Consider the following 115,343-nt stretch of genomic DNA (forward strand, 5'->3'; position numbering starts at 1 on the left):
CCCGCGCCGCCGAGCGCGCCGCCCTCACCGAGGCCGCCGCCGCCGGAGCGCGGCTCACTGCCGCCCGCGAGGCACACGCCGTCGCCGCCGCGGAGGAACTCGAGACCGCCCGCGGACTCGCCCCGTACGCACAGCGGGAACTGCTGGACGTCCTCAAGTGCCCGCCAGGTCTCGCCTGGCCCGGACAGGAAGCCGACTGGGCCGCCGAGGAACTGCCCGCCGCCGTCACCGCCGTCCATGAGGCGATCCTGGCCGCGACCCGGGAACTCACCCCCACCGAGACCTCACTCAAGCAGTCCACCACCCGCCTCACCAAGGCCCTCGACGACCTCCAGGCGCAGCTCGGAGCCGCCGGACAGGACTACCGCCCCGAGTGGGACGGCGCGGACGGCGTCATCGTCGTACGCATCGCCGACGAGCAGGGCCCGCTGCCGGTCGGCGCGTTCGCCGCCCGCATCGCCGCCGCCCGCCACGACCAGCAGCAGCTGCTCACCGACTCCGAGCAGCGCATCCTGGAGGACGCCCTGCTCACCCGGCTCGCCCAGCAGATCCACGACCGCACCGTGGACGCCCGCGACCTCATCCACCGGATGAACGCCGAGATGCGTTCCCGGAAGATGTCGTCCGGGACCACAGTCGGCGTCAGTTGGCTCCTCGCCGACAACCTGGACGAGGAGCAGCGAGGCGTCTGCGCCCTGCTCGACGCCGACGCGACCCGGCTCGGCCCCGACTCCCTCGCCCGGATGCGCGCCCACTTCGCCACCCAGATCAAGAACGCCCGGGCCCGCTGGCGCGACCGTCCCTACCGGGAACTGCTCGCGGAAGTGCTGGACTACCGCAGCTGGCGGCAGTTCGTCTTCCAGCTGGTGCGCCCCGGTGGAGCCGAGGAGCGGCTGACCCGTGCCCGGCACAGTCGCCTGTCCGGTGGCGAGCAGTCGGTCTCGCTGCACCTGCCGCTGTTCGCCGCGGCTCACGCCATGCTGAACTCCGCGCACCCGCACGCGCCCCGGCTGCTCGCCCTGGACGAGGCCTTCGCCGGAGTGGATGACACCGGGCGCGGCGAACTGATGAGCCTGGCAGCCCAGTTCGACCTGGACCTCTTCATGACCGGCTACGACCTGTGGGCCGCCCAAGCCGCCGTGCCCGCCGCGGCCCACTACGACCTGGCCCATTCCCCGGTCGAGCACACCGTCAGCGCACTGCTGCTGGTGTGGGACGGCTCCCAACTGCTCGCTGACGACGCGGGCGAGCTGACCGTAGCCCTCGGCTCGCCGGGCACCCGCCGCCGCCCGGTCGCGGCATGACCGCGGCATGACCGGGCGCCAGGCAGACCCCGGCTCTGCCCTCGACGAGCTGCGGGGCGAGGGCTGGCAGCGGTTGCTCGCCGCCGCCCGGCGCCGACTGGAGCGCACCGGCGGGATGCTGGAGGGCGCAGTCGGCCTCACCGGCCCCAGCGAGGCCGAGCGCCGGGTCGTGATCGGCGTCACCGGCCAGTACCGTCCCGAGAGCGTCAAACGCCTGACCGTGGACCTGGCCGCCCTGGACGCCGCCCTGTGCGAGATGCACGGCCAATCACTGCCCACCGTACTGGCCCGGCTGCACGGGCCGCTACGCGACCGGCCCGGCGAACGGCGGGCCGAAGCGGAGCAGCGCGACCAACTGCGCGCCGCCCTGGACACCGGCCGCCACGCCGGCGAATCCTGGTACACCGCCTGGACCGAGGCGATCACGGGGGACGGGACGCTCACCCGGCTGCTGCGCCGGGGCGACGCCCGGCTCGTGTCCTGGGCCGTCGCAGTCCTGGACCGGCTGCCGGTGCCCGACGACCGGCCCCCGCTCCCGCTGCCCGTGCTCGCCGAGTGGACCACCGGCGACACCAAGGCCCTGGTCGCGGGCGCTCCCCTGGCCTCACTGGTGCTGCGCGCCCTCGCCCTGCGCGCGGAATCGGACCTGCCCCGCGACCGGGTCGGTCAGCGGCTGCTGTGGGAGCGCTTCGGCGCCGTCGCAGACGACCTGGCCAGCCAGGTCCTGGTGCTGAATCTGCGTGCCACCCGTGACCACGTGGTCGCTCACTGGCTCAATGGCGCCGCCGACTTCGGTATTCCCTTCCGGCTGACACTGCATCAACTCACGGCATATCCGCTCACCCTCGACGCGCGCGAGATCTTCGTCTGCGAGAACCCCGCGGTGCTGCGCGCCGCCGCCGCGGAACTGGGCGCGGACAGCGCTCCGCTGGTCTGTACGGAAGGCGTGCCCTCGGCGGCCTGCCGGCGCCTGCTCGACGCCGCCGTGCACGCCGGGGCGCCGCTGCGGGTGCGGGCCGACTTCGACTGGACCGGTCTGCGGATTGTCGGGGCGGCCCTCGCTGCCGGGGGAGCGAGCCCCTGGCAGATGGCCGCCGCCGATTACCGCACCGCCCTCACGGCGGGCGACTCCACCCCGCTCGTCGGAGCCGCGGCCCCCAGCCCCTGGGAACCGGAACTCGCCGAGCTGATGGCCGGACAGGGACGTGCCGTCATGGAGGAGCGCCTGCTCCCCGCACTCCTCGCGGACCTCGCCGTCGCCATGCCTCCTAGGGCCGATGCCCCGGTTATTCCGGCTGGCTCCGCGGGTGGCCGGTGGCCACGGTGACATCGGCGGCATCCTGGAAGAGCGTGCTGACGAACGAGTAGTCCCGGTCCGCGCCCGGCCCCTGCATGCAGAAGCCGTACAGCTCGTGGGCCAGGTTCGCCAGTGGCATCGGCACGCCGGACTGGCGTGCCAGGTCGCGGGCCAGGCCGGCGTCCTTGTACATCAGACGCAGGGCGAACCCCGGCTCGTAGACGTCGCGCAGCAGGTTGCGCGGGACCCAGGTGTCCAGCACGGTGCTGCCGCCCGACGAGGCGAGCACGATGTCCCGCAGCTGCGCCGGGTCCAGACCGGCCTTCGCGCCCAGGGTGAGTGCCTCGGAGTTGGCGACCATGATCGTCGCCGTCAGGATGTTGTTGCACAGCTTGGCGACCTGGCTGGTACCCAGCGGACCGGTGCGGAAGATGTTCCGGCCAAGAGCGTCGAGCAGGCCGGACACATGGTCGATGTCGCTGTCGGTGCCGCCGACCATGATGGTGAGGGTGCCGTCGGCCGCGCGGACCGGGCCACCGCTGATCGGCGCGTCCACCATGCGGATGCCCGCCGCGGCGAGCCGGTCGGCGAGCGCGGTGACGCCGTCCGGGGACACCGTGCTCATGTTGAGCAGGGTGAGACCCTCATGGCTGCCCTCCACCAGCCCGCCCGGGCCTTCGGCGAGTTCCAGCAGCTGAGGCAGGTCCGGCACGAGGGCGATGACGACATCGGCGTTGCGGGCCGCTGCCGCCACACTGTCGACGATCTTCGCGCCCTTGTCCGCCAGCGCTTCGGCCGCCTCGCGTCGTCGGTGCGGAACCACGGCGACGTCAAAGCCGGCATCGAGCAGGACTTGGGCCATCGGTGCGCCCATGGCACCGAGTCCGACGACGGCGACGGAACGGGGAACAGTGGTGGACGCCGGCATAGTAGGCGGTCCTTCCTGGGAGACGGGTGGAACGGATCATTCGGTGGGCAGCGCAGCGGTGCGGCCGGCCAGCAGGTCCGACAGCCGAGGGGCGGTGATCGGAAGGTCTTCCATGACCAGGCCGAACGGCGCGATCGCGTCGTTGATCGCCGCGGTCACCGCGGCGATCGAGCCCATCACCCCGCCCTCGCTCATGCCCTTCATGCCACCGGGAGTACGCGAGCTGGGTGTGCCGCAGTGCAGCACCTCGATCCGCGGCGCTTCCTGTGCCGAGGGCAGCACATAGTCGCGGAATGTCGGTGTGAGGTTGTTGCCCTCGGCGTCGTAGGACACGCCCTCGTAGAGCACGCCTCCTGTGCCGAGCATGACCGCGCCGTGGATCTGTCCCTCGACCACCTTCGGGTTGATCATGGTGCCGGCGTCCTCCGCGACCAGATAGCGCTCGATGCGCACCTGGCCGGTGACGGGGTCGACGACGACCTCACACAGGTGGGCGGCATTGGAATAGGTCATCGGCGGCGGGTCATAGGCCAGGTGCGCGACCAGCCCCGGCTCCATTCCCGGCGGCAGCGACAGCGGGTCGAGGTAGGCGGTACGGGCAATGTCGGCGAGGGCGACGCCCGTGCCGACGTGACCGCCGTCCTTGGCCCGCACGATCTCGCCGTCGCGGACGTCCAGCCCGGACCCGTCCGCGGCGCCGCTTCCGGGCGCGCCGGACGTACCCACCTGCTCCCGGGCGATGGCCAGCACCTTGTCCTTCAGACGCTGCGCCGCGAGCAGCGCGGCGCCACCACCGGCCGTGCCGCTGCGGGCGCCGCGGGTTCCCATCCCGTACGGAGCGACCTCGGTGTCGCCCAGCCGTACGGCCACGTCCTCGGGCCGCACGCCCAGCCCCGCCGCGACCGCCTGCGCGATGGTCGTCTCATGTCCCTGACCAGCCGGGGCGATGCCCACCGAGGCCACCACGGCACCGCTCGGGTCGATCCGGACCCAGGCCGACTCGTGCCCTGAACCGGGGATGCCGGCCGAGCGGTAGAACGCCGACCCGTAGGTCGTCGGCTCCACGAGGCAGGCGATTCCCAGGCCGCGGTAGATCCCGGCCTTGCGATCGGCGTGCTGCCGGCGGCGGAACTCGGCGTAGCCGTAGGCATCCAGCGCGGTCCGGTAGGTCCGGTACGGAGTGATGTCCTCGTAGGTCTCGCCAACCGCGGTGACATAGGGCAACTCGGACTCGCGGAGCATGTTGCGCTCGCGTACCTCGACCGGATCCAGGCCCAGATCCCGGGCGATCGCGTCGATGGTGCCCTCGGTGACCCAGGTGCAGATCGCCATGGGTGCCCGCATCGGAGAAGCCGGGATCTTGTTGGACAGCACCACGGTCATGTCGTACTCGTAGTCGGCCAACCGGTAGGCGTTCGGCAGCATCATCGCGACGACCCGCAGCATGTAGTTCGCGGGGAAGAGCGCGTAGGCACCGAAATCGCTGGTCAGACGGGCCCGTACGGCGAGGATCCGGCCGTCGGCGGTGACCGCGGTCTCCACTTCGGCGGAGTCCTCACGGGCCGACAGGGCAGCGGTCAGGTTCTCAATGCGGTCCTCCCGCCAACGCACCGGGCGGTCCAGGTGGCGGGCGAGGGCGGCCACCGCCAGTTCCTCCCGGTGCACAATGAGCTTCTGCCCGAAGGAACCTCCGACATCCTGCACGATCACCCGGACCTGATGCTCGGCCAACCGCAGGCGCGCCGCCAGCTGCGTGCGGTAGGGGTGCGGCACCTGCGTGCCGGTGTACATGGTCAGCTCGGCGCGGCCCGCGTCCCAGACCGCCGCGCAGCCCCGCGTCTCCATCGGCGCGTGCGTCATCCGCTGGTGGGAGAACCGGGTCCGGACCACCCGGTGCGCCCCGGCGAAGGCGGTCGCCGCATCCCCTGCGGAGAAGTGCTCACGGAATACGACGTTGGAGTCCACCGTCTCGTCGACCAGGGGCGCGCGACCCTCCAGGCTCGCCGCCAGGTCGAGCGCGGGTTGGAGCACTTCGTACTCCACCCTGACCAGTGCTGCCGCGTCCTCGGCGGTGTACCGGCTGTCGGCCACCACGACCGCGACGGGGTCGCCGACGAAGCGCACCTTGGCCGTCGGCAGTGATTCGGTCTCCAGCGGGACCAGCCCGTCGATCGGCGGGGCGACCCGCAGCGGAACGGTCCAGGCGGCCAGATCCGCGCCGGTGAACACTCCGACGACGCCCTGAATTCCACGTGTGGTCGAGGTGTCGATGGTGACGATGGACGCGTGAGCGTGCGGGCTGCGCACGAAATGGGCGTGCAGCGCGCCGGGCAGCGCTATGTCGTCGACGAAGGTCGCGGTGCCGCTGAGCAGCCGATGGTCCTCGCGCCGGGTGATTGCCGTCCCCAGCGGCCCGGTGGTCGCCGGTTCGATTCCGACCGGTCCGGTCGCCGTCGGTCCGGTGGGCGCCGTGCTGGTTTCGCCGGGCCCGGTCGCCGTCGGTTCGGTTTCGTCTGACTGCGCGGATGCCGACCGCGCGGATGCCGACCGCGCGGCGCGCACCGCGGCCGCGATGACGTTCTGATAGCCCGTGCACCGGCACAGGTTCCCGGACACCGCGTGGCGCAGTTCCGCCTCGGTCGCATCCGGGTGATCGGCCAGATGGGCGGTCAGCGTGACCAGGATCCCAGGTGTGCAGAACCCGCACTGCAGGCCGTGTTCGGCGCGGAAGGCTTCCTGCAACGGGTTCAGCCCGTCCGGTCCGGCCAGCCCTTCAACGGTGGTGACGTCCTGCCCGTCGGCCTGAACGGCGAGCATCAGACACGAGCGGACCGGCCGGCCCTCGATCAGCACCGTGCACGCCCCGCACACACCGTGCTCGCAGCCGACGTGCGTGCCGGTCAGGCCGCAGCCGTCACGCAGTGCATCGGACAGCAGAGTGCGCGGTTCGACTTCGAGTCCGTACTGCCGGCCGTTGACGTTGATCTCCACGCCGGTCACGACATCGCCTCCCGGGCGCGCTGGAGGGCGTCCGCCAGCACCTCGTGGGTCAGATGACGGATCAGCCGACGGCGGTAGGCCGCACTCGCGTACAGGTCGGTCACAGGGTCGGCGCGCCCTACCAGGAGGTCGGCGACCGCGCCGAACCACTCCTGGTCGGGTTCCCGGCCGATCAGTTCACCGGCGGCATCACCCAGAGCGTAGGGCGCGGGGGCGGCTCCCGTCACAGCGGCCCGCAGCGCCGACACCGTGCCGTCGACCGCCAGCCTCAGCGTGGCCGCGACGGTCACCAGCGCAAAGGCGTAGGCGCCCGGTCGGCTCACCTCCCGGAAACCCCATCCGTCCCGGCTGGTCATGCGGGGCAGCTCGATGGCGACGATCACCTCCTGCTCTCCGATCGCCCTCGGGTGCAGCAGTTCCTCGACGTCGACCCTGCGGGAGCTGTCCGGCGAGCGCAGCTGCGCCGAAGCGCCCAGCAGTACGCCGATACCGGGCAGCTCGGCGGCCGGGTCGGCATTGGCGATGCTGCCACCAAGGGTGCCGCGGGTGCGCACCGCCGCATGTCCGACGCGGGCCGCCGCGCACGACAGCACCGGGACCGCAGCACGTACTTCCGGACTGTCGGCCAGAGTCTGGTGGCGGGTGAGCGCACCCAGCACGACACTGTCCGGCCCGACGTCGAGGCGTTGCAACGCGCCGATCCCGTTGATGTCGACGAGCCGCCGCGAGCTACGCTTCCGCTCGTTCAGATCAGCCAGCAGGCTCTGTCCACCGGCGAGGAGCACATCACCATCGACCAGCGTGCCGAGAAGCTCGGCCAGATGGCGCGGGCGCGCGTAGTCGAATGGCGCCGGTTTCATGCCGAGGCGCGGAAGGCGGTGCCGAGCTCAGTGATGCCGGCCATGCCCTCGCCGCCTTCGGCGACAGCGATGACCTCGAACTCCTCGATGATGTCGGGGTCATGTCCGACGATCTCGGTGACCTTCGAGGGCGTCGTGGCCAGTGATGCCACGAATTCGCTTCGTGCCTGCTCGCTGGCCCACAGGTAGTTGCCGGCGAAGAACCCCCCGGGCTGCATGGTCCAGATTTTCTCGATCAGCCCGGCCCGACCGGTGAACCTCGGCTGCGACTCGTTGCCTACGTACTCCCGCAGCCGATCACTGACCTCCGCCCCGGTGCCGACCAGGGACCAGCGCGTCGTGAGTCCGAACATTTCCGACCTCCGTGCCCCGCGCACCGTGCCGATACTCAGGGCAGTGCGCGGTTCGTGCCTCGTAGCGGTTGGACCTTGCATCGCGTCACTCGAACGCGTGTAACGAAACGAGCATAGATCCCAGCTTGACTGGATCGATCCCGCGGCCCCTCGGAGGCATCACCGGTCACTGTCCGTCGCTGGCGGCCAACGTGGTGTCGATGAAGGCCTGGGTCGCGGCGGTGACGGGGCCACCTCGGTATATAAGCCACTGCGGAAGTGTTTCCGCGGGCGAGAACCGGTAGACCTCCGCACCGGCCCGCCTGGCCAGATCAGCCCAGCCGTCCGGCATCAGGCCGGCCCCGATTCCCTTGAGTACCATGGGCAGGACCACGCTCCGGTCGCCGACCTCCGCCGCGATGGTCATATCGCCGACGGTGGCGGCGAGTCGGTCGAAAAGGGAGCGGACCGCCGTCGCCGGCTTGGTCACCACGAACCGCATGCCGCGCAGCGCCTCGGGAGCCACCGTGGGCCCGGTGCCTGCCATCGTGTTCGGTGGCACTACGAGCAGGAACTCTTCGTCTCGTAGGTGATGTGCGACCAGCCCCTGGCCGGTGGGGCGCTCGGCGCTGCCGGAGACCCCGACCTCGCAACGGCCCTGGAGCACCATGACGACCACTTCGGCCGCCGACAGGGCGGACGAGGTACTGACCGTGACGCCCGGATGACGCTCGCGGAGTTCGGCGACAATGCTCGTCACGGGCTCCAGTGCCGAAGATGACGTCGCCGCGACATCCACCCGGCCCACCGTTCCATGGCCGATCGACCGCGCTGCGGCACGCAGGGCGTCGAGATCGCGGAGCACGAGCCTCGCCCTGTCGGCCAGCATTTCCCCGGCGTTGCTGAGCACGACGTTGCGGCCGACCCGGTGGAAGAGCGTGACCCCGAGGTCGCGTTCGAGTTTCTGGATCGCACGCGACAGCGAGGGCTGGGCGACGCGCAGCGACCGCGCAGCGTGGGTGAACCCGCCCTGCTCCACGACAGCCACGAAGTATTCGAGTTGGTGGCGTTCCATGGAGTCCTCACGAACTGACTGATAGCGATTGGCTATCTGAATGGTGTCATAGATGTCTTGGACGCAAAGTCAACAGTGGGTGTTTACTCCGGATAGATCGTTTTAGAACTGGTGGGACCTGCGTGAGGTGAGTCGAGGAACGCGCCCGGGGAGCTATCCCGCGTTCTTGGACAGCGCCGAATACGTGAACGGAAAGGACCAAGTTGTTCACCACCCGACCGACCCTGCAAGGCATCCACGGCATGGTGTCCTCCACGCACTGGCTCGCCTCCTCGACGGCCATGGCGGTGTTGGAGGACGACGGCAATGCCTTCGACGCAGCGGTCGCCGCCGGTTTCGTGCTGCACGTCGTCGAACCACACCTGAACGGACCTGCGGGCGAAGCTCCGATGATTCTGGCCCCGGTCGGCCATCGACCCCAAGTCCTTTGCGGGCAGGGCCCGGCACCCGCCGGCGCGACCATCGCGCACTACACGTCGCTCGGCCTGGACCTTGTGCCCGGCACCGGTCCGCTGGCCGCCGCCGTGCCCGGCGCGTTCGACGCCTGGATGCTGCTTCTGCGCGATCACGGCACCAAGCGGCTTTCCGACGTACTGAAGTACGCCATCGGTTACGCCGAGCACGGGCACCCCGTCGTCGAGCGGATCGGCGAGACTGTCGAAACGGTACGGGAGCTCTTCGAAACCGAGTGGCCCACGTCAGCCGAGATCTATCTCCGCGACGGCAAGTCCCCTGCTCCCGGCGCCCTGCTACGCAATCCGGCGCTGGCTGACACCTGGCGGCGGGTCATCGCGGAAGCCGAAGCGGCGGGTTCCGGCCGCGAGACCCAGATCGACGCGGCCCGCAGGGTGTGGCGCGAGGGCTTCATCGCCGAGGCAATCGCAGAATTCGCGGCACGCCCCGCAATGGACACGTCCGGCGAGCGGCACGCCGGTACCCTCACCGGTGCGGACCTCGCCGCGTTCTCCGCGACCTACGAGGAGCCCGCCACCTACGACTGGAATGGCTGGACGGTGGCCAAGCCGGGCCTGTGGAGCCAGGGCCCGGTCTTCCTGCAGCAGCTCGCCCTGCTGCGCGGCACCCATCTGGACTACGGCACGCCGGACTACGTGCACACCCTCATTGAGGGCATGAAACTCACGATGGCCGACCGTGAGGCCTGGTACGGCGACAGTGCAGACGTGGCGCTGGAAACGCTGCTCTCCGCCGACTACAACGACGCCCGGCGTGCCCTCATCGGAGAGCGGGCTTCGTTCGAACTGCGGCCAGGCAGCCCCGACGGGCGGGACCCCCGGCTGAGCAAACACGCCCGGCGCGTCGCCGACAACGGCCCCGTGGGCCTGCCGCCGGTTGCCGGCGCCGGTGAACCGACGGTGGCGAAGGACGGTTACACCCGAGGGGACACCTGTCACCTGGACGTGGTCGACCGCTGGGGCAACATGATCGCCGCCACCCCGAGCGGCGGCTGGCTGCAGTCCAACCCCGCTGTGCCCGGCCTCGGCTTCCAGCTGGGCACCCGGCTGCAGATGACGTGGCTCGAGCCCGGACTGCCCAACTCCCTGTCCCCCGGCCGGCGCCCGCGTACCACGCTCACACCGTCCATGGCACTTCGGGATGGAGAGCCGATCATGGCATTCGGAACTCCCGGTGGTGATCAGCAGGACCAGTGGAGCGTGCATTTCTTCCTCGCCGTCGCATTGCGGGAGAAAGTGCGCGGCGGGCTCGACTTGCAAGGCGCGATCGACGCGCCGAATTGGCACAACGAGAGTTTTCCGAGTTCTTTCTATCCGCGGGTCATGAATCCGGGAAGTGTCACGGTGGAATCGCGAATCGGCGACCTCGCCATTGCCGAACTACGACGCCGCGGGCACGAGGTAACGGTCGGCGAACCATGGTCGGAGGGCCGGCTCTGCGCGGTCGCTCGCGACCCCGAAACCGGCGTCCTGTCGGCTGGCGCGAACCCGCGCGGTATGCAGGGTTATGCCGTCGGGCGATAGCGACGGGCATGGCGAAGGGTGAATAGCGGTCCGAACCCGGACCGCTATTCACCCTTCGCCATGCCAATTTTGTAGGGGAACGAAAGATCGTAACAGTACTTAACTTATCCGCAATGGAACACGCGGGAACAGGAACTACCTTGAGCCTCACATAAAATGAAGCACTGGGAGTTTCTTCTATGTTCCTTCGGTGTTCGAAATTTCCGCGCGGCGCCCCGCTTCGGGTTGCGGTGATTTCCTTGGCCGCGGCCATGCTCGCCGCTTGCGTCCCCATCCAGCACCTCAGCGTCCCCGGCGGTCACACCGACGCCTACGGCGCCCCCATCAGTAACCAACAGGTCAGTTCAGGCGGCACGCTCGTGATGGGCTTGTCCGGCGATCCGGACGAGCTCGACCCGACCACATCCAGCTCGTCGTTGACGCGCAACGTGCTGAGCGCGATCTGCGAGAAGCTGTACGACACCAATGCGAGCGGCAAGATCGTCCCGCAGCTCGCGACCGCGTTGCCCACGATCTCGGGCGACGGGCGGACCGTGACGATTCCGGTCCGCACCGGCATCGTGTTCGCCGACGGCACCGCATTCAACGCGAAGGCCGTGCGCACCAGCCTGTGGCGCCATCTCACCTCGGCGACTTCGGCGCGCACCAGCGAAATGGGCCCGATCGACAGCATCAAGGCTACCGACGCGACCCATGTGGTGCTCCACTTCAAGCGCGCGTTCGCGCCGATCACCGCCGCGCTCGCCGACCGGGCCGGGATGATCATGTCGCCGACCGCGCTGGCCGCGAAGGGCGACAATTTCGGCGAGTCACCTGTCTGCGTCGGTCCGTTCAAGTTCGTCAATCGCGTCCCGCAGACCTCCATCACAGTCACGCGCGACCCGTTGTACTACGACGCCGCCCACGTCCACCTCGACAAGATCATCTACCGGATCATGCCGGACGCGAACATCCGGGCCGCGAATCTGCGCTCCGGCGATATCCAGGTGGCCGACACGATCTCCCCGCAGGACGTCGACGTGCTGGACAAGGATCCGAAGCTGAAGGTCCTGCAGTCCAACTATCTCGGATATCGGGGAATCGTGATCAACACCGGCAACGTGGACGGTGCCGGAAAGCCCCCGAAAGCCATCAACACCCCGATGGCGCGGGACTCCAGAGTCCGGGCAGCCTTCGCCTACAGCATCGACCGCAAGACCTCGGTCAACACCGTGTTCAACAACTGGTTCGATCCGGCGTGCTCGCCCATCGCCCCGTCGACCCAATATGCCTCGGCGGCCAGCAATGCCTGCCCGGCGTTCAACCCGCAGCGCTCACGTCAACTGCTCGCCGCAGCGGGCGTCCATGTGCCGCTCAAGGTAACCCTCAAGGTGGCCAACACCCAGGACGAACTCCGGTATGCCGAGGCGCTGCAGGCCAGCGTGGCCGAGGGAGGCTTCGATCTGCAGATCGTCCCGGTCGAATACTCCACATTGCTCACTATGCGGAAGAGCGGCGATTTCGAGCTGATGCAAACCGGCTGGTCCGGGCGAATCGACCCGGACGGGAACACCACGAGCTTCCTCGCCACGGCCGCGAGCTCCAACTTCGGCGGATTCTCCTCGGCGCAGCTGGACGACCTGCTCGCCCGGGCCGCAGAGATCACCGACACCGCGAAGCGGGCCGAACTGTACGGACAGGCCGTAAAGCTGATCCAGCGGGAGAACCCCATCGTGTACCTCTACCGGATGCGCAACCTCACCGTGTACTCCACCCGGGTCGCCGGCGTCGAGATGTACTCCGACGGACTGGTCCGGCTCGGCAAGGCCGCGTTCGTCTCAGGCCAGGAGGGCTGAACTTTGCTGCGCTATCTGTTCCACCGCCTCTGGCAGTCCGCCGTCACGCTCGTGCTCGCGTCGATCGTCGTCTTCGTCGGCGTGCGCGCGCTGCCGGGTGACCCGGCGCTGGCGATGGCCGGTGAAAATGCCGACCCCGCGACGATCAAGGCGATACGGGCCCAGCTCGGCCTGGACCAATCCCTCCCGGTTCAGTACCTCCGGTTCGCCGGCCACGCGCTGACCGGCGACTTCGGCAAGTCGACCGCGACCGGGATGCCGGTCAACCAGATGATCGGCGCGACGCTGCCGGTGACGATCCAACTCGCGCTCTACGCGATGGCCATCGCCGTGCTGGCCGGGATGACGGCGGGCGTGGTCGCGGCGGTCTTCCGGGGCCGGTGGCCCGAGTGGGCGGCGAACGGCTTCTCCCTGCTCGCGCTGTCCGTGCCGACCTTCTGGGTCGGTATCCTCGCGATCCTTTACCTTTCCGTGCAGCTGGGCTGGTTTCCCGCATCGGGCTACGTCGCCCTCTCCGAAAATCCGCTGCGCTGGATGTATTACCTGACCCTGCCGGCACTGATCCTCGGGATATCTCATGCCGCGGTCATCCAGCGCCAGACCCGGGCGTCGATGGTCGGCACACTCACCGCCGATTTCGTGCGCACCGCGCGTGCGAAGGGCCTGGGCAGCGGCGCCGTGATCCTCCGGTACGGCTTGCGCAACAGCCTGATCGTGGTGACCACGGTCATCGGCCTGCAACTCGGTGGCCTGATCGCCGGCGGGGTGGTCACCGAGCGCATCTTCAGCCTCCCCGGCATGGGCAAGCTCACCCTCGACTCGGTGTTCACCCGGGACTATCCGGTCATCCAGGCCGTCGTCCTGGTCGTCACCGCGGCCTACATCGTGATCAATCTGCTGATCGATCTCCTTTACACGGCCATCGATCCTCGCATTCGAGTGTCCGGGAGGGCGCAGTGACCGCAATCGCCGAAACTCCCGCCGAAACCCCCGTCGCGAATCTCGGGCGGGTACGCGGGCGGGTGGTGCGCAAGCTGTTGCACAACCCGATGGGTCTGGTCGGCGGCGCGCTGCTGCTGATAGTGATCCTCGCCGGGGTGCTCGCGCCCTGGCTCGCGCCCTACTCGCCGACCGAGGTGCATTTCTCGACGCCGTTCCAGCAGCCGGGCACCGTCGGATTCGCGCTGGGCACCGATGACCTCGGCAGGGACGTGCTGTCACGGGTGCTGTACGGCGCGCGCGCTTCGTTCGAGGTCGGCGTGCTGTCGGTGCTGCTCGCGGTCGTCGTCGGCGTCCCACTCGGGCTGCTCTCGGGTTACTGGCACTGGCTGGACACTCTGGTGTCCAGACTCGCCGATCTCATGCTCGCGTTCCCCTTTCTCATCCTCGCGGTCGGCCTCGCCGCGATCAACGGCGGCGGGCTCGGAAACGCGGCGATCGCGCTGGGCATAGCCAACATTCCCACCATGATCCGTGTGGTCCGCGCCGAAACCCTGCGGTTGAAGGACACCGATTTCGTGCTCGCCGCGCACACCATGGACGCGGGAGCATGGCGGATCCTCGGGCAACACATCCTGCCCAACGCCTTGTCCGCGATCATCGTGCAGGCCACGGTGATCATGCCGGCAGCCGTGCTCGGCGAAGCCGTCCTGTCCTTCCTCGGGCTGGGCATCCAGCCCCCGAAGCCGAGCCTGGGCATCATGCTCTCCGACGCCCAGCAGTACCTGTTCCGTACTCCGTGGCCAGCCGTCTTCCCCGGCATCGTGATCGCGCTGATCTGCCTCGGGTTCAACCTGTTCGGCGACGCCCTGCGGGACGCGCTCGATCCGAAGACCGGAAAGTGAGGGCTGAGTGATGACGAGATCCGATGCCGAGCCGCTGCTGGAAGTGAGCGATCTCGAGGTGTCCTTCGCGGCCGGCGCGGTCCCCGCGGTGCAGGGTGCCGGTTTCCGGCTGATGCCGGGACAGCGGGTCGCGGTGGTCGGCGAGTCCGGCTCCGGTAAGTCGACCACCGCACACGCCGTCATGGGTCTGCTGCCCGGTTCGGGCCGGGTCACCGGTGGCCGGATCCGCTTGCGGGGCGAGGACATCACGTATGCCGACGAGAAGCGGCTGCGGCGGTTGCGCGGGCGCGAGATCGGGCTCGTTCCGCAGGACCCGATGTCCAATCTCAATCCGGTCGCGCGGGTGGGGCGGCAGGTCGCGGAAACCCTGGTGGTGCACGGCATGGCCAGCAGGCGTGAAGCACCCGCACGCGCGGTCGAGATCCTGGGGGAGGCTGGGCTCCCGGAGCCGGCCCGCCGGGCGCGGCAGTACCCGCACGAGTTGTCCGGCGGCATGCGCCAGCGCGTCCTGATCGCGATCGGCCTGGCCTGCCGCCCGGATCTGCTGATCGCGGACGAGCCGACCTCCGCGCTCGATGTGACCGTGCAACGGCAGATCCTCGACCACTTGGAGAACCTGACCAAGGAGCTGGGCACCGCGCTGCTGCTGGTCACGCACGATCTGGGCCTGGCGGTCGACCGGGCCGACCAGGTGGTGGTGATGTCCAAGGGCAAGGTGGTCGAAGCGGGCCCCGCGCGGCAGATCCTCACCGATCCGGAGCACGAGTACACCAGGAGACTCGTGACTGCCGCGCCCTCTCTGGCGACTCCACGCCGGCGGGCGGTCGTGCCCGGCGAGCACAGCCAGCACAGCGAAGAGCCGGTGCTGGAGGTCGACCGGGTATCGAAGGAGTACCGCATCCCCGGGCGGGGCGGCGTGCTGCGTGCCGTCGATGAGGTGTCCTTCACCGTGGGACGCGGACGTACGACGGCGATCGTCGGCGAATCGGGCTCCGGCAAGACCACGACGGCCAGGATGGTGCTCGGGCTTGTCCCGGCGACCACCGGCGCCATCCGGCTCGACGGCTCGGAAATGGTCGGACTCCGTGGTGCGCGGCTGCGCGCGGCACGCCGGGCCATGCAGCCGGTTTTCCAGGATCCGTACGCGTCGCTGGATCCGACGTTCACGGTCGAGCGGCTGATCACCGAGCCGCTGCGGATCTTCGGCGTCGGCGACCGCGCCGAACGCCGGGTCAGGGTGCTGGAACTGCTGGAGCAGGTCGCGCTGCCGGCCGCCGTAACCCAGCGGTACCCGAACGAGCTGTCCGGCGGCCAGCGCCAGCGGGTGGCGATCGCCCGCGCGCTCGCGCTCGGTCCCCGGCTGGTCGTCTGCGACGAGGCGGTCTCCGCGCTGGACGTACTGGTGCAGGACCAGATTCTGAAGCTGCTCGACACCCTTCAGCACGAACTCGGGCTCAGTTATCTGTTCATCTCGCACGATCTCTCCGTCGTCAGGTCGATCGCCCATGACGTCGTGGTCATGCGCGGCGGCCGGGTGGTCGAGCAGGGCCCGGTCGACCAGGTGCTCAACTCGCCGGCGGACCCCTACACGCAACAGCTTCTTGAGGCGATCCCCGGTGCGGGGACGTTCAACTGACCTCACTCCCCGGTGTACGCGGTCGGGGGCCGGTGGCCGTCGCATCAGCGCGGGCGACCAGCGGCCCTCTCCCGCCAAGGACAACCCACCCTGGAAAACAACCGTCTGACGCCAGATCACTCCTGCGGGGTCGGGTCAGCACATAGTCACCCACTCTGAACAGAGCCTGTTTGCCGCCGTGGAAACGTGACCGACACCCGACTGATACGCCCGGGACAATTGTCGCCGTTTTGATGACCAAGCCCACCGGTTCAACCCCTGTCAAAGGAGCACACCATCAACGACCAATCGCTCCCGCGCAAACAGTTCACCCGGCGCCACGCCGTAGCCATCGCGACTGCCGCGCTGACCGTCGCCGGTACGACATCGGTGACCACGTCCAGAGCCGACGCGGCTGACCTCCCCCAGCGCTTCCGCTCGGAGGTGCCCCCAGCCGGGAAGCCGCTCCCCGTCGACCTCGAGACGGCGACCGTCGCGCAGCTGACTGCTCTCCTCGACGCCGGCAAGATCACCAGCGTCACGCTCACCGAGGCCTATCTCGAGCGCATCAAGGCTCTGAACTCCCAGGGGCCCTCGCTCAACGCCGTACGTACCCTCAACCCCGACGCCATGAAGGAAGCAGCCGCCGCCGACAAGGCGCGGCGCGGCAACGGCCCGCACAGCCCCCTGCTCGGTATACCGGTCATCGTCAAGGACAACATCGACGTCGCGGGCCTGCCGACCACCGCCGGGTCGGTGGCGCTCACCAACTCCCGACCCGAGAAGGACGCACCTGTCGTGGCGCGGCTCCGCGAGGCCGGAGCGGTCATCATCGGCAAGGCCAACCTCACCGAGTTCGCCAACTACCTGACCACCGGCATGCCCGGCGGCTACAGCTCGCTCGGCGGGCAGGTGCTCAACGCCTACGACGCGAGCCAGACCCCGAGCGGATCCAGCGCCGGTTCCGGCGTCGCGGCGTCCATCGGCCTCGCCGCCGTCGCCATCGGGACCGAGACCTCCGGATCCATCCTCAGCCCCGCGTACTCCAACTCCGTCGTCGGCATCAAGCCGACGGTGGGGCTGGCCAGCCGCGCGGGCATCGTTCCGATCGCCGCCAGCCAGGACACGGCGGGACCGCTCACGCGCACGGTCGCCGACGCCGCGGCGACGCTCACCGCCATCGACGGCACCGACCCGGAGGACCCTGCCACCGCCTCCAACCCGCTGGTCGGGCACGACTTCACCAAGGACCTGTCGGCCACCGCCCTGCAAGGGGCCCGCATCGGCGTCGTCGCCAGCCAGGTCCCGGCCACCGGAACCGACAACCGCACCCTGTGGGACGCGGCCATCACGGCGCTCAAGGCCCGGGGCGCGACGCTCGTCGACGTCACCCTCGACACCACGGGGCACCCCTCGACCGTCCTGACCTACGAGTTCCAGCGTGACCTGGACACCTACCTGGCCAGGCTGCCGGCGCACGCCCCCATGAAGAGCCTCGCCGACATCATCGCCTACAACAACGCGCACCCGGCGCAGGCCCTGAAGTTCGGGCAGGTCCACGCGCTGGAGTCGCAAGCCATGGACCACAGCCCGGACAGCGCCGCCACCACCACCTACAAGGCGGACCGCGCCCAGGACCTGGCCGACAGCAAGGACCGCATCGACACAGTCATGAAGGACAACAACCTGACGGCGCTGCTGTTCGCCAACAGCGGCAGCGCGGGCATCGGCGCGAAGGCCGGCTACCCCTCGATCAGCGTCCCCGCCGGCTACCAGGCCGCCAACCGACGGCCGTTCAGTATCTCGTTCCTCGGCCAGGCGTGGAGCGAGCCCACCCTCATCGGCTACGCCTACGACTACGAGCAGGCCACCAAGCTGCGCCAGCCGCCAACGGTGATCAACCCGGCACCGTACTACTGCACCGCCCTCACCAGCTCCACCAACTCCACCAGTTCCAGCGGCTCCTGCGCACCCTGATCCTTCCGCTCCTGCGGGGCCGCTCCCACGACCGGGGGCGGCCCCTGGAACTACGCTCCGGGCTGGAACACCGGTATGAACAGGCACGGCCGGTGAAGTTCACGGCCGTCCCGTGCGACAGCATTTCCTCGAGCCGGTGTGTGCGTGGGTCGTTGTCGCGGACACGAATTGGTTGCGGAACCCGACCGCCATTGCGGCCAGATCGGGTGTGGGCCAGCATGACGCGGCATGAAGCGAGATCGCTACGTCGACTTCCTGCGGGCGTTGGCGATATGCCTGGTGGTTCTCGGCCATTGGCTGATCACCGCCCTGTTCAGGCTGCAGAGCGGGGGGATCATCGCCCCGGAACTACTCGCGGCAATCCCCTGGACGAGGTGGCTGACGCTGGGATTCCAGATCATGCCGCTCTTCTTCCTTGCCGGCGGCCACGCCGCAGGGGGCTCCTGGGCACGTACCCGTGCGGCGGGCGGCGCGGCCGCGCCTTGGGTGGGCGGCCGGGCCCTGCGGCTGCTGCTGCCGACGGCGGCGTACTCCGGGCTGGTGCTGCTGGCGGTCGCGATCTGTTCGGCGGTGGGCGTGGACCCGGAGACGCTCGCGCTGGTGGGTTGGGCGATGGCGATGCAGTTCTGGTTCCTTCCGGTGTATCTGCTGCTCAGCGCCGTGACGCCGCTGTCGCACTCGGCGCACCGCCGCTGGGGGCTGCTCGTCCCGGTGGCGATGGGCGTGGCCGCACTGCTGGCCGACGGGCTGGTACTGAGCGTGCACGCCCCGTCGTACGTCGGGCTGCTCAATTACGTGCTCGTATGGGGCGTGGCGTACCAGCTCGGGTTCTGCTGGCGGGACGGACTGCTGACGCGGCACTGGCTGCCACCGATCGCCATGGCAGTGGGCGGCGGGCTGGCCTTCGCGATGCTGATCACCTTCGGACCGTTCCCAGTGAGCCTGATCCTGGTGAGCGGAGAGACCATCAGCAACACCAACCCCCCGTCCACAGCGATGCTGGCCTGGGTGGTGGCCCAGGTCGGCCTGTGCCTGGCCGCCGCGCCGGTCGCGCGGCGGCTGCTGGGCCGCGAACGGGTATGGCGGCTGGTACGGCCGGTGGGCGGCGCGAGCATGACGCTGTATCTCTGGCACATGCTGCCGGTTCTGGTCGCCGCCGCCGCGTTCTACCTGACCGGTCTGGCGCCCGAGCCCGCCTTGGGGTCTGCGGCATGGTGGGCGCTGCGGATGCCCTGGCTCCTGGTGCTCACGGTGATCCTGGTCGGAGTGGTTTTCGCGTTGCGGCCGTTGGAACGCGGATTGGCGCTGCTGTACGGCCACACCCGTCCGCATGCCGACCTGCGGTTCCCCCTGCTGCTCTGGCTCGGCCTGGCCGTCGGCATTGCCGCCCTGACCCGCTGGGCCGTGCAGGGGTTCGCGCCCGACGGCCGGTTCCCGGTGCTGCCCACGCTGGGCTTCGCGCTCGGCGCCGCACTGGTAATACTTCCTCAGCTGGTGTCGGCGGGGCGGGACCGCGAGGGGGCCATGGAGGCTGCCCCGTAACCGGCCGTTCACGGACGGTCCGGGTCCCAGGGCCTGTCCGGCCGATCTCCGTGGCGTCGCGTGCCTCCCCCAGCCTGGCGGCTGGGTGGGGGTCCCCCCGGCCGAAGGCTGGGGGAGAGAGTGCCCCCCGCGTCGGCACCCCCAGCCCTGCCGGCTGGGGGTGCCCCCAGCGCCTTGCGATCGCAGGCGCCAGACCCCGCTCCTTCTCCCACGGAGATCGGCCGGACAGGCCCCAGTCCCCCCGCCGTCGTGTCAGCCGTCGGCCCGGATCGCCCCGGCGTGGCCGTGCAGCGTCGCGCGGTCGGCGGCGGCGGTGCCCTGCGCCCAGCCCTCGCCGTCGTTGGCGCGCACCGAGCGGGTGGTTGTCAGCTCGGGGAACATCTGCTCGGTGGCATCGTTCACCGCTTCCTCCCGGGCGGCCAGCACCGGCAGGAGGCGGGGCTCGGGCTTCGAGGCCGCCCCGGCGGCCTCGTCAAGCGGCGAGGTCCCGGCCACCGCGTCGTTGGTGGCCTGCTCGGTCGCGACCGTCAGCCGTTCCCTGATCCGGGTGGCGTAGGCGAGCAGAAAGGACTGGCGGAAGGAACGGGTACGGGAACTGCCGTCGGCGCGCTGCCGGCTGCCGGCCCGGCCCAGCGCGGCATTCGCCTGCACCAGCAGCGAGGTGTAAAGCAGCTCCACCGCGTCCAGGTCGGCGTCGAAGCCGATGACTGTACTGAAGCCCAGATGACGGGACCACACGGCACGGCAGCGGTTGGCGGTCGCGACGGCGTCCAGCAGCATGACCTTGGTCTGCTCGTACGGATTGTCGACGCCGATACGACAGGCCCCCGGGGCGTCCTCCCGCCCGGTGTCGGCGGTGATGAGAGCCTCCGAGATGCTGTGCTGGGCCATCAGCTGCTGCGCCTTCGCGGTGAGCGCATCCGCCTCCTCGGTGAATTCCGTGGACTCGGCCTTGGCGAGCAGCGCCCGGATCCGGCCGAGCATCCGCGGCTCGTCCCCGGAACCGGCCTTCTGGCCGCGACGCCACCGGTTGCCGCCGCCCGCTCCCGGCGGTGGCCCGACCGGAGTGATCCCGGGCAGCCATCCCAGCAGCCGCAGCACCTCCAGCGCACAGGTCGCGGTGGCGAGGCGGTCAAGCTTCTCGCGGGTCGCGTACCCGGGCAGGAAGGTGTCGTCAGCCTCCCACCACACCTTCGCACCGACCTCACGCAACTGGTCCGACCAGCGCGGATCGAGGGAAGCGGGAGCGTACTTCCGGGACTCGGCGGCAATCAGGTCCACGGCCAGGCGGGTGTGCCTGGCGCTCAGTTCGCGCCGCACGATCCGTACCAGGTCGGCGGGCTGCCAGCCGTTCGCCCACAGCCGGTCGATCATGCTGTCGGCCAGTACGAGCAGCGCGCGGCCCACCTCGGGCCACCGGCCGGCCGGATCCGACAGGACGGCGGCGGCCTTGCCCACGGCCACCGCGACGCCGTCATCCGGAGCTTCCAACACCCGCCGCAGCGCCGCCTCCACCACCTGGACGAGTGACCGCTCGCGCGGCGGGGGCACATACCCGTACGGGCCCTCGAACGGGCCGGGGTCCGCGTTCCCGAATGTGCTGCCCGGGCCCGTGGAGCGGGCCCGCTGCCGGGCCTCGCGCTCCTTCTTCTTGCCGCGACGCCGCTCCTGCTTCTTCTTGCCCACCTGACGCTACTCCCGACTCTTTCCGTGGCATCCGCCTCGTCCGCGCCCAGCCGTCCGTGCGCCCTGTGCAACCAGGACAGGCCACGGGCCGGAGGCGCCCGGACCCAGAATGGCACCACAAAGGCAGTGATCATCACCGCGTTGATCCGTACCGTCGGAATACGGTTGGATGGTCCGCATGGCAGCCATGGTGACTGAGAAGAGCATCGAGCGGGCCGCGTCCCCCGAAGCGCTCCTCGCCGGGCGGCGGTTGCACGCCTCGGGTGCGGTCAGCGAGACGGCGGGCGCGTATGCGGGAGCCGGAGGCTTCGTCGTCGACGACACCGGCACCGAATTCGACGTCTGGGTGGGGGTCCAGAACCTGCGGCTGGTGGGGGAGCGCGACTGCCTCGACGACGCCGCGCCGTCCGACGCCGCGCAGTTGTGCGCCCACGCTGTCGCGCTCGCCCTGGCCGCCATCGACGCGGACATCAGCTGGGCTCCCGGCCCGGCGAGCCAGGCCGACGACGCCGACCCGGCCGCGGCCCTCGCCGCCCTCACCGCCGCCGAGAAGGGCCGTCTGCTCGACACCCTGCTACGCCAACGCCCCGAACTGCACCCGGCCGCCGAGGAACTGGCCGTGACCCTGCTCGCCGCCCCCAGCACCGGCCACCGGGGAGGGGCCGACGCCGCGGCCGCCCAGCTGCGCGACGAGACTGCGGCAGCAGTCGAGTTGGCCCTGCAGACGCTGGACATCAACACCATGCAAGCGGGCTACACCCCCGGCCGCGGCTACGTCGACGAGTACAGCGCGGCCGCCGAACTGGTGCAGCAGGCCCTGGAACCGTACGAGCGGGACGTCGCCCGCCGACTCTCGCTCGGCCTGACCGACGCGGCGCAAACCATCGCACTCGGCGTCCTGGACGGACTGCGCGCCTGCGAGGGCAGCTACGACGGAGACCAGGTGCTCTGCTACGCGGGCGAGGACCTGGAGGACTACGCCCACGAGGTGCTGTCCCTGCTCCGCAAGGCGGGTGCCCCGCTCCCCGAGGACGACGACGAGTAGCCGGCTTAGACCGCGATTCGGACTCCGGCCGCCATAGCGCGTACACCCGCAACTCCGTTCGCGATGACAGCCGCAGCCGTCGTCCGGGGACTCGCGGCAAGGTCAACACCAATCGTTCGCGCAGGCAGCACGAAGAGACTCGTGCGGGTGGGGGCATGTCCTGAGGCGGAAGCCCGTCGGGCCGCAATGACGATGACCCCAACCTCTGCCGTCGGCACTGACAACAGCCTAGGTTCGCGGCCACCGCACTGGCGGCCGGAGCGGCAACGCGCCGCCCGCCCAGACAGCTCGCGGACAGGGTGAACGTTGTTTGATGCGGCACTACTAGGCCGCGCAAGCGCCGTAGCCGGATGAATGCCCGGCCAGTGCCTCAGTGTCCATGGGGCCGGCCGGGAGCCTCCGTCGGCCGAGGAATCCGTACACGCCGATTCCTGTGCATCGCCTGCATCCCACCAGTCATCACGCCAGACTGATGCAGTCAGTAGGCCACAAGTGCGTACAGGAGCAGTGGGCATGGGGACTCAATCGGTGTTCGTCCTGGGGGATGAACTCCACGCGATGGAGCAGGCGGAATTCGCGAACGAGGCAGAGTTTCAGGAGTTGTTGGCCAGACATCCCAGGGTGTTGGACTTCGGCACTCTCGCGGACGGGACCCCACTGAGGCTGGTGCTTGTGGCGCGCGAGATGGGCGTGCCGACCAGTGGCGACAGCGGCCCGGTGTTCAGCCTCGACCATCTCTTCGTGGACGCTGACGGCGTGCCCACCCTCGTCGAGGTCAAGCGGGCCTCCGACACCCGCATCCGTCGCGAGGTCGTCGGACAGATGCTGGACTACGCGGCCAACGGCACGCGCTACTGGCCGGCGGCGGTGCTGCAACGCACGTTTGAGGCGACCTGCGCGGCTGACGGGGTCTCCGTCGACCAGGCCTACGCGCCCCTGCTCGACGGCCAGGAGCCGGAAGAGTTCTGGAGCGCGGTGGAAGGGCGGCTGGCTGCGGGACAGGTCCGGCTGCTCTTTGTGGCCGACCGGATCCCGTTGGAACTGCGGGCGGTCGTCGAGTTTTTGAACCGTCAGATGCGGCAGGCGGACGTGTACGCGGTTGAGCTGGCCCAGTACCGGAGCGGGAGCGGCATGCGCGTCCTCGTACCGCGCGTGCTGGGGGAGGTGGCGACCGCGCAGAAGTCACCATCGTCGGGGAGCCGACGCCGATGGACTCTCGACGACGTGGACGCTGCGGCCCGGCAACGATACAGCCCTGCCGTGCAGCAGACAGTGCGAGCACTGCTCGACCACGCGGCGGCCACGGGACGGCTGATCAGCGGGGGGGCCGCCTCGTACCCGAGTATGTGCGGCTACTTCCCGGTCGAAGGGAAGCCCTGCCCGGTGTGGGCGCTCTCGCTGTGCGAGGACCCGGCAAAGGGCGCACTCGCCTTCAGTATGGGATCCATAGTGGACAAGCTGGGCCGTGAGGCAGCGGCTGCGTTCGCCGATGACCTGTCCGCGGTCCCGGTGCTCAAACCGATGATGGACGCAGCCCGCGCGGCCGACTTCAGAAAGTGGCCGGCCGTCCCGCTCACGGATCTGTCAGCCGGTCCCACCAGCCTGCAGACCGTGCTTACGGCGGTCGACAACCTGATGCGGCCCGGCATCCACCCGTGACGCGGGCCGCCGCTCATGCCGGGCGCCCAGAAAAACCGCCCGTTCACGCCACCTCAGGACGGGAGGAGGACCCCAAGGTCCGGCGTGACCAGCTCGCGCAGTTTAGCGCGCGTCTCGGCGTCCGTGGAGTAGACGACGGTGCCCACCATGCCGCGAGTCAGCAGCACCTTGTACGTATTACGGATCAGCCGGTCCACATCCGAGTCCGAAGTCGCCTTCTTGAACACCGGGTCCTTCGACGCTGCCCGGTCCACCACCCACCGATCATCCCGCCAGACCAGATCCGGCCCGAGGATCACCCCACTCCAGTCGTACTCGAAGCCTTGCGCTGTATAGACGCAGCCGACCTGGCCGAAGCCGGCCGGATCAGTGGCCCACAGCGCCGCCGGGGGAGCACCCGCCACGGCCCGCTCACCGAAAACATTCCATGGGCGGGCCCATCCACCGATCTGCACATCGGCTGGCAGCGGTTCGCCGGGCGCGACTTTCTTGCTCCACTTCCAGCAGTACCCCGCAGACATCCGGGCCCCGTACCCCTGCGCTCGGCGGCCCTCCAGGAACGCCTCCAGCTCCTGCGGGCTGTCCACAACTGCCAGTTGCATCTTGCCGTCGGGCTCCCACTCGACCGGGCCGCCCTCCTTCAGGCCCAGCAGCCGTACCACCCACCGCAGATAGGCGTCGCTACCCCCGCAACGGAACTGGCTGTCCAGCGGCACAACCTGGCACTGCAGCCCCTTCGTCGCCGCAGCCGCCTTGATCTCCTCGACCGTCCCCATCTCCCCGGGACGCACCACCTGGTGCTCGTCGAGCAGGAAAACCGGCACCCTAGCCGCGTCGATCAACTCCTCTATTTGCGGCCTCCCGGTGCGGTGCTGTGCCCGGGTGTAGCGGTTGGCGGAGGTTTCCCGGATGCGATGTGCCTCGTCGCAGATCAACACGTCCAGGCCGTTGCGCTCGGCGATCATGAAGCTGTTGAAGTACTTGAAGAGATCCCGTACCTGAGGCTTCCGGGCTCCGGCCACCTTCCGCATGGTCGTGGTGAAAGAGCTCGACCCGGTCGCATGCAGAGCCGTGATGCCGCGCCGGTACATCTCACCCAGCACGGACAGCGCGATAACGCTCTTGCCCGTCCCCGGCCCGCCGGTCACCACGATCACCTCCTTGTGGTCGGACTGCCTCGCCCGCCGCACGGCGTTCAGCACCATGCGGTACGCCACGCGCTGCTCGTCCAACAGGACGAACTGCTCTCGGTCCCGTACCTCCTCAGCAGCCACGGCCATCAGCTGCTTCGACGGCCCCACCTTCCCGGCCAGCAGTTCATCCGCCGCGCCGACCCCGGACGCCGGGGACAACTTCGACTGCAGGAAGTCGATGAACTCCCCGCGCCGCTGTCCGCTGAACAGCTGCCCGTACTCGCTCTGCTCCGCCTCGTACAGCCCACCGATCCCGAACTCGGTGGCGTTGTGCAGGAAAGCCGCACCCGCGATCCGCTCCGGGTGCTCGGACAGCGCGCCATTGAACGCCACGAGGTAATCGCAATAGCCCCGCACCTGCTCGATCGGATTCAGCACCGGCCTGGCATACGCGTCCACCCGGCACAGCAGCGGGTCCCCGTCCTCCGGCTGTGCGCTACTCCACTGCTTGAGCTCGACCACCACATACGACGGGTGACCGGACTCCGGATGCACACCGGCGAGAACGATGTCCGCGCGCTTGCTGTTGAGCGGCAGGCTGTACTCGATCAGTACCTCGACCTGCCCGAGCCCGGCGTCCAGCAACGCGTTCGTCACCACGGGGATGCTCCGCTCCCAGGAGCGGACCTCCGAGGCCCCGGGCTTGTAACCGTGCATGTGGACAAACTGTTCGGTGAGTCGGAGAGCCAGCGAACCGGCCAGATTCTCGGCAGCGACCGCAGCGGCGGAGTCGCGGAACAGCAAGGAATGCCCCCAGGCAGCACGAAGAGACTCGTGCGGGTGGGGGCATGTCCTGAGGCGGAAGCCCGTCGGGCCGCAATGACGACGACCGCAACATTAGCCGTCGGCACTGACAGGCGTATACCGATCAGTTCTGACCTGGCAGTGGGAGCCGGAGTGTTCCAACGGCTTCGTGCGGTGTCCCGATTCGGCCGGTATCCAGCGGCCGCGCGCCTCAGCGGGGGACGGTGAGCACACTCACCAGCTTTATCGCCCAGGCCCGCAGGTCGTCTTCGGGCATGGTGGGCGTGTACTCGCGAACCAACTCGTCGATCCGCAGTTTGTGTTCCATGCCTGTCGTGAGTTCGGCGTCGACGTCCTCCGACACTTCGATGTCGGGCTGGTAGGTGGTGATCGCGAGCGACACGGACTCGCCGTCGTCGGAAAGGATCACCGCAGTGTCGGCCAGTGTGCGTATGCCGTCCGCCTGCACCTGGTACAGGCGCAACTTCTGGAACTCGGTCATTGCTGAGATTCCTTCCGGGGAAGCTCCCCCAGCAGTGCGGCCACTTCGTCGCGCCAGGCACGCAGCTCACCAGCGGTGGGGGAGAGTTCGTAGGAGTGGTAGTGGCAGGCCTTGCTGAGGCCCGACCAGACGGCGGACCAGCGGCGGGCGAGGTCAGCGCCCGCGTACGACTCCAGGCAGAGCGCCTGGGCGTGCGTGGGGCAGCGGGCCAGCTCAGGGCGGACCCTGCGCCAGTACTGCCGCAGCCCCTCCTCGAGGGCCAGGCGCAGCAGCAGAGCCGCGGCGCGCGGCCAGACCCCGGTGGTGGAGTGGGTGACCTGGGCAGAGCCGAGCAGCCGGTCGGTGCTCGACAGGAGGTCCGCGGGCGAGGTGGGGAGGGCTGCAGCGGCAGGGGCGGGCGGTGCGGCTCGCGGTGGCGTGGGCGGTGGTGCGAGGACGGGCGGGCCGCAGTGGATGCTGCGTCACAGCGTCAGCGGACCGGCTGGGCTGCTCCACGAACATCGGCACCTGAGGGGCGCGGCGGGGGTGCCCCGCTCCTGCGCCAGGACATCGGTCCGCTCGACCGTGGCGTCGCGCGATCGGTGATCTCGGCGTTTTCCAGGACGGCATCCATGATCAGCACACTGTCAGTGTCGCCGGGGGCAGTGCCGTGCGCCTTACCTTTTCATCGGCGGGAACCCTTGCTCAATCGCCCGCCCGGGGCGGTGAGTAGGGGCTCGTGTCGTTCATTGACCCGTAAGGGCGGCGGCGACCGGTCCCCGATCGGCCGGGGGCCGGTGGGTGTGGGCGGGTGGTGGATGGCCAGGGGCCGGTGGTCCGGGCGACAACTACCAAGGACTGTGAAGTAAGGACTGAAACCCCACCCCACCTGGCCTCTTTTCAAAGAATCACCCATATGGGGGACTTGGGCGCGCTGGCGTGGATGGTGGGGGTATGGTCGCGGCAAACAACCTCACACAGACGAACGGCCCCGGCAGGGACTACCCATCCCGACCGAGGCCTGACCACCCAGGAAGAGTTGACCTTCCCGATGGCTGAGCCGCAGTCTATCGCGCCCTTGCGCGCGTCCGCCGAGCCTGTGACGGCTGGTGTCGTGCATGTACGACGCCGTCTCACGGCGAATTTCACGATCCTGTCCAACCGCCTCGCGCAGCGCCCGGGCAGTGCCGTGACCGTCGGGGTCGGGGCGTATCTGATGTCCGTGCCGGATGGGGTGCCCGTCAGCATCGATGCGCTGCGTGCGCACTTCACCGAGGGCGAGACCCGGTTGGCCCGGGCGTTGAACGACTTGGAGGCGGAAGGCTTCCTGGAGCGGGTCACCGTGCGGGTGGCGAATGGGCAGGTCCGTACCCGTACGTACGTCTACGACGTCCCCGCCACCGCCACCGCCCACGCGCAGGCAGCCGACCAGGCCCGGCCCGTCCCGCACAGCGCGCCGCAGCCTCATGCGTCGGGCCGACCGGAGCCCGCGCCACAGTCCGAGTCCGAGTCCGAGCCCGAGCCCGAGCCCGAGCGCGAGCCGGCTGCGGAGCCCGAGCAGCAGTCCGCGCCGCAACGCGTGTCGGAGCCCCAGCCTCAGACCGCCCGGCGACCGGCACCGTCAGTCGCATCGGACGCGCCCGCCTTCCCGCCCGCGCACGTGCCCGCGCCGGAGGCCGCGCCCGTGCCTGCGCCCACACCCGTGCCCGAGCCCGTGCCGGAGGCTGTGGCTGTGTTGGCTGCGCTCCGACTGAGGGACCCGCGGTTGCTGCTCTCGGAGCGGGATGTCTGCCGGCTTGCGCCCGCCGTGGGGGAGTGGCTGCGGCGAGGGGTCGGCCCGGAACGGATCGTGGAGGCGGTATGCGCCGACCTTCCGGGGCCGGTCGTGCGAAGGCCGGCCGGGCTGATCGCGTACCGGCTGGGGCACCTCAAACCGGTGGAATCGGCACCGCTGCCCTCCCCGCAGGGCCGGCGCCCGAATGTCGTACCGATGCAGAACTGCGACGCGTGCGACCGGGGATACCGAGCCGAGCATCCGGGGCTTTGCCGGGACTGCGTTACGGTCTCCGCAGCTGCCTGAGCAGGAGCGAGGGGGCGATGTTCGGCTCGGCGCGATCGTCGGATATTCCCTGACTGCAGGGCATTGGTGATCGGAGTGCCCCGAGCCGGGTGGAGGCAGTCGGTAAGGGCCTGTTAGGCGTCCTTCCCGTGCAGCCAGGCCGCGGTGTCCAGGACGCGCAGCACGGTGATGTCGTCTCCGATACCCGACAGGTCGCGGACGGCTTCGAGGTGGTTGACCAGCTTTTGGTCGTCCGCGCGCAGTGCTGAGCGCATGTCGGACCAGAAGGTCAGGTCGTTGTGTGGGCGGTTGAAGACTCGCTTGATCACCGAGTCGTATACGGGGAGAAGCCTTGGTCGCTTGCGGGCCAGCAGCTTTCCCGCTCCGACCGGGCCGATGTCATCGGTTTCGCGCAGCCGCTCCCACAGCTGCCAGGCGGGTCCGCCCTTGGCGATGATGTCCTGGTCCGCATCGACGAGTTCGACGTCTGTGGGCAGTTGCTCGAGTAGATCGCTGTAACAGTCCTCGGCCGCGGGCTCCACCAATCGGAGCGCCGCCCGCGCACGGATGGTGACGCTGAGCGTTGACACGGCCATCACGTCGTCCGCGGTGAAGCGATTCGCTACGGATGGCTTGTCCCCGCCGCCGGCCAAGCGCTCGAAGCGTGAACCCGTATAGCGGGGCGAGCCGTCCGGGTGTTGGCCCCAGTAACGGCGCAGCAGTTCGGCTGCGCATGCTTCGTCCCAGAGGCAAGGCGGGATGTGCAAGGACATGTCTCCTCCAAGGAAGTCTGATGCCGGTCACCTCGGCCGCCACCGTCACCCGACTCCCGCAGGTGCGGCGGGGCGGGTGCGCTCGTGGTCGGAGAGGGCCCGGAGGGTTCGGTCGACGACCTCGGCGCGGCGGCCCTGGGAGGAGGCGACGGCCAGGTCGATCACCAGGCGGACGCGGGCGGCCTCGGCGGCGGAGTAGGCGACGCCCGAGGACTTCTGGCGGTTGCTGACCGTCATCATGGTCTGGCCGCTGCCCATCTGGTGCTCGTGCGAGAGCCACTTGTCGTACGCCCACTCGCGGCGCTTGCCCGCACCGTCGAACAGCACCCGCCGGTCGGTGATCGCCATCTCCCCGCGTTCCGTCTGCTCGGTGAAGCTCACCCCTTGGCGGGTCCGGGCTTCCACCAGGGACGCCGGCGCGACCAGCAGCACCCGCTCTCCGGCGCGGTGGCGGCCCCACCGGAAGTCGGCGCCGCTGGTCTCCTTGCCCCGGAGGTTCTCGGCCAGCGCGTGCAGGTCAGCCAGTTCGTCGCGTCGTCTCTTCCACTCGGTTAGCCGGCGGGCGTGATCGTGTTGAGCCTGGCGGAGACGGTTTTGGCGGAGCTGCTCCTCGCGGGCCTGACGTTCGGCCGCTACTCGCGCGGCCCGCTCCACGGACTGGAGGCGGGCGCGCTCCCGGCGCCGGGCGTTCCACACGATCAGGCGCCTACGGTGCCGCCACAGCAGCCAGGCCGCGACCGCGAGGACGCCGGCGAACACGAGCAATGCCAGCAGACCCCCCACCAGCTGACCGGTGGTCAGCTGGTCCGAGATCTGGAGCCTGAGCTCCCGCCGGGCCGTGTTGCCGTACGCGTCCTGAGCGGTCACCACCAGCGGATGGGTGCCGGCCGGCAGCCCGGCGCGCAGTACGTGGCGAGTGGTTTGCAGGGTGAAGCTCCGCTCGGCGCCCGCGCCGGTCACCCGGATCCGGGCTCCCGGTTCGCCGGTCACGGTGATCACGGCCTCGCCGTACCGGGCCCGTTCGGTGTCGTACGTCACTGTCAGTGACGGCGGCGCGGTGTCGACCGTGAACGCCGCGGTCCTCGCATCGCCGTGGCGCCCGTAGGCATCGGTGAGGACTATCCCGGCGCCCCCGTCGTAGGCGCCGTCGGGCAGTGGCACCGTCAGTGTGGTCCGGCCCGAGTCGTCCAAGGTGAAGGGCTGTACCGTGTCACCGACCGTCAGCTTCCCTCGGCTCCCGCGCGGGCCCGTCAGCTCGAAGCGGGACGAAGGCTTGTTCGCGGCGCTGACGCGGCGCACCGACGGTGTCAGCTTGTCCAGGGAGACCTTCAGAGTGCCGTGCGTGCGGGTCTCGTTCCCGGCCTTGTCGCGAACGGCCACGTTGACGCCGTAGGTGCCGTTCGGCAGCCACAGCTCGCCAGTGACCTTGCCGTCGTCTCCGACGGTTCCTGTCAGGTGATCCTTGCGGCCGGCGACCGTGATGTCGTACGCCGCACCCGCCTCGGCGGAGAACGACACGGTCACCGAGCCGCTCACGGGATCGGCTGCGGGAGCGGACAGACCGCCCACCTTCGGCTTGTCGGCGTCCACGCTCACGGTGAACTCGCCGCTGGCGTCGCTCTCGTTTCCTGCCGCGTCGATGGCCACGACACGGTAGAGGTGCTCGCCGCTCTTCGCGGTGAATGACACGCGCTGCGGTGAGCCGGTCGCGGTCGCCTTGCCCGCGACCCGCTCGTTGTCGTCTCGGACCTCGATGCGGGACCCGCGCTCGGCGGTCACGGTTACGGTGACGACACCGCCCGCCCCGGCCGCCGGGTTCTTCACCTTCGGTGCGGACGGGGCTTGGTAGTCGCTGGTGGTCGTCTCCGTGGTACCGGGCGTGCTGGACGATCCGCCGCAATAGGTGTAGTGGCCAGTGTCACCGCATACGTACGAGCCGGTGTCGGACGGGCAGGAATGCCAGCGGTGGCAGCCGTCGCGGTGGGCCTCGGCCGGTGTCGCGGTGCCCCACACTGCGGCCAGGGCCAGCAGCAGCGCCGCAACCTGGTTCAGGGCACGCCTCAGGGATATATGTGCTCTCACGAAAACTGGTTCCCCCCAGTTCAACGGCGGCATTTCGCTCGCCGGAGCCGGGAGCTTCGCACATAGTGTGGCTTTCGGGCAAGCTACCCGCATGACCGGATTGGGGGCGGACCCGGCAGTGCTGCTGAGTCGCGAATCAGTGCGCCGCGACCGGGTGCGTGGGGCCTCCGGCGACACCCGAGTCCCGGGGATGAAGCCGAATCAGCCACCCAAGGCCGACGACGCAGCTGCCGACTGACCCGTGGCGGACGTTCCGCCGTCGACCTGACGAATTCGACACGGGGGAGTTGCCTCAGGCAGTTGGCGGCGCGAAGGCGGCCGAACACTCGCCGGCGTCGGTTCTCGGCTGGGACGTGGCGAGGATACCCCCACCTCTGCAGCAGGACAGCGACCCAATTGACGTACACGGCCCCTACCATGATCCCGACAGACCGGGCAACCACAGGGGAGATGCGCATGAACGACCAGTCCCGACCGGAGGCCGGCACCAGCGGCGGTGCGATAGCAGGAGCCGCTCCGGTCGTCGAGGCGGTGCAGCGCGTCTTCCGCGATGGGCTGCTCGGCACCTACTCGTCCTTCGTCCCCGGGCTGGCAGTGTGGACGGCGGGGACGGCGAGCGACCTGCGCGCCAGGTTCGTCGACCAGCCGGACGAGTCCTCCGACACCTTCCTCGTGAAGCTGAAGCGACAGCTTGCGGGAGCGCCTGATGAGACGATCGTCCTCGCGGCGGAGCTCCTCTACGTCAACCTCGTCCCGCTCAAGCCCGAGCAGATCGGGGTGCCCAAGAAGCGGGAGATACTCGCGGAGGTCCTGTCCTGGGCGCAGCGAGACACCGCCGTGCCCCCGGAGTTCGACGCTGCGCTGGCGGGATTCATCAACGGCGGCCAGGGATTCCTGAACTACCGTTGGGCGCACTTCCAGCTCCTGGTCCTCCTTGTGGAGCGGTTGACGGCGCTGCCGGACACGCAGCGTCAGCAGGTGATGGACGACCCCTGGCGCTTCCGGGACGAATGCCTCAGTGTCCGGGCCGGGATGGGTCACAACAAGGCCAGGTCGCAGATCCATGTCCTGCAGGCGTTGCTCTTCCCGCAGACCTTCCTCCCCATTGCCAGTGGACAAAGCAAGCAGAGCATCCTGGTCGGCTACCGCGACCGCCTCCCCGAGACCACCGGCGACGATGACCGGGATCTGCTCGTCCTTCGCGACCTGCTCCAGAAGGAATCCGACGGGCCGGTGAGCTTCTTCGTGGAGCCCTGGCTGAGCCATTGGCGTCCCGCCGCACCGGCAGACGGGCAGCGGGGCTGGTTGGTACGCGGATTCAACGTCGACGGGCTCAACTTCATCCCATCCTGGCTGGAACGTGGTTTCTGCTCGATGTCCTGGAGGGAGATGCCGGAGATCCCCGCAGGCTCGACGAAGGCCGTGATCCAGCAGGCTGTCTCCTTGGGGATGCCGGACAACAGCGCTCAGTCCCGTGGGCAAGCCACCGCCCAACTGCACGTTTTCCTGACGCAGATACAGCCTGGAGACGTGGTGGTGACCGTCAGTCCGGACGAGGTGCATGTCGGCACGATCGAGGGTCCGGCGGTGTACGACGTTGAGGACGGCCTGGATTGCGCGCGACGCCGCCCGGTGAAGTGGGCGACTGCTGGGCGCCCACTGCGCCGGGACCAGCTTCCGGAGCAGGTGCAGAGTCAGCTGCGGCGGCCGCCGACCGTGTACGACATCAGCGCGGTGGCCGCGGAGCTGGCCGAAATGGCGGGTTTGGAGGACGTCGTGGAGGACCGCCTCCTCGAGGCCGACGCCACCCGTCCTCTGGAACTGGCACCGGTCACCGACGCGCTGGCGGCAGAGTTGCTGATGCCGGTGGAGTGGCTGCGCGACACCGCACGCCAGTTGGAGCAGGCGCTGCAGATAATCCTGTACGGGCCGCCCGGCACCGGCAAGACGTACCTGGCCCGCCGGCTGGCCCAACACCTGGCCGGCCCTGACCGCACCCGCCTGATTCAGTTCCATCCCTCGTACACGTACGAGGACTTCTTCGAGGGCTTCCGCCCGGTTAAGGGCGAGAGCGGCACGGTGGCCTTCGAAGTCGTACCAGGCCCGTTCAAGCTCCTGGTCGACCGGGCCCGCCAGGACCCTGCCAATCCCTACGTACTCATCATCGACGAGATCAACCGGGCGAACCTCGCCAAGGTCTTCGGTGAGTTGTACTTCCTCCTGGAGTACCGGGACGAGCCGATCATCACTCAGTACTCGCCTGAGCAGGAGTTCGACCTGCCCAAGAACGTCTTTGTCATCGGGACGATGAACACAGCCGACCGCTCCATCGCCCTCATCGACGCCGCCATGCGCCGCCGGTTCGCGTTCCGCCGCCTCGCCCCGGACCGCGCTCCCGTCGCGGGCCTGCTCCGCCGGTGGCTGCGCAAGCACGACCTGCCCGAGTACCCGGCCTTGCTCCTGGACGCGCTCAATGAGCGTCTCGCTGACCCGGACCGCGCCATCGGCCCCTCCTACTTCATGAACCGGCGCGCCACCGACCAGGACGGCCTGGAGCTGATCTGGAGCACCCAGATCCTCCCGCTGCTTGAGGACCAGCTCTACGGCACCGGCATCGACGTCGAGGAGGACTACGGACTGGCCGCCCTCAAGGCCGCCGTACCCGCACCTGCCCCCGCTGCGGAATAGTCGAGTGTCCATGCTCACCACCGACCCGATCCGCCTGACCGAGACAGGCCCCGGTGTCATCCGCGAGCTGCATGCCGCTCAGGTCGCCACCCTCATCACGCGCCCGGACCTCGTACGGCTTTCCCCCGCCACCGGAGGACGCTGGCGCATCGCCGGCAACCAGAAGGTGGGCCTGATCCGCCTCGGTCGCGAAGAGGGCGCCGTGGAGCTGCACATCCGGCCCAAACTCGGCATCTCTCGGCTGCTGTTCCTCCTCACCTACGCGTCGGGGGATCCCTGGCACGACCGCCCGGTCACCGCCTCTGCAGCTGACGACCTGCTGCCCGCCATGGCCGACGCATACGCCCGCGCCGCCCGCCGCACCTTGGAATCCGGGGTGCTGCATGGCTACCGAGCCACCGATGAGGACCTTCCGGTCGTCCGCGGCCGGATCCGCACCGCCGACCAGATGCGCCGCACAGGGCTGCCGCTACCCGTCGCCGTCCGCTACGACGACTTCACCGCTGACATAGCCGAGAACCGCATCCTGCTAGCCGCCCTCCACCGGCTGGAACGCCTCCCGGGTGTCACCACGTCCAACCGCCACCTGATGCGGCACCTCGCGGGCCGCCTTTCCGGCGTCGCCACACTCCGCCCTGGCGCCCCGCTGCCGACGTGGTCCCCGACCCGGCTCAACGCCCGGTACGTCCCGGTGTTACGTCTGGCGGAACTGGTCCTGACCGACCGTTCCCTCACCCCACAGGGCGCTGCGTCGGTCGTGAGCGACGGCTTCGTACTCGACCTGCCCGGCGTGTTCGAAAGCTTCCTCGCCGCAGCCCTCGGCGAGGCATTGACTACCCATCAGGTGCGGTGCGCGGCCCAGGAATCCCACCACCGTCTGGACCTCGGTGCCCGTATCCGTATCCGCCCCGACCTGGTGCTCTACCGGGCCGGAAGCGCGCTGACCGTCCTCGACGCCAAGTACCGGGACCTCGGTACCGCGCCGCCGGCCACGGAGCACATGTACCAACTGGTCAGCTACTGCGCCGCGCTCGGCCTGGCGCACGGCCATCTGGTCTACGCAGCCGGACAGGGCGGTCCACCCACCCCGTACACGATCCGGGACGCGGGCATCACCGTGAGCGCTCATGCCCTCGATCTCAGCCGCCCCCCAGCGGAGATCCTGACCTCCGTCGCGAACCTCGCTCAGCATGTAACGTCCGCTCCCAACCTCTCGTGACCGGATAGGCGACCGATGTTGGCAACGTGCTATAGGAGAGGTGTGCGGCTGCGAGCGGGAGGCCGATATCTGGCAATCCGAGGTGCCTTCCTGGATCATGTCCAGGAAGTGCAGCCCGAGGCCGGTGTTCAGTTTCGCCACGGATACCAGCAGCCGGAGAGTTGGCTGCGATCATCCGCTCCTTGTCACGGCGGCCCTACTGAGTCAGGATCTTCAACTCGCGTTTGAGCTTGGGCCGAGCCTGTCCGCCGTGGACAGCTTGTGCTCGGCGAATAGGGCCGCCCACCGGACCCAGTCGTCCTGATTCAGAAAGCAGGTCCGGCGCCCGCCGCCCCGGTTGGCCGACTATTCGGTGCCGGGCGGTACGTAGCCCTTGCCGTGCATCCATACCACGATGTCGAAGACCCGTAGTGGAGAGATGTCGTCTCCGATGCCGGATTCCGCCCGGATCTTCAGCAGCCGCTCGTGCAAGTGCTGGCCGTCGGCCCGCAGCGTGCAGCGCAGCGGCTCCCAGAAGCCTCCGGTCAGCTGGAGGGTGGACTTCACGACGGTGTCGTAGACGGGTACGAGGCGCGGCCGCTTGCGGGCCAGCAGCTTTCCGGCGGTGACCCAGCCGACCCCGGGTAGCGCGTTGAGCACATTCCACAACTTGGTGGCAGGCCAGCCGTCGTTAATGGTGTCATCCGGCACGTCGACAAGATCGGTGTCGGTCGGGATGAGACGTAGCAGGTCTGAGAGTTCGAGGGCCCGGGTCTGCAGGATCTCCAGCGCGGCGGGGGCGGGTACGTCGACGCTCAGCATGCTTACTGCGACGAGGTCCTCGGCTGTGAACAGGTCCCTGGTGGCGAGGCGGTCGCCGCCACCGCCCAGGCGCTCGAAGAACGCGCCGGTAAAAGGCGAACCATCGGCAGGAAGGGTGCCGAAGTATCGGGCAAGAAGTCCGGCGGCAACTCCATCCTCCTCGAAGATGTCCGGAATGTCGATCAACGTCATGAGCCCTCCCTGGCCCTGTGCCACGCTCCGGGGACCGGTCCCCGCGCGGGGCAGGGTCGGGGCGTCGCGGTGAACGGCCAGAGCATACGGTCTCTTCGGACAAGCTGCCTGGAATTCAGTCAGATCGACTCCGGCACAGACTCGCGGTGATTATTACCAGGCGGTTGTGCGGTTGTGCGGATGACGCGAGGTCGACCGGAATGGGGATATGCCCTTGTGACGGGGGCCTTCTCCTCACCACGAGTCCCAGAGAGCACCGTGGCGGTGCCGCCAAGGTGGGATGTCGGCATCCTCGAAGTCGGCGAGGAGCACCGCTCGGCGTATGCGGAGCCTCGCCGTCTGGCGGGCCCTGCGCTCGGCGAAGTCGGCGGCGTGCCCCATCCAGGCGCTGGGGCGGAACGCGCTTGCGTAGTCGTATATCTCGAGGTGGTGGCGGATCTCCTCGGGGATCGGCCGTCGGCACCGGCGGGCGGCCGCGGTCAGGTGCGCGGCGCTGTATCGCAGCGCCCGCAGTGAGACCTGGCGGTGCGGTCGGCTGCAAGGGCGTCCGTGCCAGGGGCCGCCGGTGCCCGGGTACCGGGCGGGGATGTGGCTGACGGTGCGGGACATGAGGACTCCGTAGCCCGCCAGGAGGGTCCTGGCGTCATAACCGGGATCCGTGGGCTCCGCGCGCTCGGAGAGGCATGGCGTGAACGTACCTGCCGGCGGCACACCGCGCCGCTCAATATCGGCAGTTTCACGGGCCGCAGGCCCGAGTTGTCGTTCCGTCATGCTGCTTTCTTGACCTCAAGCCTGGTTGAAGTTCTACCGTCCTTACATGAGCATGGAGATCACGGCCTGGACCCAGCTGCAAAGCGTCATGAACGCCACGCAGGACCGCCGCCCCCTGGCCCGCGACACACTGCGTCGTGTCGGAGCGTTCGCACGGCCGCACCGCCGCCGCATCACCCAGTTCGTGCTGCTCAGCGTGATGACCGCGCTGCTCGCCGTCGCGACACCGATCCTGGCCGGACAGGTAGTCGATGCCATCGTCTCCGGCAACCATTCGGGCCGGGTCACCACCCTGGCCGTGCTCATCGCCCTGATCGCCTTCGCCGAGGCCGGACTCGGGCTGCTGAACCGCTGGCTGTCCGCAAACCTCGGCGAGGGCCTCATCCTCGACCTGCGCACCTCTGTCTTCGACCACGTCCAGCGCATGCCCGTCGCCTTCTTCACCCGCACCCGCACGGGGGCTCTCGTCAGCCGGCTCAACAACGACGTGATCGGCGCCCAGCGGGCCTTCAGCAACACCCTGTCCGGAGTCGTCGGCAATATCGTCACCCTGCTGCTGACTCTCGCGGTCATGCTCACCCTGTCCTGGCAGATCACCCTGTTCGCCCTCGTCCTGCTGCCCGTCTTCGTCGTGCCGGCGCGGCGCATGGGCACCCGCATGGCCGGCCTCCAGCGGGAGGCCGCCGCCTACAACGCCTCCATGGGCACGCAGATGACCGAGCGGTTCTCCGCCCCCGGCGCCACACTGGTGAAGCTCTTCGGCCGGCCCGCCGACGAGTCGGCCGAATTCGCCGACCGCGCCCGCCGCGTAAGGGACATCGGCGTGCGTACCGCCATGGCGCAGTCGGGGTTCATCACGGCTCTCACCCTGGTCGCCGCCCTCGCCCTGGCGCTCGTCTACGGACTCGGCGGCCACTACGCGCTCAACGGCACCCTCGAACCCGGCTCCGTCGTCGCGCTCGCCCTGCTCCTCACCCGCCTCTACGCCCCTTTGACGGCTCTGGCGGGCGCCCGCGTCGACGTCATGAGCGCCCTCGTCAGCTTCGAGCGGGTCTTCGAAGTTCTCGACCTGGAACCTCTCATCGCCGACAAGCCGGACGCCCGCGAGGTACCGGACGGGCCCGTCGCCGTCGAGTTCGACAACGTCCGCTTCGCCTATCCGTCCGCCGACAAGGTGTCGCTCGCCTCGCTCGAGGAGGTCGCGAGCCTCGACACCCGCGTGGGCGGTGAAGTCCTCCGCGGAATCTCCTTCCGCGCCGAGGCGGGCCGTACGGTAGCGCTCGTCGGCTCGTCAGGAGCCGGCAAGTCGACCATCGCCCAGCTCCTGCCCCGCCTGTACGACGCGGACGAGGGCGTCGTACGCATCGGCGGCATCGACGTACGCGACCTGTCGGCAGCCTCCATCCGCGCCACGGTCGGCATGGTCACCCAGGACGGCCACCTCTTCCACGACACGATCCGCGCCAACCTATCGCTCGCCAGGCCCGAGGCCGACGAGAGCGAACTGTGGGACGTACTGCGCCGCGCGCGCCTCGAGACCCTTGTGGCCGAGCTTGCCGACGGCCTCGACACTGTCGTGGGCGAGCGCGGATACCGGCTGTCGGGCGGCGAGCGGCAGCGCATGACCATTGCCCGGCTGCTCCTGGCCGGGCAGCGTGTCGTCATTCTCGATGAGGCCACCGCCCATCTGGACAACACCTCCGAGGCCGCGGTCCAGGAGGCCCTCGCCGAAGCCCTGGAGGGCCGGACGGCCGTGGTCATCGCCCACCGCCTCTCCACGGTGCGCGCCGCCGATCTGATCCTCGTCGTCGAGGACGGACGGATCGTGGAACGCGGTACGCACGCCGAACTTCTCGCGATGGACGGCAGATATACGGAGCTGTACCGCACCCAGTTCCGGGCGGAGGACGACGCGGAGCCGGTCGAGGTCGCCTGAGCCCGCGGCCGTCGGAGGACTGCCAGCCGATGCCGAGACGATCAGCAGTTCGGTTAGAGTCCCGTCGTGGATTGGACGGAAGGTGTGCGGGGCCTGCGGCAGTGGTCGCAGAAACGGGGAGCGCGCTCCGCACAAGCCGCTGCTGATGCTGTACGCACTGGGGCGGTTCCAGCGGGACGCCGGTGAGCCGCTGCGGTACACCGAGATCGAGAACGAACTGGCCCATCTGCTCCGGGATTACGGTCCGAACCGCCGGACGAGCCCCGCGTACCCGTTCCACCATCTCGTCAACGACGGTGTCTGGGAGGTGCGGACCCACCTCGGGACCGGCAGTCCCGGGACCGGGGTGCGGGCGCTGCGCGAGAGCGGGGCGGCGGGGCGGCTGGCACCGGGACTGCGGGCCGCGCTAGCCGACGATCCCGGGCTGCTCGGACGGCTGGCGCACCTGCTGCTGGACGCCCACTTCCCGCCGTCGCTCCACGCGGAGATCGCGGCGAACGCGGGTCTGGACCTCGAAGCCCCCGATGGCGCGTGGACAGTCCCCGGTATCCCGCGGCCCCGGCGGCGTGACGCGGAGATGCGGGAGCGGGTGCTCGTCGCTTACGAGTACCGGTGTGCGTTCTGCGGGTACGACGGGGCGATCGGGCGCGCCCCGGTCGGGCTGGAAGCGGCGCATGTGAAGTGGTGGGCGTTCCGGGGCCCCGACGAGGTCTCCAACGCGCTGTGTCTGTGCTCCCTGCACCACAAGCTCTTCGACAAGGGGGTGCTCGGGCTGGACCCGGCCCGCCGGGTCACGGTGTCCCGGGAGTTCACCGGGCAGAGCCTGTCCGCCCGTACGCAGGTGATCGCCTTGGCCGGTCAGCCGGTTCTCGGCCCGCAGCCGGGCAGCGCACCGGTCGCCGCCGAGCACATCGGGTGGCACACCTCGCAGGTCTTCCGGGGCGAGCCGCGCGCTGTCGTGGCGAACTGACGGCAGTCGCAGCACCCATCTGCCCGGACCGAAGGCGAAGTCCCGGGCATGCGTCCCGGCGGCATGAGTTAGGGCCTGGTGTTAGGTTGCAAATGAACACATTCCGTAAGCGTGTCCATGAACAGATCTGGTGCCGGTATGGCTGAACAATCGAACAAGCCGGGACGGCTGCTGGACCGGGAGCGTGAGTGGGCGCTGCTCCGCGAGTTCGTTGAGGATCCCGCGCCCGAGCTTCGGCTGGCGATCATGTCCGGTCGGCGCCGCAACGGAAAGTCGTACCTGCTGGAGGCGCTGACCGAGGCGGTGGGAGGTCTGTATCTGACCGCGGTGCAGGAGGAGGGCAGAGTGCTGGCGCTTGAGCGTTTCAGCGCGGCGATCGCCGCCCACGCAGGCGTGCGGCCCGGCGCGCTTCGGCTAGGGGGTTGGCAGGACGTACTGACCACCGCCCTCGATGTGGTCAACCGAGCCCCAGGGGCATCGCTGGTGGTCATCGACGAACTGCCCTACCTGCTGCAGCACTCCCCGGAGATCCCTGGCTTTCTGCAGTTGCTGTACGACCAGTCGCAGTCCGGCAAGGCATCAGGAGGCCGGATCGTTCTGTGCGGGTCAGCGATGAGCGTGATGAGCGAATTGCTGTCGGGGACCAAGCCCCTGCGCGGCCGGGCGGTGCTGGACCTGCGGCTGCCGGCCTTCGACTACCGCACAGCCCGCACCCACTGGGCCGTGGCCGATCCGGTCACGGCACTGTACGTCGACGCCGTTCTGGGCGGCGCACCCGGCTACCGGCCGCTGGCACCGGGCGCAGCCCCGCAGAGTGTGGCGGAGTTCGACGGCTGGCTGCCTCGTACGCTGCTGGACCCGGGGCGTGCGCTGTATTCACGGGTGGAGGCGGAACTCCTGCTGCGGGAGGACCCGCGCATCACGCACCGCACGGTGTACTACGACTTGCTGTCGGCGGTGGCTCGGGGCGCCTCGACGCCCTCGAAGATCGGGGCGATGCTGGAGAAGCAGCGCTCCGCGGTGGTCGCTCCGCTGGAGGTGCTGGAGTCCACCGGATACCTGCGCAAGGAGCAGGACCTCCTCAAAGCCCGTAACCCGGTGATCACGGTCGCTGACCCCGTGATCCGCTTCAACCAGCTCATCACGCTCCCCCTGGTCGATCTCGTCGAGCACGGGCGGGGGCAGCAGGCCTGGTACGACTCGCGGCCGACCTTCCACTCCAAGATCCTTGGCCCACACTTCGAAGAGACAGCCCGGGAATGGACCAGATCCTTCGCCTTCGACGAAGCTCCGGTACGGTTCGGCGCGGTGGGCTCTGCCGAGATCGCCGATCCGGCCGCGCGCACCAAGCACGAGGTCGACGTCCTGGCCCTTGCACCGGGAGAGCGCCCGCAGTCCTCGCACGCCGCAATCGCGCTGGTGGGCGAGGCCAAAGCCACCGCGCAGCCACGGGGTATGCGGGACGTGGAACGCCTCGAGCGGATCCGCGACCTGCTGGCGGACCAGGGCCACCGCAGTCACGACGCGGTCCTCGCCCTGTACTCCCTGCATGGCTTTCACCCCGACGTGCTCCAGGCCGCCGCCCGCCGTCCGGACCTGCTGCTGATCGACATCGATGGCCTCTACGGGGACCGGTCGGTACGCGGCGGAGCCTGAACGGGACTACGGCAGGCCCCGCCAACCGGCGACACCCCATGCGCAGGTCCCGTGTTCCCAGTCCTGTGTTTGGGGCAACAACGTGTCGTGACGGAGGACGTTCAACGTGCGGGCGGCCGGGACTGATAGGCCGCCGTCGGGCGGCGGGCACACCGGGCCTTCAGGTCGTGGACCAGGACCGCGACGGGCGTCCATGCAGCGCGACGCGATTGTGCGGAGCCTGCTTGACGCCCAGGGCAACAAGAACGAAGCTGCGAGAGCGCTCGGTGTCTCACGTGCCACGTTCTACCCAGGCCCGCGTCGGTGGGCTCTCGCGTTGCCGCCTCAAGAGACATCCTTGGGGTCCATTGATCCACATCTCTTGACAATTGATCACAATGTCGGCTCAATAAGTTCTCGTGGGATCTTGCGCAAAGAGGCAATGAGGCCTGGAGAGCGCGAGAGGTGAGAGCAGTCTGCCGATGGGCATCCACCAGGTCGCGGACGGCTACCACGAGCAACTCGGCCGGATCCGGAATCAGCGAGTTGTTCCTTTCTGAGCCCTTGGCTGTTACGCCACGCACCGCGCGACGGGTGCCGGCCGCCGCACGGGCCCCAGGCCTTCACTCATTGCCTGACGTAGCCGAAGGAGAGAACGCTGCCCCATGGACATTCTCGAGTTCACCCCGAAGCCCGATCAGTACGCGTGGACTTTCGGCGGAGCCGCGCCCACGCACCGGATCAAGCCGGGAACGGTACTGCGTCTGTGGAGCGACGACGCGTTCTGCGGCCGCTTGCGTAACATCACCGATCTGCCCAGTGCCTCGTTGGACTCGCGCTACCTCAACCCGCAGACCGGCCCGTTCTACGTCGAGGGCGCCGAGCCGGGCGATACCCTGGTGCTGCACTTCATCGACATGACACCGGCGCGTTCCTGGGGGGCCTCCGCGACCATCCCGTTCTTCGGCGGGCTGACGGGTACCGATCGGACGGCCACGCTGCAGGAACCGTTGCCCGAGCGTACCTGGATCTACCAGGTGGATTCCGCACGCAAGACGGTCACCTTCGAAGCACAGGCCAGCGAGTTGAGCCTGGAGCTGCCGATGGCGCCGATGCTCGGGACGGTCGGCGTCGCCCCCGCTCTGGGCGAGGTCCGCAGCTCCCTGGTCCCGGACATGTTCGGCGGAAACATGGACACCCCGGAGATGCGCCCGGGGGCGACCTGTTACCTCGGGGTCAACGTGGAGGGCGCACTGTTCTCCGTCGGCGACGGCCACTACCGCCAGGGAGAGGGGGAGTCCTGCGGCACGGCGGTCGAGGGAGCCATGAACACCACCCTCGCCGTGGAGCTGATCAAGGGCGGTGCGCCGGTCTGGCCGCGGATCGAGGACGACGACCACCTGATGGTCATCGGGTCGAGCCGTCCGCTGGAGGATGCCTGGCGGATCAGCCAGGTGGACATGGTGCTCTGGTTCGGTGAGCTCTTCGGACTGGACAGGCTGGACGCCTACCAGCTGCTGAGCCAGATCAGTCTGGCGCCCCTCGCCAACGTCGTGGACACCAATTTCAGTGCCATGACCAAGGTGGCCAAGTCCCTGCTACCGCCGACCCAGGTCTACGGCGGGATTCATCGGCACCTGCGCGAGCTGGCCGCCACCCTCTCCCCGCACTGAAACCCGCCTTCACAACAACAACCAGACGACCGCGTGCGACGCACAGCGAGTACGAGTACCAAAGGAGATTGGGAACCGTGGATCTTCAACTTCGTGGGATGCGCGCCGTGGTGACCGGTGGCACCAAGGGCATCGGCCGCGCGATCGTGGAAACGCTCGCCGAGGAGGGGGTCTCGGTCGCCCTGTGCGCGCGTACCGAGTCAGATGTGACCGAGACGGTGAAGACGTTGCAGCAGAGCGGAGCGGCCGTCACGGGGCGGGCGGTCGACGTGGCCGACAAGGTGGCCCTGGCCACCTGGGTGGAGGACGTCGCAGCCGATTTCGGGGGCCTGGACATCGTCGTGTCGAACGTCAGCGCGCTGGCCATACCCGACGAGGAAGAGAACTGGCGAAAGAGCTTCGAGGTCGACATGCTGGGCACCGTGCGGCTGGTTGAGGTCGCGCTGCCGCACCTGGAGCGCAGCCAGGCGCCCTCGATCGTGACCGTGTCCAGTGTGTCGGGCCGCGAGATCGACTTCGCCGCGGGACCCTACGGCACCTTCAAGGCCGCACTCATCCACTACACCCAGGGGCTGGCCTATCAGCTGGCCGGCAAGGGCATCCGGGCCAACACGGTCTCGCCGGGCAACACCTACTTCCCCGGTGGGGTGTGGTCGGACATCGAGCAGAACAACCCCACGTTGTTCAGCGAGGCCCTGGCGTTGAACCCGACCGGCAGGATGGCCAAGCCCGAGGAGATCGCCCGTGCGGTGGTGTTCCTGGCCAGCCCGGCGGCCAGTTTCGTGACCGGTACCAACCTCGTCGTCGACGGAGCGTTGACTCGCGGCGTGCAGGTCTAAAAGACTCCTGAAGATCTTCAGTGGTCTTCCAGGGCCTGTCCGGCCGCTGCGCCACTGTGCCGCCGGCGCGGCGTGGCCGCGGCGTTGCGTGCCCTGGCACTGGGGGCACGACGCTCCGGACGACGCATTCGTCGACGTGGAAAACGTGCTGCTGTACAACATCGGAGCCGCGGCTACGGGCATCTGCTGGGCCGGCCTGGTCTGCCGGCGCGGCGGTAGCCGTGGCTAGTGGCCGGTGCCGGGAGGAGTTGGAGTGGCAGTGGCGCCTGGCGTCTGCGTCGCGGATCAGGGCAGGTTCACCGTGGTGAGACTGCTTGCCGGAACGCCGGCCAGTGCGCCTTCGATGGCACTGCGCCAGATCGGTCCGGCCAGGGTGCCGCCGAAGGCTTGGCCGACTACGGTGCCGCCGATGCTCTGGCCATCCAGGTCCTGGGGGCTGACCGAATCGCTGACGACGGTCGCACCGGAGAGTTCGGGGGTGTAGCCGACGAACCAGACCTGCTTGCTCGCGTCCGTGGTGCCGGTCTTGCCGGCGCTGTCACGGTCGGTGAGGCCGGCGGGCTTGCCGGTGCCGTCCTGGACGACGCCCTTGAGGATGGTGGTGATCGTGTCGGCGGTCGTCGGAGACATGACCTGCGTGCAGCCGGCCTGTGGGACGGGCAGGTTCTTCCGGTCCGGTGTGGTCACCGAGGTGATGGCGGTCGGGGCGCAGTAGGTGCCGTGGTTGGCGAACGTGGCGTAGACGTTCGCCATCTCCAGCGGGGTGAGGTCGTTGCTGCCCAGCGTCATGGACGGGACCACGCTGAGCTTCTCGCCGCCCGCCTGTGCGGTGATGCCGAGTTTGTTGGTCATGGTCGCCACGTTGCACAGGCCCGCGTCCGCCTCCAGTTGCGCGAAATAGGTGTTGACCGACTGGGCCATGGCGGCCGGCATCGCGAACGGGCCGACCAGCGATTTGCTGTCGTTGTGCACCGCGCCACCCTTCGGATATCGGCCGCCCGCGCAGTCCGTCATGGCGGGCCACGGCATGGTGTAGGGGGACGGATAGGTCTGCGAAGGCTGGATCCCGTTCTCGATGGCCGCTGCGGCTACGATCGGCTTGAAGGTGGATCCGGTCGGAAAGCCCAGGCCGCCGCCCATCGCGGTGCCGACGTTCAGATTGATCTCGGTCTGGTGCGTGCCGACGCCGTACGGACGGCTCTGCCCCATGGCGATGATGTTGCCGGTGCCAGGCTGCACCAGCGTCATGGCGGTGGCGGCCTTGTCGGAGGCGTACACGTGAGAGGTGACCGACTGCTGCAGGGCGCTCTGCGCCTTCGGGTCCAGCGTGGTGTGGATCTGTAGGCCGCCCCGGCTCCACAGCGCCTGGCGGACGGCCGCGGTCTTGCCGAAGGCCGGATCGCTGAGGATGGTCTTCTTGACGTAGTCGCAGAAGAAGCCCTCGCCCTGCTGTGCGGTGATGCAGCCCTGCTGCGGCGTGCTGACCTTGAGTTTGATCGGTGTGCCGATCGCCTTCTTCGCCTGGGCCTGGGTGATGGTGTGGTATTGGGCCATCTTGCGCAGCACCGTGTCACGGCGCTGCTGGGCGAGGTTCTTGTCCACGATCGGGTCGTAGGCGGACGGCGACTGGACCAGGCCGGCCAGCAGTGCGGCCTGCGGCAGGGTGAGGTCCTTGGCGTGGACGCTGAAGTAGCGCTCGGCCGCCGCCTCTATCCCGTACGCCTGCTCACCGAAGAAGGTGATGTTCAGGTAGTTGGTGAGGATCTGGTCCTTGCTGAGCGTCTGCTCCAGCTTGATGGCGTAGCGCAGTTCCTGGATCTTGCGTCCGAGGGTCTGCTGCTGTGCGGCGAGCACCGCCTGCTGGTTGCTGCCGGCCTGTTCCACGAAGACGTTCTTCACGTACTGCTGGGTCAGCGTGGACGCGCCCTGGGAGACTCCGCCTGTGGCCGCGTTCGTGTTGAGTGCCCGCAGCACGGCCTTCGGGTCGATCGCTCCGTGCTGGTAGTAGCGGTTGTCCTCGATGTCCACGAGGGCTTTGCGCATGATCGGGGCTATCTGGTTCTCGGGGACGACGGTCCGGTCGCGGTCGTACACGGTGGCTATCAGGCCGCCGTTGGCGTCGTATATCGAGGAGGCCTGGGACAGCGGTGGCGCCGTGAGATCCGCCGGGAGGCTGTTGAAATCCTGCACCGCAGATTTGGCGACCAGGCCCAGCGCTCCCACTGAGGGCAGTGCCAGGCCGGCGACGAGGCCACCGGCCAGGATGCTCAGGACCAGGAGACCAGCGGCGAGCCCGGTCTTCCGTACGGGGGAGCGCTTTTGTGCCATGGGCCCCACTCTACGTAGCCCAGATATGAAGACCTTGTGACACCTCCTGGGTCCTTCGTCACACGACCACCGACGGGGGCCGCGTGCCGCGTCGCATGCAGCGGTCCGTGGCGCCAACGACGCGCCACGGACCGCTGGACGGAGGTAAAAAGCAGGTCAGCCTACGTCGCGACCCAGAGATCGACGTCGCTCTCCAGTTTCGCGCGAGTGTCCCGCAGCCTCTCCTCAAGTCCACGCGGCGGCGCGCCCGTCGTGCTTCCTCCAGTCACTTCGTGGAGAGCCCTTCCTTACAGGGGACGGGCTCCGTCGGTCATCGGTCGGTTCACCGGGGCCGCGGGCTTCGCGGACGCCACGGCCTCCAGCGCCCTGATGGCCTCGCGCACACCGCCCTCTCGTGGGCCCTGTGGACCACGAAGCGTACGTATGTACGTATTCGCTCGGCGGTGACAGTACCCGAATCCCATGGCCGGCGAGGCGCGCGGTGCACTCGGTCCGAGTGACGATGGTGGTCGGCCGCGGCGGGCGCATCAGCTCGGCACCCGGCACCGCCCCGAGCCCGGCGGCTGTTTCGTGATCGGCGACCAGGCAGGGCAGGCAGCAGTGACACATCAGGGCGTGGGTGCCGGCGATGCGGCCTCCCATGCAAACCCGTCCGGGTCGGTGAAAGGCCCGGCATCGCCACCGATCATGAGCCGGTGCGATCCGGTGCCGTCGGGAGAGACGCCGGCGTCCTTGGCAAGGGCACGGCGCCTGTACAGCGCCAGCTTGACGGGACTCGACCCAGCAGCGAACTCGACGTACATGCGGCCGAAGCTCTTCGCCACGGCAAGGCCTTGGTCGACGTAGAACCGCTTGCTCGCGGCCACGTCTGCGACTCCCAGCAGGAGCACGATCTCGTCGACCCGCCGGGTGGCAGGGCCGGTGTCCTTCTTCGCCGAGGTCGCGACCTTCCAGATCGTCCCGTCCGGGGCTTGTACGACACCGCCGTAGCCCCAGAGCGACTTCGCGGCAGGCTTCAGCGGCGTGGCGCCGGCGTCGAGGGCGGCGTCGATGAGGCTGTTGACGGTGGCCGGCTGGGACACCGTGAGCGCCAGCGTGAACCCGCGGAAGCCGGTTGTGGGTGCCTCCAAGGCCCGCAGGCGTATCTGCGTGTCCAAACCGAAGGCGGCGGTGTAGAAGCGTTTGGCGGCCGTGGGGTCGGCCACGTCGAGGGTGACGGATTCGATGGATGCCATGGCCGTCACGCTAGTTGCGGCTCGGTGACCGGCGCTTCTTGATTCCTGATCGGTCTTGTCACCTGCTTTGCCACACACGGCGGCATCCCCGCCGCAGCGCCCGTTGCGCGGCGCCGGTAGGCGCTGGGCGGCATGCCGACCAGCTCGGTGAAGCGGGTGCTGAAGGTGCCCAGCGATGAGCAGCCGACCGCGAAGCAGACCTCGGTGACGCTGAGGTCGCCACGACGCAGCAGCGCCGTCGCGCGCTCGATGCGACGCGTCATCAGGTACGCGTACGGCGACTCGCCGTAGGCCAGCCGGAACTGGCGGCTGAGGTGCCCGGCGGACATGTTCACGCCGCGGGCGAGCGCCTCGACGTTCAGCGGCTGCGCGTACTCCCGGTCGATCCGGTCGCGGACGCGGCGCAGTCGCGCGAGGTCGCTCAGGCGCTGCGCCGCGGTGCGTGCGCGCCCCCACGAGGGGTGACACATGAGAGAACTCCTTTTCATCGATGTCCGCGAGCACCTGGGTTGCATGCCGAGGTAGGCGGCGAGGTGCTCGGTGGCGATGACCGGCTTGCCGGAGTCGACGAGCCGGTCGAGCAGGCCGAGCAACTGCTCGACGGCGGCGGGATGGAGGCCGGTGCTCGGCTCGGCGAGGATGTAGACGCCGCCCTTGTGGGAAGCAGGCGTGCGCGCCTCGGCCTCGGCGGCCGACATCGCGAGCACCTCTGCGATGGTGCGGCCGCCGAGGGGGTGGTCGAGGACAGCGGCCTGGAAGCGCTGGCCGCCGTATTCTCGCAGGTGGTCGCGACGCCGGCCATCATGGCCGAATCGATGACCGGACGGCTCAGCGAAGCTCCTGGATGCGGACCAGGTTGCCCGCGGGATCGCGGAAGGCGCAGTCGCGGATGCCGTACGGCTGGTCGGTCGGCTCCTGGACGACCTCGGCGTCGCCGGCCTGCACCTTCTCGAAAGTGCCGTCGAGGTCCCGGGTGGCCAGCAGGATCCAGCCGTAGGTACCCTTGGCCATCATCTCGACGATGGTGCGGCGCTCGTCCTCGGTGACCCCAGGGTCGGCGGCCGGCGGCGCCAGGAGGATGGACGTGCCGGGCTGCCCGACGGGGCCGACCGTGATCCAGCGCATCTTGCCCTGTCCGACGTCGCTGCGGACCTCGAAGCCGAGGGCGTCGCGGTAGAAAGCCAGGGACGCGTCCGGGTCGTCATGCGGGAGGAAGCTCGTGTGAATGGTGATGTCCATGACGATCATGCTAGGTGCGCCTCCGTGACCCGCGCTTCTCGATTCCTGATCGATCTGGCCACCTGTTTCGCCACACACGGTCGCATCCCCGACGTCGCGCGCACCGCCTGGCGCCGCGTCGCCCAGGATCTCCTCAACCGTCTCCCGGGTGATCACAAGCCGGGAAACGCCTCCTCCGCAGCCATCAGTCGCCGGTTCAGCTCCGCGTTCTGCTCCCGGGTGCGCTCCACCCGCTCCCGGGCCGTAGCCTCCCGACCAGACAGCTTCTCCCACTGCCGACACAATCGCTGTGGGGTACAGCGAAACACGGAGACGTCGGCCGCTGGGTATGTTCTTGCTTTTCGACGGGAACTGGCCCCGACCCGAAAGGGTCCGCGTCGAGCGTACAGCACGACGCGGACCGTCCGGCTGGAGGTGAAAGACCAGGTCAGCCGACCTTTCGGAACAGTCCCTCCTGCATCACGGAGACCAGCAGTTGGCCCTGGCGGTCGTAGATCTGGCCACGGGCAAGCCCACGCGCTCCCGTCGCGATCGGTGATTCCTGCTGGTAGAGGAACCACTCGTCGGCCCGGAAGGGGCGGTGGAAGCACATCGCGTGAGCGCCGACAGTGGCTGCGATTATGGTTCTGGCCTGCTCTTTTTCTGTCATGAAGCGTTCCGCGTCGGGTACCCGGCACGCTATGGGCACACTTTGGTGATTCTGCCCATGCCGTCCGAGCAAGCTCTACGCGACCCCTGTTCCGGCGAACCCGCAGGACATTCCTCCCGCCGCACCTCGATCAGCAAAGCCTGCCCGGGGTTGAGGGTCGGCATGGGTACTCCGGCGACTGCCAGCACGGCCCCCGGCAGTTCGATCCAGCCCTGTACCGCTTCGGTGAGCCAGGCCGGGCTGCTGGTCTGGTGGAAGGAGGGCAGGCCGAGGTCGGTGCGTACCCGTACCTGGTAGCGGGTGTCGGCGGCGAGTCCGGGCAGGCGTACCCGTCCTGACTGGCCTTCGGGTGAAGTCGTCAGGCGCGCCCAGCAGTAGAGGGCGGCCGACCCGTCGTGGGCGACCACGCCGTGCAGCAGCCGGGCCTCGTCCTCCAGGTCGGCGCGGACCGTACGCCCGCCGTGCAGCAGGGGGCGCAGTTCGCGGTAGAGCGCGGTCCAGGCGGTGAGCCGGGCCAGCTCCTCGGGCAGGCACAGGGTGATGTCCTGCTCGATGCCGGGGTGCCCGAACAGCGCGGTGGTCAGCCGAAAGGCGTCGGAGCTGTTCCGGGCGGTGGTGTGGCTGGGCGAGGGGCCGAAGTGGGCGCCGATCAGCTCGGGCGGCAGGAGTTGGGCCGTCCAGCGCTGGATGGACTGGCGTTCCACGGGGTCGTTGCAGTCCGAGGCCCACACCCGGTCGGTCCTGGCGAGGATGCCCAGGTCGATCCGGCCGCCGCCGCTGGCGCAGCTCTCGATCTCCAGACCGGGATGGCGTTCCTTGAGCGCGTCCAGCAGCCGGTAGAGGGCGTCCACCTGTGCGTGCGCGGCTGGGCGGTCGTCGGTGCCGTGTACCGCCTCGTGCAGCTCGCGGTTGTGGTCCCACTTCAGGAACGCGATGCCGTACGTGTCGACGAGCCTGTCGAGGGACTTGAGCAGGTACGTGAACACCTCGGGGTTGGCGACGTCCAGAGCGTGCTGGTTGCGGGCGGAGGGGCCGACGCCCGCGGCCGGGCCGAGCACCCAGTCGGGGTGCTCGCGGGCCAGGTCGGAGTCGCGGTTGACCATCTCCGGCTCGACCCACAGCCCGAAGTCCATGCCGAGGGCGCGTACGTGGTCCACCAGCGGGCCCAGCCCGTCCGGCCAGACGCCGGGATCGACCGTCCAGTCGCCGAGCCCGGCGTTGTCCGCGCGGCGACCGGAGAACCAGCCGTCGTCCAGCACGAAGCGCTCGACGCCGACCTCGGCGGCCCGGTCGGCCAGCCGCAGCAGCCGGTCGAGGTCGTGGTCGAAGTAGACGGCCTCCCAGCTGTTGAGGACGAGAGGGCGGGGCGCGGACGGGTGGTTGGGCCGGCCCCGCATCAAGGTGTGGAAGCGGTCGGCGAGGCCGTCGAGTCCTTCGGCGGACCAGGCGAAGTGGCAGGCCGGGGTGCGGTAGGTCTGACCGGGCGCGAGGCGGATCTCGCCCGCCCGCAGCAACTCGCCACCGCCGAGTACGGAGGCGTGGGTGCCCGCGCCTTCCGGGAGCTGCTCGACGAGGTAGCGCTGGTCGCCGCTCCAGCCGACGTGCACCCCCCACACCTCGCCGGCGCCGAAGCCGAAGCCGGGCACGCCGACGGCGAGCAGGTAGGGCGAGTCGAGGCCCGGCTTGCCGCGCCGCACCTCGCGGGAGTGGACGCCGTGGGCGATGGTCCGCCGCTGGGGCGAACGTTCCCGGCTCCACTTGCCGGTGAAGTCGAGGATCTCGGTGGCGCGTCGGGGCAACGGCAGAAGCGTGAGGACCTGCGCGAGGTCGTACGGCGCCGGATCGCCCTCGGTACGGCGGGTGATTCCCGAGGTGACGGAGAGAACCCCGGAGGGGTCCAGCGTGTAGGTGAGGGTGATGTCGAGGTCGGAGGAAGCGTCGGTCAATTCGACCTGTATCTCGCCACTGCCGTCCGACTCCTGACGATAGGTCGTGCCGGTCGTAGTGAGCCGGGGGGCGGCAGCGGTGCCCGCGAGGTGGCCGTGGTGGGCGGGGGTGCCCGACCAGCCGTCGGCCTCGGTGGGCCACACGGTGAAGTGGCGAGGGACGTCCACGGAGTTGTTGAGAATCGCGGGCTCGGCGGTCAGGCTCAGCGCTGCGAAGTCCGCGTCGGTCAGCTCGCCGAGGTCCGCGCCCCAGTGGAGGACTCTGGGCACCGGCTCGGTGAGTTCCACGGCGAAGCAGGTGCCGGCCGCGCGCAGGGAGATGATCCGCGCGGGGGTGGTGGGCATGGAGAGACCTTTCCTGATCCGCGGCCGGACGTGCGGTGGGTAGGCACCTCCGGCCGCAGAACGTCAACAGACGCGGTGCGTCAGTTCTTCTGGGTGAGTACGGTGTGGCTCTGGCTCTGCATCTGTGCGAAGACGCTGTCGCTCTTCTGACCGGAGAAGTACGCCTCGAACAGCGGCTCGACCGCGGCCTGCAGGGCCGCACCGTTGTGGAGGTCAGGGGCCGGGTAGAGGATCTTGTTCTTGAGCATGTCGGTGAACACCGACAGATCGATGCCCTGGGTCTTGAGAGCCTTCGCGGAGGCGTCCATGGAAGCGGGGATGGACGGGAGGAAGGTGCCGGTCGTCGACGCCTTGGACTGGCAGGTTTCCGAACCCATGTAGGAGACCCACTTCCAGGTCAGGTCGGGGTTCTTGGTGCCGGCCCAGATGTTGTTGCCATTGGAGTTGCTCATCACGGAGCGGGTCTTGCCGTCGGGGCCGAGTGGGGTGGGGGCGATGCCGACCTTGAGGTTCGGGATCTTGGCGAGGGTGGATGCCTCCCAGGAGCCGCTGGTCTCCATGGCGACCTTGCCGGAGGAGATCAGGTCGATGTCCGAGGCGACGGTCGACCCGAGCTTGGGCGCGTACCCCTTGTTCACCAGGGTACGGATCCAGTCCATCGTCTTCACGAACTGCGGGTCGTTGTAGTTCAGGGATGTGGGCCAGCTCCCGTTGTTGGTCAGCCGCCAGCCGGTGGTGGAGATGAAGGGGCTCCAGGTGGTCTGGCCCAGGAAGTCCTTGGCCGCCATCTGGCCGAAGCCGTACGTCTTGATGTGGTTCTTGTCGAAGCCGGGCTGGTCGCCGCGGCGGCCGCTGGTGTCCACTGTCAGGTGGGCGATCATCTTGCCGATGGTGCCGCCGTCGTCGGGGTTCCAGTTGAGCGTCTCGACCTGCTGCTGGGTGTAGCCCGCCTTGGCGAGCATGTCGGCGTTGTAGAACAGGCCGGCCGCGGCCCAGTCCAGCGGCAGGCCGTACTGCTTGCCGTCGGTGTACTTCCACGAGTCCACCCCGACGGAGAAGCGGGACAGGTCGAAGTTGTCCTTCTTGATGTAGCTGTCCAGCGGCAGCAACTGGTTCTGGTCGGCGTACTGCTGGAGGTACGTGACGCTGTCCTGGAAGGCGTCGGGCGCGTTGCCCGCGACGAACCCGGCGGTGAGCTTCGTGAAGTAGTCCGTGACGCCGTACTGCGAGATCTTCACGGTCACGCCGGGGTTGGCCTTCTCGAAGTCCGTCGCGCAGACCTTGTACGCGGCGGCCTGCTTGTCGTCCCAGGTCCACCAGTTGACGGTCTTGGAGCCGGAGGCGGAGCTGGAGCTGCTGCCGGAGCAGGCCGAGACCACGGCGGCCAGGGTGAGGGCAGCGCCCAGCGTCACGACCTTGCGAACTCTCGTCATTTCTTCTTTCACTTTCTTTGAGTGGGTCGACTGTCCAGAAGAGCGGTGAGGAGGTCAGCGCACTGGACGGCCTTTGGGCGGCTCTGGGCCTGTGCCCTGGATCAGGGCGTCGAAGGCGGCGGCGACAGCGCCGCCGCGAGTGCCGGAGCACTCGGTGGACTCGTCTACTTGATGCCGGAGAAGCCGATGGAGTTGACGATGCGTTTGCCGAAAGCGAGGAAGAGGAGAAGCATCGGCAGGGCGGCGATGAGGGCGGCGGCCATCAGTCCGGCCCAGTCGGGGGCGGCTGTCGGCGAGGACTGTTTGAACACGCCCAGTGCGAGGGTCAGCGGCTGCACGTTCTGGGAACTGGTGACCAGCAACGGCCAGAAATAGTCGTTCCAGGCGTTGACGAACATCAGCAGTGAAACCGTCGCGATCGGTGCGGATGACATGGGCAGGACGATCCGGAAGAAGATCCGCACTGGTCCGGCGCCGTCGATGATCGCGGCTTCCTCGATCTCGCTGCTGAGCCCGAGCATGAACTGCCTCAGGAAGAACAGCGTGAACGCCTGGAAAAGCCCCCCGGGCAGGATCAGCCCGCCAAAGGTGTCTGTCAATCCAAGGTCTTTGATCAACACGAAGTTCGGCAGCAGCATGAAGACGCCGGGAACCATCAGGGCGCTGATGAGGACGTTGAAGACGAGGTTGCGGCCGCGCCAGTGCAGCCGGGAGAAGGCGTAGGCGCCGGCGGAGGAGAACAGCACGATCAGGACGGTCTGGCTGGTCGCGTAGATCACGGAGTTGCGCAGGTACAGGGGGATGTCGAGGGAGGCGCCGGAGCCGCCTTGGGCCTGGGCCTGCGCGGGGGATGCGATGCCCAGGGCGCGTTCGAAGGCCCCCCAGGTAAAGCCGACCGGCAGCGGCGAAGAAGGATGACTTGCCAGCAAGTAGTTGTTGGACAGCGCGGTGCGCAGGATCCAGTAGAACGGGAAGAGCGTGATGACCACGACGACGGCGAGGTACGTCCACGCCACGATCCGGCCGGGCGAGAGCTTGCGGGACCGGCTTGGGGAACTCGGGCGCTGCCCGTTCCGCGTGGGTGCGAGGGTGACGGCCATGACAGCCTCCTTCAGTTCAGGTCGGATTCGTTGGCGCGGGCGAGCCGTAGCTGGGTGAAGGTGACCGCGATGAGCAGGGCGAACAGGGCCAGCGACATGGTCGCGGCGTAGCCGAAGTCGAACTGGCTGAAGGCCTTGTTGTAGATGTACATCTGCAGCACGTTGGAGGCGTTGGCCGGGCCGCCCTTGGTGGTGACCTGCACGATGTCGAAGACCTGGAAGGAGTTGATGACGGTCAGCACGACGACCATCACCAGGATCGGGCGCAGCAAGGGCACGGTCAGGCGGCGGAACATCTGCCACTCGCCGGCGCCGTCGACCCGGCCGGCTTCGTAGATGGTCGGCGGGATGGTCTGCAGGCCGGCAAAGATCAGCAGGGCGTAATAGCCCATCCACTTCCAGACGCTGATCGCGGCGAGGGCGGGGATCGCCCAGTTGCCGCTGCCGAAGAAGTCTATGGAGTGGCCGGTCAGATGCTGCAACGCCATGTCGATAATGCCCAGTTGGGGGTCGAGCATCCATTGCCACACCAGCGCGGCGATCACATTGGAGATCAGGAACGGCAGCAGGATGACGCCGCGCAGTGCCGAGGAGCGGGTGACCCGGTGCAGCACCACGGCCGTCACCAGCGACACCAGCGTGCCGAACACCACCGACAGAATGACGAAGTACACCGTGACCCACAGCGAGTGCCAGAAGACGTCGTCGTGGATCATCTCGCGGAGGTTGGCCAGGCCAACCCAGTTCGGCGGGGAGAGGACGTGGAAATCGGTGAAGCTGAGGTAGATCCCGCGGAAGGTCGGGTAGGCGTAGAAGATCAGGAAGCCGACGACCGACGGGATGATGAGCAGCAGCGCGACCGGCAGGTCCCTGCGGCGGGCCGCGGCCGACCTGGTGGGCGTGCCCCGCCGCACCTTCGCAAGCTTGCCGTCCTTCTTCGTGAGCGGTGAGGTGGCCGTGGTGGCCACCGCGCCGGCTGCGCCGGACGGCGGTTTCACCGGCGTCATGTGGTTGCCCTGGGGTGTGACCACCACGGCACTCTCCTTTGCGTGTTGTGGTGTTGCGCGTGCAGCGGGTGAGACGATGAGGGCGAGTCAGATGGCGTTTAGCCGTGTCCGTCCGATCACGAGCGGCCCTTTCGCCGCCCCACCCAGCCTGGCGGCTGGGGGAGGGCCCCAGGCGCGGCCCCCGGCGTTGCCGAGACGCCCGAACAGAGCCGCTGTGCAAGCGCTCCGGCGCCTTGCGATGCACCGTGCCTGGGGTTCCCCCAGTCTTCGGCCGGGGGAACCCCACCCGGCGTCCAGCTGGGGGAGCGACGCCTTGACCACCCGTGATCGGCCGGACTCGGCGTTGTCAGACGGTGAGCTTGTCGATGTCGGGTGCCCAGTCCGTCGGGTTGGTGAAGGTCAGGGTGTTGCTGCCTGCCTTCAGAGGAATGGACACGGTGATGGACTGCGCGGTGTCCCAGGTGTTTTCGTTGGTGCCGGACAGCGGGACCTGGATGGTCTTGTCGCCCACGGTGATGTCGATGATTCGGCTGGAGTCGCCGTCGACGTAGTCGAGCTTCATCAGGTAGGTGCCGTCTTTGGGCGCGGTGACGTTGTTGACGGCTACGGAACCCCAACTGAGATTGGTGACCTTCTTGCCGCCGGAGCAGCCCGAGCAGTCGACGGCGCTCGCGCTGCCGGTGAGGGTGTTGCCCGACGCCTCGGCCTCGTAGCCGGTCGGCCCGCCGTCCGCCGGCGTGGTGACGGCGACGGCCTTGCTCGGGACGGACCTCCGGCCCTTGGCGTCGTGCGCGACGACGGTGAAGGCGTAGTCGGTGGCCGCGCTCAGGCCGCTGACGGTGGTGGAGGTGCCGCTGGTGGTGGCGACCTTCGTGCCGTTCGCGTAGACGGTGTAGCCGGTGGCGGGTGAGGTGCCGGTGTTCACCTTGTCCCAGGCCAGTGACACGCTGCTCGCGGTGGAGGCGGTGCCGTGCACGGCGAGCGGGGTGCCGGGCGCGCTGCTGCTCTTCGGGGTGAACGTGAACAGCCGCGAGCCGTGCGCCGGGAGGTTCTCGGTGAGGCTACCCGAGACGCTGCCGAGGTTCTTGTGGCTCCACAGGTCGCGTACCGACGCCTTGCCGCTGATACCCAGGTCGGAGAAGTCCGCGGTGACGTCGATGGAGCCGGCCCCCAAGTTGAACAGGGCCACGGTGTAGCTGCCGTCGGCGTTGCGGGCGTACCAGACCTGTTGGTCGCTGGTCTGGCTGACCGGTTTGGCCGGGTTGCCGGCCTGGTCGACCGCGATGACCTCGTCGTTGGTGAGCAGCGACAGGCCGTACGAGTCGAGCTTGGTCAGGTCGTCACCGGAGTACAGCGGCGCGGACTCGATCGCCCACAAGGTGGCGTAGCTCTGCCTCTCGGTATCGGTGATGCCGTCCATGGCGCCGACGCCCACGTCGAGGGCGTCGAGGTTGTTCCAGTGGCCGGGGCCCGCGTCGGGAATCCACTGGACGACGTCGTTCCAGCGCCCCTTGACGGAGTTGTTCCACGTCACCAGCGAGTTGCAGTAGCACTCGACGTCGGTGTCGACCCGCCAGCCGTTGGAGTTGGCCTTCCACACGTCGGCCTGGGTGTGGCTCAGCGACCATGACAAGGTGAGCTGGATTGGGCGGCCCGTCTGCTGCAGCGCCGTGTGGAACGCCTTCACATCGGAGGTGTTGTCGTGGGCCGCGTCGCCCTGCCACGAGCCCGGGCCCACACCGTCGACCTTCAGGAAGTCCACGCCCCAGTCGGCCAGTTCATCGGCGACGGAGTCGATGTACTTCTGCGAGCACGGGTTGCTGAAATCCATCTGGTACGCGGATGTCCACCCATTGGTCTTGCGTAGGTCGGGGTAGACAACGTCTGCGGTCGTGCAGCCGGGTGCGTTGTAGATCGGGGTCTTGCCGTCGTTGTACGCCCCGGGGTCGAGGCCGACCGCCAGATAGAGGCCAAACTTGAGGCCCTTGGCGTGTACGTAGTCCCCCAGGGACTTCATGCCGTCGGGGAACGTGGAGCTGTTCGCTATCGGGCGGCCGTACTGGTCGAAGCCGTTGGTCCAGCCCGCGTCGACGTTGACGTACTCGTAGCCGTGTGACTTCAGCTTCGAGGCCATCACGTCGGCCTGCTGCTTGATGTGGGCCTCGGTGAGCCAGCTGAACCCGCCGTAGCCGGGGTAGCTGGTTGCCTCCAGGCTCCAACTGCTCCAGCCCATGTACGGCTTGGCGGCCAGGACAGATGTGTCGCCGTGGCCCTCACTGACGTGAGAGGGTGCGGCCGCGGACGCGGCGGTCGGCACTGCGAACGACGCCGCGAGGGCGGTGGCTGCGATGACGGGCAGGGTACGTAGCCTGATGCTCTTGGATCGCGGTCTGTGGTGTGACGAATATGCGGGTCTTGCTGGACGAACCATGGGTTAACTCCATCTCGGCGCGAAATGGCACAGCGGGCCCCTGACGAGTCCCTGTAGTGCCCATGCACGGTCAGCCGCATGACGAATTGGTTGGCTGGGGCAGTTCGGGCCTGCCCCCGTACCCCTCTCAGTGGTGGTCGTCCCGGAGCACCACCGGAGGGTGACAACAACGCGGTCGGCTGGGCAGGAAACCGGCTGCTACCTGCATCGGAGGACCGTCTCATCCACCTGAAGCGAGGTGCGGCGAATGTAGTCAGGGTTTCCTTCCAGCGTCAACATATTGCGCAACACGAATGATGAATATTCGTCAAAGGAATGAGTCCCCACTGGCCGGATAGTGGATGAAGAAGCCACTATCCGGGCGTGACGGAACGGCTTTCTTATTTTCCGGTGGAAATGTATTGTCGCCGAATGATGTTCGCCGACCAGCCGCCCGCGGCCGCCCTGGTCTTCCAAACCCTGCTCGCCCACGGCCCCCTGACCCGGGCCGAGGTCGGCCGCCGTACCGGGCTGTCGCCCGGCGCGGTCACCAAGGTGGCCACTCGCCTGCTGGCCGACGGCTGGATCACCGAGCTGGGTCGGCCCGCCGTGGAGCGGGCACACGGCCGCCCCGCCACACTGATCTCGGTACGCGCGCGGCGCGCCCGCTTCTTCGGCGTGAAGGTCACGGCGGACGAGCTGATCGGCGTCGTCACCGACCTCGCCGCGCAGCCGCTCGCCACCGCCCGGGCCGCCTTCGCCTCGCGTGATGTGGGCACCGTCGTACTCGCCATCGCCCGGCTGATCGAGCGGCTGCGCAGCGACGTGGGCGCGCTGGAGGAGGGCGTGGTGCACAGTGCCGGCGTCACCATCTCCGGGGACGTGGACGGGCAGAACGGCATCGTGCAGTACTCACCGTTCCTCAACTGGCACCGGGTGCCGCTCGCCCAGCTCGTCGAGACCGCCACCGGCATCCCGACGGTGATCGAGAACGACGTACGGGCGCTGACCGTCGCCGAGCAGTGGTTCGGCGCCGGCGCCGGCCTGTCGTCCTTCGCGCTGGTCACCGTCGGCGCCGGCATCGGCTGCGGGTTGTCCATCGGCGGCCGGGTGGTGTCGGGTGCGCACGGGGTGTCAGGGGAGCTCGGACATCTGCCGGTCGGTGGCAGCAACCGCGTATGCACCTGCGGCAACACCGGTTGCGTCGAAGCCGTCGCCTCCACCCACGCCGTCACCGAACAAGCCCGCCAGGCCAGCGGCAACCCCACCCTGACCATGGACGAAGCAGTCGGACTCGCGCACGCCGGCGCCCCCGCCGTACGCGCCGTCTTCTCCCGGGCCGGACACGCCCTGGGACTCGCACTGGCCTCCGTCGCCAACCTCATCGGCCCCGAACGCATCATCATCTCCGGCGAGGGCGTGGCCCCCTACGCCCTCTACGAGGACCAGATCCGGCAGACCTTCGGCGCTCAAGCGTTCGGTGCGGCCGCCGACTGCGACCTTGTGGTCAGGCCGCTGCCCTTCGAGGAATGGGCCCGCGGCGGGGCCGCGGTCGCCGCCCAGCACCTCTTCGCCCCCACCAATTGACGCTTCCGGATTACGTCCGCCCTCCACATCTCGTCTGGTCCGGCGAACCACCAACACCGCCGGCCGTCCGGTTCCATCACCTCCTGGAAAGTGCATGCCATGCTCAACCTTGCTTCCGAGTGGATATCCCGCATCACCGACATTCCGTCCGGCGCTCTCTGGTACGCCCGCCCGGCCACCCGCTGGTTCGAGGCGCTCCCCATCGGCAACGGCCGCCTCGGCGGAATGGTCTACGGAGGTACCGACCGGGAGAGAATCCAGCTGTCGGAGTCGACGGCGTGGTCCGGCGAGCCGTCGACGTCCGATGTGAGCCCCACCGCACAGCAGTACCTCGCGCACATCCGCGAACTTCTCTTCGCAGGCCGCCATGGGGCGGCACAGCGGCTCGCCACCGAGCACCTCCTGGGCAGGCCGGAGTCGTTCGGCACCAACCTGCCCCTGCCCGAGGTGCATCTGGAATTCCTCTCCGAGACTCCGGTCCGGGACTACCGCCGGACCCTGGATCTGGACACGGGCGTCGCATCCATTACCTACGAACAGGACGGCGCACGCATCACGCGCGCCGTGCTCGCCTCGAATCCGCACGGCCTCATCGCGGTCCGTCTCACCGCCGACCGGCCAGGCTCGATCGGATTCTCCCTCGCGATCCAGGACGGGGTGATTCCCGGACGCATCGTGGCCACTGACACCGGCGTCGTCCTTCGCGGCCATGCCTATGAGAACCTGCACAGCAACGGACAGCAGGGTGTCGCCCTGGAGATCCATACACGCCTCGAAGCCGAGGGTGGATCCGTCCGCTGTGTTGACGACACGCTGCACCTGGAGGGCGCGGACTCGGCAGTGGTCTACGTCGCCGTCGGTACGAGTTGGGCGGGCGACGATCCGGCGTCCCGGGCGAACGCACTCCTGTCAGCGGCCCTGGACGCCGGGTACGCGGCGGTCCGCGCCGCGCACATCGCGGATCACCAGGGCCTGATGCGACGGGTCTCCATTGATCTGGGGAGTGCACCGGCGGATGCGGCGGCTCTGCCGACCGATGAACGCCGTGCCCGGTTCGCCTCTGGGGAAGCCGATGACGGACTCGTCGCGCTGTACTTCCAGTTCGGCCGCTACCTGACCGTAGCCGGTTCCCGCCGTAACTCACCTCTCCCGCTGGCCCTCCAGGGACTCTGGAACGATGGTCTGGCCAGCAGCGCGTCCTGGACGAACGACTTCCACCTCGACATGAACACGCAGCAGAACTACTGGGCGGCCGAGCCGACAAACCTCGCCGAGTGCCAGGAGCCGCTGTTCCGCCTCATCGAGACCACAGCCGCACACGGGCGTACGACCGCCACAGCGCTGTACGGCGCCCCCGGGTGGGTCGCGCACACCGTCACCAACGCCTGGGGCTACACCGCACCCGGTTCGGGCATCGGGTGGGGCTTGAACGTGACGGGAGGGGCCTGGATCGCCCTCCAACTGTGGGAGCACTACGAGTACGGAGGCGACGAGGTCTTCCTGCGTGAGCGCGTGTACCCGGTCTTCCGGGAGGCCGCCGAGTTCTTCCTGGCCTATCTGGTGGCGGAGCCGGAACACGGCTGGCTTGTCGCCGGCCCGTCGGAATCCCCGGAGAACTGGTATCTGGCGCCTGACGGCAGCCGGTGCTCGATCTCCATGGGATCCACCGCCGACCGGGTCTTCGTAGAGGCCGTGCTGCGTATCTGCGCCGAGAGCGCTGAGCTACTCGATGTCGATGTCGAGCTCAGGGCCCGGATCGCTTCGGCGCGCCGCTTGCTGCCGCCGTTCCAGATCGGGCGGCACGGACAGCTGCAGGAGTGGCTGCACGACTTCGAGGAGGCCGATCCCAGCCACCGCCACACCTCGCATCTGAGCGCTCTCTTCCCGGAACGGCAGGTCACGCCGCGGGACACGCCGGCCCTGGCACGTGCCGCGGAGGTCACGATCGAGCGCAGGCAGCAGGCCCCAGGCTGGGAGCAGACGGAATGGGTCGAGGCTAACTTCACCGTCTATTTCGCCCGCCTGCTCAAGGGCGACCAGGCCCTTGCGCACCTCACGAACCTGATCACCGACGCGAGCGAGGCCAACTTGATGTCCTACTCCGCCGGCGGGGTGGCCGGGGCGGCGCAGAACATCTACTCCTTCGACGGCAACGCGGGAGGGACCGCCGGGATCGCTGAGATGCTGCTGCAGTCCGATGGCGACCAGATCGAACTGCTGCCGGCACTCCCGGCGAGCTGGCGGGACGGGTACATCTGCGGACTGCGGGCCCGCGGAGGCTTCACCGTCGATCTTCGCTGGCGCGACGGGCGCCTTGACGCCGCGCGTATCCAATCCTCCACCGCCGGAAGCACCCGACTGCGCTACGGCCAGGAGATCATTGAGGCGACGCTCGACAAAGGGGAAGCGGTTGTCGTCAGCTTGAGCTGACGACAACCGCTTCCCCCGATGGTCACTGGGCGATCTGACCGCCAAGTGGAATGGATGCCGTCACACCGTCCTGGTGCCTCCCACTCCCGGAATCTGCCAGCGGGCCCTTGCGGACGGATCGATGGCGGTCGAGGCGCCGGGACTCTGCGGGCGCTCCATCAAGCCTTCGCGGACGACACTCCGCTCGACGAACGCCTCCTGGGTCCACGGGATGAACTCGATGAGGGGAGGCACTTCGGACAGGACGGTGCCCACCAGGTGCTGGTGCACCTGCATCATGTCGCCGGCGTGTGGAGCCAAGCGCAGTCCTCTCGACGCTGCATGGCTGGCGATCTGCAGCCACTCCGTGACGCCGCCGACGCGGGTGACGTCGGCTTGCACGACCCGAATGGCGTCCGCCGCCACGAAGGAGGCGAACTGGTGGTAGGAGTAGATGCTCTCCCCGGCAGCGACATCCAGCCGGGTCGACGCCTGCAGGCGGGCGTGCGCCTGGAGATCGTCGGCGTGGAACGGCTCCTCGACCCAGTCCATCGCCACTTCCTCAAGGGCGGGCATGATCTTGTTCGCCGTCGACAGGTCCCAGCGCTGGTTGGCATCGCACATCAGCGTGACGTCGTCTCCGATCGCCCGGCGGACGGCACGCGCCCGTCGTGCGTCCTCCCTCCAGTCGGGGCGGCCCACCTTGATCTTCACCCGGGACCATCCTCGGTCGATCAGCGACGTGAGGTCCCGGACCAAATCGGCATCGGTAAGGTTGAGCCAGCCCCCATCGGTGTTGTACGCCTCGACGCTGTCCGGTGTCCCGCCGAGAAGTCGCCACAGGGGCACGCCCGACCGCTGCGCGGCGAGGTCCCACAGGGCGATGTCGACCATCGCCAAGGCCATGTGGATGACGCCGGCCCGGCCCATCCAATGCGTCGGCAGCCAGTAGAGGCGCTTCCAGGTGCCCAGGATATCTTCCGACGAGGTGTCGAGGAGAGCGTCGGCGTAGTACGAGGTGATCACGTCGGAGAGGAGCTCAGGGGCGCAGTGGATACCGGAGATCCCGGTCCCGACACGGCCGTCGGCGGTGCGGATCTCCACCACGGGCACTGTCCAGTGCGCCAGGGCGGCCGTGGCGTCGGCGATGGGCCTCTTGAGGGGCACGGCGAGGGCGTACGTCTCGACGGACGTGATCACGGCACCGTCGTCGCCACGCAGGAGGTCGGCGCCGTGCGCGGACAGGAGCCCGCGGGCGGTACCGAAGGGAGTCTGATCGGTCATTCCTCCAGTCGGCCATGGCGGCTGGGGCTCGTCAACGCCGAGATGCGGATGCGGGTGATCTGCCGCGCAGATGTCACCCCGATGGATACTTGCGCCGACAGTCGTCTAACTGTTGCGCTGAGGAGGTTTCGTAAATGGCACTTGAGCTGGCGTGGCTGCGCACGTGGGTTGAAGTCGTGGACGCCGGCGGCTTCACGCGAGCAGCCGAGCACATGCACTTGTCGCAGCCGCGGGTCTCGGCGCACATCGCGAGTCTCGAACGCGAACTGGGATGCTCTCTGATCGAACGCCGGATAAGACCGCTCACCCTCACCGACGACGGCCGTGCCTTGCTCTCCAGAGCTCGGGCCGTCCTCGCGGCCGCCGACGAACTGGTCACTGCGCGCCAGACCGACCGCGGAACCATCTCGGGAACCGTAAGCGTCGCGAGTTTTGCCAGCGGAAGCTCCGAATTTCTCCCAGGCGTCATCACCAAGCTGTGGGAAGAGCATTCGCAGATCCATGTCGCGGTGCTCGACGGAGATGTCGGCTTCATCGAGGCGGCACTGTCCGAGCGTCGGGTTTCGGTGGCGCTCCGTCCGATCCGGCCCGAGCCTCACGATCAAGCGTTCACCATGCGGCCGCTGTGGCGAGAACCGTTCGTCATGCTCGCGCCGACCGGCCACCCGCTGCTCGAAAAGAGCGAAGTCGACCTGCGCGATTTCGCGAATCAGCGGGTAATCACCATTGGCAATCCGCTTGCTAACACGGTGGTCGGCTATGAGGCCGAAGTCGAGCTGAGCGTAAAGGACATGGTCGCCCCCTACGGCACCATTTCCCATCAGCCGACCACACTCGGCGCCATGGTGCGAGCCGGACACGGTATCGGAATCATCAACTATCTGGGTGCGGTGATGATCCAGCGTGAGGGCATGGAAATGCGGCCCATCCGCGACCTTAACCGATACCGGGATGTCGGCATCTGGTGGCATTCGGAACGTCCCTTGGGCGCGGCTGCCCAGGCGTTTATCCGCGCGGCTATCCGAGCACCTCGGCCAGAGGGCACAACGGCTATTCCGCCGCCCTGAATCACCCTGCACTATTCGCAGTGCGGATATCGGCCATCCGTGACTCACCATTGACGTGGTCGCTGTCCCGGGCGAGGTTGGTCCGCAGTAACCTGCAACCGGACAGAAGCGCGGTTGTCGGCTGTGGAAAAGCAAAGGACGGAGTCGGCATGGCCAGTGTTCGGACCTACTCGGATCTCGATGTCGCGGTTCGCAGCGACACGTCGGACGTGGGCGAGGGACCCGTCTTCGATCCTCACACCGGCCGGCACGGAGGACGTGAGGTACGCCGATACGATCCGACCGGGCGCGTGGTCGGGGTCGTTCCGGTGCCCGTCCTGCAGCCGTCGAGCTGTGCCTTCGGTCCGGACGGCCGTCTGTACATCACCCCTGCGTGCAACGGGCTGTCTCGGAAGGAACCGGCGATGTCAGGATCCGTTTTCGTCGGCGAGACCGGCACCACGGGGGTTCCCGTGCAGCCGTTCCGCGCTTGAACCGCCAGGAGTTTCGATGGCACGCGTACTGATTACCGGGGCCAGCGATGGCCTGGGGCTGGCTGCCGCACGCTCCCTCATCGCTGACGGGCATGCGGTGACCGCCCATGTACGAAGCGAGGGGCGGGCCGAGGAGGTCAGCGATCTGCTCGCCGGAGCCGAAGCCGTCATCACCGGCGACCTGGCCGACCGCCAGGAGACCGTCGACGTAGCCCGGCAGGCCAACATGCTCGGACGCTTCGACGCAGTCATCCACAACGCCGGAATCGGATCGAACGAACCGAAGAAGATCACCACCCGCGACGGCAACGCGCACGTCCTCGCCATCAACGCGCTGGCCCCTTTCCTGCTGACTGCTCTGATCGAACGGCCGAAGCGGCTGGTCTACGTCACCAGCGGTATGCACCTTCGAGGCACTGCCAACGTGCGGGACATGAACTGGGAAACCCGTTCGTGGGACGCAGAGCAGGCCTACGCGGACAGCAAGCTCGCCATGATCACCCTGGCGTTCGCCGTCGCGCGGATCTGGCCGGACGTCCTCGCCAACGCGATGGAGCCAGGATGGGTGCCGACGAAGATGGCGGGCTACAACGCGCCGGACGACCTGTCGCTGGGGCACGTCACGCAGATCTGGCTTGCGGTCGCCGACGATCCACGGGCCGCGGTCACCGGCCGCTACTTCTACCACCAGCAAGAGCAGGAACCACTTCCCCTCGCACATGATGAGCGGTTCCAGGAGGAGGTGCTCAAGGCCATGGAAGCGCTGACCTCCGTAGTGCTGCCTCGTTGACGTACCTGCCGCCGGCTGCCGAGGGCCCGGCACCTGACCCTTGAGCGTCTTGGCAGCACCACGAAGCGGCGACCTCCAGGTGTTCGGCCACCCGCATCATGCGGGTGGCCGACTCCATACCGCCGGTGGCGTTGCCTCTCGCGTCCACTACAAGCGAGCGCACAAGGGACCAACCGACGACGTCATCGTCTACCAGCGCAACGTCACCGATTCGCCGCGCCCCAGCCGTACGGTCCGGGTCACTCCGCCGGCGACGACCTCGGTGGTACGGCCGCCCACGCTGCGGATCACCGCTTCCCTGGCCTTGCCGTTGCTCCAGGACAGGTCGACGGTGAAGCCGCCGCGGGCGCCGACACCGGTGAACTGCCCGTGCTCGGCCCACGCGTCGGGCAGCGCGGGAAGCAACTCGATCCGGCCGGGGCGGGAGTACAGCAGCATGTCGACCACCGCCGCCGGAGTGCCGAAGTTCGCCTCGATCTGGAAGATGCTGCTGGTGGAATCGAGCGGCCAGATGTCGAAGAGGTTGAGGGCCGTTCCGTCGGTGCTGCCCGTCGAGGGCCGCAGGTTCGTAAGGATCATCTCGTACGCCTTCTCGCCGTCCTTGAATCTGGCCCAGCACAAGGCACGCCAGGCGTTGGCCCAGCCGTACGGGGCCGTGCTGCGGGCGACGAGCAGGTTCCGAACCCCGGTGATGAGGTCGGCGGGCGAGGACTCCAGGCTGATGCGGTCGCCGGGGAAGAAGCCGATGAGCGGCGAGAGGTGGCGGTGCTGGACTTCGCCGAGGTTGTCCGGCGTCATCCACTCCTCCAGCCAGCCGGTGGTGGGGCTGACCTGCGGGAGATAGAGGCGGTCACGCAGGCCGTCGATGACCCGCCGGTAGGCCGAGTCCTTGCCGAGTGTCGCACTCGCGGTGTGGAAGTTGGTGAACAGCGCCCACACCAGTTCTTGAGCGTAGGTGATGCCCAAGGCGTCCTGTGGTCCCTGCTCGGGTGACCAGTCCTTGTCGTCCACGAGGACCTCGCGCGGCTGTCCGGTGACGGGGTCGGTGACGGTGACGGTCACCAGCCGGGCCTCCCAGAACTCGCAGGCGCCCTTGAGCAGCGGGTAGATGCGAGCGAGCAGCCGGGTGTCCTGCGTGTACTCGTAGTGCTCGAAGATCGTGTTCACAAGCCAGGCACTCCCCGCCGGGTGCCACTGCCAGCCTGAGCCGCCGTAGATGTTGGTGGAGATGCCAATGGTCCAGCCGGCCACCTTGCCCGAGGAGTTGCGGAAACGGTTGCGCGGGTCGTTGAAGAGCCGCACCGTGTTGTCGCTCCAGGAGGGCAGCTGGGCCAGGCAGTAGTCGGTAAGCGCGTCGAAGCAGCCGGGCAGGCCAGTCCGGTCGGGCATCCAGTAGTTCATCTGGATATTGATGTCGGTGTGATAGTCGCCCATCCACCCGGGACTGTTGGTGTCGATCCACGACGCCTGCAGACCCATCGGCAAGCTGTCACGCGAGCCGCAGATCATCAGGTAGCGGCCGAACTGAAGATAGGACGCCTCCAGTTCGGGATCGGGTGCGGCGCCGTCCTGGGCGCGGGCCTGGAGGCGGGTCCAGGTGTCGAGTTGGCGCTGCTGTTTGGTCGAGGTTCCGAGCGACAGCGTCATGGCGTCGAAGAGACGGCGGTAGTCGGCGATGTGGGTGTTACGCAGGCTATCGGGCGCGTGGCGGGCTGCCGCAGAGACCTTTTCCCGGGCCAGAGCCTGAGGATCGACGGACGGGTCGCGGTAGCCGCGGGAGAAGTCGGGGGAGTAGTCGGTGCCGCCGCTGAAGATGACAGTCAGGTCGGCGCAGCCGGTGAAGTCCACACCGGCGGCGTTGACTTCCACCTGCCCGGTGCGGCTGACCGCCGTGATGGCGGCGCCGTAGCGCAGGCCGTTGTCGAAGGTGGCGCCGAAGGAAGCGTTGGCGTCGGAGGTGTTGGCGACGTTGTTTTCGCCGTGGGTGCCGGCCAGGGTGATCCGACCGGTGTAGGTGCCGCCGCCGCTCTGCGAGAAGCGCACGACCACGACATCATCAGGGTGGCTGGCGTACACCTCGCGCCGGTATGTCACGCCTTTCTGCGTGTAGGAGGCGGTGACCAGGCCGTTGCTGAGGTCCAGGGTGCGGCGGTAGCCGGTGACGGAGTCCAGGGTGTGGCCGGGTATCTCGACGGTGAGGTGGGCGAGTTGGGTCAGCGAGCCGAACGTCACCGGGTCATAGGGGAACTGGCCGTCGCTGCTGAGCACGTCGTTGCGCCCGCCGCCACTCCACAGGGTGGCGTCGGTGATGTAGAGCGCTTCGTTGGCGGGGTCCCCGCTGACGAGGGCGCCGAGCCGTCCATTGCCGATGGGCAGGCCCTGCTGGATCATGTTGTCCGCGGCTGCGGGCGCCGTATACCACAGGCACACCGCCGTGCTGTCGTCCACCCGGGGATCGGTGGCGGGCCGGTCCGGCTCGGCCGCGGCGGCGGTGAAGGCCGGGAGTCCAGCGAAAGCGGCGAGGGATCCCGCGGCACCGGCGCCGGTCAGCGCAAGAAAGCTCCGACGACTCGGAGACTGAGGGCGGGCAGGCTGGCGTGAGCTCATGAGGGCTACTCCTCCTGGGGAGTTCTGATACGCATCAGGTGCTGTCCAGAAACGCAGGAGCAACATAGATCCACTGATTAGGCAGCTCAAGGTCCCTGACATTCGCATAGGACATCCCATGTATTCGTGGAATGTCAGTGGCGTCGGCCTCGGCTCAACTCAGGTGTGCCTCACCTTGGTGCTGGCGGCGCCGACCCGGCACCGTGGCGAGGTGCGTGGGGAGGTTCCGGCTCTGCCCCGATGCGGCCTCCGGCCGCCGCGACCGGGCGTTATTCCCATTGCGGATGGCCCAAATCCCAAAGTCGTCGTTGTTACGCGCATATTTCCCGTGACTCAATGTGTTCCGTATTCGAACCTCTGGGCAGCGTGCACCGCACGTTTAGGAAGGATAGGGATGGGACTAGACGCCTCTGCCGACGCGTTCGGCGTGCTGTCGCCAGCGCTGGTGGACCTACCGCCCGGCGACGCCGGTTCTGTGATCACGTCCGTGGAGACCTATGCGTTGGCCGTGCCCCTCAAGCAGCCGATCGCCGATTCCACAGCGTCGCTGCGGTCCTGGATCGTTCCGGTGGTCGAGATCCGCACCGCGGACGGACGTGTCGGAACGGGCATCTCCGGGGTGCACTGCGGTCCGGAGTTGCTGTGCGACGTCATCAGCCGCTACTACGCGCCCGCGTTGCTTGGAGCCGCGTCCGAGGACATTCTCGGGACCTGGAAGCGATTGTACTGGCTTCCCACCCATTGGCTCGGCCGGGCCGGCGTTGTGCACATGGCACTGGCGATGGTCGACATCGCGCTGTGGGATCTCGCGGCGCAACGGGCCGGGGTACCGCTGTGGCGGCTGCTGGGCGGCAGCGCCGAGGCGATCGAGACCTACAACACCGACGGAGGCTGGTTGAACTATCCGGTCGACACGCTGGTGCGGGATGTGAACTCGCTGATCGATCGCGGCTGGCATCGAGTGAAAGTCAAGGTTGGCAAGTCTGACTGGCGTGAGGACGCCCAGCGGGTACGGGCAGTTCGCCGAGCGATCGGCGACGACATCACGCTGATGTGCGACGCAAACCAGCGCTGGGATTTGTCGACGGCCGGCCGGCTTCTGCCGGTTCTGGAAGAGGTCGGCATGGACTGGATCGAAGAACCCTTGCATGCCGACGCTCTGGACGGGCACGCCCGGCTGCAACGGGACACGCGCGTCGACATCGCCGCCGGGGAGAGCCTGTACTCCTACCATCACTTTGCCAGCTTCATTGCGGCCGACGCGATTCGCGTGGTGCAGGTGGATGTGACCCGAGTCGGCGGTGTCACCGAATGGCTTCAGGTCGCTCAGCACGCGGCCGCGCGCGGGTTGCGGATCGCCCCGCATGCCGGCGACATGATGCAGGTACACCAGCACCTCGTCGGCACGGCGCTGAGTGACGTGCCACCGCTGGTCGAGTTCATCCCGTGGACGCAGGACGCGTTCGAGCAACGCAGCGTGGTGCACGAGGGCTACCTGGAGCGTCCACAATTTCCCGGCGCGTCAACGGCCATCCATCGCGACGCCCGCCGCCAATGGCAGATCCGCGGTGTCGGCCGCGTCACCGATCAGGGCGGTACCGCCGCCAAGCCACACCGGCTCCCAACGATCAACGCCCGTAGCGAAGGAGAAGCACAGTGAAGCGCAGGACCGGTTTTGCTCTTATGGCCTCGACACTGGCCGCCTTGTTGCTCCTCAGCGCGTGTGGCAGCGGGAGCTCCCCGGGCGACGGGGGATCCGGCAGCGGCAAGAAGTTGGTGATCGGCGACATCCTCTTCGACACCGACGCCTACCAGATCGCCCAGCAGAAGCAGATGCAGAAGTACGCCGACAGCCTGGGCATCAAAATCATCTTCGAGAATCAGCAGGGGCAGGGCACCAACGCACCTAACCTGATGCAGGACCTGCAGGCCCGCGGCGTCGACGGCATCATCATGCAGCCGGCCAACGCGAACGTCGCAGCTCCGCTCGTCAAGCAGGCTCAGGCCCAGAAAATTCCGGTACTCGGCTGGGCGATCCCGTTCGGGACTGGAGTGACCGCACCGTACGTCGGGCTGGAGGAGAAGACGGAGACCGAGGCCGCCGGCAAGGCCGCCGCCCAATACGTTCAGAAGTACTTCCCGGGACAGCCCGTCAAGGTGTTGATCGTCACGATCACCGGCGTCTCCTCTTGTTCCGACGACCGGATGGGGCCCTTCGAGCAGGGAGTCAAGTCCGTCGCACCGAACGCCCAGATCACGACCGTCAACGGCGGGGCCGATCGGAACACGGCGGTGACCGTCGCACAGGATGCCCTGCAGCGCGACAAGGGCTACAACATCGCCACCGGCTGCAACTCCGACATGGCGATGGGAGCCCTGCAAGCCTTCAAGTCCGCGGGCCTGGGCGGGGCGACAAACAAGAAGCCCGACCACACCTACTTCTACAGCATCAATGGAACCGACGAGGAACTGCGCGCGCTGACCGACCCGACCTCACCCCTGATGGCCGATCTCGGGCTGACCCCTAAAGAGGTGTCCAAGACCTTGATCGACACCATGGAGCAGATGATCAGCGGCAAGATCCCGGCGTACAGCAACCACACCCTCAGCGTCCCCGACAAGCCGCTCGGGCCCGACTGCACCGCCGCGAACGACTTCAACAAGTCCGAGTACTTCGCGACAACGAATCTGCCCTGTGTCGGCAACTGAGCCGATACCCGGCGCGACGTGCCTACGGACACACGAGTAACACGGAGGAGTCACTATGGACACGGCAGGCGGCACCGACCTGCTCGTGGTCGACGAGCTGACCAAGAGCTACGACGGTGTTCAGGCGCTGCGAGGTGCGAACCTCGTGGTCAAGCGCGGAGAGATCCACGCGCTCCTCGGCGAGAACGGGGCCGGTAAGTCCACCCTGATCAAGAGCCTCGCCGGCGCCGTCAAACCCGACTCGGGAACGATCACATTCGAGGGAGAGGGCGTCGAGTTCGGCTCGCGAGCCGACTCGATGAGCCGCGGCATCAGCGTCATCTTCCAGCACGCCAACCTGGTTCCGCAGCTGACCGTCGCGGAGAATGTCGTACTCGGCAACGAGCAACGGCTGTTCGGCTATCTCCGCGATGGCCGGCAGCGGCAGGCGACCAACGAAGTCCTGGCTCGTCTGGGCATGAGCATCGACCTGAACCGGACCGCCGCGAGCCTGAGTGCCGGCGAGCGACAGCTCGTCGAGATCGCTCGTGCGCTGCTGCAGCAGACGAAATTGTTGATCCTCGACGAGCCCACCGCCTCACTGGGAACCGAAGAGGTGGAGCACCTGCATCGCGTGCTGCTCGAGCTACGCGACAGCGGCATCGGCATCATCTACGTCTCGCACCGGCTGGAAGAGGTGCTCTCCGTCAGCGACCGGCTGACCGTCCTGCGCGATGGCCGAACCGTCGGCACCAAAAGCGCCGCCGGGACGAGCACCGCCGACGTCATCCAGTTGATGATCGGCCGCGACGCCTCCCACGTCTTCCGCAAGACCTCCGATGCCCGTGAGGAGATCGCGCTCAGGGTGCGAGATCTGACCACCCCGAGCGGGCTCCAAGGCGTCAGCTTCGACCTGCACGCCGGCGAGATCCTCGGCGTCTACGGACTGCTCGGCTCTGGCCGTACCGAACTCGCCCGCGCCATCTACGGAGCCGACCCGATCGACGGCGGCATGATCGAGACACCCACCGCGCCGACCGGGCGCAAGAGGAATCCCTATCGAGCCGCCCGTGCGGGCATCGGCCTCGTGCCGGAGGAACGCACCACCCAGGCGATGTTCCCGTTGCTGTCGATCACCGACAACATGAGCTCGGGGAAGCCGTGGCTCTCCACCAAATGGGGTGTCATTCGCAACCGGCAGCGTCGCCACCTCGTCGAGGAGATGGCTGGGCGGGTTCGGCTCAAGGCGGCATCGACGGGTCAGAGCATCGCAGCACTCTCCGGCGGAAACCAGCAGAAGGTCATTCTCGGGCGATGGATGCTCGGCGGCTCCAGCCTGCTCATCCTCGACGACCCCACCGTCGGAGTCGACATCGGCGCCAAGGAGGAGATCTACCGACTCATCTCGGAGCTGACCGCGGACGGCACGGCGGTGCTGCTGCTGTCCTCCGAACTGCCCGAGGTACTCGGCCTGTCCGATCGCGTCATCGTCCTCTTCCACGGTGCGGTCGCCGCCACCTACACCAGCAATGACATTTCCGAACAGGCGCTGCTGCGCGCGGCGCACGGGGAGGCAGCATGACCAGTCTTGAAAGCGTCGCCGACGACACCGTCCCAGCACAAAGGTCCCCGATGCGGGCCGGGTTGGGGATCTGGTTCGCGCGGCCCACGAGCAAGACGCTGGTCATGAACATCGGCATCCTCATCGTCCTGAGCGTGTGGCTGTCCTTCGCGACCAGTCAGTTCACGACGTCCCGGAACATCACCAACGTCCTCGGCCAGATCTCCTTCATCGGGATGTCCGCCTGCCTGGTCACTCTCGTCATGATCGCCGGCGGCCTGGACCTTTCCATCGGCTCCATCATCGCGGTCGCCGGCGTCACCGCCGCCAAGTTTGTCGCAGACGCCCACTGGCCTCTCGGATGGGCGTTTCTCATGGGCGTCCTGGCCGGCGGCGTCATCGGAGCCCTCAACGCCTTCCTCATCGTGGGGATGAAGATCAACCCAGTGATCACCACGCTCGGCACCATGTACATCGGCCGGGGTCTGGCGAACGTCGTCGCTGGTGGATCCCCGGTCACCGGTGTGCCGTTCTCCTTCAACAATCTGGCAACCTCTGCCGTGGGACCGGTCCCCGTCCCAGTCGCGATCTTCGCCGTGATCGCCCTCATCATGATCTTCGTCGAGCGCAAGACCATCCTCGGTCGGTGGACCATCGCCAGCGGAGGAAATCAAGAGGCGGCTCGCCTCTCGGGAATCCCGATCAACCGTACCCGAGTCACGCTCTACATCCTGTCCGGCCTCGCGGCCGGCGTCGCGGGCATCCTCATGAACTCCCGCATCGCCACCGGCGACCCGAATTCCGGCACTGGCTTCGAATTCGACGTCATCGTCGCCGTCGTCCTCGGCGGTACCGCCATCACCGGCGGACAGGGAACGATCATCGGTTCGATCGTGGGCGTCCTGATCGTGGGCGTCCTGAACAACGGCCTCAACCTGCTGGGCGTGTCGACCTTCTACCAGAACATCGTCCAAGGCGGTGTGCTCATCTTCGCCGTCGGCATCGACGAGGTGTTCCGGCATACCTGGCGCACCATCCTGAGACGGCAGCGCCACTGAAGCCGCTGACCAGAGCCAAGCCCACAACAACAACGAGAGAAAGGGAGGACTGCCCATGTCCGCCACCCCACGAGAAGTGGCCGAATCCTACTGGCGCGCCGAGGAAAGCCGAGACATCGCGCGTATCCTGTCCCACTTCCATGAGGACGCCGTCTTCCATCCCGTATCCGGTCCACTCAAAGGCCACGCCGAGATCCGCACCTTCTACGACGGCATGGGCGACGCCTTCCCCGGCCTGGAAGTAACCATCACCCACGAAATCAGCTCCGGTGATGAGGCGTGCCTCGAATGGGAAGCGGTCCTCATCGACCACGACGGCGTGCGGATCCCCATCCGAGGCGTCAACGTCGTGCATGTACACGACGGAAAATTCGCGTCGGTCCGCGCCTACTTCGACCCCACGCAGTTCCCGACGACAGGCGGCCAGAAGTGATCGACTTGTACGCGACCCAGCAGATCGGAGACACCGGGCTGCGCGTGCCGCGGATCGGACTCGGCACCGCCTCGCTCGGCAACTTCCTGCGCCCCATCAGCGACGAAGACGCCACGGCGGTCATCACGCGAGCATTGGAACGCGGCACGCGTTACCTCGACACCGCCCCGCTGTACGGACACGGCCTCGCTGAACAGCGCGTCCGAGCGGCGATCGCCGGCATTCCCCGCGAGGAACTCGTGATCTCCACCAAGGTCGGCCGGCTTTTGCGCGAAGACGCGCCCCGCGACGAGAGTCAGTACTTCAACGGGGAACCGTTCTACAAGGACGTCCCGTCCGCGGGCCCGGTTTGGGACTTCAGTGAGAAAGGTGTCCGCCAGTCGGTAGAGGAAAGCATGCAGCGCGTCGGTGTCGATCGGTTCGACATCCTTCACATGCACGACCCCGACGAGCATTTCGAGCAGGCAAGCACCACCGGGTACAACGCGCTGAGCAAGCTGCGGGCCGACGGCAAGGTGCAGGCCATCGGCGCAGGCATGAACCGCACCCCGGTCCTGACGGAACTCGTCCGCGACTGCGACCTCGACGTCATCCTCCTCGCCGGCCGATACACGTTGCTCGACCAAACCGGGATGGACGAACTCCTTCCCATGTGCGCACGGCGCAAGACCTCGGTCGTCGCCGGGGGAGTGTTCAACAGCGGCATCCTCATCGACCCGGAGCCGGGTACCACCTTCGACTACGTTCCCGCGTCCTCGGAAGTCCTGGAACGTGCGCACCGCATCCGCAGCATCTGCGCCCGCCACGACATCCCCATGGCCGCTGCCGCCGTGCAGTTCCCTCTTGCCCACCCCCAGGTGTGCAGCGTGCTGCTCGGGCCCAGGTCACTCGACGAACTCGATATGGACCTCGGGCTCCTGTCCGTCGACATCCCCTCGGCCCTCTGGGCTGACCTTCGCGCGGATAACCTGATCCGGCCCGATGCGCCCTGCCCAGAGTAGAGAGGATCGCCCGATGAACGATCGTATTGAACGTATCGATGCTCACCACCACTTTTGGGATCCGGACCGTTATACCTACCCCTGGATGGCCGGCCGTGAGATGGACCCTGTACGGAGAGCATTCGGGCCAGGCGATATGCAGCCGCTGCTCGACGCCGCCGATATCACCGGAACCGTACTCGTCCAGACGTTGTCAGACGAGGGTGAGACCCGGGAATTCCTCCGGGTCGCGGCCTCGACACCATTCGTCCGCGGAGTCGTCGGCTGGGTCGACCTCACCTCGCCGCAGGTAGGGGACGCCCTGGACGCCCTACTCGCCGAGGACAACGGCCGGTTCCTCGTCGGCATCCGCCACCAGGTACACGACGAAAGCGACCCGAACTGGCTGTGCCGGGACGACGTGCGCCGCGGCCTGCGAGCCGTAGCCGACCGCGGCCTCAGCTACGACCTTCTGGTACGTGCGCGGGAAGTACCGGCAGCGGTCGCGACGGTCAAGGCGCTGCCGGAGCTGAACTTCGTCGTGGACCACATCGCCAAGCCGACGATCGCCGCAGGCGCCGACGGCCTCTGGGCCCAGTGGATGCCGGCCCTTGCCCAATGCCCCAACGTGACGGTGAAGCTCTCCGGCATGATCACCGAGGCGGACTGGGCCTCCTGGACCCCCAATGATCTCCGGCCGTTCGTCAGTCGTATCTACCAGTGGTTCGGCGCGGACCGCCTCATGTTCGGATCCGATTGGCCCGTCTGCCTGCTTGCCGGCACCTACGAGTCTGTTATCGAGGGGTTGACCGCTGCCATCGGCACACTGAGCGAAGCCGAGACTGCGGCGCTCTTCGGCGGCACAGCTCACGCCTTCTACCGCCTGGGGGACCGTACGGTCTCCAGTGGTGCCTGATTGGTTTCGGATCTCAAGCACGTCGGCGGAGACTTCTCTGACATTCCGGGCGAGTTCATCGACTCGTCAGCGGTGACCTGGGCATGGCCGAAGAAGTGGTCAGCCAGGACACGATGATCGATCGGTGTCCGGGCACACGTCGCGGGAGCTGACGACTTTGCCCGGACCCGGGCGGCGGTGGGGTGACGAACACCGGCCGCGGGCGGGGCCTTTGAGCAGTCGGGGCAGCAGGCAGGCGGTGCCGGCGTCCCAGTAGACGGTCTCCAGTGGCGCTGGTCCTTGGCGACCTTCTTCAATGCGCCGTGCACCGCGAGTACGACGTTATCCAGTCGCTTGTTCACCTTCCGCCGCGTCGGCCCAAGGTCACCACCGCCACCCTGAGCCGCACGATCACCGACCCGCGCTTCGACGTCCCCACCGCCGCCGCCCGCTTCGGCGACCGCCTCTACCTCGTCAACGCCCGCTTCACCAGCCTCCAAACGCCCGAGACGACGTTCAACGCCGTCGCCGTCTCCCTCTGACTACGCGGAAGCTGACGTACACCGAAGGGGCGGCACCCCGCAGGGGTGCCGCCCCTTCTTCTTGCGCGCCGGAGCCGCCGCCGCGTCGGTGAGGGCTTGCCTCGCGCGCTCGCGGCGATCACCCACCGTGACCGTTTTTCACGCTTCAGGAGCGACCCAGGCTCAACGGGTCGCCTGCTCGACCAGCTCGAGCAGATGCCGGTACGGGTGGCCGGTCGCCCGGCTCATGCCGAGCTCGCAGGTGCGGTTGGCCGAGGCGTACGCGGCGTACGTACGCCCGGCGAGGGCCGCGGCCTCCCGGGCGGTGGCGGACGCCGTCAGCTCCGGATGCAGCATTCCCCGGTCCCCGGCGAACGCGCAGCATCCCCAGTCGGCGGGGACGTCCACCTCCTCGGCGATGGCTGCGGCGACGGCCGTCAGAGCCTCGTTGGCTCCGAGCCGGGTGGAGGAACAGGTCGGGTGCAGCGCGAGGGACGGGAGCCGATCGGTGACCGTGAGCCCCGGCAGCACCTGCTCGTGTACGAAGACCACCGCGTCGATCACGCGGATCCCGCTGCCGTCCAGGAGCTGCTCCAGCCCCTCCGTGCAGGAGGCGGCGTCGGAGACCACCGGCAGGCTGCCCTGGCCGGTCGCCTCCAGCAGGGCCGCGACGACTCGTTGCCGCATCTCGCGGTAGCCGGCCGTCATGCCCTTGGACTTCCAAGGGGTACCGCAGCACAGGCCCTTGATCGCAGCCGGGACCGTGAGCCGGATCTCAGCCCGCTCGCAAAGCGCCAGGAACGCTTCGCCGACCCCGGACGAGTCCTGCGCGGGGCCGAAGATCGAGCCGATGCAGGCCGGGAAGTAGACCGCGTGCGGCTCGTGAGCCTGCTGCGGGCGGCGGCGCGTACCTCCCGAAGGGAGATCCATGTCCCACTGCGGCACGTTGTCGGGACCCAGCAGCCGGCGCGCGGCGGCGGACGCCGCACTCGCTGATCCGGGCAGCTTGGCGGCCACGGTCAGCGCCCGGGCCCCGGCCCCGGTGACGGCGCCCCAGTGCTCGGCGGCCTGGCCCCAGGCCGCCTGCGAGAAATGGCCGCGTTGCTCGGCCCGGAGCCGTTTGACCAGTTCGCCCGTGTCGATGAGGACAGGGCAGGCGGTCTGGCACATGCCGTCGACCGCGCAGGTGTCGATGCCGTCGTAGGCGTAGTCCCGTTCCAGCTCGCCTACCAGGGCGGTGTCCCCGGCGGCCTCGGCGGCGGCCAGCTCACGCCGCAGCACGATCCGCTGCCGGGGGGTGAGGGTGAGGTCCTTGCTGGGGCAGACGGGTTCGCAGTAACCGCACTCCACACAGCGGTCGACTTCCGCCTCCACCTGGGGAGTGCTCTTCAGGTCACGGAGGTGGATCTCGGGGTCGTCCTCCATCAGCACGCCGGGGTTGAGCACCCGGTGCGGGTCGCACAGCTCCTTGACGGCGCGCATCACCTCGTACAGCTCGTCGCCGTACTGGCGGGCGACGTACGGGGCCATGATCCGGCCGGTGCCGTGCTCGGCCTTGAGAGTGCCGCCGTGGGCGAGCACGAGATCGACCATGTCGTCGGTGAAGTCGATGTACCGCTGCGGGCGTACTTCCTTGCTGAAGCGCTCGTTCAACAGGAAGTGGATGTTGCCGTCCTTGGCGTGGCCGAAGATGACGCTCTCCTCATAGCCATGCCGGTCGAACAGGGACAGCAGGCTCTCGCACGTGTCGGCCAGCGAAGGGACCGGGACCGCGATGTCCTCGAGCAGGGCGGTCGTACCGGACGGCCGCGCCCCGGCGACGGCCGCGTACAGGCCCTTGCGCACATGCCAGAGCCCGGCGCGTACCTTGGGGTCCGAGGTGAGCCGGGCGGGCGCGGCGAGCGGCAGTCCGGCCAGCAGCTTCGCGGCCGCCGCGGTACGTACGGCCAGGGCCTCGGCCGCGTCCTCCTGGTACTCCACCAGCAGCGCGGCGTGGCCTTCGACCGTCAGCTTCCGCAGCGTCTCGTCGGCCTTCGGGTCCTGCCGGGCGACGCGGAGCGAGGCCGCGTCGAGCAGCTCGACGGTCGCCGGTCCGTCGGCGACCAGGGCAGGGAGCGAACCGGTCGCGGCGCGCAGGTCAGGGAAGACCAGCAGCCCGGTCGCGGCGTGCGGGCGGACCGGAACGGTCCGGAAGGTGGCTTCGGCGACGAAGGCCAGCGTGCCCTCGCTGCCGACGACCAGGTGGGCGAGGATGTCCACCGGACGGGTGTGGTCCAGGAACGAGTTGACCCCATAACCCATCGTGTTCTTGAGCGCGAACTGCCGTTCGATGATGCGGACCGAGCCGGGATTGTCCCGCACCCGGTCCCGCAGCACTCCGAGTCCCTGGTGCAGCGCCGGCTCCAACGCGCGCAGCCGCTCGTCGGCGTCGGAAGCGCCGGTGTCGATGACGCTGCTGCTCGGCAGCACCAGGACCAGCGACTCCAGCGTGCGGTAGGTGTTGAACTCCGTACCGCAGGCCATGCCGCTGGAGTTGTTGGCGACCATGCCGCCGATGGTGCAGGCCGACTCACTCGCCGGATCCGGGCCGAGCTTGCGCCGGTACGGGGCCAGCCGGGCGTTCACCTGGCGCACCGTCGACCCGGGCTGCACCCGGACCCGGGCCCCGCCGTCCAGGACCTCCACCTCGCGGAAGTGCCGCCGGGTGTCGACCAGTACCCCGCCGGAGACGGCCTGGCCGCTGAGGCTGGTGCCGCCGGACCGGAACGTCAGCGGCGTACCCTGCCGGGCCGCGACCCGGAGCAGCTCCGCGAGCTGCTCGGCACCGGCCGGGGCGACGACGGCCTGCGGGACCAGCAGATAGTGCGAGGCGTCATGGGCCATGGCAAGCCGGTCGACGGCGCGAGTACGCACCCCGCCCGGCATGGCCGCTTCGAGCGCGAGGAGCAGCGTGGGATCGGTGGGATTCATCGGCTGGGTACCACGATCTGCCGCTGGGCGCCGAGAGCGCCGATACCGAGACTGATGACATCGCCGGGCCGCAGGAAGACCGGCGGGTTCATGCCCATGCCGACACCGGGCGGTGTCCCCGTGTTGATCAGGTCGCCGGGTTCGAGCACCATGAACTGGCTGAGGTAGTGCACCAGGTGGTAGACGTCGAACAGCATGGTGGCGGTGTTGCCGCGCTGCCGTGGCTCGCCGTTGACATCCAGCCACAGGTCGAGGCTCCGGACGTCGTCGATCTCGTCCGGGGTGACCAGGTACGGGCCGCAGGGGTTGAACGTCTCGCAGGACTTCCCCTTGGACCACTGGCCGCCCCGCTCCAGCTGGAACGCGCGCTCACTGACGTCGTTGCAGACGACGAAACCGGCGATCGCGGCGCGGGCGGTGTCCAGATCGGGCAGGTACCGGCAGCGGCTTCCGATCACGATGCCGAGCTCCACCTCCCAGTCGGACTTGTCGCTGCCGCGGGGCAGCAGCACGGGGTCGTTCGGGCCGATGAGGGTATTGGGCGCCTTGGTGAAGACGATCGGTTCGGCCGGGACGGCCTGGCCGGTCTCTTCGGCGTGGTCGCTGTAGTTGAGGCCGATGCACAGGATCTGGTGCGGCCGGGCGATCGGGGCGCCTATCCGCTGGCCGTTCAGCGGCCGGGGTCCGGCGGTCAGCAGGCCGTCGCGGCGCAGGGCCTCGAGACGGCGGAGACCGCTGGAGGCGAAGAAGGCCTCGTTGAAGTCGTCGACATGGTCGGACACGTCGAGGTACATGTCATCGTCGATGCGGAGGGCGGGGCGTTCGGCGCCGACAGCGCCGACTCTCATCAAGTACATGGGGGAGTCCTTCTGGACGCGGCTTTTGGGCTGGTGCAGCGGGGTGTCAGTCGCAGACGGTCGATCGCAGGGCGACGACGCCGTCGGGCAGGTCCGCTTCGTCGATGGCGCGCAGGAACGCGCACACTGCCTGGTCGCGCGAGCGGCGCTGGTTCCAGAACAGTGCGACGTCCCGGTAGGCCGTCAGTGATTCGATCGGCCGGGTGACCAGGCCGTCGGTGCTGGTGGTGGTCAGGGCCAGGGTGTTGATGAGCCCGATACCGAACGCCGAGCGGACCAGGGCGACCAGGGTGGCCGGCTGGTCGGTCAGGTAGGCGATGGTCGCCCGGGCGAACTCGGCTCCGAGGACACGCCGCAGATCGAAGCCGCCGCCTTCCTCTTCGGTGCCCGAGGGGTTGCCGATCAGCGGGTTGGCCAGCAGGTCCGGCACGGTAACGGCACGCTGTGCGGACAAGGGGTGATCGGCGCGCATGACGGCGACGATGGGTTCGCGCCAGATCGGGCGGGTACACAGGCCCGCCTCGCGGGTCGCGGGCAGCAGCGGCCGGAATCCGGCGTCGACGGTGCCGGCCACGAGTGCGGCTTCCAGCGAGGCGGCGGTGCCTTCCATGAGTGTCGCGGTGACGCCAGGGTGGTGTCCGGTGAGGACTCGAAGGACTGACGGTAGATAGCTGCAGCTGACGCTGGGGTAGCTGCCGATTACTATCCGGCCCACGGCCAGATCGATCGTGTTCCGGACGGCTTCCACTCCCTGGCGCAGGTGTCCGAGCGCGGCCTCGGCGTAGGGGCGGAACAGCTCGCCGGCCGGGGTCAGCGTGGTCGGCCGGGACTTGCGCTCGAACAGTTTCGCGCCCAGGGCGTGTTCCAGTGCGGCGATGTGTGCGCTGACCCGGGATTGCGACAGGTGCAGCGTCATGGTCGCCGCACCGAAGCCGCCCTGTTCCGCGACTACGAGGAAGCTGTGCAGCCACGTGGTCTGGATCGAGGCGGTCTCGCGCAGCAGCGCATGGCTCAGGTGCTCGCCGGTGGATTCATCAGACATGAGCCACCTATCCATTGTCGTCGCCGACGAGGCCACCGGAGCCAGGAGCTGGTAGCGGCGTCGTGAGGACGATTGTATTAGTGCTGGTCAATGGGGTGCTGTCGAACATGGCTCAGGCCGCTGTCATGCCGCCGTCGACAACCAGCGCGGAGCCGTTGATGAACCGTCCGGACGGCGAGGCGACGAACGCTATGACGTCGGCGATCTCCTGCGGTGTGCCCATCCGGCCGTCGAGCTGCCGGGCGGCCATCTGCCGGCGGGTGGCGTCGGGATCCGGCGCGCCCTCGATGATCTTCTCGATCCATTCCGTCTCCACCGTGCCGGGGCAGACGGCCACACAGCGGATTCCCTGAGCGGCGTGGTCGACTGCGACGGCGCGGGTCAGGCCGACCAGCCCGGCCTTGGAGGCGCAGTACGCTGCCCGGCGCTGGATCCCCACGACCGCCGCGGTGGAGGAGACGTTGACGATGACGCCGGCGCCGCGGTCGAGCATCAGCGGCAGCAGTGCCCGGGTCATCAGGAACGCGCCGGTGAGGTTGATGCCGATGATCCGGTCCCAGTCCTCGTCGCTGGTGTCCACCACGCTGGCGGCGACACCGACGCCCGCGACGTTGGCCAGCACCGCCGGGGTGCCGACGGTCAGCGCGATCTGCCGGGCCACGTCGCCCAGAGCGTGAGCGTCCCGCAGGTCGGCGCGGAAGGTGGTGCCCTTCGCTCCGGTCTCGGCCAGCCGTGCGGAGGTGTCGGCCAGGCCCTGCTCGTCGATGTCGATGAGGACGAGCTGGAAGCCGTCGCGGGCCAGGCGCAGCGCCGTGGCCCGGCCGATACCGGATGCCGCGCCGGTGACTACGGCGATCGGGGGTGCGGGTGTTGTCACTTGTACCGCCTTCCGAGCAGTGAGCCGTCCAAGGCGGCGCTGGTGGTGTAGCGGGCCTCGTTCGAGGCCAGGCAGTAGATCGCCGCGGCGGCCCACTCGGGCTGCGCGACCTCACCGAGCGGGATCTTGTCCGACAAGGCGGCGATCTTGTTGTGGAATCTCATGCGGGTCCGATCGAAGTGATAGGGGTGGTGAACAGGTTGACCGGGTGGCCCCGGTGCGTGGTCTCGGCGTGCGGCACTGAGCCGGACAGCGGCCACCGGGCAGTTGTGTCTCGGTCAGGCCGTGGGACGCGCTGGTGATGAACATGGTGGTCAGGTCGGGGCCGCCGAAGGTGAGGCTGGTCGCTACCGTCCGGCATCGAACGTCGTCGCGATCACAGCACCGCTCCGATCCGCCACGGGGCGATCTCCTCAGTGCCGAACCCGAGCAGCTCGGACTTGCTCGGCTCGCCCGACGCCAGCTCCACCAGGCGCTCGAACAGCCTGATGCCTGCGGCGATCTGCTCCTCGCGGGTGAACGCCGCCCCGGCGTCGAAGTCCATGTCACCGACCATGTGCCGGTACATCCGGCTGTTCGTGGCGATCTTGAGGCAGGGGGCCGGGCGGGATCCGAATACCGAACCGCGGCCGGTAGTGAAGGCCAGCAAGTTCGCCCCGCCGGCCACCATGCCGGTCGCCGACACCGGGTCGTAGCCAGGGGTGTCCATATAGGTCAGACCCGGCGCCTCGACACGCTGGGCGTAGTCGACGACTGCCCGCAGTGGGCTGCTGCCGCCCTTGAGGACGGCGCCCAGCGACTTCTCCCAGATGGTCGTGATGCCCCCGTCGCGGTTGCCGCGCGAGGGATTGTTGTCCAACTCGGCCCCGTTGGCGCGGACGTACTCCTTCCACCACTCCAGGATCTCGTCGAGCCGGTCGGCCAGGCCCGCCTCGGCGGCCCGCGCTGCGAGCAGATGCTCGGCCCCGAAAATCTCCGGAGTCTCCCCGAGGATCGCCCGCCCGCCCGCGGCGACCAGCAGGTCGGCGGCCACTCCCAGGGCGGGGTTGGCGGTCAGGCCGGAGTAGGCGTCGCTGCCGCCGCACTGCAGGCCCAGGGTGAGCCCGGACAGCGGCAGCGGCTCCCGGCGAAGTCCGGCGACACCTTCCGCGATCACCGCGACCCGGCGCAGCGCCTCGTTCACCGTCGCGGCGGACCCGCCCAGCTCCTGGATGGTCAGCTGCTCGACCGGTCGGGGCAGGTCCTCCAGGAAGTGCTCGGGCTGGTTGACCTCACAGCCCAGGCTGACGGAAACGACCCCGACCAGGTTGGGATGGGCGGCATAGCCCTGCAAGGTACGGCGCAGGATCGCATCGCCCCGACCGCCCTCCGCCAGGCCGCAGCCCAGGTCGTGGCCCAGGGCGATCACCCCGTCCAGGCCGGGAGTCCCGGCGTGCGCGGCCTCCGCCGCCTGGGCGACCATCCGGGACACCGTGGCCGCACAGTTCACCGACGGCAGGATTCCGATGTAGTTACGGGTTGCCAGAGCGCCGTCGGGCCGCTTGTAGCCAAGGAAATGGTCGCGCGTCGGGGCCACCGGCGGCGTCCACGCGACGGCGGTCCGCCGGGCGTCGCCGCGATTGGGCGAGGCCGCACCCCTGACCGCGACGTTGTGGACGTGGACATGGCTACCCGGGGTGATCGGAGCCGTCGCGTACCCGATCACGGCACCGTATTTCACGATCGCCTGGCCCGCCGGGATGTCCGTCAGCGCGACCTTGTGGCCGGCCGGGATGTCCTGGGCGATCGGGATCCGCACCGGACCGGCGTCGCAGGGCGCCCCCTCGCGTAGATCAACCAAGGTCAACCCGACGTTGTCGGCGCTGCGGTCGGCCACCAGCAGCTGGGGCCGCCCGGAAGCCGGCACGGTGCCGGCCGTCGTCTCATTCACTCGAGCTCCTTCAAACTGACGTGCGGAGTCCGCTGCCGAAACCGGCGCCTGTCGCTGTCGTGTCACAAACGCTAGGCGGTGGCTGCTGCTGTCGTGAAGCGTGACAAACGGATGGAAACATCCGTCAGACGACTGACACAGTCAATTGCGCGGGCAATCGGCCCTCCACCCGGAATACGGATCGCATCGATCCGTAACACGCGCTCCACCCACCCGTTTCCCCATGACTGCGTTCAACCGGCGGACCACCTCGCGGGGAGCATGATGATCGGCACGAAGACGCCCCTCGATCAGATCGAGCCGGCGAACGCCGCCGCCAGGCGCGACGCGCCCGATGAATTCCGCCGTCCGGGCGCCGGTGCCGGTCCTCGCGATCCGCGCCATCGCCCTGCACGACATCTTCTTCCTGTCCGACCGGCCACACTGGTTCCGGAATTACCGAGAGAATTTCGGCAAGTTTTAGTACCTGACGGAACTGGGCTCGGAGCTGTCGTCGGATTGGCGCGCTGCACATGTGCAGCGGGTGTGAACAGGTGCCGCTGCATGTGACCGGCGCCGGAGGCAGCACCGCGTCGCGCCAACGACGCGACGCGGACCACTGGACGTCGGTAAAACCCAGGTCAACTACCGATCTTGCGGAACAGCCCCTCCTGCATCACGGAGACCAGCAGTTGGCCCTGGCGGTCGTAGATCTGGCCACGGGCAAGCCCACGCGCTCCCGTCGCGATCGGTGATTCCTGCTGGTAGAGGAACCACTCGTCGGCCCGGAAGGGGCGGTGGAACCACATCGCGTGGTCCAGGGAGGCCATGTCGAAGCCGCGAGGTCCCCACAGCGGTTCGATCGGCACCCGTACGGCGTCGAGCAGTGTCATGTCGCTGGCGTAGGTGACCGCGCAGGTGTGCACGAGCGGGTCGTCGCCGAGCGGGCCCACAGCCCGCATCCAAACCGCGCTGCGCGGCTCCGCGTCGGTGACATCCTCGGGGCTCCAGCGCAGCGGCTCGGCGTAGCGCAGGTCGAAGGGCTGGCGGCGGGCCATCCGCTCCAGCGCTTCGGGCAGTTCGCCCAGATGCTCCCGGATCTCGTCGGCGAGCTTCGGCAGGCTCTCCGGGTCCGGCACCGCCGGCCTCGGCAGTTGATGTTCGAAACCTGGCTCCGGTTGATGGAAGGAGGCGGTCAGATGGAAGATCGTCCGGCCCTGCTGGATCGCCACCACCCGCCGGGTGGTGAACGACCGGCCGTCCCGCACCCGCTCGACCTGGTACACGATCGGCACGCCCGGCCGCCCGGGCCGCAGGAAGTACGCGTGCAGCGAGTGCACCGGCCGTTCGCCGTCCGTGGTCCGCCCGGCCGCGACCAGCGCCTGGCCCGCGACCTGTCCGCCGAAGACGCGCTGCAGACGCTCGTCAGGGCTCTGGCCCCGGAAGATGTTCTCCTCGATCTTCTCCAGATCGAGGAGGTCGACCAGCCGCTCGGCGGGGTTGGTCATCGGTCGTGCCCCTTCGTCCGTACCGTCCGTACCGTCCGCGTCGTCACAGCGAGCCCACGTCCGTCACCCGGACCACGGCGCGGCCCTCCTCGTCGGAGGCGTCGAGGTCGACCTCGGCCGAAATCCCCCAGTCGTGGTCGCCGTTGGGGTCGGCGAAGACCTGCCGGACTCGCCACAGGCGCCTCGTAGGCTCCTCCTCGATCTGCAGCAGCTTGGGGCCGCGCGCGTCGGGACCGGTGCCCAGGTCTTCGTACTCGTCCCAGTAGGCGTCCATAGCGTCGGCCCAGGCGTCGGCGTCCCAGCGGGAGCCCTCCTCCAGGTCCGCCAGTTCCTGGTGGCGCTCCAGGGCAGCCAGCTCCACCCGGCGGAACATCGCGTTGCGCACCAGCACCCGGAAGGCCCGGGCGTTGGAGGTGACCGGCTTGACCTGGTCGGCGCGCTCCTGCGCCTCCTCGGCCGTCATCTCCTCCGGGTTGGCGAGCTGCTCCCACTCGTCGAGCAGGCTGGAGTCCACCTGGCGCACCAACTCGCCCAGCCAGGCGATCAGATCCTGCAGGTCCTCGGACTTCAGGTCGTCCGGGACGGTGTGCTCCAGCGCCTTGTAGGCACCGGCGAGGTAGCGCAGCACGATGCCCTCGGTGCGGGCCAGCTCGTAGTGCGACACGAACTCCGAGAAGGTCATGGCGCGTTCGTACATGTCCCGCACGACCGACTTCGGGGACAGCGGGTGGTCGCCGACCCACGGATGGCTCTTGCGGTAGACGCCGTACGCGTGGAAGAGCAGCTCCTCCAGGGGCTTGGGGTAGGAGACGTCCTGCAGGCGCTCCATCCGCTCCTCGTACTCGACGCCGTCGGCCTTCATCGCCGCGACCGCCTCGCCACGGGCCTTGTTCTGCTGGGCCGCCAGGATCTGTCGGGGGTCGTCGAGGATGGACTCGACAACGGAGAGCATGTCGAGCGCGTACGACGGCGATTCCGGCTCGAGCAGTTCGAAGGAGGCCAGGGCGAAGGTCGACAGCGGCTGGTTGAGCGCGAAGTCCTGCTGCAGGTCGACGGTGAGCCGCACGATGCGGCCCTCCTCGTCGGGCTTGTCCAGCTGCTCCACGACGCCGCCCGCGAGCAGCGAGCGGTAGATGGCGATGGCCCGCCGGATGTGCCGCAGTTGGGCGCGGCGGTCCTCGTGGTTGTCCTCGAGAAGGTGGCGCATCGCCTCGAAGGCGTTGCCCGGCCGGGCGATCACCGACAGCAGCATCGCGTGCGTGACCCGGAAACGGGAGGTGAGCGGTTCGGGGTCGGAGGCGATGAGCCGCTCGAAGGTGCTGTCCGACCAGGCGACAAAGCCCTCGGGCGCTTTCTTACGGACCACCTTGCGGCGCTTCTTCGGGTCGTCCCCGGCCTTCGCCAAGGCCTTCTCGTTCTCGATGACATGCTCCGGCGCCTGCGCCACCACGAACCCGGATGTGTCGAAGCCGGCCCGGCCCGCGCGGCCCGCGATCTGGTGGAACTCCCGCGACCGCAGGGTGCGCACCCGGTTGCCGTCGTACTTCGTCAGAGCGGTGAACAGCACGGTACGGATGGGGACGTTGACACCGACCCCGAGGGTGTCGGTGCCGCAGATCACCTTCAGCAGCCCGGCCTGCGCCAGCTTCTCCACCAGGCGGCGGTACTTGGGCAGCATGCCGGCGTGGTGCACGCCGATGCCGTGCCGTACGTAACGCGACAGGTTCTTGCCGAATTTGGTGGTGAAGCGGAAGTTGCCGATGAGTTCGGCGATGGCGTCCTTCTCCGCCCGGGTGCACATGTTGATGCTCATCAGCGCCTGCGCCCGCTCCACGGCGGCCGCCTGAGTGAAGTGCACGATGTAGACCGGCGACTGCCGGGTCTCCAGAAGCTCCGTCAGCGTCTCGGTGAGCGGCGTGGTGACGTACTCGTACGACAGCGGCACCGGCCGGGTCACGGACCGTACGACCGTCGTCGGGCGGCCGGTGCGGCGGGTGAGGTCCTTCTCGAAGCGCGAGACGTCGCCGAGCGTCGCCGACATCAGCAGAAACTGCGCCTGCGGCAGCTCCAGGATCGGGATCTGCCAGGCCCACCCGCGGTCGGCCTCGGCGTAGAAGTGGAACTCGTCCATGACGACCTGGCCGACGTCCGCGTTCTTGCCGTCCCGGAGCGCTATGGACGCCAGCACTTCGGCGGTGCAGCAGATGACCGGGGCGTCGGGGTTCACCGAGGCGTCGCCGGTGAGCATGCCGACGTTCTCGGTGCCGAAGAGCTTGCACAGGTCGAAGAACTTCTCGGAGACCAGTGCCTTGATGGGAGCGGTGTAGAAAGTGACCTCGTCCCGGGCCAGGGCGGCGAAGTGCGCACCCGCCGCGACCAGGCTCTTTCCGGATCCGGTCGGGGTCGACAGGATCACGTTCGCCCCCGAGACAACCTCGATCAGCGCCTCCTCCTGGGCGGGGTAGAGCGAGATGCCCTGACTCTCCGCCCACGTCGAGAAGGCTTCGAACAGGGCATCGGGGTCGGCCTCGGAAGGCAGCTGATCGATAAGGGTCACCCCACCATCTTGCCTGCACCGGGGACCCAGGGTGGAACCGGCGGCATGGCGGAAGATCAACCGGCGGTATGGTGTGCCCTCGATTACGGGTCAACTCCGCCTGGTGGCGGGCCGAAAGGGGCGGGGCCAGAACATGATGGGACCGGCGCACTCACTGTCCGGAGCGGCTGCATGGCTGGGGGTGGGAGCGGCGGCTGCCGGCTTTGGTCACCCCATGCCGTGGCCGACGCTCGTGGTCGGTGCCCTGATCTGCGCGGGCGCCGCCCTCGCTCCCGACCTCGATCACAAGGCGGCGACGATCTCGCGGGCCTTCGGCCCGATCTCCCGGGCCCTGTGCGAGATCATCGACAAGCTCTCGTACGCCGCCTACAAGTCCACCAGGAAGCCTGGCGACCCCCGTCGCTCCGGTGGCCACCGCACCCTCACCCACACCTGGCTCTGGGCAGCGCTGCTCGGCGCGGCCTGCTCGGCGGGGGCGGCCTTCGGAGGCCGCTGGGCGGTGCTCTTCATTCTCTTCGTGCACATGGTGCTGGCGGTGGAGGGCCTGCTGTGGCGGCAGGCCCGGGTCTCCAGCGATGTGCTGGTGTGGCTGCTGGGCGCCACCAGCGCCTGGATGCTCGCCGACGTGCTGGACAGCACCGAGAACGGCAAGGGCTGGCTGTTCACCGGCCCCGGTCAGCAGTACCTCTGGATAGGGATCCCCGTCGTGCTCGGCTCCCTGGTGCACTGCATCGGCGACGCCCTGACCGTCTCAGGCTGCCCGGTCCTGTGGCCCATCCCGATAGGCCGCAAGCGCTGGTACCCGATGGGGCCGCCGAAGTTCATGCGCTTCCGGGCCGGCAGCTGGGTGGAGATCAAGGTGCTGACCCCGGTCTTCTTCTGCGTCGGCGGCGTGTGCGCGCTGGGGGCGCTCGGCGTAATCGGCTAGCTAGACCACGCCGAGCCTGCGCCCCCAGGGCCCCGGTCCTGGGGGCGCAGGCTCGGCCTAGCCGTGCCAGGACCGCCACAGGGCCGCGTACGCCCCGTCGGCCTCGACGAGCTGGTGGTGGCTGCCCAGCTCACTGATCCGGCCGTCCTCGACCACCGCGATCACATCCGCGTCGTGCGCGGTGTGCAGCCGGTGCGCGATGGCGACCACCGTGCGTCCGTCCAGCACCCGGGCGAGCGAGCGCTCCAGGTGCCGGGCGGCGCGCGGGTCGAGCAGCGAGGTGGCCTCGTCGAGCACCAGGGTGTGCGGGTCGGCGAGGACCAGCCGGGCCAGCGCCACCTGCTGGGCCTGGGCCGGGGTCAGCGCGGTGCCGCCGGAGCCGACCTCGGTGTCCAGGCCGTCGTCCAGACCGCGCGCCCAGCTGTCGGCGTCCACCGCGACCAGCGCCTCCCACAGCTCGGCGTCGTCCGCGCCCTCCCGGGCCAGCCTCAGGTTGTCGCGCAGGCTGCCGACGAAGACGTGGTGCTCCTGGTTGACCAGCGCCACGTGCTCGCGGACCCGCTCGGCCGGCATCCGGGCCAGCTCCGCCCCGCCCAGTGTCACCTCGCCCGCCCTGGGCGCGTAGATCCCGGCCAGCAGCCGGCCCAGGGTGGACTTGCCCGCACCGGACGGACCGACCAGCGCCAGCCGGGTGCCCGGCCGCACCCGCAGGCTGATCCCGTGCAGCACATCGCCACCCGTCCGGTAGCCGAAGCGCACCTGGTCGGCGTGCACGTCCCGGCCGTCGGGCGAGAGGTGCTCGTCCGCGCCGTCCTGCTCGATCTCGCGGACCCCCACCAGACGGGCCAGCGACACCTGGGCCACCTGCAGCTCGTCGTACCAGCGCAGGATCAGGCCGATCGGGTCGACCAGCATCTGCGCGTACAGCGCGCCGGTGGTCAGCTCACCGACCGACACCCAGCCGTGCAGCGCGAAGGTCCCGCCGATCATCAGCACCGAGCCGAGGATCAGGACATGCGTGAAGTTGATGGCCGGGAAGAGCACGCTGCGTAGCCACAGCGTGTAGCGCTCCCAGGCCACCCACTGCCGGATCCGCAGCCGCGACAGCTCCTCGCGGCGGTCACCGAGCCGGTGTGCCTCGATGGTGCGCCCGGCGTCGACGGACTCGGTGAGCACCGCCGCCACTGCCGCGTATCCCGCCGCCTCCGACCGGTACCCCGCAGGGGCGCGCCGGAAGTACCAGCGGCACACGGTCAGCAGCAGCGGCACCGCGACCAGCACCGCCAGCGCCAGCGGCGGCGAGGTCACGGCCAGCGCCCCCAGCAGCAACCCCGCCCACACCACGGCGATGGCCAGCTGAGGCACCGCCTCGCGCATCGCCTCGGACAGCCGGTCGACGTCCGTGGTGATCCGCGACAGCAGATCCCCGGTGCCCGCCCGCTCCAGCACGCCCGGCGGCAGCCCCACCGCCCGTACGAGGAAGTCCTCGCGCAGATCGGCCAGCATCCGCTCGCCCAGGATCGCGCCCCGCAGCCGCACCAGCCGTACGAACGCGGCCTGCACGGCCAGCGCGACCGTGAACAGCACGATCGTGCGCCCCAGATGCAGATCCCGGACACCGGACGACAGGTCCTGCACCAGACCGCCGAGCAGATACGGCCCCGCCATCGAGGCGATGACCGCGACGCAGTTGACGGAGACGAGCACCGCGAAGGCGGCGCGGTGCCGCCGGGCCAGCTCGCCCACGTACGCGCGCACGGTGGCGGGCGAGCCGACCGGAAGGGTCGTGCTCTGCTGCGGCGCTGCCGGATCGTACTCCGGCGGCTTCACGCCGATCATGCGGATTCCTCAGCTCTCTGCAGCTCGTGCTCGGTCTCCCGGGTGACCACGGCGCGGTAGCCGAGGTCGCCGTGGAGCAACTCATGGTGGGTGCCGACCGAGTTCACGGACCCGTCGGTGACGAACACGACCTGGTCGGCCCGGTCTAGCAGCAGCGGGCTGGAGGTGAACACCACGGTGGTGCGCTCCGTCCGCAGCTCCTTCAGGCCGAGGGCGATCCGCGCCTCGGTGTGCGAGTCGACCGCACTCGTCGGCTCGTCCAGGACCAGCACCTCCGGATCCGTCACCAGCGAGCGGGCCAGGGCGAGCCGCTGCCGCTGCCCGCCGGACAGCGACCGCCCGCGCTCGGTGATCCGGGTCCGCATCGGATCGCCCGAGTCGTCCACCGAGGCCTGCGCCAGCGCGTCCAGGACGTCCCCGCACTGCGCCGCCGCCAGCGCAGCCTCCGGGGTCACCGCCCCGGACGACGGCACCTCGAGCAGCTCCCGCAGCGTCCCCGATAGCAGCACCGGGTCCTTGTCCTGCACCAGGACGGCCGCCCGGGCCTCGGCCAGCGGCAGTGCGTCCAGCGCCGTGTCCCCCAGCAGCACCGAGGGGTCCGCGGCGTCCCGGCCCGGGCTGTGCCCCCCGAGCCGGTCGGCCAGCAGCCCGGCGGCATCCGGGTCGCCGCACACCACCGCGGTCAGCAGCCCCGCCGGAGCCAGCAGCCCGGTCACCGGGTCGTAGAGGTCACCGCCGGGCGCGCTCCCCTCACCGGAGGCCACTTCCTCAGGGACCCCGCGCTCCAACGACAGGATGCGCGCCGCACGCTTCGCGGAAGGCCGCGAGAAGGAGTACGCCATCGCGATCTCCTCGAACCCGCGCAGCGGGAACATCAGGAAGACCACCGTGCCGTAGACGGTGACCAGCTCACCCACCGAGACCCGCCCGGCCAGCGCCAGCCGCGCCCCGTACCAGGCCACCCCGACCAACAAAAGCCCCGGCAGCACGACCTGTACCGCACTGATCAGCGACCACATGCGCGCGCTGCGCACGGCCGCCGTCCGGACCTCCTGCGAGGCACCCCGGTAGCGGGTGAGGAACAGCTCCTCGCCCCCGATACCGCGCAGCACCCGCAGCCCCGCCACGGTGTCCGAGGCCAGCGTGGTGGCCCGGCCGGCCTTCTCCCGCTGCTCGTCCGCCCGCCGGGTGGCCCGGGGCAGCAGAGGCAGCACGGCGAACGCCAGCACCGGGATGCCGGCCGCCACCATGCCTCCGAGCGCCGGCTGGTAGACGACCAGCGCGACCGCGATGCCAATCGTCGCGACGAAGGCGGAGGTGAAGCGGGCCAGCGCCTCGACGAACCAGCCGATCTTCTCGACATCGCCGGTGCTCACCGCCACCACTTCGCCCGCCGCGACCCGCCGGGTCAGCACCGAGCCCAGCTCGACGGTCTTGCGGGCCAGCAGCAGCTGCACCCGCGCCGCCGCGGTGATCCAGTTGGTGACGGCCGTACGGTGCAGCATCGTGTCGCCGAGCGCGGTGAGCACGCCCAGGACCAGCATCAGCGCACCGGCCATCGCGAGCCGCCGCCCCGAGTGGTCGACCACGGCCTGGACCGCGATCCCGACCGCCGCCGGGAACGACGCGACGGCCGCCATGTGGAGCGTTCCCCACAGGGCGGCCATGACCTGCCCGCCGATCTGGCGTTTCTCCAGCCAGAGCAGAAGACGGAAGCCTGACCGGGTGTCGGGGACACCAGGGTCGGCATGAGGAAGATCGCGAAGCGACATGACGTCCCGACATGGACTGGGGGGTGAAAGGGAGACGTGTCAGGGTCGCGTTACCGAGGTCACACTTTCAACCGGTTTTTCTCCCCGCCGAACGGAACGCGCCATCCCGCGACCACCCGGTGGTCGTCATGGGCGACATCACGGACCTGGAGGGCTGATCCGGGCACGCCTTCTGGCGCCCGCGGCACAACTCACGCTTCACTCCTGTCGCATGAGACGTCGACAGATCATGTCCATGCTCGCCGCCTTGTTCGGGCTCGTCCTCCTCGCCGCCCCGGTCGCCGCGGCCGCGACGCCCCCGGCCGAATTCGGCTCCGACTGGCACGACCCGGTCACCGCCGCCCCGCCGATAGCCACTCCGGACACCAGATCCTGCACGGTGACGGTCGCCGACACGCAGTTCAAGGACTTCACCCCCTACACCGGCACCTACACCCCGCCCGCCGACTGCGGGACCCGCTGGAGCAAGGTCGTCCTGCACCTCGACGGCAGCGTGGCCGGCCGCCAGTACGACCGCCTCGGCTACCTCCACATCGGCGGCGTCGAGATCCTCCGCACCTCCACCCCCGAGCCCTCGCCCGACGGCATCTCCTGGTCGGCCGAGAAGGACGTCACCCGCTACGCCTCCACCCTGCGCGCGCAACAGCCCGTCGAGATGCTGATCGGCAATGTCGTCGACGACACCTACACCGGCGTCATCAACGTCAAGGTCACGCTCACCTTCTACACCGCCGAAGGCCGTACGAAGGCGGCCCCCGCGGCCAGCACCCCCGACCAGGTGATCCCCCTCGACTCCACCACTCTCACCACCCCGCGCAACAGCGAGCGCATCGTCGCCGAGGTGTACGCGACCGGATCGGGCGGCGGCTGCGAGGAGTTCTGGTACCTCGCCGTCCCGGCCGATGTCCCGTACTCCTGTCAGGCAGGCGACGACGGGCCCAACCGCGAGGTGCAGGTCACCGTGGACGGCCAACTGGCCGGAATCGCCTCGCCCTACCCGCACGTGTGGACCGGCGGCTGGTCCAACCCCTTCCTCTGGTACGTGATCCCCGCTCCCCGCGCCTTCGACGTCCAGCCGATCGACTACGACCTCACCCCCTTCGCCGGACTGCTCAACGACGGCAAGCAGCACCGGGTCCAGGTTTCCGTGGTCGGCGTCCCCGAGGGCCAGAGCGGCTGGAGCGTCCCCACCAACATCCTGGTCTGGCAGGACGCCCACCGTGAGCACGTCACCGGTGCGCTCACCGTCCACAAGGAGAGCGCCCCGGCCGTCTCCACCTCATACGACCCCGGCACCGACCTGCGCACCCTCGACGCCAAGGGCAGTCACCAACTCACCGTCTCCGGCTACGTCAACACCTCCCACGGCCGGGTCACCACCACCGTCCACCGCACGCTGACCGCGGCCTCGACCCACACCTGGAACGCCGACGAGACCACCGACGCCCTCAAGGCCCGCTGGACCGACGACGAAACCCACACCGTCAACGGCACCGCCACCCGCACCCGGCGCACCTACACCATGGACGGCGCGATCACGATCGGCTCCGACGACCGGCTGCGCACCGCCATCTCCCTCGGCGACCACGCAGCCGTCACCGGTGCCACCCGCTCCCGGCTCGACGACACCTACACCGGTGACGCCACCTGGACCCTGAACGTCCCCCGCGACCAGCGCCACGCCGTCGGCACCTCGGCCGAGCGCTACCGGCTCACCGGCGACGGCGCCTGCTACGACCGCTCCCTCGCCACCGCGCAGGGAACGCTGACGGAGGATCGGCGGCGCTGCTGAGGTGAGGCGGCTTTTCCTCGCCGCAATAGGGGGTTCCCCAACCACAAGGTTTCTGCAAGCGACTGAAAGTATTTCCACGAGGAGTCTTGACGTGTTCCCGTCCGAGGGCCAGTCTCCTGACCGGAGTTCCCACGGGCGGGAACGCCTCATCCCCTCACGGCGGCCTGGCGCGTGGCTGTCTTCAGGGCACCTGTGTGCCCGTTGCAGCAAAGGAGCCGCAACCCATGAGATCCCGTGTACTGCGCGGGGCGCTCGCCGGGCTGCTCGCCGCGACCGGCCTCGTCGCCATGTCGCAGCAGCAGGCCCAGGCCACGCCACCCGGCAGCAAGGACGTCACCGCCACCCTCTTCGAGTGGAAATACGCCTCGGTCGCAAGTGCCTGTACCGGCACCCTCGGCCCGGCCGGCTACGGATACGTCGAGGTTTCCCCGCCGCAGGAGCACATTCAGGGCTCGCAGTGGTGGACCTCGTACCAGCCGGTCAGCTACAAGATCGCCGGCCGGCTCGGTGACAGCACCGCGTTCAAGAACATGGTGACCACCTGCCACAACGCAGGCGTCAAGGTCATCGCCGACGCCGTCATCAACCACATGACCGCCGGCTCCGGCACCGGCACCGGCGGCACCTCGTACACCAAGTACAACTACCCGGGCTACTACCAGGACCAGGACTTCCACTCCTGCCGAACCAGCATCTCCGACTACACCAACCGTGCCAACGTCCAGAACTGCGAGCTCGTCGGGCTGGCGGACCTTAACACCGGCAGCGACTACGTACGTTCCACCATCGCCGCGTACCTCAACAACCTCATCTCGCTGGGCGCCGACGGCTTCCGCATCGACGCTGCCAAGCACATCGCCGCCTCCGACCTCTCCGCCATCAAGGCCAAGCTGACCAACTCCTCGGTCTTCTGGGCCCAGGAGGTCATCTACGGCTCGGGCGAGGCCATCCAGCCGAGCGAGTACACCGGCACCGGCGACGTGGACGCCTTCCAGGGCGCGTACGACCTCAAGCGGGTCTTCACCAACGAGAAGCTGGCCTACCTCAGCAGCTGGGGCGCCGCCTGGGGTGCGGGCTATCTGCCCAGCTCGCAGTCCCGCACGTTCGTCGACAACTGGGACACCGAGCGCAACGGCTCCACCCTCAACTACAAGTACGGCAACACCTACACCCTGGCCAACGTCTATCTGCTGGCCTGGGCCTACGGCTCCCCGAACGTCTACTCCGGCTACGAGTTCTCCGACAACGACGCCGGCCCGCCCAACGGCGGCACCGTCAACGCCTGCTACAGCGACGGCTGGAAGTGCCAGCACGCCTGGCCGCAGATCGCCGCCATGGTCGGCTTCCACAACGCCGTCTCCGGCACCTCGGTGACCAACTGGTGGGACAACGGCAACAACGCCATCGCCTTCGGGCGTGGCAGCAAGGGCTACGTCGCGATCAACCACGAGAGCGGCTCGATCAGCCAGACCTTCACCACCTCGCTGCCCGCGGGCAGCTACTGCGACGTGCAGCACAGCGGCAACCGCTACACGGTCGGCTCCGACGGCAAGTTCACCGCCACCGTCGGCGCCGGTGACGCCGTCGCGCTCTACGTCGGCGCGACCTGCTAGGGGTTGGTTCTCAGCAGCGGCCCGGCGCGGTGTCCAGGACGGCGAGCAGCGCCGTCAGGGCCTCGCGCTGGGCCGCGTCCAGTGGGGCCAGCAGATCCTCGGCGGCCGCACGGCGGGCCTGCCGCAGCCGTTGCAGGGTGGCGCGGCCGTCGTCGGTGAGCTCGATGCGTACGACCCGTCGGCTGGCGGGATCGGGGACACGCCGTACGAGGGCGTGCGCCTCCAGCGCGTCGACCAGGGTGGTCACGGCGCGCGGCACGACATCCAGCCGCTGGGCCAGGTCGGCCATGCGGGGCGGCGTTTCGCTGTGCGAGACGGTGCGCAGCAGCCGCGCCTGAGCGGGGGTGACGCCCAGCGGTTCGAGGTGGCGCCGCTGAGCGCGGTGGAGCCGGCGGTTGAGCCGCAGCAACTGGTCGGCGAGGCGGCCGGTGGTCTCGTCGGCCTGAGCGGCGGCGGTGCGGGATTCCATGGACCGATCCTATCAGGACCTGGTTCATTGTGAGTATAGGTAACAATGAACTACACTCCAATCGTCATGCCCCGCCCGACCCCCCGAGGAGCCCTTTGCGCCCCGAACATCGCCAGGAACTCGCCCCGCGGTGGACGCCACCGCCCAAGGACCCGGACCGGCCCACCGAGGTACGCCGCGTCCTGAGCCTCTTCCGTCCCTACCGCGCCCGGCTCGCCTTCGTCGGCCTGCTGGTCGCCGCCGCCTCACTCGTCTCGGTGGCCTCGCCCTTCCTGCTGCGCGCCATCCTCGACACCGCGATCCCGCAGCACCGCACCGGGCTGCTCAGCCTGCTCGCCCTCGGCATGATCGCCACCGCCGTCCTCAACAGCGTCTTCGGCGTCCTGCAGACCCTCATCTCCACCACCGTCGGCCAGCGCGTCATGCACGACCTGCGCACCGCCGTCTACGAGCGCCTGCAGCGCATGTCCCTCGCCTTCTTCACCCGCACCCGCACGGGCGAGGTGCAGTCCCGCATCGCCAACGACATCGGCGGCATGCAGGCCACCGTCACCTCTACCGCGACCTCCCTGGTCTCCAACCTGACCTCGGTCGTCGCGTCCGTCGTCGCTATGCTCGCCCTTGACTGGCAGCTCACCGTCGTATCCCTGCTGCTGCTCCCGGTCTTCGTCTGGATCGCCCGCCGTGTCGGCGGCGAGCGCAAGAAGATCACCACTCAGCGGCAGAAGCAGATGGCCGCGCTGTCCGCGATCGTCACCGAGTCGCTTTCCGTCAGCGGCATCCTCCTCGGCCGCACCATGGGCCGGGCGGGCTCGCTCACGCGCTCCTTCTCCGACCAGTCCGAGCAGCTCGTCGACCTCGAGGTCCGCTCCAACATGGCGGGCCGCTGGCGCATGTCCACCATCGGCATCGTCATGGCCGCCATGCCCGCCGTCATCTACTGGGCCGCCGGCATGGTCGGAACCGCCGTCTCCCTCGGCACCCTCGTCGCCTTCGTCACCCTCCAGCAGGGCCTCTTCCGGCCCACTGTGCAACTACTGTCCACCGGTGTCGACGTGCAGACCTCGCTCGCGCTCTTCCAGCGCATCTTCGAGTACCTCGACCTGCCGGTCGACATCACCGAGCGCCCCGATCCGGTGCGGTTCGCGCGTGCGCGGGGTGACGTCCGCTTCGAGGACGTCACCTTCTCCTACGACCCCGCCTCCGGCAGCCGCACGCTGGCCGGCATCGACCTCACCGTCCCCGCCGGCGCCAGCCTCGCCATCGTCGGCGCCACCGGCTCCGGCAAGAGCACCCTCAGCTACCTCGTGCCCCGCCTCTACGACGTCACCGGCGGCCGCGTCAGCATCGACGGCACCGACGTCCGCGACCTCGCCTTCGACACCCTCGCCGAGACGGTCGGCGTCGTCGCCCAGGAGACGTACCTCTTCCACGCCTCCGTCGCCGACAACCTCCGCTTCGCCAAGCCCGAGGCGACCGACGAGGAGATCGTCGCCGCCGCCCGCGCCGCCCAGATCCACGACCACATCGCGGCGCTCCCCGACGGCTACGACACCCTGGTCGGCGAACGCGGCTACCGCTTCTCCGGCGGCGAGAAGCAGCGCCTCGCCATCGCCCGCACCATCCTGCGGGACCCGCCCGTCCTCGTCCTCGACGAGGCCACCAGCGCCCTCGACACACGTACGGAGCAGGCCGTCCAGGACGCGATCGACGCCCTCTCGGCCGGCCGTACGACCATCACCATCGCCCACCGTCTCTCCACCGTGCGCGACGCCGACCAGATCGTCGTCCTCGACCACGGCCGCATCACGGAACGCGGCACCCACGACGAGCTCCTGGCGGAAGGCGGCCGCTACGCCGCCCTCGTGCGCCGCGATGCCGAGCTCGCCCCCGCCGCCTCGGCGTGATCACGTGATCAACCGCACACGCCGTCAGTGCCGTCCCGGGCCGCCCGGCCCTGTGGCGGCGCTAGCGTGTGCCGTGCCCGCAGCCGACGCCCGCAGGAGGTTCCCCATGGCCGTGCCCGACCCCTCCGCCCGGCTTCTGGCCCGTCTGCTCGCCACGTCGGGAACGGCTCACTTCGTCGTGCCGGGCCCCTTCGACGCAATGATCCCCCGCTCGTTGCCGGGCAGCCCGCGGGCCTGGACCTATGCCAGCGGGGCGGCGGAGCTGGCGCTGGCGGCCGGCATCGCGCTGCCGCTCACCCGTCGTACGAGCGCGCTGCTCGCGGCGGGGCTGTTCGCGGCCGTGTTCCCGGCCAACGTCAAGATGGCCCGGGACTGGCGCGACCGCCCCGCCCCACTGAAGGCCGCCGCCTACGCGCGGCTTCCGCTTCAGGCCCCGCTGGTGCTGTGGGCTCTCAAAGTGAGCCGGAGCGCCGAGGCCTGAGCGGCCAGGGCCGCGCTGGTCACCGGCCACTGTCAGTGCCCCGTTCTAACCTCGGACAGTGACCTCACCCAGGACCGTTTCCATCGCCGTCGCCGCTGATCCGCTCGGGATCGGCGGAAGGCTGCAGGTGCTGGGCGAGGACGGGACCGCCGCAGGACCGGCCGACAGCGTCAGCGATCTCGCGGCCGCCGTCGCCGAGAGGGAGGCACGGCAGGCTCCGCGCTGGGTGTGGGCCGCCACCGAGGAGATCTACCCCGGACTCCTCGCCCGGCTCACCGTGCGCCCTGCCCGCTGTCACGACCTCAAGCTCGTCGAGTCGCTACTCCTGGCCCACGAGGAGCGGTACGGACTGCCCCGCGCCCTCGGCGCCGCCTGGGCCCGGCTGCGAGGCCTTCCGGTGCCCGACGACCCGCCCGACGGCGGACCCGACGACCAGCCCGTGCTGTTCGCCGCCGACCGGCAGCGGCTGCCGGCCGGGACCGACCCGCTGGTGGCCGTGGCCGCCGTCCACGCCGACCAGCAGCGCCGCATCGCCCTCGCCGAACACCCGGACCGGATGCGGCTGCTGTGCGCGGCGGAGTCGGCAGGAGCGCTCGCCGCCGCCGAGATGACGTACGACGGGCTGCCGTGGAGCGCCGCCGCGCACGATGAGCTGCTGACCGGCATGCTCGGCCCGCGCCCGACGGGAGGCGGGACGAGACCGAAGCTGCTGGGGGAGTTGGCGGGACAGATCCAGGAGGCGCTGGGCCGGCAGGTCAACCCGGACTCGCCCGCCCAGCTGCTGCCCGCCTTCGCACGGGTCGGCGTACAGATCGCGTCCACCCGCTCCTACGTGCTGCGCGAAGTGGAGCACCCGGCGGCCGCCCTCCTGCTGCGCTACAAGGAGCTGTCGCGGATCCACTCCGCCCACGGCTGGGCCTGGCGCGAGCAGTGGGCTCCCGCAGGAAGGTTCCGCCCGGAGTATGTGGTCGGCGGGGTCGTGTCCGGGCGCTGGGCCACCCGGGGCGGCGGGGCGCTGCAGATCCCGCGCTCCCTGCGGGCGGCCGTGGTCGCCGACCCGGAGCACCGGCTGGTCGTCGCGGACGCCGGGCAGTTGGAGCCCCGGGTGCTGGCCGCGATGTCCGGCGACGACGGCCTGGCCAGGGCAGCCGCGGAGGGCGACCTGTACGCGGCCCTGGCCCGCACCGCCTTCGACGGCGACCGCCAACGCGCCAAACTCGGGCTGCTGGGCGCCATGTACGGGCAGACCAGCGGCGAGGTGCGGCCGCTCCTCGACGTACTGCACCGGCGCTTCCCCGACGCCATGCGGCTCGTGGAGTCCGCCGCCCGCACCGGCGAGGCCGGCGGCGTGGTCCGCTCCCGCCTCGGCCGCACCTCCCCGCCGCCGTCCAGGGACCGGCAGGACATGACCGACGGCGACGCCCGCGCCTGGGGCCGCTTCACCCGCAACTTCGTCATCCAGGCCAGCGCCGCCGAATGGGCCCTGGCCATGATGGCGTCACTGCGCCGCCGCCTCACCGCACTCGGTGACGGTGGCAACAGCGGCGCCGGCCCGCGGCTGGTGTTCTTTCTGCACGACGAGATCATCGTCCACACCCCCGAAGAGCAGGTCCAGGCCGTCGAATCCGCTGTCGCCGAATCCGCCGACGAGGCCCGCTGCCTGGTCTTCGGCCGAACCCCGGTTCTCTTCCCCCTGGAGACCCACACCGTGCGGTGCTACGCGGACGCCAAGTAGCCCGGGGCCGTCAGACCGTCAGACCGCATCCCACGGCGCGTCCTCGAACAGCCGCGTCACCGTGCCGACCAGCGCCGCATCCACCGGCAGCGCCAGATAGTCGATACCGCTGACCGCCGCGACACCGTGCGAATTGGAGACGAAGGCCCCGTCGTACGAGCCCACATCGGCGACCCGCACCGGCCGCTGCTCCCATGGCACCCCGTGCCGGGTCAGCTGCCGCTGAAGCACCTGCATCGAGATGCCCGCCAGGGCAGGCGCGTCGGGCCAGACGACCGTGTCACCCGCGATGAAGGCGATGTTGGTGATGGCGCCCTCGGAGATCGCCCCGTCGGGGCCCACCAGCAGCGCTTCGTCGTAGCCCTCGGCGGCGACGCGCTCGAGGAAGTAACCCTGAGCGAAGCCGCCGAGGTGCTTCAGATGGGCGACGGGCCGCTGGTAGGGGACCGTCCGCAGCCGCTGCGGGCCGCTCGGCGGGGCGGCCGGCCCGCGTACGGACACCAGGACCGACAACTGACCGCCGGGCACCAGACGGAAGACGTAGACCCGCACGGAGGCGTCGCGGACCCGGTCGCCGAGGGCATGCCGGACGCGCTCGCGGACCAGGTGGCCGTCCAGGCCGGTTCCGTACAGCTCACGCGAGGCGGTGTCGAGCCGGGCCAGGTGCAAGTCCATGCCGCGCACCCGGAGGTCCCGCACCTGCATGGCGGTGAAGTGGCCGTAGCCGGAGAGCGCGAGGAAGGTCAGCTTCTCCGCGGTGGCCGGGAGGCCGTCGATCTCGACGAGGAGGGCGTCCCTGTCCGGGTCCCGGTCCCGGCCCCCGTCCCGGTCACTCATGGATGAGTACGACCTCCAGCGTGCGCGGTCCGTGGACCCCCTCCACCCGGTCGAGTTCGATGTCGCTGGTGGCGGACGGCCCGGAGATCCAGGTCAGCGGGCGGGCCGGGTCCAGCCGCTCCAGCCCCTCCGCCACCGAGTCGACGACCTGCGCGGGCACCCGTACGACGCAGATGTGGTGGTCGGGGACGAGCGTGATGCGGCGGCGGCCCTGGTCGGGGGAGGCGTCCAGGACGATGGTGCCGGTCTCGGCGATGGCGACGGCGCAGCCGGTGACCACGCTGTCCACGGCGTCCAGCTCACGGTGTGTCAGCGCGGCGGTGTCCGTGACGAGTTCGACGCCCTCCGCCGCCGCCAGCCACTCCGGCGGCAGGCCCGCCGGTACGACGATCCGTCCCGCCCCGCGCCCGGCGAGCAGCGCGGCGATCCGGCCGGGCAGCTCGGCGGTGGTGGTACGGTGGACGATCGCCCGGTAGTCCGCGAGGTTCTCGGCGAGCAGCTCGGCGGTCTCCTCCGCCGAGCGCTCACCGTGCATCCGCAGATAGTCGCGGTTCACCGGCACATCGTCCGGGGTCTCCCCGTGCGGTACGTCGGCCAGGGCACGACGGATGCGGCCCAGAACCTGCTCTCGGGTGCTCACTTGGTCTCCTTACCCCGCGTGCGCTGCCACCAGTCGCGGAACGACTCGGCCGGCACCGCGGGGACTTCACGGGTCTCGGTCCACGCCTTGCCCGGCCCGGGCAGGCGCTTGGGATGCAGCCGCCGCGTGCGGGCCGCGAGCCGCTGGCCGCCGCGCAGCGCCGCCGGATGGTCCAGCGCCCACCGGGCGGCCCGCATGGCGGCGCGCTCGGCGGCATGGCCCTTCGCGGGCTTGATGGTGGTCCGGCTGCCGCGCAGGGTCACCTCGCCGCCCTGCACGACACGTTCGCGCAGGTGGACCAGGACCTCCGGGATGTCGATGGCCACCGGGCACACCTCGTAGCAGGCCCCGCACAGCGAGGACGCGTACGGCAGCGACGCGTCCAGCTTGCTCTGCGTGCCCCGCAGCTGCGGCGTGAGGATCGCCCCGATCGGCCCCGGGTAGGGGGAGCCGTACGCATGGCCGCCGGCCCGCTCGTACACCGGGCAGACATTCAGGCAGGCCGAGCAGCGGATGCAGCGCAGCGCCTGCCGGCCGACAGTGTCCGCCAGCGTGTCGGTGCGGCCGTTGTCGATCAGAACGAGATGGAAGGTCTGCGGGCCGTCCTCGTCGGTCGTGCCGGTCCACATCGAGGTGTACGGGTTCATCCGCTCGGCGGTGGAGGAGCGGGGGAGGAGCTGCAGGAAGACCTCCAGGTCCTGCCAGGTCGGCACCACCTTCTCGATGCCCACGACGGAGATCAGCGTCTCGGGCAGGGTCAGGCACATCCGGCCGTTGCCCTCCGACTCCACGACCACCAGCGTGCCGGTCTCCGCGACCATGAAGTTGGCCCCGGAGACCCCGACCTTCGCCCGCAGGAACTTCTCCCGCAGGTGCAGCCGTGCCGCGTCTGCCAGCTCGGCGGGCCGGTCGGTCAGGCCGTCCGGTGCCGGGCGGCCCCAGTTGCCCATCTCCTTGGCGAAGATGTCCCGGATCTCGGAGCGGTTGCGATGGATCGCCGGCACCAGGATGTGGGAGGGCAGGTCGTCGCCGAGCTGCACGATCAGCTCGGCCAGGTCGGTCTCGTAGGCCCGGATCCCGGCCTCGCCGAGCGCTTCGTTGAGGCCGATCTCCTGGGTGGCCATGGACTTGACCTTGACGACCTCGGTCTCGCCGGTCATCCGGACGAGGTCGATGACGATCCGGTTCGCCTCGTCGGCGTCCGCCGCCCAGTGGACATGGCCGCCCGCCGCTTCGACGGCGGCCTCGACCTGCTCCAGATAGTGGTCGAGGTGGCGCAGCGTACGGTTCTTGATCGCGGCGCCGGCCGCCCGCAGCTGCGGCCAGTCCGCGAGTTCCGCGACGGCCTTGGCGCGCTTGTCGCGGATGGTGTGCGTCGCGTGGGTGAGATTGGCGCGCAGTTGCTTGTTCTGGGTCGACTCGGATGCCGCCTCGGGGAAGGCCGGCATGCCCAGGTACGTACCACCACTCATCGGATGCCTCCCGGAGCGTAGGGGTGCTCCTCGGTCGAGGCGAGGATCTCGGCGAGATGGACCGGCCGGGTTTGAGAACCGAGCCGGGCGAGGGTGCCGCCGATGTGCATCAGGCAGGAGTTGTCGACCGTGCAGACGGCCGACGCGCCCGTCTCACTGATGTGCCGGGCCTTGTCGGCGCCCATCGCGGCCGACACGGCGGCGTTCTTGACGGCGAAGGTGCCGCCGAAGCCGCAGCACTCGTCCGCGCCCGGCAGCTCGCGCAGCTCCAGGCCCTTGACGTGGCTCAGCAGCTCCACCGGGCGGCGGCCGAGCCCCAGCATCCGCAGGCCGTGGCAGGTCGGATGATAGGTGACGGTGTGCGGGAAGTACGCCCCCACATCGGTCACCCCCAGCACGTCCACCAGGAACTCCGTCAGCTCGTACGTCCTCGGCACGACGGACGCCGCGATCTCCGCGAGCTCGTCCCCACGCCCCTCGGCGGCCGCCTTCTCGCCGATCCGGGGATAGTTGTCGCGGACCATGGCCACGCACGATCCGGACGGCGTGACGATGTGGTCGTAACCCTCGAAGGCCCGTGCGTAGCGGCGCACCAGCGGCTCGGTCTCGTAGCGATAGCCCGTGTTGAACTGCGCCTGCCCGCAGCAGGTCTGCGCCGCCGGGAAGTCCACCTCCACGCCGAGCCGCTCCAGCAGTGTGACGACCGCTCGACCCGTGTCCGGGTAGAGCGTGTCGTTCACACACGTCACAAAGAGCGCAACGCGCATGCGGCCTCCTCCCATGCAGTGCCGTCACCTGAGGTTTCATACTGCCTCAGAGGCTGGGCAGTGTGAAGCAGAGATCGGATGTCTGCGAGTACGCCGTTGATCACACCGGCCGCTCGAGCCTGTACGAGGACGTTCCCCAGCGCCGCCGCCTCGGCCGGTCCGGCCACCACTGGAAGCCCGCAGGCGTCCGCCGTCAACTGGCACATGAATGTGTATGCGCTGCAAGCGCATGGAAGCGGGGGCGTTTGATCCGCACTCGGCGTTCGCATCTCAGTCGGTCGACGGGCGCGGCGGGCTATTATGCTACACGTGATTAACTCCACGGTCGTAGAAGAGCTCGGACGGTTACCCGAAGGTACTGAGTCGGAATATCACACCCATGCGGCCGGTCTGGCGGTGCGGCTTACTGCGGCGCAGATAGTCGAACTTGAGCAGCTGCTTGCGAGTGACATAGACCGGGATGTGCGTTTCAATGCTCTTTATGTAGTGCTAGCTCGTCATCGTCGAACGCTGGACGCAAGTCATTACGGAAGAATTTACCGTGCCCATGCGTCCAAATTTGAAGACTATCCCATGCGGGCCGTGCTCGACTCTGACATGGCGCTTTTGAATCCCGCAGGTCCCGATCTTGCTGAGGCACTCCGTCATGCCAGGACGGCACTCGAACGGATGCCGGGCAACCGTGCGATCACTGCCCATTATGCGCGCATGCTCGCCGAGTTCGCCTGGAATGGTGGTGATGTTGAGCGCGAAGAATTGGAGAAGGCGATCCACCAGCTCGATCGGGCAATCGAGGTAGAACCGGAGCGGCCGCGATTCCGTGCTGTGCGCTCCCAGCTGAGCGGACTGCTCGGGGATTACGCCGCTGCTTTGGCTGCAATTCGTAGGGCAATCGACCTCGAGAACTCTGAGCAGCCTGACTATGCGGTGCGGATAATCGAGTACCAGCGCATTCAGGCCGACGTAATGGTGCGCCGTGACTTGGCAGGGGTACACGAGCGGCTGGACCGAGCGATGACGCAGGCGGAGGATCGTATGAGAGAGAAAATTTCCGGTGCTACGGTGGAGGCGGAGCAGCGTATGAACGCGGAGATCGGTCGGCTGCGTTCGGAAACCCTGGGCAGCCTGGGGCTTCTCGCGGCAGTGATCGCGTTCATCGTCACCACTGTTCAGGTAGCCAATCGCCAGCCGGTCGACGATGCCATGCGGATGTTGGTCGGTATCGCGGGCACACTGGTCCTCGTATTCACCGCCTTCGGTGCGACCTTCGGTATTGCACGAGGGGCACGTCTCGTACTGCCTGGCGCCCTGGGCGCAGCCCTTCTGATCGGTGCCATACTGCTATGAATACTCATCGGTGTGACCCACCGGAAGTTCGGATACGTCAGCAATTGAGCACCTGACGTGGTCCGGGGTCCGGTGCGTCGGGACACGAGCGGGTGCGCGTGAAGGGCGAACATGAGGTGACAGTTCGTTCAAATGTTCCCGGTGACAGTTGTGAGCCACGTACCTAGGTTGTTTCTCGTGCAGCTCAGGTATTCGTTCCGGATCGAGCCGTCACCCGGTCAGTGCATTGCACTGGCACGTGCGTTCGGCTGTGCGAGGGTCGTATTCAACGATGCCCTCCGTGCCCGGAAAGCTGCCTGAGAGCGGATGTTGGTCCTCCCGAAGATCGGAGAGATCAAGGTCCGGTGGTCCCGAACGCTGCCGTCCCCCTCCACCGTCACCGTGATCAGGGATGCTGCGGGCAGGTTCTACGCCTCCTTTGTTGTGGAGTCCGACCCGGTTGCCGACCTGGAACGGATGCCTGACACCGAGGTGGATTGCGGCATCGATCTGGGCCTCACCCACTTCGCAGTCCTTTCCGACGGCCGCAAGACCGACGGCCCGAAGTTCCTGCGTCGCGCCGAGAAGAAACTCAAGAAGGCCCAGCGGGCTCTGTTCCGCAAGCAGAGAGGTAGCGCGAACCGGGCCAAAGCCCGTATCAAGGTTGCGCAGTTTGGGGACCCCCACCCAAACGAAGGTTTGGGGGAGAGCCTCCAGCGGGTCCGGGCGGAGCCCGGTTTCGGGAAGGGGGGAACAACCCCAGCCCCCTGACCGGCAGCCCCCCCGGCGGACGGAGGGCGGCGTCCAGGATTGGGCAGGGGCGGCGGGGTGGGGGAAGTCAGCCGACGGCCACAGCACCGGCGGGCGCCCGCAGCAGTTGCCGGACCTCCCGGACCGCGCTGCGCCCCGCGCGGTTGGCTCCGACCGTGCTGGCCGAAGGCCCGTACCCGATCAGGTGCACCCGATGGTCCCGCGCCACGCGCGTCAGGCTGTCCAGCCGAACCCCACCCCCCGGCTCGCGCAGCCGAAGCGGGGCCAGATGATCGAGCGCGGCCCGGAAGCCGGTCGCCCAGAGCACGACATCGGCGTCGACATGCCGCCCTCCCCCGGCCTTCGGCCGGTGGGGGCACTCCCCCTCGCTTCGCTGGGGGCACCCCCACCACGACCCAGCCGCCAGGCTGGGGGAGGACCCCCGTCTCGCTTCGCTCGCCCAGACGGCACCCCCGGGGGTAAGGCGGTCGAACATCGGCAACCGCTCCAGCACGCCCCGCGCCCGCGCCGCGGCCATGGCCTCGGTCATGGGCAACCCGGTCACACTCACAACGCTCTGCGGCGGCAGCCCCTGCCGGACCCGCTCCTCCACAAGCGCGACGGCGGCACGGCCCTGGTCCTCGCCGAACGGCCCGGTGTGGAATACGGGGGGCCGCCGGGTCACCCAGGTCGTCGCGGCCGCCACGTCGGCGATTTCCAGCAGCAGCTGCACCGCGGAGGTGCCGCCGCCGACCACGATGACCCGCTTGCCTGCGAACTCCTCGCGCCCCCGGTATCCGGCGGTGTGCAACTGCCGCCCCAGGAACAGCTCCTGGCCGGGATAGCGCGGCACGAAGGGCCGGTCCCACGTCCCGGTGGCGTTGATGAGTGCCCGCGCGGACCAGTCGCCACCGTCCGTCCCGACGAGCAGCCGGTCGCCGTCACCAGCGTCCCGTACGGCCGATACGTTCACCGGCCTGCGCACCCGCAGGTCGAACGCGCGCTCGTAGCGGTCGAAGTACTCCGCCACGACCTCCGCCGACGGCCGGTCCGGGTCCGCGCCCTCCAGGGGCATGCCCGGCAGTTCGTGGACGCGGTGCGCCCGCCCGTAGGTCAGCGAAGGCCAGCGGAACTGCCAGGCGCCGCCGGGGCCGGGGGAGTGGTCGAGCACGACGAAGTCCTGGCCCGGCAGCATGCCGGCCCGCCGCAGGAAGTACGCCGCCGAGAGTCCGGCCTGGCCGGCCCCGACGACGGCGACGTCGATCTCGCGCGCTGCGTCCACATGGTTCACGGTTCTACCAACCGTGGCGTACGCCGTATCCTTCCCGGTTCATCCGACCGGGGTCGCCGGCCCAGCGGCGCAGCCGGGCGACGCGGTCGGCGGCCTCGGCGAGCCGTGCGGCGGACAGGTCACCGTCGGCCACGGCGCGGGCGGCGGCGGTATGGACGGCCTGATGGACGCCGGGACCGCAGCCGGGGCCGAGCTGGAGCAGGTCGAGGCCGGCGATCCAGGCGAGCACCGCCGCGCCGGGGATGCCCCAGCGGTCGACCACCGCAGGGGCGTCCAGCGGCTCGCTCACCGCGACACCGTCGTAGCCCAGCTCCCCCCGCAGCACCTCCGGCACACAGCCGTCGGCCAGCGCGGCGAGCGGGTCGACCGCGACCGCCATCACCCCCGCCGAGACGCCCTCCGCGAAGGGCCGCAGGGCGCCGTGCCCCGTAAAGGGGCCCAGCGCGGCGGCCACCCCATGCCCCTGAAGTTCGGTGACGTACGAACCGGTGTCGCCGGCACCCGCCCGTGGCCGTACCGCGAGATGCACGTTGGCGCCCGCAGCCGTCAGCTCCGCCGCGGCCGCGTCACCGCTCCCGGCGCTGTCGCGCGGGGTGAAGCCGACCAGCGCATCGGGGTACGAGTCCCGCAGATCAGCCGGGACGTCGCCGTGCAGGACGACGCCCGGCAGGCCTTCCGCCAGGCCCCGCGCGATCCAGCCGGGCATCCGCTCCCCGCCACAGGACGGCAGCAGACATGCGTCGACCAAAGCGGCGACTGGGTGCGGCACAAACACGTATGGGTCCCCCTTGGATGCGACGGCAGACGGACCCTATCCCGGGAGCCCCTTATTGGTCCAGACCAATAGGGAGCGCGAACCCGCAGTCGGACAGGGGCGCGCGAAGCGGTCAGGCGCGAGAGAGAAAATGCGAGTGCGAAGGCGTCAGCAGCAGGTCAATGTGACGCGCGTGGTGAGCAGGGCGGCACGCGACATGCCCCCCGTCTCGCCACGCGGACGGGCCGGTGGACACGGACGTCCGAGGCGTGGGCGACCATGGACACATGGCCGACGCTTTCACCACCCGTACGATCGACATCACGACTGGCTCCACCGAGACGGTTTACGACCTCACCAGCGCCTGCGCCGCCTTCCTGCGCGAAGCCGCGCACGGCCGCGACGGACTGCTCAACGTCTTCGTCCCGCACGCCACCGCCGGCGTGGCCGTCATCGAGACCGGCGCCGGCAGTGACGAAGACCTCCTCGCCGCCCTCCACGACCTCCTGCCCGCCGACAACCGCTGGCGCCACCGCCACGGCAGCCCCGGCCACGGCCGCGACCACGTCCTCCCCGCCCTCGTCCCGCCGCACGCCACCCTCCCCGTCATCGGCGGCCAACTGGAGCTGGGCACCTGGCAGTCCGTCGTCCTGGTCGACACGAACGTCGACAACCCCCGCCGTCAGGTCCGGCTCAGCTTCCTCGGCTGACCGCCGCCTCCCGGCCCACCGAGGCGACCAGCGGTGTCATGCGGTACGGCACCCGCTCGGGCAGCGCCATCTCGGTGCGGGTCCGGACCACGCCGGGCACCTGGATGAGGCGCTGGATCACGTCCTCCAGGTGGGCGTTGTCGCGGGCGACCACTCGCGTGAGCAGGTCTCCGCCGCCGGTGATCGAGAATGCCTCGATGATCTCCGGGACGGCCGCCAGCGCGTCGCCGACGTCGTCCAGATGTCCCTGGGTGACCTCGATGTGGACGAAGGCCAGCACGGGGTGGCCGAGGGCCGCCGGTGACAGGCTCGGGGCGTAGCCGGTGATGACACCGTCGCGTTCCAGGCGGTCCAGACGGGCCTGGAGTGTCCCGCGGGCGATGCCCAGGATGCGGGCGTACTCGCGCACGCTCGTGCGCGGCTGTTCCAGAAGGACCGCGAGAAACCAGTCGCCGCCCACGCCCGCGCGGGATCCGGCGGGCAGGTAACGGGAGGAGCTAGCAGCTAGGGCATTTCGGCAACGCCGCGCGGTCCCCCCGCCCTGGCGGCTGGTGGGGGTCCCCCCAGCCGCGAGGCTGGGGGGAGGCACGCGACGCCACGGAGATCGGCCGGACAGGCTCTTGGCCTCGGGTGGCCGGTCACCACAGATTGTGGCGGTCCCAGATCGGGTCGGCGGCGTAGGGCCGGTGCGCCGCAAGGTTGTCCCGTGCCGGGTGGCGTCGGCCGGCCGGGCCCTGGGCGAAGGCGCGGAGCAGGTTCTCGGTGGCCCGGCGGGTGAAACGGGCCGTGTACGGGGGAATGCCGTGGGCGCCGTCGCCCTTCAGGGACTCGACCCAGCGCATGGTGCCGGTGTTGAACACCCCGGCGCCGCCGGCGGCGGTGTAGTAGGCGGAGTCCTGGTAGCTGCGCACGCCACGGCAGACCAGCGGGGAGTGGGCGACGACCTCGATCGGCCGGGGCGTGCCGGTGCCGCCGGTGACCCGGTCGTACTCGGTGCCGACGAGGTGGGGGAAGCGGCTGCCGCGCGTGACACCGGTCCCGGCGAAGAGCCAGTGGCCGGGTTCGGTGACGGTGTAGTCGGCGCTTGTGCCGTTGGACTCGTACAGGGTGCCGGTCAGGGAGTTCTCCGGGCAGGCGTGCGGGGGCTCGCGCCAGTCGGCGGTGACGGCGGCCGGGTCGCTGCCGTGCAGGGGGTCGTGCGGCCAGTCGGTCTTGTAGCAGACGACCTGGCGCCGGTCGCCGTGTGCGGTGTGCTCCAGGCGGATGCGGCGGAAGCAGGCGTTCGCGCCGAGGAAGGCGATGTTGGCGCCGGCGTCCCGGGCGCCGGTCACGCGCTCGCGCATGGCCGGCGTCCAGTACTCGTCGTGTCCGAGGGAGATCACCGCGCGGGCGTCCGCCAGCAGGTGCGGCTCGCGGTCGAGGTCCGTGTTCGTGACGTAGGCCAGCGGCAGCCGCAGGCTTTCGGCCAGTGCGATGGCGGGTTGCTCGTACGTGAGGAACAGCGGAGCGCCGTTGCCGTCGTAGGGGCGGTCGCAGCTGACCGCCAGCGATCGGCCCGCGTAATCGGGCTTGCCGCCGGGGCCGTGGTAGAGGCTGCGACCGCCCCAGGCGTTGTACGCCTGCCAGGTCGCCACCGCGTTGACCAGGACCACGCGGCCCGCCGTCTTTGGGGACCGCACGGTGAGCGGTACGTACCGCTGCGCCCCGCCGTCGGCGATGAGCCGGAAGAGGTACGCCCCCTCGGGCCAGCCCTGGGTGGATATCCGGGGGCCGGGCCGCCAGGCGGCGGCCGAGACCGTACGGGTCGGGCCTTGCGCCTCCGGCACCGGTTGTTCGTGCCCGGGCAGGCTGTCGGAGGCCCACACCCTGCGGGCCTGGGCGCCGCCGTACCAGCCCATCCGGAAGGCCTCGACGCGGAACGTCCGGCTGGTGGTGGATACGAACAGGCGGACCGGTTCGCCGGGCAGCACGCTCACCCGGTCGGCGTATCCCTCGATCGCCCGGTCGTTGCCGTCCCCTGCCTGCCGCAGCCCCCAGTCGTGGTCGCCGGGGCGGTCGTTCTCCGCGCGGCCCGTCCCGTCACCGCCGCCCTTACGCCGTGGGGAGGCTCCCGTCACCGAGCAGCCGGCCACCAGGCCGCCCGCCCCCGCGCCGGCCACGGACTCCAGGAAGCGCCGCCGGTCCCAGTGCGTGGTCACAGTGCGAGGCTAGGCGCGGCGACCGCACCGGGCCCGCCCGCGTAAGCCGACCGGAGGACGGCCCCGGTGGGACGGCCGAGGCGGGCGCTCGCCGCCCAGAATCCACCCGCCGGGACGAACCGGCCAGGGAGGTACTACTCTCAGCCGCCGTACAGACAACAGGCGGAAGAGGTACGGCAGTGGCCGGGCACGCATACATCGGGTCGTTCACATCGGCGGGCGGGCGGGGACTGACCGCTGCCGCCGTCGACCCCGCCACCGGGGCGCTGACCGCGCTGCACTCGACGGACGCGGTGGACAACCCGTCCTTCCTCGCGCTGTCGCCGGACGGCGAGCTGCTGTACGCGGTGAGCGAGAACCCGGAGGACGGCGGCGCCGCCGTCTTCTCGCTGGCCGACCCGGCTGAGCCCCGGCAGTTCGGCAAGACGGTGCCTGCGGGCGGCGGCTCGCCCACCCACCTGAGCCTGCACCGAGGCCATCTGCTGACCGCCAACTACGAGACCGGCACGGTCAGCGTGCTCCCGCTCCGCGAGGACGGCGGCATCGGCGAGCCCGTCTCCGTACTGGAGCACGAGGGCGACGGCCCCGACCCGGAGCGCCAGACCGGCCCGCACGCCCACATGGTGCTGCCCGACCCCTCCGGGCGCTGGGTGCTGACGGTGGACCTCGGTACGGACTCGGTGCGGGTGTGCGAACTGGACCCGGCCGGCGGCGAGCTGGAGATCGAGCGGGAGCTGGGGCTGCGCTCCGGGATCGGACCGCGCCATCTGACGTTCCACCCGCGGGGGGACCGGGCATACATCGTCAACGAGCTGGACTCGGTCGTGACGGTGTGCCACTGGGACCCGGAGGTCGGGCGGCTGCGCCCGGTGGCCGAGGTGTCCGTGCTCCCGGAGGGCGCGGAGGGCACCAACTACCCGTCGGAGCTGGTGATCTCGGCCGACGGGCGGTATGCCTGGGTCGCCAACCGCGGCCGCAACAGCATCGCGGTGCTGTCCGTCGACGAGTCCGGCGACCGGCTCGAGCTGCGGGGGACCGTCGGCTGCGGCGGCGACTGGCCGCGCCACCTCACCCTCGACCCTTCCGGCAGCCGTCTGTACGCCGCCAACGAGCGTTCCGGCGGCGTGGCGTGGTTCGACGTCGACGCTGAGAGCGGAATGCCCGTCCAGGCAGGCTCGATCGACGTGCCCGCCGCGTCCTGCGTCGTCTTCCGCTGAGAGCCGACATACGAACGCGCGGGCGGCAGGTCCCGGTGAGGGCCGCCACCCGCGCTTCGCGCGGGGACGGGTTCAGTGGGCAGAGGCGCCCTGCGAGGGCTGCTGGGCGATGCCGAGCGCGGTGGTGTACTTGCCGATGACCAGCTTGCCGATCGCTGGGTAGGGGCCCAGCGCGTCGGCGCCCTGGCAGCCGGCCTCCTTGGAGGCGTCGTGCAGCAGCTCGGGGGCTATCTCCGGGCCGATCAGGCAGGGCGCGAGGGCCAGCGTGGTCGAGCCGGAGGAACGCAGCTGGTCGGCGGCCTGTGCGATGGAGCCCTCGACATCCAGGGCGGCGGCCAGCACTGGCACCGCGAGCCGTGCGGCGAGCAGCAGACCCGTCACCCCGGCGGCCTGGACCGCCTCCTCGCCGCCGACGGTGGCGAGGATGATGCCGTCAGCTGCCGTCGCGACGGTGAACAGCCGGGCGCGGTCGGCGCGGGCCAGGCCGGCCTCGGAGAGCCGTACGTGCAGCGCCTCGGCGAGCAGCGGGTGTGGGCCGAGGACGTCGGTCACCTCGGCGGCGGAACGGCTGTCCATGACGGCCTGGCGGATGCGGCGCATCACCGAGGCCTCGGGGCCGGCCAGCAGCGGTACGACGACGGCCGCGGGGCCGTCCTCCATACGCTCGGCGGCCGCCTGGGACAATACGGTCTCCAGCGTCGGGAACTCGTCACCGTCGCCGTCGACGAAACCTATACGGGGGTCGAGGCCTGACAGCTCGGAACGGGCGATGCTGATGACTTCCTCCGCCAGACTCCGGGTCGCGGAGGACGGGGTGCCGGGCACGGCGAGGACAAGCGCCGGAGCGCCCTCGGGCGTGGTCAGCAGTTCCGGTCGCCGGTGCCGCCCGGGCTGGCGGGGGCGCGGCATTCGAACGGGCAGGCCGGATGCGGGGCCTTCGGCAGTGCTCATGGCGAGGCATGCTAGTGCCTCCGGCGGTTCTCATGTTCGGGAGGGTCCATCGCAAGGGTTACTTGTCCGGTTCCGTCCCGATACGGTGCCGGTCGGCCTGATCCGGCACCGTATCGAACGGATGGTGACTCACCCGAAGCCGCGGGCGTCCTGCTTGAGCGCGGTGTCGACGGTGAGCGCGGAGGCGACCACCATGCTCAGCAGCGGGTCGGGGAGTTGGCGGTGGATCTGCAGTACGTAGTTGTCCGCCGTGGTGAACATGGTCTTGGCCAGGCCCTCCCACGTCTTGGTGATCCGGCCGACCTCGGTCTCGGTGTGGTCGACGATCGCGAAGTTCCAGGCCCGCCAGTTCTCGGCCTTGATGGCGCCGATCTTCTGGCCGTTGACCTCGAACGAGAAGTTGATCTTCCCGATGGCGTTCTGCTGGATGATCTCACCGAGCGTCTGTCCGTCCGGACGCTGCACGATGACCTTGGACTTGATGAACTTCGCCGGCCGGGTGAGCAGCAGCTGCGGCTGGCCGTACGCGTCCCGCACTTCGAGCCTGACCGGCAGGTACTGGTCGACGCTGGACACGAAGCGCAGCACCTTGCGGGCCGTCGACTGGCCGACCTGGACCACCGAGCCGAGCTGGCGGCCGCCCTGGTCGAAAACGCTGTACTCGTTGTTGAGCTCGATGAGCTTGGCCTTCTGGTTCACCACGAGCACCGGCTCGCTGAACAGGGTGCCGCCGCCCGGTCCTGTCGGGGCGACACCGGCCTGCTGCTGCACCTGTCGCTGCACGCGGGACGGGTCGTGGCCGCCGTCCACGCCCAGCTCCCAGGGGTTGTCCTTCTGCTGCGGGGGCTGCTGCGGATACGGCTGCTGGCCGTACTGCTGCTGGGGCGCGGCCTGTTGCTGGGGCGCCGCCTGCTGCTGGAACTGCCCCTGCTTCTGGTAGTGGCCCTGCGGCGGAACCTGTTGCTGCGGCGCGGCCTGCTGCTGCGGGGGTACCTGCGCCTGCGGCTGGCCGGCGTGCGTGTGCTCCGTCCACTGGGATCCGTCCCAGTAGCGGAGCAGGTTCGGAGTGCCGTGCGGGTCCGCGTACCAGCCCGCCGGGGTGTTCGAATGCGTCGTCACCCGGGCAGACTAACGGTTTCTCACCTGATCAGGGCAGCCGCCAGTCGACCGGCTTCGCTCCCTGCCGAACCAGCAGGTCGTTGGCGCGGCTGAACGGCCGGGAGCCGAAGAAGCCCCGGTCGGCCGACATGGGGGAGGGATGCGAGGACTCGATGGCCGGCAACTCGCCCAGCAGGGGCCGCAGATTGCGCGCGTCGCGGCCCCACAGCACCGACACCAGCGGCCTGCCGCGCGCCGCCAGCGCCCGGATCGCCTGCTCGGTGACCTCCTCCCAGCCCTTGCCGCGATGGGCGGCCGGCTTGCGCGGGGCCGTGGTCAGCGCCCTGTTGAGCAGCAGCACGCCCTGCTGGGTCCAGGGAGTGAGATCGCCGTTGGACGGCCGGGGGAGACCGAGGTCGCTGCCCAGCTCCCGGTAGATGTTCTCCAGGCTGCCGGGCAGCGGGCGCACCTCGGGCGCGACGGAGAAGCTAAGTCCGACCGCGTGACCCGGTGTTGGGTACGGATCCTGGCCGACGATCAGCACCCGCACCTCCTCGAAGGGCTGCTGGAAGGCCCGCAGCACATTCGCCCCGGACGGAAGGTAGGTGCGCCCCGCGGCGATCTCGGTGCGCAGGAAGTCGCCCATCCCGGCGATCCGCTCGGCCACCGGTTCCAGGGCTTTCGCCCAGCCCGCTTCGACGATCTCGTTCAACGGTCGTGCTGCCACGGGCAGTCACTCTAGTGGCTCAGACGACCGCCGCCCGCACGCACAGCACATCAGGCAGATGCTCGGCCACCAGTTGCCAGCTGTCGCCCTCGTCCGCGCTCGCGTACACCTCCCCGTTACGATTGCCGAAGTACACCCCGGCCGGATCGGCGTCGTCCGTGCGCAGGGCGTCCCTGAGCACCACCCCGTAGTGCTCGTCCCTCGGCAGGCCCGCGCTCAGCGGTGTCCACGAGGCCCCGGCGTCATCCGTGC

General features: G+C 69.2%; 87 protein-coding genes and 5 pseudogenes (1 of these 92 running past the window's edge). 44 read left to right on the top strand and 48 right to left on the bottom strand.

Annotation, left to right across the window (positions count from 1 at the left end):
* The coding region (locus tag EFK10_RS52400; protein ID WP_322973461.1) for an SbcC/MukB-like Walker B domain-containing protein at nucleotides 1-1,304 on the top strand (1,304 nt) is incomplete at its 5' end.
* 7 nt (nucleotides 1,305-1,311) lie between these two features.
* Nucleotides 1,312-2,631 (top strand): TIGR02679 family protein, encoded by a 1,320-nt coding sequence (locus EFK10_RS39400; protein ID WP_127360450.1) that lies wholly within the window; start codon nucleotides 1,312-1,314, stop codon nucleotides 2,629-2,631.
* Here EFK10_RS39400 and EFK10_RS39405 read toward each other — a convergent pair.
* From EFK10_RS39405 to EFK10_RS39425, 5 genes are all read right to left on the bottom strand, one after another.
* A complete protein-coding gene (locus EFK10_RS39405) occupies nucleotides 2,591-3,529 on the bottom strand; it encodes an NAD(P)-dependent oxidoreductase (protein ID WP_127360451.1) in 939 nt (312 codons plus the stop codon). The genes EFK10_RS39400 and EFK10_RS39405 overlap by 41 nt on opposite strands.
* 36 nt (nucleotides 3,530-3,565) lie before the next feature.
* Nucleotides 3,566-6,529, bottom strand: coding sequence for a molybdopterin-dependent oxidoreductase (locus EFK10_RS39410; RefSeq protein ID WP_206305778.1), 2,964 nt, complete (start codon nucleotides 6,527-6,529; stop codon nucleotides 3,566-3,568).
* Complete coding sequence (locus EFK10_RS39415; protein ID WP_127360453.1) at nucleotides 6,526-7,389, bottom strand: FAD binding domain-containing protein; 864 nt, start codon at nucleotides 7,387-7,389, stop codon at nucleotides 6,526-6,528. The genes EFK10_RS39410 and EFK10_RS39415 overlap by 4 nt, the downstream gene beginning before the upstream one ends.
* Nucleotides 7,386-7,742 carry a hypothetical protein gene (locus EFK10_RS39420; protein ID WP_127360454.1) on the bottom strand — a complete coding sequence of 119 codons (357 nt, stop codon included), beginning with the start codon at nucleotides 7,740-7,742 and terminating at the stop codon, nucleotides 7,386-7,388. The genes EFK10_RS39415 and EFK10_RS39420 overlap by 4 nt, the downstream gene beginning before the upstream one ends.
* Nucleotides 7,743-7,908: 166 nt before the next feature.
* A complete protein-coding gene (locus EFK10_RS39425) occupies nucleotides 7,909-8,796 on the bottom strand; it encodes a LysR family transcriptional regulator (RefSeq protein WP_127360455.1) in 888 nt (295 codons plus the stop codon).
* Nucleotides 8,797-8,999: 203 nt separating this feature from the next.
* Here EFK10_RS39425 and EFK10_RS39430 point away from each other — a divergent pair, with 203 nt between their 5' ends.
* From EFK10_RS39430 to EFK10_RS39460, 7 genes are all read left to right on the top strand, one after another.
* A complete protein-coding gene (locus EFK10_RS39430; protein WP_127360456.1) occupies nucleotides 9,000-10,793 on the top strand; it encodes a gamma-glutamyltransferase family protein in 1,794 nt (597 codons plus the stop codon).
* A 239-nt stretch (nucleotides 10,794-11,032) separates the two neighbouring features.
* Nucleotides 11,033-12,628 carry an ABC transporter substrate-binding protein gene (locus EFK10_RS39435; protein ID WP_206305779.1) on the top strand — a complete coding sequence of 532 codons (1,596 nt, stop codon included), beginning with the start codon at nucleotides 11,033-11,035 and terminating at the stop codon, nucleotides 12,626-12,628.
* Between the two features lie 3 nt (nucleotides 12,629-12,631).
* On the top strand, nucleotides 12,632-13,588 hold the full coding sequence (locus EFK10_RS39440) for an ABC transporter permease (protein WP_127360458.1): 957 nt from the start codon (nucleotides 12,632-12,634) through the stop codon (nucleotides 13,586-13,588).
* Complete coding sequence (locus tag EFK10_RS39445; protein ID WP_127360459.1) at nucleotides 13,585-14,472, top strand: ABC transporter permease; 888 nt, start codon at nucleotides 13,585-13,587, stop codon at nucleotides 14,470-14,472. The genes EFK10_RS39440 and EFK10_RS39445 overlap by 4 nt, the downstream gene beginning before the upstream one ends.
* 10 nt (nucleotides 14,473-14,482) lie before the next feature.
* On the top strand, nucleotides 14,483-16,108 hold the full coding sequence (locus EFK10_RS39450) for a dipeptide ABC transporter ATP-binding protein (RefSeq protein WP_127360460.1): 1,626 nt from the start codon (nucleotides 14,483-14,485) through the stop codon (nucleotides 16,106-16,108).
* Between the two features lie 369 nt (nucleotides 16,109-16,477).
* Entirely contained in the window at nucleotides 16,478-18,064 is a 1,587-nt protein-coding gene (locus EFK10_RS39455; protein WP_240677758.1) for an amidase family protein, read from the top strand.
* 228 nt (nucleotides 18,065-18,292) lie between these two features.
* Nucleotides 18,293-19,606 carry an acyltransferase family protein gene (locus EFK10_RS39460; protein WP_127360461.1) on the top strand — a complete coding sequence of 438 codons (1,314 nt, stop codon included), beginning with the start codon at nucleotides 18,293-18,295 and terminating at the stop codon, nucleotides 19,604-19,606.
* Nucleotides 19,607-19,858: 252 nt separating this feature from the next.
* On the opposite strand, the gene EFK10_RS39465 is transcribed toward EFK10_RS39460, so the two are convergent.
* Nucleotides 19,859-21,292: a DUF2786 domain-containing protein gene (locus EFK10_RS39465; protein WP_127360462.1), complete on the bottom strand. Its 1,434-nt coding sequence runs from the start codon at nucleotides 21,290-21,292 to the stop codon at nucleotides 19,859-19,861.
* A gap of 187 nt (nucleotides 21,293-21,479) precedes the next feature.
* On the opposite strand from EFK10_RS39465, the gene EFK10_RS39470 reads away from it, so the two are divergent.
* The gene (locus EFK10_RS39470) at nucleotides 21,480-22,337 is read left to right on the top strand and encodes a hypothetical protein (RefSeq protein ID WP_164836325.1); all 858 of its coding nucleotides are present in this window, start codon (nucleotides 21,480-21,482) and stop codon (nucleotides 22,335-22,337) included.
* Nucleotides 22,338-22,850: 513 nt separating this feature from the next.
* Nucleotides 22,851-23,996, top strand: a complete 1,146-nt coding sequence (locus EFK10_RS39475) for a PDDEXK family nuclease (protein WP_127360464.1) — start codon at nucleotides 22,851-22,853, stop codon at nucleotides 23,994-23,996.
* 53 nt (nucleotides 23,997-24,049) lie between these two features.
* Here the strand turns inward: EFK10_RS39475 and EFK10_RS39480 are convergent, their stop codons facing one another.
* Together EFK10_RS39480 and EFK10_RS39485 are read right to left on the bottom strand one after the other, a co-directional pair.
* A complete protein-coding gene (locus EFK10_RS39480) occupies nucleotides 24,050-25,933 on the bottom strand; it encodes a DUF2075 domain-containing protein (RefSeq protein ID WP_127360465.1) in 1,884 nt (627 codons plus the stop codon).
* A gap of 211 nt (nucleotides 25,934-26,144) precedes the next feature.
* Nucleotides 26,145-26,435, bottom strand: coding sequence for a hypothetical protein (locus tag EFK10_RS39485; RefSeq protein WP_127360466.1), 291 nt, complete (start codon nucleotides 26,433-26,435; stop codon nucleotides 26,145-26,147).
* A gap of 1,093 nt (nucleotides 26,436-27,528) precedes the next feature.
* Here EFK10_RS39485 and EFK10_RS48120 point away from each other — a divergent pair.
* Nucleotides 27,529-28,494, top strand: coding sequence for a hypothetical protein (locus tag EFK10_RS48120; RefSeq protein WP_164836326.1), 966 nt, complete (start codon nucleotides 27,529-27,531; stop codon nucleotides 28,492-28,494).
* A 113-nt stretch (nucleotides 28,495-28,607) separates the two neighbouring features.
* Here EFK10_RS48120 and EFK10_RS39500 read toward each other — a convergent pair whose 3' ends face one another.
* Both EFK10_RS39500 and EFK10_RS39505 read right to left on the bottom strand, forming a co-directional pair.
* A complete protein-coding gene (locus tag EFK10_RS39500) occupies nucleotides 28,608-29,246 on the bottom strand; it encodes a DUF6308 family protein (protein ID WP_127360468.1) in 639 nt (212 codons plus the stop codon).
* Nucleotides 29,247-29,291: 45 nt separating this feature from the next.
* A complete protein-coding gene (locus tag EFK10_RS39505) occupies nucleotides 29,292-31,328 on the bottom strand; it encodes a hypothetical protein (RefSeq protein WP_127360469.1) in 2,037 nt (678 codons plus the stop codon).
* Between the two features lie 456 nt (nucleotides 31,329-31,784).
* Between EFK10_RS39505 and EFK10_RS39510 the strand changes: the two genes are divergently transcribed.
* Together EFK10_RS39510 and EFK10_RS39515 are read left to right on the top strand one after the other, a co-directional pair.
* A complete protein-coding gene (locus EFK10_RS39510) occupies nucleotides 31,785-34,016 on the top strand; it encodes an McrB family protein (protein WP_127360470.1) in 2,232 nt (743 codons plus the stop codon).
* A gap of 10 nt (nucleotides 34,017-34,026) precedes the next feature.
* Entirely contained in the window at nucleotides 34,027-35,235 is a 1,209-nt protein-coding gene (locus EFK10_RS39515; RefSeq protein WP_127360533.1) for an McrC family protein, read from the top strand.
* A gap of 345 nt (nucleotides 35,236-35,580) precedes the next feature.
* Here the strand turns inward: EFK10_RS39515 and EFK10_RS39520 are convergent, their stop codons facing one another.
* Nucleotides 35,581-36,228, bottom strand: coding sequence for a DUF6308 family protein (locus EFK10_RS39520; RefSeq protein ID WP_127360471.1), 648 nt, complete (start codon nucleotides 36,226-36,228; stop codon nucleotides 35,581-35,583).
* A 234-nt stretch (nucleotides 36,229-36,462) separates the two neighbouring features.
* Nucleotides 36,463-36,837 carry a hypothetical protein gene (locus EFK10_RS39525; protein WP_127360472.1) on the bottom strand — a complete coding sequence of 125 codons (375 nt, stop codon included), beginning with the start codon at nucleotides 36,835-36,837 and terminating at the stop codon, nucleotides 36,463-36,465.
* Nucleotides 36,838-37,045: 208 nt separating this feature from the next.
* On the opposite strand from EFK10_RS39525, the gene EFK10_RS39530 reads away from it, so the two are divergent.
* From EFK10_RS39530 to EFK10_RS39555, 6 genes and pseudogenes are all read left to right on the top strand, one after another.
* Nucleotides 37,046-38,935: an ABC transporter ATP-binding protein gene (locus EFK10_RS39530; RefSeq protein ID WP_127360473.1), complete on the top strand. Its 1,890-nt coding sequence runs from the start codon at nucleotides 37,046-37,048 to the stop codon at nucleotides 38,933-38,935.
* A gap of 66 nt (nucleotides 38,936-39,001) precedes the next feature.
* Nucleotides 39,002-39,905, top strand: a pseudogene (locus EFK10_RS39535) (phosphorothioated DNA-binding restriction endonuclease).
* 138 nt (nucleotides 39,906-40,043) lie between these two features.
* A complete protein-coding gene (locus EFK10_RS39540) occupies nucleotides 40,044-41,561 on the top strand; it encodes an ATP-binding protein (RefSeq protein ID WP_127360475.1) in 1,518 nt (505 codons plus the stop codon).
* Nucleotides 41,562-41,754: 193 nt separating this feature from the next.
* Complete coding sequence (locus EFK10_RS53620; protein ID WP_127360476.1) at nucleotides 41,755-42,009, top strand: helix-turn-helix domain-containing protein; 255 nt, start codon at nucleotides 41,755-41,757, stop codon at nucleotides 42,007-42,009.
* Nucleotides 42,010-42,205: 196 nt separating this feature from the next.
* The gene (locus EFK10_RS39550; protein WP_127360477.1) at nucleotides 42,206-43,213 is read left to right on the top strand and encodes an acetamidase/formamidase family protein; all 1,008 of its coding nucleotides are present in this window, start codon (nucleotides 42,206-42,208) and stop codon (nucleotides 43,211-43,213) included.
* 77 nt (nucleotides 43,214-43,290) lie between these two features.
* Nucleotides 43,291-44,052, top strand: a complete 762-nt coding sequence (locus EFK10_RS39555) for an SDR family NAD(P)-dependent oxidoreductase (RefSeq protein WP_127360478.1) — start codon at nucleotides 43,291-43,293, stop codon at nucleotides 44,050-44,052.
* A gap of 285 nt (nucleotides 44,053-44,337) precedes the next feature.
* Here EFK10_RS39555 and EFK10_RS39560 read toward each other — a convergent pair whose 3' ends face one another.
* From EFK10_RS39560 to EFK10_RS39610, 10 genes and pseudogenes are all read right to left on the bottom strand, one after another.
* Nucleotides 44,338-46,380: a transglycosylase domain-containing protein gene (locus tag EFK10_RS39560; RefSeq protein WP_127360479.1), complete on the bottom strand. Its 2,043-nt coding sequence runs from the start codon at nucleotides 46,378-46,380 to the stop codon at nucleotides 44,338-44,340.
* 608 nt (nucleotides 46,381-46,988) lie between these two features.
* A complete protein-coding gene (locus EFK10_RS39565; protein ID WP_127360480.1) occupies nucleotides 46,989-47,615 on the bottom strand; it encodes a VOC family protein in 627 nt (208 codons plus the stop codon).
* 5 nt (nucleotides 47,616-47,620) lie between these two features.
* Entirely contained in the window at nucleotides 47,621-48,085 is a 465-nt protein-coding gene (locus EFK10_RS39570; RefSeq protein ID WP_127360534.1) for a helix-turn-helix transcriptional regulator, read from the bottom strand.
* A 358-nt stretch (nucleotides 48,086-48,443) separates the two neighbouring features.
* Complete coding sequence (locus tag EFK10_RS39575; protein ID WP_127360481.1) at nucleotides 48,444-48,854, bottom strand: VOC family protein; 411 nt, start codon at nucleotides 48,852-48,854, stop codon at nucleotides 48,444-48,446.
* Between the two features lie 427 nt (nucleotides 48,855-49,281).
* Nucleotides 49,282-49,452: pseudogene (locus EFK10_RS39585) on the bottom strand (acyl-CoA thioesterase); the annotation flags it as partial.
* A gap of 80 nt (nucleotides 49,453-49,532) precedes the next feature.
* Nucleotides 49,533-51,794, bottom strand: a complete 2,262-nt coding sequence (locus EFK10_RS39590) for an alpha-galactosidase (protein WP_127360482.1) — start codon at nucleotides 51,792-51,794, stop codon at nucleotides 49,533-49,535.
* 80 nt (nucleotides 51,795-51,874) lie between these two features.
* Nucleotides 51,875-53,227, bottom strand: a complete 1,353-nt coding sequence (locus EFK10_RS39595) for an ABC transporter substrate-binding protein (RefSeq protein WP_127360483.1) — start codon at nucleotides 53,225-53,227, stop codon at nucleotides 51,875-51,877.
* Nucleotides 53,228-53,391: 164 nt separating this feature from the next.
* On the bottom strand, nucleotides 53,392-54,327 hold the full coding sequence (locus tag EFK10_RS39600; protein ID WP_127360484.1) for a carbohydrate ABC transporter permease: 936 nt from the start codon (nucleotides 54,325-54,327) through the stop codon (nucleotides 53,392-53,394).
* Nucleotides 54,328-54,338: 11 nt separating this feature from the next.
* The gene (locus tag EFK10_RS39605; RefSeq protein WP_127360485.1) at nucleotides 54,339-55,361 is read right to left on the bottom strand and encodes a carbohydrate ABC transporter permease; all 1,023 of its coding nucleotides are present in this window, start codon (nucleotides 55,359-55,361) and stop codon (nucleotides 54,339-54,341) included.
* A 319-nt stretch (nucleotides 55,362-55,680) separates the two neighbouring features.
* Nucleotides 55,681-57,765, bottom strand: coding sequence for a fibronectin type III domain-containing protein (locus tag EFK10_RS39610; protein WP_127360486.1), 2,085 nt, complete (start codon nucleotides 57,763-57,765; stop codon nucleotides 55,681-55,683).
* Nucleotides 57,766-58,176: 411 nt separating this feature from the next.
* Between EFK10_RS39610 and EFK10_RS39615 the strand changes: the two genes are divergently transcribed.
* Together EFK10_RS39615 and EFK10_RS39620 are read left to right on the top strand one after the other, a co-directional pair.
* A complete protein-coding gene (locus EFK10_RS39615) occupies nucleotides 58,177-59,331 on the top strand; it encodes an ROK family transcriptional regulator (RefSeq protein ID WP_127360487.1) in 1,155 nt (384 codons plus the stop codon).
* Nucleotides 59,332-59,430: 99 nt separating this feature from the next.
* A complete protein-coding gene (locus tag EFK10_RS39620; protein ID WP_127360488.1) occupies nucleotides 59,431-61,761 on the top strand; it encodes a glycoside hydrolase family 95 protein in 2,331 nt (776 codons plus the stop codon).
* Between the two features lie 60 nt (nucleotides 61,762-61,821).
* Here EFK10_RS39620 and EFK10_RS39625 read toward each other — a convergent pair whose 3' ends face one another.
* Nucleotides 61,822-63,024 (bottom strand): mandelate racemase/muconate lactonizing enzyme family protein, encoded by a 1,203-nt coding sequence (locus EFK10_RS39625; RefSeq protein ID WP_127360489.1) that lies wholly within the window; start codon nucleotides 63,022-63,024, stop codon nucleotides 61,822-61,824.
* A gap of 134 nt (nucleotides 63,025-63,158) precedes the next feature.
* Here EFK10_RS39625 and EFK10_RS39630 point away from each other — a divergent pair, with 134 nt between their 5' ends.
* The 3 genes from EFK10_RS39630 to EFK10_RS39640 all read left to right on the top strand — a co-directional run bounded on the left by EFK10_RS39630 (nucleotide 63,159) and on the right by EFK10_RS39640 (nucleotide 65,354).
* A complete protein-coding gene (locus tag EFK10_RS39630; RefSeq protein ID WP_127360490.1) occupies nucleotides 63,159-64,091 on the top strand; it encodes a LysR family transcriptional regulator in 933 nt (310 codons plus the stop codon).
* Between the two features lie 149 nt (nucleotides 64,092-64,240).
* Nucleotides 64,241-64,564, top strand: a complete 324-nt coding sequence (locus tag EFK10_RS39635; RefSeq protein WP_240677759.1) for an SMP-30/gluconolactonase/LRE family protein — start codon at nucleotides 64,241-64,243, stop codon at nucleotides 64,562-64,564.
* Between the two features lie 16 nt (nucleotides 64,565-64,580).
* On the top strand, nucleotides 64,581-65,354 hold the full coding sequence (locus EFK10_RS39640) for an SDR family NAD(P)-dependent oxidoreductase (protein ID WP_127360491.1): 774 nt from the start codon (nucleotides 64,581-64,583) through the stop codon (nucleotides 65,352-65,354).
* A gap of 189 nt (nucleotides 65,355-65,543) precedes the next feature.
* On the opposite strand, the gene EFK10_RS39645 is transcribed toward EFK10_RS39640, so the two are convergent.
* The gene (locus EFK10_RS39645; RefSeq protein ID WP_127360492.1) at nucleotides 65,544-67,961 is read right to left on the bottom strand and encodes a glycoside hydrolase family 95 protein; all 2,418 of its coding nucleotides are present in this window, start codon (nucleotides 67,959-67,961) and stop codon (nucleotides 65,544-65,546) included.
* A 394-nt stretch (nucleotides 67,962-68,355) separates the two neighbouring features.
* Between EFK10_RS39645 and EFK10_RS39650 the strand changes: the two genes are divergently transcribed.
* The 8 genes and pseudogenes from EFK10_RS39650 to EFK10_RS39690 form a co-directional block, all read left to right on the top strand.
* Entirely contained in the window at nucleotides 68,356-69,621 is a 1,266-nt protein-coding gene (locus EFK10_RS39650) for a mandelate racemase/muconate lactonizing enzyme family protein (RefSeq protein WP_127360493.1), read from the top strand.
* The gene (locus EFK10_RS39655) at nucleotides 69,618-70,670 is read left to right on the top strand and encodes a sugar ABC transporter substrate-binding protein (RefSeq protein ID WP_127360494.1); all 1,053 of its coding nucleotides are present in this window, start codon (nucleotides 69,618-69,620) and stop codon (nucleotides 70,668-70,670) included. The genes EFK10_RS39650 and EFK10_RS39655 overlap by 4 nt, the downstream gene beginning before the upstream one ends.
* A 55-nt stretch (nucleotides 70,671-70,725) precedes the next feature.
* On the top strand, nucleotides 70,726-72,231 hold the full coding sequence (locus EFK10_RS39660; protein ID WP_127360495.1) for a sugar ABC transporter ATP-binding protein: 1,506 nt from the start codon (nucleotides 70,726-70,728) through the stop codon (nucleotides 72,229-72,231).
* A complete protein-coding gene (locus EFK10_RS39665) occupies nucleotides 72,228-73,268 on the top strand; it encodes an ABC transporter permease (protein ID WP_127360496.1) in 1,041 nt (346 codons plus the stop codon). The genes EFK10_RS39660 and EFK10_RS39665 overlap by 4 nt, the downstream gene beginning before the upstream one ends.
* Nucleotides 73,269-73,323: 55 nt before the next feature.
* Entirely contained in the window at nucleotides 73,324-73,701 is a 378-nt protein-coding gene (locus tag EFK10_RS51425; protein WP_127360497.1) for a nuclear transport factor 2 family protein, read from the top strand.
* The gene (locus tag EFK10_RS39675; RefSeq protein ID WP_240677760.1) at nucleotides 73,698-74,702 is read left to right on the top strand and encodes an aldo/keto reductase; all 1,005 of its coding nucleotides are present in this window, start codon (nucleotides 73,698-73,700) and stop codon (nucleotides 74,700-74,702) included. The genes EFK10_RS51425 and EFK10_RS39675 overlap by 4 nt, the downstream gene beginning before the upstream one ends.
* Nucleotides 74,703-74,715: 13 nt before the next feature.
* The gene (locus EFK10_RS39680) at nucleotides 74,716-75,597 is read left to right on the top strand and encodes an amidohydrolase family protein (protein ID WP_127360499.1); all 882 of its coding nucleotides are present in this window, start codon (nucleotides 74,716-74,718) and stop codon (nucleotides 75,595-75,597) included.
* A gap of 365 nt (nucleotides 75,598-75,962) precedes the next feature.
* Nucleotides 75,963-76,118 (top strand): annotated as a pseudogene (locus EFK10_RS39690) (superoxide dismutase); the annotation flags it as partial.
* A gap of 162 nt (nucleotides 76,119-76,280) precedes the next feature.
* On the opposite strand, the gene EFK10_RS39695 reads toward EFK10_RS39690, so the two are convergent.
* The 6 genes from EFK10_RS39695 to EFK10_RS39715 all read right to left on the bottom strand — a co-directional run bounded on the left by EFK10_RS39695 (nucleotide 76,281) and on the right by EFK10_RS39715 (nucleotide 83,773).
* Nucleotides 76,281-79,067: an FAD-binding and (Fe-S)-binding domain-containing protein gene (locus EFK10_RS39695; protein WP_127360500.1), complete on the bottom strand. Its 2,787-nt coding sequence runs from the start codon at nucleotides 79,065-79,067 to the stop codon at nucleotides 76,281-76,283.
* Nucleotides 79,064-79,924: a fumarylacetoacetate hydrolase family protein gene (locus EFK10_RS39700; RefSeq protein WP_127360501.1), complete on the bottom strand. Its 861-nt coding sequence runs from the start codon at nucleotides 79,922-79,924 to the stop codon at nucleotides 79,064-79,066. The genes EFK10_RS39695 and EFK10_RS39700 overlap by 4 nt, the downstream gene beginning before the upstream one ends.
* Nucleotides 79,925-79,970: 46 nt before the next feature.
* The gene (locus EFK10_RS39705) at nucleotides 79,971-80,966 is read right to left on the bottom strand and encodes a LysR family transcriptional regulator (protein ID WP_164836327.1); all 996 of its coding nucleotides are present in this window, start codon (nucleotides 80,964-80,966) and stop codon (nucleotides 79,971-79,973) included.
* 112 nt (nucleotides 80,967-81,078) lie between these two features.
* Entirely contained in the window at nucleotides 81,079-81,843 is a 765-nt protein-coding gene (locus tag EFK10_RS39710; RefSeq protein ID WP_164836328.1) for an SDR family NAD(P)-dependent oxidoreductase, read from the bottom strand.
* Complete coding sequence (locus EFK10_RS48125) at nucleotides 81,840-82,007, bottom strand: hypothetical protein (protein WP_164836329.1); 168 nt, start codon at nucleotides 82,005-82,007, stop codon at nucleotides 81,840-81,842. The genes EFK10_RS39710 and EFK10_RS48125 overlap by 4 nt, the downstream gene beginning before the upstream one ends.
* Nucleotides 82,008-82,219: 212 nt before the next feature.
* Entirely contained in the window at nucleotides 82,220-83,773 is a 1,554-nt protein-coding gene (locus tag EFK10_RS39715; RefSeq protein WP_240677761.1) for a UxaA family hydrolase, read from the bottom strand.
* A 289-nt stretch (nucleotides 83,774-84,062) separates the two neighbouring features.
* Between EFK10_RS39715 and EFK10_RS52405 the strand changes: the two genes are divergently transcribed.
* Entirely contained in the window at nucleotides 84,063-84,236 is a 174-nt protein-coding gene (locus tag EFK10_RS52405; protein WP_322973462.1) for a DUF6875 domain-containing protein, read from the top strand.
* A 157-nt stretch (nucleotides 84,237-84,393) separates the two neighbouring features.
* Here the strand turns inward: EFK10_RS52405 and EFK10_RS39720 are convergent, their stop codons facing one another.
* The gene (locus tag EFK10_RS39720; RefSeq protein ID WP_127360504.1) at nucleotides 84,394-85,260 is read right to left on the bottom strand and encodes an acyl-CoA thioesterase; all 867 of its coding nucleotides are present in this window, start codon (nucleotides 85,258-85,260) and stop codon (nucleotides 84,394-84,396) included.
* A 43-nt stretch (nucleotides 85,261-85,303) separates the two neighbouring features.
* Nucleotides 85,304-87,877 (bottom strand): DEAD/DEAH box helicase, encoded by a 2,574-nt coding sequence (locus tag EFK10_RS39725; protein ID WP_206305781.1) that lies wholly within the window; start codon nucleotides 87,875-87,877, stop codon nucleotides 85,304-85,306.
* Between the two features lie 73 nt (nucleotides 87,878-87,950).
* Between EFK10_RS39725 and EFK10_RS39730 the strand changes: the two genes are divergently transcribed.
* Nucleotides 87,951-88,745 (top strand): metal-dependent hydrolase, encoded by a 795-nt coding sequence (locus EFK10_RS39730; RefSeq protein ID WP_127360536.1) that lies wholly within the window; start codon nucleotides 87,951-87,953, stop codon nucleotides 88,743-88,745.
* Nucleotides 88,746-88,802: 57 nt separating this feature from the next.
* On the opposite strand, the gene EFK10_RS39735 is transcribed toward EFK10_RS39730, so the two are convergent.
* Nucleotides 88,803-90,584 carry an ABC transporter ATP-binding protein gene (locus EFK10_RS39735; RefSeq protein WP_127360506.1) on the bottom strand — a complete coding sequence of 594 codons (1,782 nt, stop codon included), beginning with the start codon at nucleotides 90,582-90,584 and terminating at the stop codon, nucleotides 88,803-88,805.
* Nucleotides 90,581-92,356 (bottom strand): ABC transporter transmembrane domain-containing protein, encoded by a 1,776-nt coding sequence (locus tag EFK10_RS39740; RefSeq protein ID WP_127360507.1) that lies wholly within the window; start codon nucleotides 92,354-92,356, stop codon nucleotides 90,581-90,583. Before EFK10_RS39740 ends, EFK10_RS39735 begins: the two co-directional genes overlap by 4 nt.
* A gap of 211 nt (nucleotides 92,357-92,567) precedes the next feature.
* Between EFK10_RS39740 and EFK10_RS39745 the strand changes: the two genes are divergently transcribed.
* Both EFK10_RS39745 and EFK10_RS39750 read left to right on the top strand, forming a co-directional pair.
* Nucleotides 92,568-94,148, top strand: coding sequence for a peptide-N4-asparagine amidase (locus EFK10_RS39745; RefSeq protein WP_127360508.1), 1,581 nt, complete (start codon nucleotides 92,568-92,570; stop codon nucleotides 94,146-94,148).
* Between the two features lie 224 nt (nucleotides 94,149-94,372).
* A complete protein-coding gene (locus tag EFK10_RS39750) occupies nucleotides 94,373-95,761 on the top strand; it encodes an alpha-amylase (protein WP_127360509.1) in 1,389 nt (462 codons plus the stop codon).
* 10 nt (nucleotides 95,762-95,771) lie between these two features.
* Here EFK10_RS39750 and EFK10_RS39755 read toward each other — a convergent pair whose 3' ends face one another.
* Nucleotides 95,772-96,230 carry a MarR family winged helix-turn-helix transcriptional regulator gene (locus tag EFK10_RS39755; RefSeq protein WP_127360510.1) on the bottom strand — a complete coding sequence of 153 codons (459 nt, stop codon included), beginning with the start codon at nucleotides 96,228-96,230 and terminating at the stop codon, nucleotides 95,772-95,774.
* Between the two features lie 95 nt (nucleotides 96,231-96,325).
* Between EFK10_RS39755 and EFK10_RS39760 the strand changes: the two genes are divergently transcribed.
* The 3 genes from EFK10_RS39760 to EFK10_RS39770 all read left to right on the top strand — a co-directional run bounded on the left by EFK10_RS39760 (nucleotide 96,326) and on the right by EFK10_RS39770 (nucleotide 100,353).
* A complete protein-coding gene (locus tag EFK10_RS39760; protein WP_127360511.1) occupies nucleotides 96,326-98,137 on the top strand; it encodes an ABC transporter ATP-binding protein in 1,812 nt (603 codons plus the stop codon).
* Nucleotides 98,138-98,243: 106 nt separating this feature from the next.
* Nucleotides 98,244-98,618, top strand: coding sequence for a DoxX family protein (locus EFK10_RS39765; protein WP_127360512.1), 375 nt, complete (start codon nucleotides 98,244-98,246; stop codon nucleotides 98,616-98,618).
* A 58-nt stretch (nucleotides 98,619-98,676) separates the two neighbouring features.
* On the top strand, nucleotides 98,677-100,353 hold the full coding sequence (locus tag EFK10_RS39770) for a bifunctional 3'-5' exonuclease/DNA polymerase (RefSeq protein ID WP_127360513.1): 1,677 nt from the start codon (nucleotides 98,677-98,679) through the stop codon (nucleotides 100,351-100,353).
* An 18-nt stretch (nucleotides 100,354-100,371) separates the two neighbouring features.
* Here the strand turns inward: EFK10_RS39770 and EFK10_RS39775 are convergent, their stop codons facing one another.
* The 5 genes and pseudogenes from EFK10_RS39775 to EFK10_RS39795 all read right to left on the bottom strand — a co-directional run.
* On the bottom strand, nucleotides 100,372-101,190 hold the full coding sequence (locus EFK10_RS39775) for an aminotransferase class IV (protein WP_127360514.1): 819 nt from the start codon (nucleotides 101,188-101,190) through the stop codon (nucleotides 100,372-100,374).
* Nucleotides 101,183-101,830 carry a LutC/YkgG family protein gene (locus tag EFK10_RS39780; protein ID WP_127360515.1) on the bottom strand — a complete coding sequence of 216 codons (648 nt, stop codon included), beginning with the start codon at nucleotides 101,828-101,830 and terminating at the stop codon, nucleotides 101,183-101,185. The genes EFK10_RS39775 and EFK10_RS39780 overlap by 8 nt, the downstream gene beginning before the upstream one ends.
* Complete coding sequence (locus EFK10_RS39785; RefSeq protein ID WP_127360516.1) at nucleotides 101,827-103,302, bottom strand: lactate utilization protein B; 1,476 nt, start codon at nucleotides 103,300-103,302, stop codon at nucleotides 101,827-101,829. The genes EFK10_RS39780 and EFK10_RS39785 overlap by 4 nt, the downstream gene beginning before the upstream one ends.
* Complete coding sequence (locus EFK10_RS39790; RefSeq protein WP_127360517.1) at nucleotides 103,299-104,069, bottom strand: (Fe-S)-binding protein; 771 nt, start codon at nucleotides 104,067-104,069, stop codon at nucleotides 103,299-103,301. Before EFK10_RS39790 ends, EFK10_RS39785 begins: the two co-directional genes overlap by 4 nt.
* Nucleotides 104,048-104,275: pseudogene (locus tag EFK10_RS39795) on the bottom strand (FGGY-family carbohydrate kinase); the annotation flags it as partial. The pseudogene EFK10_RS39795 and the gene EFK10_RS39790, both read right to left, overlap by 22 nt.
* Nucleotides 104,276-104,378: 103 nt before the next feature.
* Between EFK10_RS39795 and EFK10_RS39800 the strand changes: the two are divergent.
* Together EFK10_RS39800 and EFK10_RS39805 are read left to right on the top strand one after the other, a co-directional pair.
* Complete coding sequence (locus EFK10_RS39800; RefSeq protein ID WP_127360518.1) at nucleotides 104,379-105,416, top strand: tetratricopeptide repeat protein; 1,038 nt, start codon at nucleotides 104,379-104,381, stop codon at nucleotides 105,414-105,416.
* A 177-nt stretch (nucleotides 105,417-105,593) separates the two neighbouring features.
* A pseudogene (locus tag EFK10_RS39805) lies at nucleotides 105,594-106,067 on the top strand (RNA-guided endonuclease InsQ/TnpB family protein); the annotation flags it as partial.
* Nucleotides 106,068-106,233: 166 nt separating this feature from the next.
* On the opposite strand, the gene EFK10_RS39810 reads toward EFK10_RS39805, so the two are convergent.
* On the bottom strand, nucleotides 106,234-107,427 hold the full coding sequence (locus tag EFK10_RS39810) for an NAD(P)-binding domain-containing protein (RefSeq protein ID WP_127360538.1): 1,194 nt from the start codon (nucleotides 107,425-107,427) through the stop codon (nucleotides 106,234-106,236).
* Nucleotides 107,428-107,440: 13 nt separating this feature from the next.
* Complete coding sequence (locus EFK10_RS39815) at nucleotides 107,441-108,184, bottom strand: glycoside hydrolase family 3 protein (protein WP_127360519.1); 744 nt, start codon at nucleotides 108,182-108,184, stop codon at nucleotides 107,441-107,443.
* Nucleotides 108,185-108,477: 293 nt separating this feature from the next.
* On the opposite strand from EFK10_RS39815, the gene EFK10_RS39820 reads away from it, so the two are divergent.
* Nucleotides 108,478-108,900, top strand: a complete 423-nt coding sequence (locus EFK10_RS39820) for a YjbQ family protein (RefSeq protein ID WP_127360520.1) — start codon at nucleotides 108,478-108,480, stop codon at nucleotides 108,898-108,900.
* Here the strand turns inward: EFK10_RS39820 and EFK10_RS39825 are convergent.
* Nucleotides 108,884-109,360: an Lrp/AsnC family transcriptional regulator gene (locus tag EFK10_RS39825; protein ID WP_127360521.1), complete on the bottom strand. Its 477-nt coding sequence runs from the start codon at nucleotides 109,358-109,360 to the stop codon at nucleotides 108,884-108,886. The two genes, EFK10_RS39820 and EFK10_RS39825, sit on opposite strands and share 17 nt — an antisense overlap.
* 178 nt (nucleotides 109,361-109,538) lie before the next feature.
* Nucleotides 109,539-111,098, bottom strand: a complete 1,560-nt coding sequence (locus EFK10_RS39830) for a N,N-dimethylformamidase beta subunit family domain-containing protein (RefSeq protein ID WP_240677765.1) — start codon at nucleotides 111,096-111,098, stop codon at nucleotides 109,539-109,541.
* A 179-nt stretch (nucleotides 111,099-111,277) separates the two neighbouring features.
* Here EFK10_RS39830 and EFK10_RS39835 point away from each other — a divergent pair, with 179 nt between their 5' ends.
* Nucleotides 111,278-112,315, top strand: a complete 1,038-nt coding sequence (locus EFK10_RS39835; RefSeq protein WP_127360522.1) for a lactonase family protein — start codon at nucleotides 111,278-111,280, stop codon at nucleotides 112,313-112,315.
* A 72-nt stretch (nucleotides 112,316-112,387) separates the two neighbouring features.
* Here the strand turns inward: EFK10_RS39835 and EFK10_RS39840 are convergent, their stop codons facing one another.
* From EFK10_RS39840 to EFK10_RS39855, 4 genes are all read right to left on the bottom strand, one after another.
* Nucleotides 112,388-113,266: a sirohydrochlorin chelatase gene (locus EFK10_RS39840; protein ID WP_127360523.1), complete on the bottom strand. Its 879-nt coding sequence runs from the start codon at nucleotides 113,264-113,266 to the stop codon at nucleotides 112,388-112,390.
* 129 nt (nucleotides 113,267-113,395) lie between these two features.
* Complete coding sequence (locus tag EFK10_RS39845) at nucleotides 113,396-114,385, bottom strand: phospholipid scramblase-related protein (protein ID WP_127360524.1); 990 nt, start codon at nucleotides 114,383-114,385, stop codon at nucleotides 113,396-113,398.
* 28 nt (nucleotides 114,386-114,413) lie between these two features.
* On the bottom strand, nucleotides 114,414-115,091 hold the full coding sequence (locus tag EFK10_RS39850) for a uracil-DNA glycosylase (protein WP_127360525.1): 678 nt from the start codon (nucleotides 115,089-115,091) through the stop codon (nucleotides 114,414-114,416).
* 19 nt (nucleotides 115,092-115,110) lie between these two features.
* Nucleotides 115,111-115,343: the end of a WD40/YVTN/BNR-like repeat-containing protein gene (locus EFK10_RS39855; RefSeq protein ID WP_127360540.1), read on the bottom strand. The gene runs 853 nt beyond the window's last position; 233 of the gene's 1,086 nt are visible here — the last part of the coding sequence; the start codon falls outside the window, past its right edge; the stop codon is at nucleotides 115,111-115,113.

The organism is Streptomyces soli, assembly GCF_003999195.1.
Classification (GTDB): Bacteria; Actinomycetota; Actinomycetes; order Streptomycetales; family Streptomycetaceae; genus Actinacidiphila; species Actinacidiphila soli.

Bases quoted from the DNA above. Each gene is read 5' to 3' on its own strand.
- EFK10_RS39450 (WP_127360460.1), top strand. From the start codon at position 14,483: ATGACGAGATCCGATGCCGAGCCGCTGCTGGAAGTGAGCGATCTCGAG.
- EFK10_RS39565 (WP_127360480.1), bottom strand. From the start codon at position 47,615: ATGGCATCCATCGAATCCGTCACCCTCGACGTGGCCGACCCCACGGCC.
- EFK10_RS39590 (WP_127360482.1), bottom strand. From the start codon at position 51,794: ATGCCCACCACCCCCGCGCGGATCATCTCCCTGCGCGCGGCCGGCACC.
- EFK10_RS39650 (WP_127360493.1), top strand. From the start codon at position 68,356: ATGGGACTAGACGCCTCTGCCGACGCGTTCGGCGTGCTGTCGCCAGCG.
- EFK10_RS39755 (WP_127360510.1), bottom strand. From the start codon at position 96,230: ATGGAATCCCGCACCGCCGCCGCTCAGGCCGACGAGACCACCGGCCGC.
- EFK10_RS39615 (WP_127360487.1), top strand. From the start codon at position 58,177: ATGATGTTCGCCGACCAGCCGCCCGCGGCCGCCCTGGTCTTCCAAACC.
- EFK10_RS53620 (WP_127360476.1), top strand. From the start codon at position 41,755: ATGCAGCGCGACGCGATTGTGCGGAGCCTGCTTGACGCCCAGGGCAAC.
- EFK10_RS39660 (WP_127360495.1), top strand. From the start codon at position 70,726: ATGGACACGGCAGGCGGCACCGACCTGCTCGTGGTCGACGAGCTGACC.
- EFK10_RS39730 (WP_127360536.1), top strand. From the start codon at position 87,951: ATGATGGGACCGGCGCACTCACTGTCCGGAGCGGCTGCATGGCTGGGG.
- EFK10_RS39840 (WP_127360523.1), bottom strand. From the start codon at position 113,266: ATGAGCACTGCCGAAGGCCCCGCATCCGGCCTGCCCGTTCGAATGCCG.
- EFK10_RS39530 (WP_127360473.1), top strand. From the start codon at position 37,046: ATGAGCATGGAGATCACGGCCTGGACCCAGCTGCAAAGCGTCATGAAC.
- EFK10_RS39700 (WP_127360501.1), bottom strand. From the start codon at position 79,924: ATGTACTTGATGAGAGTCGGCGCTGTCGGCGCCGAACGCCCCGCCCTC.
- EFK10_RS48125 (WP_164836329.1), bottom strand. From the start codon at position 82,007: ATGAGATTCCACAACAAGATCGCCGCCTTGTCGGACAAGATCCCGCTC.
- EFK10_RS39695 (WP_127360500.1), bottom strand. From the start codon at position 79,067: ATGAATCCCACCGATCCCACGCTGCTCCTCGCGCTCGAAGCGGCCATG.
- EFK10_RS39705 (WP_164836327.1), bottom strand. From the start codon at position 80,966: ATGTCTGATGAATCCACCGGCGAGCACCTGAGCCATGCGCTGCTGCGC.
- EFK10_RS39485 (WP_127360466.1), bottom strand. From the start codon at position 26,435: ATGACCGAGTTCCAGAAGTTGCGCCTGTACCAGGTGCAGGCGGACGGC.
- EFK10_RS39525 (WP_127360472.1), bottom strand. From the start codon at position 36,837: ATGTCCCGCACCGTCAGCCACATCCCCGCCCGGTACCCGGGCACCGGC.
- EFK10_RS39475 (WP_127360464.1), top strand. From the start codon at position 22,851: ATGGGGACTCAATCGGTGTTCGTCCTGGGGGATGAACTCCACGCGATG.
- EFK10_RS39625 (WP_127360489.1), bottom strand. From the start codon at position 63,024: ATGACCGATCAGACTCCCTTCGGTACCGCCCGCGGGCTCCTGTCCGCG.
- EFK10_RS51425 (WP_127360497.1), top strand. From the start codon at position 73,324: ATGTCCGCCACCCCACGAGAAGTGGCCGAATCCTACTGGCGCGCCGAG.
- EFK10_RS39460 (WP_127360461.1), top strand. From the start codon at position 18,293: ATGAAGCGAGATCGCTACGTCGACTTCCTGCGGGCGTTGGCGATATGC.
- EFK10_RS39720 (WP_127360504.1), bottom strand. From the start codon at position 85,260: ATGACCAACCCCGCCGAGCGGCTGGTCGACCTCCTCGATCTGGAGAAG.
- EFK10_RS39550 (WP_127360477.1), top strand. From the start codon at position 42,206: ATGGACATTCTCGAGTTCACCCCGAAGCCCGATCAGTACGCGTGGACT.
- EFK10_RS39405 (WP_127360451.1), bottom strand. From the start codon at position 3,529: ATGCCGGCGTCCACCACTGTTCCCCGTTCCGTCGCCGTCGTCGGACTC.
- EFK10_RS39630 (WP_127360490.1), top strand. From the start codon at position 63,159: ATGGCACTTGAGCTGGCGTGGCTGCGCACGTGGGTTGAAGTCGTGGAC.
- EFK10_RS39635 (WP_240677759.1), top strand. From the start codon at position 64,241: ATGGCCAGTGTTCGGACCTACTCGGATCTCGATGTCGCGGTTCGCAGC.
- EFK10_RS39425 (WP_127360455.1), bottom strand. From the start codon at position 8,796: ATGGAACGCCACCAACTCGAATACTTCGTGGCTGTCGTGGAGCAGGGC.
- EFK10_RS39420 (WP_127360454.1), bottom strand. From the start codon at position 7,742: ATGTTCGGACTCACGACGCGCTGGTCCCTGGTCGGCACCGGGGCGGAG.
- EFK10_RS39750 (WP_127360509.1), top strand. From the start codon at position 94,373: ATGAGATCCCGTGTACTGCGCGGGGCGCTCGCCGGGCTGCTCGCCGCG.
- EFK10_RS39500 (WP_127360468.1), bottom strand. From the start codon at position 29,246: ATGTCCTTGCACATCCCGCCTTGCCTCTGGGACGAAGCATGCGCAGCC.
- EFK10_RS39515 (WP_127360533.1), top strand. From the start codon at position 34,027: ATGCTCACCACCGACCCGATCCGCCTGACCGAGACAGGCCCCGGTGTC.
- EFK10_RS39790 (WP_127360517.1), bottom strand. From the start codon at position 104,069: ATGCGCGTTGCGCTCTTTGTGACGTGTGTGAACGACACGCTCTACCCG.
- EFK10_RS39510 (WP_127360470.1), top strand. From the start codon at position 31,785: ATGAACGACCAGTCCCGACCGGAGGCCGGCACCAGCGGCGGTGCGATA.
- EFK10_RS39540 (WP_127360475.1), top strand. From the start codon at position 40,044: ATGGCTGAACAATCGAACAAGCCGGGACGGCTGCTGGACCGGGAGCGT.
- EFK10_RS39560 (WP_127360479.1), bottom strand. From the start codon at position 46,380: ATGGCACAAAAGCGCTCCCCCGTACGGAAGACCGGGCTCGCCGCTGGT.
- EFK10_RS39470 (WP_164836325.1), top strand. From the start codon at position 21,480: ATGGTGACTGAGAAGAGCATCGAGCGGGCCGCGTCCCCCGAAGCGCTC.
- EFK10_RS39415 (WP_127360453.1), bottom strand. From the start codon at position 7,389: ATGAAACCGGCGCCATTCGACTACGCGCGCCCGCGCCATCTGGCCGAG.
- EFK10_RS39745 (WP_127360508.1), top strand. From the start codon at position 92,568: ATGAGACGTCGACAGATCATGTCCATGCTCGCCGCCTTGTTCGGGCTC.
- EFK10_RS39595 (WP_127360483.1), bottom strand. From the start codon at position 53,227: ATGACGAGAGTTCGCAAGGTCGTGACGCTGGGCGCTGCCCTCACCCTG.
- EFK10_RS39400 (WP_127360450.1), top strand. From the start codon at position 1,312: ATGACCGGGCGCCAGGCAGACCCCGGCTCTGCCCTCGACGAGCTGCGG.
- EFK10_RS39680 (WP_127360499.1), top strand. From the start codon at position 74,716: ATGAACGATCGTATTGAACGTATCGATGCTCACCACCACTTTTGGGAT.
- EFK10_RS39610 (WP_127360486.1), bottom strand. From the start codon at position 57,765: ATGGTTCGTCCAGCAAGACCCGCATATTCGTCACACCACAGACCGCGA.
- EFK10_RS39645 (WP_127360492.1), bottom strand. From the start codon at position 67,961: ATGAGCTCACGCCAGCCTGCCCGCCCTCAGTCTCCGAGTCGTCGGAGC.
- EFK10_RS39820 (WP_127360520.1), top strand. From the start codon at position 108,478: ATGGCCGACGCTTTCACCACCCGTACGATCGACATCACGACTGGCTCC.
- EFK10_RS39520 (WP_127360471.1), bottom strand. From the start codon at position 36,228: ATGACGTTGATCGACATTCCGGACATCTTCGAGGAGGATGGAGTTGCC.
- EFK10_RS39575 (WP_127360481.1), bottom strand. From the start codon at position 48,854: ATGGACATCACCATTCACACGAGCTTCCTCCCGCATGACGACCCGGAC.
- EFK10_RS39640 (WP_127360491.1), top strand. From the start codon at position 64,581: ATGGCACGCGTACTGATTACCGGGGCCAGCGATGGCCTGGGGCTGGCT.
- EFK10_RS39570 (WP_127360534.1), bottom strand. From the start codon at position 48,085: ATGTGTCACCCCTCGTGGGGGCGCGCACGCACCGCGGCGCAGCGCCTG.
- EFK10_RS39735 (WP_127360506.1), bottom strand. From the start codon at position 90,584: ATGATCGGCGTGAAGCCGCCGGAGTACGATCCGGCAGCGCCGCAGCAG.
- EFK10_RS39665 (WP_127360496.1), top strand. From the start codon at position 72,228: ATGACCAGTCTTGAAAGCGTCGCCGACGACACCGTCCCAGCACAAAGG.
- EFK10_RS39620 (WP_127360488.1), top strand. From the start codon at position 59,431: ATGCTCAACCTTGCTTCCGAGTGGATATCCCGCATCACCGACATTCCG.
- EFK10_RS39785 (WP_127360516.1), bottom strand. From the start codon at position 103,302: ATGAGTGGTGGTACGTACCTGGGCATGCCGGCCTTCCCCGAGGCGGCA.
- EFK10_RS39740 (WP_127360507.1), bottom strand. From the start codon at position 92,356: ATGTCGCTTCGCGATCTTCCTCATGCCGACCCTGGTGTCCCCGACACC.
- EFK10_RS39600 (WP_127360484.1), bottom strand. From the start codon at position 54,327: ATGGCCGTCACCCTCGCACCCACGCGGAACGGGCAGCGCCCGAGTTCC.
- EFK10_RS39775 (WP_127360514.1), bottom strand. From the start codon at position 101,190: ATGAGTGACCGGGACGGGGGCCGGGACCGGGACCCGGACAGGGACGCC.
- EFK10_RS39765 (WP_127360512.1), top strand. From the start codon at position 98,244: ATGGCCGTGCCCGACCCCTCCGCCCGGCTTCTGGCCCGTCTGCTCGCC.